Here is a 113,281-nt window from a genome sequence, read left to right on the forward strand (position 1 = left end):
ACCAGGTCGAAGCGGGTTTCCGGGTGCGCCGCGAGCAGGGTGCGGGCAATGGCGATGACCGGGGTGATCCCGGACCCGGCGGCGATCGCGACGAAGGAACCGGGCTCCCCCGCCAGCTCACCCGCCATGGCCTCCGGATGGTTCAAAGAGTTCATGAGGTTCTGCTCTTTGCCGTTCCGGCCGTGCCGGGACACGAACGCGCCCATCGGGCTCATCACGTCCAGGACGTCGCCGGGTTTGAGCTCGGCGTTGGCCCAGGTGGAGAACAGGCCGCCGAGGTCCTTCTTGATCGCGACGCGGATCTCGCTGCTGCCGTCCGCGAAACTCCGCGGTTCGGCGCAGATCGAATAACTGCGCCGGGTTTCCTTCGGCTCCCCGTTCTCGTCCGGGAGGGTAGTGCGCAGGGCGACGTACTGGCCCGGGAGGTAATCGAACTGGCCGGCGAGCTCAGCCGGAACGCCGAAGCTCACCTCGATCGCATCATCGGTGAGCCGGCGGACGTCATCGACCGTCAGCGGGTGGAAGGATGCGCGACGGCGGCCGGTGGCAGCCGCCGTCTCAGCGGCGGTCTGGCGAACGATAGTCATGGAGCACCTGTTCCTTACAAAACTTTGAAGTAGTCGAACGGTTCCTTGCAGTCCTGGCAGACATACAGCGCCTTACAGGACGTGGAACCGAAGCGGGTAAGTTCCTTCGTGTGCAGCGATGAACACTGCGGGCATTTCACGGCCAGAGACAGGCGGACCGGCCCCGCGTGGCGTACTGCGGCTGAGTGGCCGGACGGCGGGGCGATGCCGTATTCCTGCAATTTGGCCTTGCCGGCCTCGCTCATCCAGTCCGTGGTCCAGGCCGGGGACAGGACCAGCTCCACCCGGACGTGGGGGTAGCCGGCGCCCTGGAACACCGTGGTGAGGTCGTCCCGGATGGCGTCCATCGCGGGGCACCCGGAGTAGGTGGGCGTGATGGTGATCTGGACTGCGGGAACCGGCCCGCCGTCGTCGAACAGCTGGACGTTCCGGAGGATTCCCAGATCAGCGACCGTGAGAACGGGGATTTCCGGATCGCAGACCGTGGCCGCGATGTTCCAGGCCTTCTGTTCGGCTGCCGTGGTGTCCGTCTCGGCCATGATTACCAGCTTGCTCCGGGGTACTCGCGGGCGAGCACCTGCATTTCGGCGAGGAGGTAGCCGAGATGCTCCGAGTGCAGCCCCCTGCGTCCGCCGCCGGGAGCGGGCCGGACGTTGGGAACATCGAGTTCGGCCGCGGCGAGGACCTCGCCGGTGAGCCGGTCGAAGTCGGCGCGCAGGCTGGAGGGCTCGACGGCGGCACCGGTGGCGGCAAGGCGGGCGGTGAGCTCGTCGTCACGGAAGAGTTCCTCGACGTAGGGCCAGATGACCTTGAAGCCGTGGATCATTTTCTCCCGGGACTCGTCCGTGCCCTGGGCAAGACGCAGCACCCACTGGGCACTGTGGTCGCGATGGTAATCGACTTCCTTGACCGCTTTGGCGGAAATGCCGGCCAGGGTGGCGTCAGTGGACTGCGTCAGCCGGCGGTAGAGCTCGAACTGGTAGTAGCTGACCACGAACTGGCGGGCGATGGTGACAGCGAAGTCGCCGTTGGGCTGCTCGAACAATTCCACGGAGCGGAATTCATGCTCGCGGCGGAAGTAGGCGAGGTCATCCTCGCTTCGGCCGTCCATGCCGCCGGCGTAGCTGAGGAAGGACCGGGCGTGGCCCAACTGGTCCAGCGCGATGTTGCCCAAGGCAATGTCTTCCTCGAGCTCCGGTGCCCGGGAAATCCAGTGACCCAGCCGCTGCGCGAGGATCAAGGCGTCATCGCCGAGGCGCAGGGCAAACTCGGCGGCGTCCTCGCTCGGCTTCGCGGCGCCGCGGCTCACGGCGAGGGCAATGTCTTCGGGGCGGAGGGCGTTGCCGGGGGTGATGCGGGTGGCGCTGGCCGTTGCCTCGCCGCTGTTACCGGAGGTCTTGATACCGACGGAGAGGTCCCCGTGGCCGGCGGTTTCGTCGAGAGTGCTCACAGGTGCTTCACGCCCTCGCTCTTGGTGTAATACGTCGCGTGCCGGTAGTCCTTGCCTTGGGGCGACTCGAAGAACGAGCCCTTGGCGTCCGGATCGCTGGAAGCGATCGCGTCCGCCGGGACAACCCAGATGGACACGCCTTCGTTGCGGCGGGTGTAGAGGTCACGGGCGTTGCGCAGTGCCATGGCAGCATCGGGAGCATGCAGGGATCCTGCGTGGACGTGGGAGAGGCCGCGGCTGGAGCGGACAAAGACCTCCCAGATGGGCCAGACGTTGGCGGTCACACCAGCGGGGCGGGGCGCCTTGGCTGAGCTGGGCTCACCCGTCACGGCCTTGGTGGCTGCGGGCGCCGCAGCTGCGCGCTCCGCGGACTGGTTTTCCGCATTGTCAAGGGCGCGGGAGCCGCTGTCTGCGGTGCTGGCCGGGAACTCCGGGTTGCCGTGGGGGCTCATGCTGCAAATTCCTTTTCTGCTTGCTTCGCGGCCTGCTTTTCCGCGTAGGCAGCGGCGGCTTCGCGGACCCAGGTGCCGTCATTGTGTGCTTCGCGGCGCCGTTCCAGGCGCTGGGCGTTGCAGGGGCCGCGGCCGGCGAGGACTTCGTGGAACTCTTCCCAGTCCAAGGGGCCGTGCTCCCACTTCTTGGTCTCTTCGTTGAAGCGGATGTCCTTGTCCGGGAGGGTAAGCTCCAGGACCTTGACCTGTTCCATCATCATGCCGACGAAGCGGTTGCGCAGTTCATCGTTGCTGAAGCGTTTGATGTTCCAGGCCATGGACTGCTTGGAGTTGGGCGAATCATCATCCGGCGGACCGAACATCATCAAGGCCGGGGCGTACCAGCGGTTCACGGCGTCCTGGGCCATCTGCTTCTGCTCGGGCGTGCCATGCGAGAGTTCCAGCAGGATCTCGAAGCCCTGGCGCTGGTGGAAGGATTCTTCCTTGCAGACCCGGACCATGGCGCGTCCGTAGGGACCGAAGGAGGCACGGCAGAGCGGCACCTGGTTGGCGATCGCGGCGCCGTCGACCATCCAGCCGATCGCGCCCATGTCCGCCCAGGTGCGGGCGGGGTAATTGAAGATGGAGGAGTACTTGGCCTTGCCGTCCATCAGGTCCTGCATCATCTGATCGCGCGGCTGGCCCAGGGTCTCGGCAGCGGAGTACAGATACAGTCCGTGGCCGGCCTCGTCCTGGACTTTGGCCATGAGGATGGCCTTGCGCTTGAGGCTGGGGGCGCGGGAAATCCAGTTGGCTTCCGGCTGCATGCCGATGATCTCCGAGTGCGCGTGCTGCGAAATCTGCCGCAACAGGGTCTTCCGGTACGCCGGGGGCATCCAGTCGCGGGGTTCGATCCGCGAATCATCCGCCATGACTTTGTCGAAGTATGCCTGGCCGTCAGCGTCACGCCGGGCCGCTTCTTCGAGGCTCTGTTCGTGCTGTGCCACTGTTGGCTCTCCGGGCACTGACTGCAGGGTCTGCGATGCCATGGTTGCTCCTATGCATTTCCGATAAATAATTACCGACCGTTCGTTCAGGATATGCGGAAGGCTGGAGATGCGTCAAGCACACCGGCCCTGTGGCGGGGTAGTCCGCCGGCTTTCTGCGGAACCACGGCACGCTCAAAGTGTTAAGTTAGAGCCTCCGGATCAGAGTGATCCGTCCCTCTCCGGAAGGGCCTCCCGTGGAATCGCCCCAACCAGTTCGCATCCTCACCGTTTGTACGGGCAACATTTGCCGCTCGCCGGTGGCCGAGCGTCTGCTGCAGGCCGGCCTGGACCAAGTGAGGCCGGGCGCATTCGTGGTTAGCAGCGCCGGCACCCGGGCGTTGGTGGGCGAGCCAATCCAGCCACCGTCTGCGGAGATCATCCGGGCCTACGGCGGAACTCCGGAAAGCTTCGCGGCCCGCCTGCTGACAGTCAGCAGCCTCCGAGAGTCCGACCTCGTGCTGACTGTGACGGCTAGGCACCGCGGCGAGGTGATGCAACTGGACGCCTCCGTGCTGAAGCGGACTTTCACCATCCGTGAATTTGCCCGGATGCTGCAGGCGCTGGAACAGCGGCACGAGCAGGCCGACGTCGAGCCTTCCGCGATCTGGCGGGACCTCCCCGCCAAGGTCGCCACCGTGCGGCATTTGGCGCTGGTTCCGGAGGCCGCCGACAACGACGTGGTGGACCCCTATCGGCGCGGCCGGGAAGTATACGACCAGATGGAGGACCAGCTGGCCCCGGCTATCCAAGCCATCCTGCGGTTCGCGCGCCAGCACAGCTGAATCCGCCGCTGCCCCGCCTGAAGTAACCGGATGGCGCCGGCGAATCCGAAATCTGTTCAGCACAGATTCCAATTTGTAGCGGGCGAAATTCTACCTATAAAGCTGTAATTTTGGGCGATTTGCAGTTATGTGCGATTTTGCTTTGAAGATATCCGACATAATCATTTTGTGATCCGTATTCTCAGCACTCTTTCACGTGTCCCCACAGCATTCGTCCGCGGCGGGTGCGTTCTTGTGGCTGGCGTGGCCGGCCTTGTTTCGTGGCGTTTTGCCGACGCGGAGCGCAGGAGCGTTCAGCGCGTGCTTAATGCTGCCGCGGATGGCGTTTACGGCGTGGACAAAGCCGGCCGGATAATGTTCGTCAACCAGTTACTCTGCGAGCTGATCGGCATTGACCGGGCCGACGCCCTGGTGGGCCAGGATCACCACCGTGCGCTGTGTCATAGCCGCATGGTGGGGGACGCCGCTTCCGGGACCTCCACAGAGAACAGCGAGATAGGCAACCCCGACGGGTGCGCGTTGTGTGCCGCCGTCGGCCGCATGGCACCGGCAGATGGTGATCTCTGCCTCGGCGGCGTCAACCAGAAGCCGTTGCCCGTCGGCTTCACCTCCCGCCCCCTCACTGAGGCCGGCAGATACCTGGGCACCCTGATCACCGTCCACGATCTGCGCGGACCCCGGGCCGCGGACGCCCAGCACCGCCGTGTACAGGCTGAACGTGACCGGCTGGTGTCCGTCGTGGAGGACAGCCCCAACTTGATCGTCGTGGGCCGGTCCGATGGCGGGGTGGAGTGGATGAACACCAGCGGGCGCAGCATGCTCGGCATCGCAGCGGACGAGGACATCCGCGCCTACACCATCCAGGACATGTTCTCCTCCGAGGAGCTGGCCCGCATCGAGGAGGAGGACATGACGGCGCTCGTCAGGGCCGGCCAGTGGCGGGGAGAACGCACCCTGCTGTCCCGCACCGGAGAATCGATCCCCGTGGACGTCGCCTCCCATCTGCATCTCGACAAGAACTTCCCGGCGGGCTACTACGTCACGGAAATCATGCGGGACCTCCGGCCACAGCTTGAGCAGGGACGCAGCCTGCAGCTCAGCGAGAGCCGCCTTTCCAGCGCCGAGGAAATCGCCCGGCTGGGAAGTTGGGTATGGGATTTCGGGTCTGATTCCGTCAAATGGTCGCGGGGGCTCTACCAGCTTTACGGAATGCAGCCCGGCAGCGGTGAGGAATCCCCCAATACCTGGTTCGCGACGCTGCATCCGGAGGATCATGACCGCGTCGCAGAGATCTGCGCGCGGGTGGCCGAGGGAGGCGGCGTCCTCGATGTGGTGTGCCGTTCCAGCCGCGCCGACGGTACCCAGATGGTGGTCCATAGCCGGGGCGAGATAGTCCATGAACCCGGCGCTCCGCGGGTCATGGTGGGCACCTTGCTGGACATCACAGAGCAGCATGCCGCCTTCGCGGCCGTGCAGCGGAGTGAGGAACTGACCCGGCGGATCCTGGAATCCGCAGGCGAGGCTTACCTGCAGTTCAGCGCGGCGGGACTGGTCACCGAATGGAACAGCCAGGCCGAGAAAACGTTCGGGTGGTCCCGGGCTGAGGCGATAGGCCAGCCTTTGCTTTCCCTGGTCTTAGGGGCAGGGGAACGGGGATCCTTTGAACGGCTGCTCGGCCTGGCCAGTGGATCTGACGAAGCACGGAAGCCTACAGAGCACTTTGAACATCCGATGCTTCACCGCTCGGGCCAGGCCTTTCCCGCTGAAGTAACCACCTGGACCACCGCCGACGGCGAGAACTCCGTTTTTAGTTGCACGATCCGCGATATCAGCGAACGGCACGCTGCTGAGCGGGTCAAGAATGAGTTCATCTCGGTGGTGGGCCATGAGCTGCGGACGCCCCTGACGTCCATCCACGGGGCATTGGGACTGCTGCGGGCTGGTCTGCTGGGCGAACTGAACCCCCGAGGAAAGCAGATGGTGGATATCGCGGCCCACAACACAGACCGTCTGGTCCGCCTGATCAATGACATCCTGGATATCGAGCGGCTCAATTCCGGCCAGGTGGCCCTGGAGGTCCAGGCAACGGATATCGCCGTCCTGGCTGAACGGTCCATGGAAGTGATGCGGTCCATGGCCGACGGCGCCGGGGTGCACCTGACGCTCGATGCCCGCCCCGCCGTCCACCTGGTCGACCCGGATCGAATCGAACAGACCATAACCAACCTGCTCAGCAACGCCATCAAGTTCTCGCCCGCCGGTGCGGAGGTCCGGTTGGTGGTCCGTATGGAGGCGGGCGGGCTCACCATTGAAGTCCGCGACCAGGGCCGCGGTATTCCCGCCGAAGACCTGGAGCGGATCTTCGACCGTTTCCAACAGGTGGATGGCTCGGATGCCCGGGAGAAGGGCGGAACGGGCCTGGGCCTGGCTATTTGCCGCACCATCGCGGAACAGCACGGCGGCCGGATCTGGGCTGAAAGCGGCCCTGGCTGCGGTGCAACGCTCACCATGACGTTGCCGGACTCCTACGCCGTGGGCCTGGAGGCGGGGGCAGAGGCGCCCAGCGGGCCGAAGATCGTTGTCTGCAGCGAGGACGCGTCGGTACGGGCCCGTATCGTGGAGATGCTTCTGCCGCACGGCTATGAACCGATCGAGGTGACTTCCGTCGCCAGGCTGCTCGACGAGTCGCTCCAGCACGGCCCCTCCGTCATCCTGCTCGAACAAAGGACCCCCAAGGTGGCCAACTGGGAGGCTGTCGTGGGCCTGCGCGAGCATCCCGGGACCCGGGACATCCCCGTGGTCCTCCTGAGCTTCGACGGTGACAAGTTTTTGGCTGAATCTGACGATCTCACTTGCGTGGACGAACCATTGGACACGGCTGGGCTGTTGACCGCCGTCGGAGAGGCCCTCGGTAAGCGGGGTATGGGACCGAAGTTGCTGCTCGTGGAGGACGACGCGGGTTTGGCCGCCGTCCTGACGGAGGGATTCCGCCAGCTAGGCATCGAGGTCCATCACGCGCCCACCGCCCGGCAAGCCCTGGCGATGTGCGCCCACATCGTCCCTGACCTGGTGGTGCTTGACCTTCAGCTGCCAGACCAGGACGGTTTCGCGGTGGTGGCTCAGCTGCGCCGGGACGCGCGCCTGAGCAGTGTGCCGTTGGCTGTTTACAGCGCCCGTGACCTCAGCGAGTCGGACCGGAAACGGTTGCGTCTCGGGAAAACCGGGTTCTTTACCAAGGGACGGGTCACCCCGGATGAGTTCGAACAGTACGTGATGAACCTGCTCGGTCATCTGACCGATGACGCAAAGGTAGTGACCCATGGATAGCCCCCGAAGCATCCTCCTGATTGACGACGACCCAAGCATCCGGGAAGTTGCCCGCACCGTGCTCGAAATGGTGGGCGGATACGACGTCGAAACAGCTGCCTCCGGGCTGGAAGGCCTCAAGAAGGCGCGCACCAGTCCGCCGGATGCAATCGTGCTGGACGTCATGATGCCCGGGTTGGACGGGCCGGGCACCTTTGCCCTGCTGCAGGAGCACCCGGAAACGCGCGACGTGCCGGTCATCCTCCTGACTGCAAAGACCCAGGCGGCCGACCGCAGCCGGTTTGCCGCTCTTGGAGTAGCCGGCATGCTCCCGAAACCCTTCGACCCCATGACGCTGTGTGACCAGATAGCGGGCATTCTGGGCTGGAAATCATGAACGGCGCACAGCCAGGCGTCAGGATTGACCCGACGTCGGTGATCAGGACCATCTGGAACAACAACCGCGATGAGGTGCTGGCCCGCGTGGCTGCGCTCGAGGATGCGGTGGCGGGCATCGTTGAAGGGCGGTTGTCCCCGGAGGACCGCGTTGCCGCCGAAGCTCAGGCCCACAAGCTCGCCGGTGCCGCCGGCACCTTCGGCTTCGGGCGGGCTTCCGAGGCGGCCCGCACGCTGGAGGGGATCCTGGCGGGAACGAGCCCTATCCCCTTTGACCGGACCCTTGTAGCCACTGACGCGGTGGTGACCCTCCGGGGAGACCTTAGCCAAGACCCGGCGCCCGCTGCGGACGCCACGGTGGACCACTCTTCGAAGTCAGGACCGGCAATCCCGGCGGGCCAGTCTGCTGCTGCCACCACCGCGGCTGCCCTTTTGGCCATCGCGGTGACCGGCCGGGGGCGCCGGAATCAGTTGGCAGCGGCTGCCACCGACCGCGGTTTCCACTCCGTGACCATCGGTACACACAGCTGGCTGCCGCAGGAGGGGCCCCCGCCCGTTGCCGCACTGATCGACCTTCGGGAGGGTGATGGCAGCCTTGACCTGATAGCGCGCCTGGCCGCGCTGGATCCTCCCGTTCCCTCGCTGGCTCTGACGCCGTCCGACGCACCCTGCGACCGGGTTTCTGCGGCGCGCGCGGGAGCCCTAGGATTCCTCAGCGCTGAGGCGTCCGCCGATGAGCTGTTCAGCGCGGTTCAGGACCTGCTTGCACCTCCCCGTTCCCCCGAAAGCACAGCGCTGATCCTCGACCACGTGCCGGCTGGCGTGTCCTCGGTGCGAGCCGCCCTGGAGGACGCGGGGCTGGGCGTGGTGGGGCTGACGGACCCGGCGCAGTTTTGGGAAGTGTTGGAGGAGAAGCAACCGGACCTGGTGATCCTCGAATCGGGTCTGCCCGGGGCCGGCGGAGCGGAACTGTGCCGGGTACTCCGCAGCGACGTAAGATGGGCAACCCTGCCGGTGCTCCTGTTGACGGCGGACGACGATGCGGCCACCGTGGCCGCCCTCTTCAACGCCGGCGCGGACGACGTCATGGCACGGCCATTCGTCGGCACCGACCTGGCGGGGCGTGTCCTGAACCGGCTGAAACGCACGCGGGCGCTCCGGGCCGCAGTGCTGGCAGGTCCTGACGCGGCTGCGCTTGCGGCCGGCCGGGCCGCCAGGCCCGCGGCCAAAAATGATGCCGCCGATTACGATGTGGACGTTGCGGTCGTTGAAGACGATCCGCTGCTCGCGGAGCTGCTCAGGCATGCCTTGACGACGCGCGGCTACCGGCTGCGGCTCTTCACCGACGGGCAGGCTGCAGCGGGCGAGCTGACGGGCAGCCCGCCCGCGCTGCGGCCGCGCGTCGTCCTGCTCGACGTCGACCTGCCTGTCCTCAACGGGTTCGGTGTGCTGCGGCAGATGGCGAGCACGGGCCACCTTGCTGGTACGCGCGTGATCATGCTGACCGCGCACTCCAGCGAGACGGAGATCGTCAATGCCTTGGAACTGGGTGCATTCGACCACGTCGCCAAACCGTTCAGCCTGCCGGTGTTGATGCAACGCGTACGCCGGGCACTGGGAGAGTGACATGCAGCTGCACGACTTTCTGACCGGTGTTCTGCTCGCCGAAGCCGTGATCCTCGGTGCCGGGCTGAGCCTCATCCTCGGCCATGCTGTGTTCGAACGGGTCCGCGCCGCGCGGCTGCGGCCCGCAGTGCGTGTCAGTATCGACACTTTGGCCCGGGTTCTGGGCGGCGACCCGGAGTGTCCTGCCCTTCCAAGGCTTCCGCTGGACAAGGCAATCGAAGTAGTAGCCCAAGCAACGCGCAGCGTCGACGACGTGGGCCGGGCACGACTTGCCGAGCTGCCCGCGTACGCGGAGCTGGCGCAGCGCTCCGCGCGCTGGTGCACCAGCGCCCGATGGCCCCGCCGCCTCCAGGGCGTCCGGTTGCTGCTCATCCTGGGCGCCGGCGAGGCCACCTTCCCCCGATTGCTCGATGACCCCCGTCCGGAAGTGCGCAGCGCCGCGGCCGCCGGCGCGGCGAACCATCCAAGCCCGCACGTTACCGCCAGGCTGGTCCGGATGCTCAGCGACGAGGCTCTCGCCTGCCGGATAACTGCCCAAGGCGCCCTGATCCGGATGGGCAGCCATGCTGTGCCCGCACTCATCAGCCACTTGGCCGAAGAGGCCCCGGCCTCCTTGGCAACCGTGCTCCGCATCGCCTCCCGCGTCCACGACTCCACCCTGACGGGTCCGGCGCTGGCGCACCGGCATCACAGTGATCCAGCGGTTCGGGCCGCCGTCGCTCAGGTGATCGCTTCCGGTGGCGGAACCGACGGCGTCGAGGCGCTGGAAGGGTCCCTCACTGACCCCGCGGCCGCGGTACGGGCCACGGCTGCGGACGGGTTGGGCGGCATGGGGCACTGGCCAAGCTCACCCCTGCTCGCCGAGAGGCTGGGCGATCCAGCCTGGGAAGTGCGCCGCGCAGCCGGCCTGGCGCTCGCCCGGCTCGGCACCCCCGGTCAGCTGTACCTTCAGCGGGCACTTCATAGCACGGACCGGTTCGCGCAGGACATGGCCCGGCAGGTACTGGACCGCGCCAGCCCTGGCTACCGGGCCCCGGAACCGGTCACGCCGGAAGAGTTCGCCGATAACAAGCAGGAGATCACATGATCCTCGACTTCGTCACCACGGTCCTGGCAGGTTTTGCCTGGGCGGTGTTCGCCTATTTCATTGTGGTCAACGGTTGCCAGACCGCCCTTTTGATCAGCGCCACGGCGGCCATGCGCCGTCACAGGCAGCGGGTATGGCAAGAAGACAGGGCGGGCCTGCTCGGGTCCGCCGTGACACCGACCATCAGCGCCCTCGCGCCCGCGTACAACGAGGAAGCGAACGTGGCTGAAAGCGTCCACGCGCTGATGATGCTCCAGTACCCGGCGCTGGAGGTAGTGCTCATCAATGACGGCTCCGGAGACTCGACCCTCGACGTACTCATCCGCACCTTCGACCTGTACCCAATCCACCCGATTTTCCGCAACCAGGTGCAGTCCCAGCCGGTCCGCGGCCTCTACCGCTCAAAAATCCATCCCCAACTGCTGGTGGTGGACAAAGAGAACGGCGGGAAAGCCGACGCCCTCAACGCGGGCCTCAACTGCGCAACCGGCGAACTCGTGTGCGCCATCGACGCCGACACCCTGATCGAACCCGATGCGTTGCTGCGGATCGTCCGGCCTTTCCTGACCGACGAGAACGTGGTGGCCGCGGGCGGTACCATCCGTGTTGCCAATGGTTCCACGGTGGCCCACGGGCGCGTACTGGACGCGAGGGTTCCCCGGGGACTGCTTGCAGGCTGCCAGACCGTCGAATACCTCCGCTCGTTCCTGTTCGGAAGGCTGGGCTGGAATAACCTCGGCGGGAACCTGATCATCTCGGGCGCGTTCGGTCTGTTTCGCCGGGAATCCGTGCTGGAGGTGGGTGGCTACACTCACGACACAGTCGGTGAGGACATGGAACTCATTGCAGACCTGCGGCGCCGGGGCCAAGACCGCGGGACCGCGAGCCGGGTGGACTTTGTACCCGACCCAGTGGCGTGGACGGAGGTTCCAGAGTCCTGGCGGGTGCTCGGACGGCAGCGCGACCGTTGGCACCGAGGTCTGACCGATGTGCTGCGCCGGCACCGGGGTGTGGTGTTCAATCCGCGATACCGTGCGCTGGGCGTGGTGGTCTACCCCTACTACGTGGTGGTGGAGCTGCTGGGTCCGGTTGTTGAGGCGCTGGGGTTGGTCGCGGTGCCTCTGGGATTGATGCTCGGGGCGGTCGATGTGGCGTTCGCCGCGTTGTTTCTGGCGGTGGCTTATGGCTGGGGGGTGCTGTTGAACGTGGCGGTCATCGCGCTGGAGGAATTGACGTACCGGCGGTACCAACGGTGGTCCGACCTGCTGCTGCTGCTTTTCTGGAGTGTCGTGGAGGGCGTCGGCTACCGCCAGCTCACCGTTTACTGGCGGCTGCTCGGCCTATGGCGCTACGCCCGGGGCAGCAAGGACTGGGGCGTCATGAGCCGGAAAGGCCTCGGGACGCCGGCACGGGTGTGAAAAGGCCCTTGCGGTTCGCGCGCCAGCACAGCTGAGCTGGCCGCCGGCTTCCACACGTGTCCTTGTACCCGTCCGATTGAATTGGTCGCGGTGGTAGTGTCCGGCCATGGGAACCACTCCGGAACCAGCTGACGCCGCCGCCGGCCCTGCCGCGGCATCCGGTGGGAGGAACCGCCGTCGCACCATTGCCATCGCCGTCACTGCCGGGCTGGTGGTTCTCGCCGTGGCCCTTGCCGCGTTCCTGCTGAGCCGGCCGCGCACCGAAACCGCCGCCCCGGCGCAAACCTCCGCCCCGGCACAGGAGACACCGCCCGCCCCCACGCCGACCCCGGATCCGCCGCCCGACGCCCTCAACATTCTCCTGATCGGCAGCGACAGCCGGGTAAACGAACGGGCCATCGCGGCCTCTGGCTCAGCCTCGGACCAGCGCGGGGACGCCCTCGTCTTCATCCACCTCCCGGCGGACCGCCAGCACGTCTACGGCATCTCCATCATGCGCGACCTCTGGGTGGACATCCCCGGGCACGCGGCCGCCAAGATCAACGCCGGACTCGAACTGGGCGGCGTGCCGCTCATGACGCGGACGGTGGAGTCGCTGCTGGGCCAGCACATCGACCACACGGTGATGCTGGACTTCCAGGGCTTCGCTGCTTTGACCGACGCGCTCGGCGGTGTCGACGTCGACATCAAACAGGCGTTCCAGGGGACAGTCGATGACTTCGTGACCTTTCCGCAGGGGGTGAACAGGCTCAACGGCGTCCAGGCCCTCGCCTTTGTCCGCGAGCGCCACGCGTTCGCCGACGGCGACTACCAGCGGGTCCGGAACCAGCAGGCGTTTATCCAGGCTGCGATGGCCAAGATGGCCGCGGAGGGTAGCCTGACGGACCGCAACACCGTGAAGCAACTGGTGGCAACCGTCCTCCCCCACGTCACCGTGGACCCCGGTCTTACAGTGGAGACGCTGGAACGGCTGGCCTTCAGCCTGCGGAGCACACCGGCCGGCGACGCCGTGTTTTTCACTCTTCCCACCGCCGGCACCGGAACCAGCAGCGACGGCCAGTCCATCGTCCTGCAGGATCGTGCAGCCACCGCTGCGGTCGCCGCCGCCCTGACCGCCGGGACGCTGCCCGAGTACATCGCCGCCAACAACCTACAGAACGGGAACTGACTTTTCATCACCTGGCCACCCCGGCGGCCGGGCCCGCGGCGGCGCTGGCTATGGGCATCCCGCCCCCGTCGGGGCGGTAGATTGGTGCCATGACCCAGACTCCTGTGCGGCCCTCCCCGCAGCCCCCCGTTGCCAAGAAAATCCCCGCCGTCCGCACGCACCACGGCGACGCCTTCGAGGACAACTACGAGTGGCTGCGGCACAAGGAATCAGCGGAAGTGGTGGCATTGCTCCAAGCGGAGAACGCTTACCAGGAAGCCGTTACCGCGTCCCAGGAGCCGCTGCGGGAGGCAATCTTCCAGGAAATCAAAGGCCGCACCCAGGAGACGGACCTCTCCGTTCCCAACCGCAAGGACGGCTGGTGGTATTACACCCGCTCGGTGGAAGGGAAGGAATACGGCATCCAGTGCCGCGTCCGGGCCCAGGACACCGGGCACCGGGTCGCGGACTGGACGCCTCCCGCCGTCGAGGTCGGCGTCGGCATTGAAGGCGAGGAAATCCTGCTGGATGGCAACATCGAGGCGGAGGGCCAACCGTTCTTCGCCGTCGGCGGGGCCGCCGTGAGCATCGACGGGGCCCTCTACGCCTACGCCGTGGACAACGCCGGCGACGAGCGGTTCACGCTGCGCATCAAGGACCTGCGGACCGGCGAGCTCCTTCCCGACGTGATCGAGAACATTTTCTACGGCATCTCCTTCTCCCCCGACGGCACGCGGATCTTCTACACCGTGGTGGACGACGCCTGGCGGCCCTACCAGGTGAAGTCCCACGTGCTCGGCACGCCCGTCGAGTCCGACGAGGTCATTTACCAGGAGGACGACGTCGCCATGTGGCTTGGCTTCGAACTCTCCGCCGACCGGCGGCACCTGGTGCTGGGCATCGGCTGCTCCGAATTCAGCGAGACCCGGCTGCTGCGTTTCGACGCCCTCGAGGCCGGACTCCGCACCGTGATCTCCCGGGACGAACGCATCCTCTACGAGGCCGAGCCTTTCCTTCTGGCCGACGCCTCCGGGGCGCGGACCGAAACCATCCTGCTGACCCACAACAAGGGCGCCATCAATTCGATGGTCTCGCTCGTGGACCCGGCCGAGCTCGCCAAGCCGGTGGCCGAGCAGCACTGGACTAGCGTCGTCGGCCATTCCGACCAGGTGCGCGTCAACGGGGCCGGGGTCACCTCCACCCACCTGGTGGTCTCCATCCGGAAGGACACGATCGAACGGGTGCAGGTCCTGCCGCTGGCCGGGCTGGGCACCCCGGCGCAGGGCGCCCCGGTAGAGCCGGCGTTTGACGAGGAGCTGTACACCGCGGGCGTCGCCGGCTCCGACTACGAGGCCCCCGTGATCCGGATGGGCTACACCTCCTACTTCACGCCGTCGAGGGTCTACGACTTTGTACTGCCCACCGCGGAGCAGCCCGCCGGCGAGTTGCTGCTGCGCAAGGAAAGCCCGGTCCTGGGCGGCTACTCCGCCGCGGACTACGTCGCTACACGGGAGTGGGCAGTGGCGTCCGACGGGACGCGCATCCCGCTCTCGGTGCTGCGCCATGCCTCCGTGGCGTGCGACTCCACGGCGGCCGGGCTGGTCTACGGCTACGGCTCCTACGAGATGAGCATGGATCCCAGCTTCGGCATCGCCCGGCTCTCCCTGCTGGACCGCGGCGTCGTGTTTGTGATCGCGCACATCCGCGGCGGCGGGGAACTGGGCCGGCGCTGGTATGACGACGGCAAGAAGCTGCGCAAGAAGAACACCTTCACGGACTTCATCGCGGCCACCGACTGGCTGGCTGGATCCGGCTGGGTGGACCCGGCGCGGATAGCGGCCATGGGCGGTTCCGCCGGCGGCCTCCTGATGGGCGCTGTGGCCAACCTGGCACCGGAGAAGTACGCGGCGATCGTGGCCGCCGTCCCGTTCGTGGACGCCCTGACCACCATCCTGGATCCCGAGCTGCCGCTCTCCGCGCTGGAATGGGAGGAATGGGGCAACCCGATCACCGACCGGGACGTGTACGAGTACATGAAGTCCTACACGCCGTACGAGAACGTCCGCGCGGTGGACTACCCCAAGATCGCGGCGGTCACCTCCTTTAACGACACGCGGGTGCTCTACGTGGAGCCTGCCAAATGGGTGCAGCGGCTGCGCGAACTGAACACCGGCAGCGAGCCGATCGTGATGAAGATCGAGATGGAGGGCGGCCACGGTGGTGCGTCAGGCCGCTACGTGCAGTGGAAGGAACGCGCGTGGGACTACGCCTTCGTCGCCGACTCCCTGGGCGCCGCGGAACTCCTTCCGGGGGCCGGGCTCAAGTAGGCCCTCCCCTCTGTGGGATCGACTGCTGTGGGATCGACTGCTGCGTCGTCGGGATGCCGGCGCTCCAGCCCAGTTGCTCGCAGCCGGAGGCCCGCTCAGCCACGGGGAGCCGCGTGTTTCCGGGCGTTGCCGCGGTTCCCCGGTGGTGCGGGCAGTGGCAACTGGGCGGGAGCGTCGCGCGAGGACCGGGTTTCGCCAACCTAAGCCGGCCGCTGTGGGCCGCTCACTTGGGCCCAGCCCTGGGCGCCGATCCAGCGAAGCGCGGTCAGCGACGGCATGAACATGTACTCCCCTCCTGCCATCCGGTTGAAGGTGGTCACCCCTCTGACCTTCCTGCGTGCGGGTTCGGCGGGGATGGTGAAGGAGTTGTTGGTGTCGTCGTGCCGTCCGACGATCGGGTCCGACTCGATCCCGAGGTCGACGAAATTGCCGCCGTTGATCCACTCCTGCTGCATGAATTCGATCGTGTCGAAGGCGCGCGCGCTGATGAAGATGAAATACAGCCCGCGGTCCTCTCGCGCATCATCGGCGGCGGTCACCTCCGGCGTCCACTTTGGGCCGTAGGTCGAAGATCTGCGGATGATGCGGTGAATGTTGACGTCGGTCAAGATCGTGAGTGGACTGTCCCGCGGGTTGAGGCGGCGCATGTGACTGGCATGGGGACACATCAGCCCCTTCGGGTCCTGTTTGAAGTCGAAGTTGTTGTTCCGCTGCGGATCTGCGCCCAGTTCCTCGTCGTCGTGATCGGGCGAGAGCACCAGCGGTGCGCCGCTGCGCCAGCGGCCGAACATCTTGGCGCCGAGCTGATGTTGGCTTTCGGCGTCCTCGGCCTGCGACCTGAGGTAGTCGTTGAAGGCACCGACCCGGCTCACGAACTTACGCAGCACCACATACGAACCGTTGTCGCCCAACGCGGACGGCTGGGGGGTGCCTAGCGGAACGCCGGTTTCGCTGTTCTCGCCAAGGATGAACTCGCCCGCGGCGATCGCCCGCTCCTGCCCCGGCTGTGCGTCTACTCCGCTGCCGGCAACGGTCGGCTGCGAGATCGAGTCACGATAACCGAACGGGTTCTTCGCGTCTTTGTCCGCCCCGAACCGATGGACCCCAATCAGCGTCACGCCGGTCGAGCGCTCCAGTTCGCTCATTGCTGTGTCCAGCGCCTTGTCCAGGGCATTCTGGTCCTGGGCGTAGATGGTCAGTGCGATGTGGCAGGTGCCGGGGCTGAAAGCCTCGTCCCAGTTCTCGGGCGCGTCGATGCCGTAGTCGTGGAGTTGCTCTGCACGGGCGGCCATGCCCTGCTGAAACGGCAGGGGGAAGCTGGCGAGCGAGTCGTCGGGCACACCCAAGGCCTGCAGGCCGTCGTGGCTGATCGCCACACCGGTCCAGGCGCTGCGGTCCTCGGCCCAGTCGTTGGCCGACGGGATGTGCGCTGCCAGCCGGGCGATCAGGTCACGGCCGCCCGCGGCGTCATCGATGTGCACCATCGCGTGGGCGCCGACGTAGGGCTCCGGCCGCGACCGCAGGATCATCGCCTGGATGTCGCCGAGGTCAAGGCGCACGCGCTCGCGCCGGAACCGTGCCCTGAATCTAGCCAGTCCGGCCATCTCAGTAGTCCACCGCCTCCGGTGTCGAAATCGCGTCGGTCAGCGACTTCATCGCTGCCGCCGTCTTGGGATCAAGATCGTCGCGTCCGGTCATGGCATCGAAGAACGTGTCGAGGGCGTGTTCGGTGCGTTGCATCCGTCGGACATCGACCACCGTCACCTGAGGATTGGCGACGAACCAGCCGGCGGCGTTGATCTGGTGTCCGGCGATGAAATCCTTGACGGTCGGGCTGGAGATGCCGGGCCAGCCCTCGACGTTCTGAAACAGCAGATCCATAAGCTCCGGGATCTTGGTGGCGAAATCACTGATGTAACTGTCCCAGTCCCCGTCGTAGGCGGTCGCGAACAGGATGCGGGTGTTGTCGTCGATGAAAACGAAACGCATGTCGTGCAGCGTTGAGACCCGCTGCGCGCCGTCCATGTTGCCCTTGGTCAAATCGAAGATCCTTTGAAGCCGCTGGGCACCACCGGGCTTCAGGTCGACGATGACCGTCAGTTCCGAGACCTTGCCCGATCGCATGCCCACCCGGCCCGCAGACTCGGCGGTGCCCTTCAGGTCCGGATTGTGCTTGCGGACCATGGCTTCGAGCGCGATCCTGGCCAGCGGCGGCGCATCTTTCGCGACTTCCGCGACACGACGCCGGATCTCATCAAACTTCTTCTCGTCCTGCAGACGTGGGTCTTCGTGGTCGGCCATGATGGGGCTCCCTTGTCTTAGTGGCGGGTTCAATCAGGGATTTGTTCCAGGGAATCGGGTTCGATCCGGTCGAGCGCGTTCTGTTCGTGCCGGAACGCGCTCGAGCGCTCATAGGCCGGCTTGCGGATGCGCATGATCGACCCGAGCGGCTGGTGTGCCTGCACGCCGTTCCACGGATTGAAAGACAGGATGTCGTCGCCGTAGTTGCGACGCGCGGGAGTGTGGCCGTCCTGCGGTAGGTCTCTCCCAGCATGTTGTTGTTGTCTCTGGCCATGCCCTGCAGTGCCGCGTTCGGGGTGGCGCCGACCGCCTGCACGGCTCCCTCGGCGAGGCGGGCGGTTCCGGCCACGATCCGCTGGAAAAAGTCCGGAGCCGCGGCGTTTTTCTCCAGCAGCGTCAGCATCTGCTGGTACTTGCCGATCGTTCCGAAGGCGAGCACCGGAAAATTGACCATCAAAAAGTCCTGGTTGTGGCCGCCCAGGGCCGGCAGCAGCCGTTCGCCCGGCACCCCGATGACCTTCGTCGCGAACCCACGCGGTGCGGGAACCCGATCCGGATGGATGTCGCCCGGCGACGACGACAGACGGACCACTGCCGGGAACGAACCGGGATTCGCGAAGATCCCCTGGGCGGGTTCCGGTGCCAACTTCTCGTGCATCCTCAGAGTCGCCTTCAGAATGGCGTGGCTCTTGGCATGCGCATCGCGAATCGCGTGGCGGTGCCTGTCGGAGTTCGCCGTTTGCGCGGCCGCCATCCGCTCCAGGATCTCCCGGGTCAACTCGGCTTCCCGTTCGGCCTCGATCTCCATCGTGGGCGAAAAGCGCACGGCCCTCATACAAAAGGACGCTAGCAGAAACGCCCCCGGCGCTCCATCAAAGGACGGCACAAACCCCAGCGCAGGGTGCGCGCGGGGGTGGCCGCCTCAGCGCGCCTTAGACGAGGAAAAGCGCTTCTGAGCTGGGAGAATCGTGGTGTTGACGCACTGTTTCACCGGCTGAAAGAAGCACCTTTCGAGGTTCAGAAAGACCGAAGTTTTCCCGCTGTTACTCTCTCGCCGACGGGCTGGGTTTTGGGAGCTCAGCGGCTCCGCGGGTGTTGTGGCTGGTCACAGGCCGGTGACAGCCCTGGCGAAATATCGGGAGCCGTCTACCGGATAGATGCTAACCATGCTTACTATTGAGTCGCATGAGGCACATCGGTCTGGAAACTGCTCACTGGGGGCAGCAGAAACCGTGCCGGAACTGGAGCTATTCGTGAGCACTGAACAGGGATTGACACCGCTGAGCGACGACGAGCTGATGGCGGAGGCAGGCACCGCACTTCCGGACAAGGAGGTGGCCTCCGTCCTGGACCTCAACGCCGACCTTGACCTCGGCCTCAACGCGGCCGCGCCGATCGACCTCGCCGTCGCAGCCAACGCCAACGTCGCCGCCCCGATCGATGCCGCGGCCTCGGCGAACATCTTGTCCTTCGGCTCGGACGCCCAGGCGCTTTCAGACCAGGGCGTCATCATCAACCAGGGCATTGACGCCGATGCTACGGCTGAATCCGCGCAGGACAGCTCGATCGAGCAGGACACCGGCAGCACCGACGGCACCGACACTGGCGCCACGGAGGTCACGGCGGAGGAAAGCGCACTGCCGACCGACGTCAACAGCGCCCTCAATTCCAACCTGCTGAATGTCAACGTGGACCTGGACGCCGCGGCGGACATCGCCGCCCCGATCAACGGTGCCGTGGCCGCCAACGCCAACGTCGCCGCCCCGATCGATGCCGCCGTCGCCGCCAACATCGGTTCGATCGACAGCGACGCTTTCGCCGTCTCGCAGCAGGATGCCATCATCAACCAGGACATCGCGGGCGAAGCCACGGCTACGGCCGACCAGCAGTCCGACCTCCGGCAGTAGTTCCCGGGATGAGCATTCCGCACGGCGGGCCGTCCTTCCCGGACGGCCCGCCGGTCGCCGCTGTGCCGTCGTCCGCGGCCGGCACGCTGAAGGTCCCGGTCCGGGCCGACGGCGTCCAGCTGCTCGGCGAAACACAGGGCTCCGGTTACCGCGAGGCACCCTCCCTGGTCCGCCGCGCCGACGGCCAAACCCTCCAGCTGACCCGGTTGCTGTACCTGGTCCTCGAGGCGATGGACGGCACCCGCGGGATGGAGGAGATCGCCAACCACGCCAGCACCGGGTCCGGCCGGCAGGTCAGCGCTGACAACGTCCGGACCCTGATCGACTCACAGCTGCTGCCGCTGGGACTGCTCCAGCTGGCCGACGGCTCCCAGCCCGAGGTGCGCAAGGCCGACCCGCTGCTGGGGATGAAGTTCCGCTACACCGTCAGCGACCCGGACCGCACCCGCCGGATCACGGCGCCCTTCGCGGCGCTTTTCAACCCGCTGATCGTGGTCCTTGTCACCGCGGCGTTCCTCGCCAGCTGCTGGTGGGTGCTGATGGTGAAGGGCCTGGCTTCGGCCACGCACGAGGCCTTCGCCAACCCGGGACTGGTGCTGCTGATCCTGGCCGTGACCGTGCTGTCCGCCGGCTTCCACGAGTTCGGGCACGCTGCGGCAGCCCGCCGCGGCGGAGCGACCCCGGGAGCGATGGGCACCGGCCTCTACCTGATCTGGCCCGCGTTCTTTACCGACGTCACCGATTCCTACCGGCTGGGCCGGGCCGGGCGCATCCGGACCGACCTCGGTGGCCTGTACTTCAACGCGATCGTCGCTGTCGCCATCATGGGCATTTGGTGGGCCACCGGCTTTGATGCGCTGCTGCTCGTCGTCGTGACCCAGGTGCTTCAGATGGTCCGACAGCTGATGCCGCTGGTCCGCTTCGACGGCTACCACATCCTCGCGGACGCCGCCGGGGTCCCGGACCTGTTCCAGCGGATCAAGCCGACCCTGCTGAGCCTCCTGCCGTGGCGCCCGAAAGATCCGGAAGCGCAGGTCCTCCAGCCGTGGGCCCGCGCCGTGGTGACCGCGTGGGTACTCATCACAGTTCCCCTGCTGGTCTTCAGCCTGGTCATGATGGTGCTGTCCGTGCCGCGGCTCCTCGGAACCGCATGGGACAGCGGGCAAAAACAGTACGCCATGTTCAACCACAGCCTCGCCGGCGGGGACATGGTCGACGCCGCCGTGCGGATCCTGGCGATCGCCGCCGTTGCACTGCCCGTCGCCGGCGTCTTCTTCATCCTGTTCCGCCTGGGACGCCAACTGTTCGCCGCCCTCTGGCTGAAGACCCGGGGTAAGGCCCTGCACCGTGCAACCGCCCTCGTGGCCGTTGCAGCTGTCACCGCCGGGCTCGCCTGGGCGTGGTGGCCCGGCGCCGAAAGCTACCGTCCCGTCCAGCCGTATGAGCGGGGCACGCTGGCCGACGCCACCACCGCGATCTTCCCGGCAAGCACCGCCACCGGGATACGGGAAGGCCGGGCCGGCCGGACCGTCGCGCTCTGGTCCGCCGGCGCCAAGAAGCCCACCCGGGAGGAACCGCAACTCAGCATGGTGCTGGTGCCGCGGGACGCCGGTACTGCCGGTACTGCCGGGTCTGCCGGGACGACGGCGCCGTCGTGGGTGTTCCCCTTCGACCAGCCGGCCGCGCCGGAGGAGGACGGCAACCAGTCGCTCGCCGTCAACACCACCGACGGTTCCGTTGTCTACGACGTCGCCTTCGCACTGGTCTGGGCCGACGACGGGACGGATGTCACCACCCGGAACGAGGCCTACGCCTTCGCCAACTGCGCGGACTGCGCCGCCGTCGCGGTGGGGTTCCAGGTGGTGCTGATCGTGGGCCAGACCGACGTGATCGTTCCGGAGAATCTGTCTGCAGCCGCGAACTACAACTGCGTCCGGTGTCTGACCTACGCCCTGGCGAGCCAGTTGGTCCTCACCCTGGACGGGCCGATGAGCGCCGACGGCTTGGCCCGGCTCAATGAGCTCTGGCAGCAGATCGCGGAATACGGCCGGAATCTGCAGAATGTGCCGCTCTCGGAGATCCAGGGGCGACTGGACGCCTTCAAGGTTCAAATCATGGACGTCATCAAGAGCGACCCCAGCGCCACACCGGGTGTTTCGTCCGGCACGGCTCCCGCCACCACAGGCAGCTCGCCGGGACCGAGCCCGACGGCGACCCCCGGCCCTGCTGACCCTGCGCCGCCCGCCACGCCAGGCGGGACCGCGGCCACCGTTCCCGCCGGTCAGGACCCGGCCGCCACGACCCCGGCCGCCACGTCCCCGGCGAGCGCGGAGCCGCGGACCACGGAGTCCGCAGGAACGGCCACCGCACCGGCTCCGGCCACGCCGTCGCCGGACCCAACAAACACGGCCCCGCCGGCACCGAAAGCCACAGCCCCGCCGGCACCGAAAGCCACAGCCCCGCCGGCACCGAAAGCCACGGCCCCGCCGGCACCTTAGGTCGTCTCGGCGGCCGAAGCCGTGAGAGCTTGGGCCTTCGGGGCCCCGGAGCCGGGGGCAGACTCTTTCGCCGGCGCTCCTTGGCCGGAGTGTGTTTCGGGCGCCTGTTCGCCGAAGATGGCCGCTATGGGACGCCCTTAGCGGCCATCCGGGGCGAACCGGTGGGCCCTGCACGGGCAGGCCGTCAGTCCGTAGAGTCTTTGGCTGGCTGCCGGGCAATCCACTCATCCGAGAGGAGTGCGTAGACCACTTCCGTGGCCCACTGGCCCTTGTAGTGCCACTTATCCACCTGGGTGGATTCCAGCCGCATGCCGAGGCGTTCGCACAGCGCCGCGGAGGCCGTGTTGAGCGCATCGAGCTTGGCGTTGATCCGGTGGAAGCCGAGCTCCCCGAAGCCCAGCGTCAGCAAAGCCCCGGCGGCCTCGGACGCGATGCCCTTGCCGCGGGCCTCCGGGGCCAGGCTCCAGCCGATCTCGGCCTGGCCGCAGCCGGGCAGCCATTTCAGCACCACCTCGCCGAGCAGCCGGGGCGAGTCTGCGGCCTCGATGGCCAGGCAGATCCAGTCGCCCTCCTTCTCGAAGACGAAGTTGGCGTACTTGCCCACGGACTCCATGGACTTGGTGTAGCTCTTCGCCTCCCCGGGCAGGAACCGGGCGGTCTCGGGCAACGAGTGGTAAGCGAAGTATGGGTCCAGGTCCGCGGCCTCGAAGCGGCGCAACACCAGCCGTTCGGTGCGCAGGGGCAGGTTCAGTTCCGTCATGGCCCCCACGCTACCCATTGGTTGGTCCACACGTGCCGTTCCGGACCGCAAAAGGGCCGTTAAGGAGCGGCGGGTGAGCCGGTGACGACGGCGGCCGTGGCCTCGGCGATGGCACGCTCCTCGTCCGTGGGCACCACGAGGACGGGAATGGCCGAGGAGGCCGAGGAAATCACCCGGGGTTCCTTGGAGCGTTCGCTGTTCAGGCCGGCGTCGAGCTCCACGCCGAGGGCAGCGAGCCGCGCCGCGACGAGGGCACGGAACCGATGCGAGTTCTCCCCGATTCCGGCGGTGAACACCAGCGCCTTCGCCCCGCCGACGGCCACGTGGTAGCCGCCGATGTACTTTGCGAGCCGGTAGGACGCCACGGCGAGCGCCATGGCCGCTTTGGCGTCCCCGGCGTCCGCGGCGTCCACCACCGTGCGCATGTCGTTGCTGCCGGCCAGGCCCTTGAGCCCGGACTGCCGGTTCAGCATCGCGTCGAGATCCTCCGGGGACCAGCCGGCCCGGCCGAGGAACACCAGGATGGACGGGTCCAGGTCACCGGATCGGGTGCCCATCACCAGACCCTCCAGCGGGGTGAAGCCCATCGAGGTGTCTACAGACTGCCCGCCGCGGATCGCCGTGACGGAGGCTCCGTTGCCCAGGTGGGCGATGACGGCGTCGAACTCCTCTCCCGGAACATCCAGCAGCGCTGCCGCCCGGTGCGCGACGAACTCGTGCGAGGTGCCGTGGAAGCCGTAGCGGCGGATCCCGTGATTGGTATACAGCTCATCCGGCACCGCGTAGCGCCAGGCGTGCTCCGGGAGGGTGCGGTGGAAGGCGGTGTCGAACACGGCCACCTGCGGCATGTCCGGCCACTTCTTCGAGATTGCCCGGATGCCCAGCACGTTCGCGGGGTTGTGCAGGGGCGCCAGCGGGTTCAGCCGCTCAATGGCCCGGGTGATCTCGTTGTTGATCAGGACCGGGGCGGAGAATCGCTCGCCGCCGTGCACCACCCGGTGCCCCACAGCGTCGAGCACCCGGCCGCCCAGGGCCGCATGGATCTCCTCATCCACCTGCTCCAGCGCCTCGGCGTGGTCGCGGGGACCCTCGATCTGGCCGTCGCCGCCGCCGCCGGTGCCCATTCCGATCTTCTCGACCAGTCCCTCGGCGAGCACGCTGCCGGCTCCAACATCGCGGACCTGGTACTTCAGCGAGGACGAGCCTGAGTTGATAACGAGCACGAGCATGGGGCCTCCTACGCCTTGGCTGCTGCGCCGACCCCGGAGGGTGCGCCGGATTTGGCATTCGCCGGAGCCTGGCAGAGCACTCCGTGGGACCCACTATAAATTGCCGGACCGGCACGCGCGGGCATCCGTTGCGAAAGCTCCGGCGGGCGCCTAGAGTCGGCGGACCACCAGGACACTCACGAAGGGATTTCCATGACTGACGAAGCAACCCAGCCGGAGGGCACCGAGCCGGAGGGCACCGAGCCCAGCACGTCCGGTTCAACAGATCCCACCGGCGTCGAGGGCGCCAACCCGGCCCTGGACGACACGGGGAACCTCAAGGCCGCCGAGGTCGGAGAAGCGCCCCAGCCCCCTGAGAACCTGGCGGACCTGGACCTCACACCGGCAGGCTTGGCTGACGAACCTGCCGAGCAGGAAGACCCGGACAGCCCGGTGGAGCCGGGAAACAGCTAACCGGGAAACAGCTGCCCGGAAGACGGTTGGCTAGGCATGCGCAGCCGCGGGCGCCGGCTCCACGGCCGGCCCCACGGACTGCGCCTGGACCGCGGTGATGGCCACCGTGTTGACGATGTCCTCCACGGTGCAGCCGCGGGAGAGATCATTGACGGGCTTCCGGAGCCCCTGGAGGACGGGCCCGACGGCGACCGCCCCCGAGGACTGCTGCACCGCCTTGTAGGTGTTGTTGCCGGTATTGAGGTCCGGGAAGATGAACACCGTGGCTTGCCCGGCGACGGACGATTCGGGCATTTTGGACTGGGCGATCGCAGCGTCCACTGCCGCGTCGTACTGGATGGGGCCCTCGACGGCGAGATCCGGGCGGCGGGTGCGGACCATCTCGGTGGCCTGCCGGACTTTGTCCACCGCCTCGCCGGTCCCCGAGCCGCCGGTGGAGTAGGACAGCATGGCCACGCGCGGTTCCACGCCGAACTGCACGGCAGTCTCGGCGGAGGCCAGGGCGATGTCCGCCAACTGCTCGGCGTTCGGATCGGGATTGACCGCGCAGTCGCCGTAGACCAGCACCCGGTCCGGCATCAGCATCAGGAACACTGAGGAGACGATCTTCACGCCCTCGCGCGTCTTCACGAACTCCAGCGCCGGCCGGATGGTGTGTGCCGTGGTGTGCGCGGCGCCGGAAACCATGCCGTCCACCACGCCGAGCTGCACCATCATGGTACCGAAGTAGCTGCCGTCCAGCATGAGTTCCAGCGCCCGGGCGAGGTCCACACCCTTGTGCGCGCGCAGCTGCGCATACTTCCGGGCAAACTCCTGGCGCAGCTCCGACGTCGCCGGGTCCACGATATTCATGCCGGAGAGGTCAACGCCCTGGGTGGACGCCAGCTCCCGGACCGCCGACTCGTTGCCCAGGATGGTGAGCTCACACACGTCCCGGCGGTGCAGGATTTCAGCGGCCCGCAGGATCCGCACGTCCTCCCCCTCGGGCAGCACGATGTGCCGGCGCTGCAGCCGGGCCCGTTCGATGAGGTCGTGCAGGAACCGCAGCGGCGTCATCCGTTCCGGCCGCGGCAGGTGCAGCCGTTCGAGCAGTTCGGCCTCGTCCACCCGCCGGGCCCACAAACCCAGGGCAGAGGCCACCTTGCGGCGATGCCCGGACCAGATTTCGCTGCGCACCTCAGAGACCCGCTTGGCAGTGACATAGGTGTCATCCTGGGCGGCGAAGATGGGGAACGGTGCCTGTGCCAGCAGCGAATAGATGGTGGGATCCGGAGCCAGGCCACCGGTCAGAATGAGCGCCGACGGGACCGGGAAGTCATGCGAAAACGACGACGCCAGGCAGGCGACCAGCACGTCGGCCCGGTCACCGGGAACGATCACCAGGGCGCCGTCGTCGAGCACGTGCAGGAAGTTGGCCACGTTCATAGCGGCCACCTTGACCGAATGCACGTCACGTTCCAGGTCCGGCAAGCCGGCCACCTGGCCCAGGCCAAGAGCTGCGGCAACCTCCCCGGTGGTGGGCCGGGCAATGGCCTCCAGCTCCGGCAGCACGTACACGGGCCGGCCCGAGGCGCCGGGACGGACGGCTGCCGCAATGGCCTCCAGGTCCGCCGGGTCGGCCCGGTTCACCATTATCGCCAGGAGCGAACAGCGTTCGGCGAGGAGTTCCTTCCGGGCGACCTCGACGGCGTCGGCCGCCTCCGCGACAGTCCGTCCCTTGGCGCCCACGACGGCCACGATGGACGCGGCCAGGTTGTTGGCCAGGCGGGCATTGAGGTCGAATTCGACGGCGGCGTCCTGGCCCGTGAGGTCGGTTCCCTCGATGATCACCACGTCGGCGTGGTGTGACATTTCGGCGAACATCTCCACGCAGCGGGCGTCGATCTCGGCCCTGTTCCCCTCGGCCAGGAGTCCACGGACTTCGGCAAAGGTCAGGCCCCCGCGGCAGCGCTGGTCATCCAGGTCGAACCGGGACTTCATCAGGGCCACCATGGGGTCGGCGGCGGGGTCGGATCCGTTGACCACAGGCTTGAAGAAACCGATCCGGTCCGCGTGGCGGTGCAGCGTGTCCGCCAGCCCCAACGCTACGAGTGACTTCCCGGATCCCGGTGTGGTCGCGCTGACGTAAATCCCCTTGGCCATGGTCCGCCCTTAGGTTGTGCCGGAGTGGTGCTCGGTCCGTCCATACTTTCACTTGTTGTACCGCTTTCTCCACGTAGCCGCGGACACCGGCCGCAGGACTTTGGCCTCTTGCCCGCCGTCCTCCCGCCAGCCACTGTGGGGAGAATGGAGGATCACGCGGAAACTTGCCGGATTGAACTGCAGGATGTCGGCGGGACGGCCTGGTGGGCCCGCATCCTCACCACCCTCACGTCCCAGACGGGAAGCACTCAGCTTCGGTTCATTGGCCGTGTGGGCGGTGAAATCCGTTACTCAAGTTCGACGTTCTCATCCCCGACGCCGGTCTCACCGGTGCCACCCGAGGAGGCCTGGGCCCCGGGGCTGACCCGCAGCCTGGAGGAGCTTGTCAGCGGCCTTCAGCGCGACGGATGGACCCAGACCGGGCGCGGCCGCGAACCCTGGGACCTGACGTTCCAACGGGGCTGACTCCTTATTCTCCCCCACCGCTGCCCCCTGGAATGTGTCTACAATCCGGGCCTCCGCGTCGCCATCTCTTGACAGAAGGCACCCGAATGGGATTACCTAATGAACATTCGGTAAATAAAGCTGGAGGCAATGACGCATGGCTGAACTGACGATGTCCGGGAACACCCACCCCATCCTGAAGGACGACTACGCCTCGGAGTGGATGGGCATTGACGTGGTGGCCCTGAATGACGGGCATGCCACGATCCGCATGACGCTCCGGCAAGAAATGCTCAATGGATTCGGGATGGCCCACGGCGGCATGATCTTTGCCTTCGGCGACACAGCCTTCGCGCTGGCCTGCAATCCTGCGAGCCCGGAGCCGGGTGACGAGTCCACCATCACCGTGGCGTCCGGGGTCGACATCAATTTCCTCAAGCCGGCCTTCCGCGGCCAGGTTTTGACCGCCGTCGCCAACCGCCGCGCCAGCACGGGACGAAGCGGCCTCTACGACATCCAGATCTACGCCGCCGATCCCGGTGCGGGCACGCCTACGGCACCGGGATCGGCACCCGCCGGCCAGGACCCCGCCACGGTCCCGGGCCAGCTCCCCACCGACACAGCCACCAACGCCTCTGCGTGGGAACTCGTCGCCGAGTTCCGCGGCCGCAGCCGCACCATCTCCAAGAAATAAGAAACAGGGAACCCCAGATGACCCAAGAAACCGTCGCCCCCACCAGTGATGCTGTCCTGGACCGCGAAGAAACCATCTCCCGCGACGAGCTCGAGGCTTTGCAGCTCAGCCGCCTGCAGCACACCGTGGCCTACGCGTACGACCGCGTCCCCCTGTACAAGCGCAAGTTCGACGAGCACGGCGTCCACCCCACGGACCTCCGCGAACTCTCCGACCTCGCCAAGTTCCCCTTCACCACCAAAGAAGACCTCCGACTGGAGTACCCCTTCGGCATGTTCGCCGTACCGCAGCAGGAGGTGGCCCGCATCCACGCGAGCTCGGGAACCACCGGCCGCGCCACGGTGGTGGGCTACACCAAGCAGGACCTCGCCGACTGGGCCAAGCTCGTGGCACGTTCGCTGCGCGCCTCCGGCGTCCGCCCCGGCATGAAGGTCCACAACGCTTACGGCTACGGCCTCTTCACCGGCGGCATGGGTGCCCACGCCGGCGCCGAGGCCCTGGGCTGCACAGTCATTCCGATCTCCGGCGGCCAGACCGAACGCCAGATCACCCTCATCCAGGACTTCAAGCCGGATGCGATCCTGGCCACCCCGACCTACCTGCTGACCATCGCCGACGCCATGATGAAGCAGGGCATCGACCCGGCTTCCACCTCGCTCAAGTACGCCGTCCTGGGCGCAGAGCCGTGGACTGAGGAAATGCGCCATGAGCTCGAAGCGACCATGAACATCAAGGCCTGCGACATTTACGGGCTTTCCGAGGTCATGGGCCCGGGCGTCGCCGGCGAGGCCGTGGAAACCCAGGATGGCAGCCACATCTGGGAGGACCACTTCCGTCCCGAGATCATCGACGCCTTCGATCCCTCAGTGGTCCTGGGCGATGGAGAACACGGCGAACTGGTCTTCACGTCCCTGACCAAGGAAGCGCTGCCTATCATCCGGTACCGCACGAAGGACCTCACCCGGCTGCTGCCCGGCACCGCCCGTCCCGCGCACCGCCGCATGGGCCGCATCACCGGCCGCAGCGATGACATGATCATCCTTCGCGGCGTGAACCTGTTCCCCTCCCAGATTGAGGAGATCGCACTCCGGGTCCCCGAGCTGAGCCCGCATTTCCAGCTGGAGCTCACCCGTCCCGAGGGCCAGCGGATGGACCAGTTGACCGTCAGGATCGAACGCCGCGAGTCCGTCACAGTCGAGGGCGTCGCCTCCGCGGCCAAGGTCCTGCAGCAGCAAATCAAGATCCACGTCGGCTCCTCCTGCACCGTCGACGTCGTCGAACCCGGCTCCCTGGAGCGGTCCAACGGCAAGCTCCGCCGGATCTACGACATGCGCCCCAAGGCCTGAGCCCCTTTCCGCGCTCCCCCGCGTCGGCCGGCCCGGCTGGGTGTCCCTTAAGCCACACCTGCCGGGCCGACCGATCGTTCATGAGAAACTAGCGAGTATGCCCACCACAGCAAGCAGCACCAAACGCGGCCGTCCCGGTTATGACCAGCAGTCGGTGCTGGTGATCGCCGTGGACGTCTTCAACCGCCACGGCTACGATGCCACCTCCATGGGCATCCTCGCGGAAAACTTGGGCATCTCCAAGTCCGCCATCTACCACCACGTCCCCTCCAAGGGGGACCTCCTGAAACTGGCACTGGACCACGCCCTGGGCGGGCTCGAAGCCATCCTGGACCAGCCCCAGGCTCTGACCGGCACGGCCGAGGCGCGGCTTGAGTTCGTTCTTCGCGAAACCATCTCGGTGCTGGTGGACCGGCTCCCGTTCGTCACGTTGCTGCTGCGCCTGCGCGGCAACACCGAAATTGAGCGGAACGCCATGGAACGCCGGCGCACCTTCGACCACAAGGTGGCGGCCTTGATCTCGGCGGCCCGCGACGAAGGCTCGCTCCGCCAGGACATCGACCCGCGCACCGTGACCCGGCTGCTCTTCGGGACGATCAACTCGATCGTCGAGTGGTACAAGCCGGGGGGTTCCCTCTCCCCCGAGAAACTCGCCGACGACGTCATCACCATGGCCTTCCACGGCCTCCACGTCCCCCGCTAGTCGAGCGGTCCGGGGCTCCACCGGAATCCCATTGACCGCGCCGCGCACCCGGGCCACGCTGTGAGCATGGCCACCAAACTCTCCCACGTACTCATGGGCACTTTCCCCCGGCTCCGGTACGAGCCCACTCCCAAAAGGATCCGTGCGAGCCTCGGCCGGACCGCCGTCGTCGACACACAGCAGGCGTGCCTGATCTGGGAACCGCGGCGGATCACCCCGGTCTTTGCCGTGCCGGAGCAGGACCTGCTGGCCCGGCTCAGCGTGCCGACACTGCCGGCGGGCTCTCCCGAGGAGCACCCCTTCGCCCTCCGGCAGGGTGCTGCCGCGACGTCCCTCGACCCCACGACGGCGTTTGGCAACCACACCTGCGCCGGGGAGGAACTCGACGTCGTGACGGCTGCGGCGACCGTTCCCCGCGGCGCGTTCCGGCCCGAGGACCCCGACCTGGCCGGCTATGTGGTGCTGGACTTTGCCGCCTTCGACTGGCTCGAGGACGATGAGGAGATCATCGGCCACCCCCGGGATCCGTTCCACCGCGTTGATATCCGCGCATCGTCCGTGGAGGTGCAGGTAGCGCTCGACGGCGTGACGCTGGCCAAGACCGGCGGCGCGCAGCTGCTCTACGAAACGATGCTCCCGGTGCGCTACTACATCCCGCCCGCGGACGTGCGGCTGGACCTGCTGCAGGAGAGCCCCAAGCGGACCGTCTGCCCGTACAAGGGCCAAGCCAGTTATTGGAGCGTCCCGGGCTCGGCGCAGGGCCGGAACCTTGCGTGGAGTTACGACCGGCGGTTCCTCGACGCCGCCCAGATCCACGGCCTCATCAGTTTCTTCAACGAGCGGGTCGACCTGAGCGTGGGCGGTGAGCTGCAGCCCCGCCCTGTGACGCCGTGGTCCCGCCCGGGCGGTCCGGGGGCCGGCTGAGGCGCCGCGCGGTGCATGGAACAGCGCCCCGGGCAGGCCGGGACGCTGTTGGGTGAGACGTTGCCGGCTAGAGCTGGTAGTCAGCCGCCGTGGTGATGTTCTCGTGGACGCAGAGGATGTTGCGCTCCGTGTCCGTGAACCAGGCGCACTTCTGCGAATCCGTTGTGCAGATGTGGTTCTCGGTCTTCAGATCCGGCAGGTTGTAGTCCTGGAACTGGACGCCCCTGGACTCCATCTCCTGAACGGTCCGTTCGATCTCGCTGACTTCAAAACTCAGGGTGGTGTGATCGGAGTGCTTTCCATCCCTGACGGGCATCAACGCCAGCATGGGGCCGCCGTCGCTGCCGAATAGTTCGCTTCCGTCGTCCGCCACTCCACGGTGCGGGAGACCCAAAGTGTCCGCATAGAAGCGGTGGGCACGCTCTGCATCATCGACTGGCAGGACTGTTGTGGCTTTGTTCAACAACAGGGTCATTTCGCCACCTCCTACGCTGAAAATTCTACGCCGGGGCGGGGTGGAAAGAGCCGGCCTCTACGCCTCGAAGCGAGACTTGGTGCCAAGGTCCGCGGGGACAATGGGCGCGAAGTCACGCCTCGGCGGCAGTAACGGGCGGGCTACTTCTCCACAAGGGTAAGGACATCGTAGGTGGCCACGATCTCGTCGTTCTGGTTGGTCAGGACGGCGTCCCAGGCCACCTCGCCGTACTCGTCGGTCTCGCGCGGGGTGATCTTCTTGGCGGTCAGGGTGACCCGGATCGAATCGCCCGCGGCCACCGGCGTGATGAAGCGCAGGCTCTCCAGGCCGTAGTTCGCCAGGACCGGGCCCGGGGCAGGCTCCACGAACAGTCCGGCGCCCCAGGCGAGCAACAGGTACCCGTGGGCCACGATGCCCGGGAAGAACGGGTTGGCCGCCGCTGCCTCCTGGTTGGTATGGGCATAGAAAGTGTCGCCGGTGGAGTTGGCGAACTTGGTGATCTCCTCCAGGGTCACTTCGCGGAGCCCGGAGCGGATCGCGTCCCCGATGCGCAGCGTGCTCAGGTGTTTCCGGAACGGGTGCTGGCCCTCCGTCTCGAGGGTGAAGTTCCGGTCCGCTCCGGTGTGCCAGACGCCCGTGACGGCGGTCAGCATGTTCGGTGAGCCCTGGATGGCGGTGCGCTGCATGTGGTGCAGGACGGAGCGGATGCCGCCGAGCTCCTCGCCGCCGCCGGCGCGGCCCGGGCCGCCGTGGACCAGGTGCGGGACCGGGGAACCGTGGCCGGTGGAACTGCGCGCGTCCTCGCGGTTGAGCATGTGCACCCGGCCGTGGTGGGCCGCGATGCCGGTGACGAGTTCGCGGGCAACGGCCGGATCGTTGGTGCAGACCGAGGCAACCAGCGATCCGCCGCCGCGGGCGGCGAGGCGGACGGCGTCGGCCAGGTCCGCGTAGCCGATCACCGAGGAGACCGGACCGAAGGCCTCCAAAGAGTGGACCTCCTCAGCTTCCGGATCCGCCCAGCTCAGCAGCACAGGGGACATAAACGCCCCGTCCGCGACGACGCCAACGCTGCCGTCCGCGCTGGTGACCTTCGGCGAATCGAGCGTGCCGTAGGCGAGTTCACCGCCGGCGTCGAGCATGGACTGGACGGCGGCGCGCACATCGGCAAGCTGCTCCAGGGATGCCAGGGCGCCCATGTTGACGCCCTCGGCGCGCGGGTCTCCGAGGACAACGCGTTCCTTGATCCGTCCCCCCACGGCGGCGATGACGTCCTGTACCAGCTCCTGCGGCACGATGGCCCGGCGGATGGACGTGCACTTCTGCCCGGCCTTGGCGGTCATCTCGGTGACGAGTGACTTGATGAAGGCGTCGAACTCCGGGGTGCCCTTGACGGCGTCCGGGCCCAGGATCGAGGCGTTCAGGGAGTCGGTTTCCGAGGTGAAACGGACCCCGCCCTTGACCACGTTGACGTGGGACTTGAGCGTGTTGGCAGTGGTCGCCGACCCGGTGAAAGCCACGAGGTCGCGGTAGTCGAGGTGGTCCAGCAGGGTCCGGACCGAGCCGGAAACCAACTGCAGGGAGCCCTTGGGCAGGATGCCGGATTCGATGATGGCCTTGACCACGGCGGCGGTGACGTACCCGGTGGGGGTGGCGGGCTTGACGATAGTAGGCACGCCGGCGATGAACGCGGGCGCCAGCTTCTCGAGCATGCCCCAGACAGGAAAGTTGAAGGCGTTGATTTGCACGGCTACGCCGGGGATGCGGGTGTAGATGTGCTCGCCGGCGAAGGATCCGTCCTTGGACAGCACCTCCATGGGGCCGTCCACAATGACCTGGGAGTTGGGAAGCTCACGCCGGCCCTTGGACCCAAAGGTGAAGAGGACCCCGATGCCGCCGTCGATATCGACCATTGAGTCGATGTTGGTGGCACCGGTCTGGGCGGAGAGCGCGTAGAACTCCTCGCGGCGGCCGTTCAGGTACTGCGCCAACTCCTTGAGCTTGAGCGCGCGCTGGTGGAAGGTCAGTTTGCCCAGTTCCGCCTGGCCGGTGGTGCGTCCGTAGTCCACGACGGCGGCAAGATCCAGTCCCTCGGTGCTCACTTTGGCGAGGAGTTCACCGGTGCTGGCGTCCCGCACGGAGGCGGCGCCAGCCGCCGATCCCGCGTCGGGGGTCCACCAGGAATCCCGGATGAAGCTGGGAACGATCCCGACAGTGTCTACTGTGGGTTCCGGAGCGGTTGCAGTGGTGGTCATCGTTGACGGGTCCTTCCAACAGGGGCAAGATCAACACGGCCAGCATTACTGACCGTCCGTTCGGTAATATGTCTACAGTACATGAATGAGGCCTGCCGCACACTAGCTGCGGCGGCACGGACCGGCCCGAGCCCCTTGGATCTGCAGGCCATAAAGGAGACGCGATGACGCCCGAACCCTCGAACACCGAGCTGTGGAAGATCACCCTTGGTGAACTCGACGAAAAAATGGGCGTGAGGATCGTCGAGGAATCGGTCGACCGGGTCGTGGCCACCATGCCGGTGGAGGGCAACCGGCAATCGTTCGGGCTCCTGCATGGCGGAGCTTCACTGGCCGTCGGGGAGGCTGTGGGCTCCTGGGCGGCGGTCATCCACGCCAGCACGATGGGCAAAACGGCCGTCGGCGTCGACGTCTCGGCCACCCACCACAAGTCCGCCCGTGAAGGCCTCATCACCATCACCGCGACGCCCATCCATCTGGGCGGCACTGTGACCACCCACGAGGTGCTGATCACCAACGAGGCCGGTCAGCGGCTCTGCACGCTGCGGATCACCAACCTGTTGCTGGACCGCAAAGGCTGAGGTTGCGGGCAGGATTCCGAGAACTGCATCCAAAGGCGCTCCCCGGCCGGTAGTAACGGTGTAAGCACATCACCGCCCGGAACCGGGCAACTCAATGAGGAGTTAGACATGCGCAAATCCGTTTATGCCGCCGGGACACTGTCCCTGCTGGCGGCGCTCACGTTCGCAGCCCCCGCCCAGGCGAGCGGAAATCACGACGGCGGCCGGCACCATGGCGACGACGCCCTGCTTTCGGTCCTGCACGGCGTCCCGGGCCTCACCGTGGACGTGTGGGTGGACGGCAAGCTCACCCTGGACGACTTCACCCCCGGAACCCTCGCGGGGCCGCTGAAACTTGACGCGGGCGATTACAAGATCGCGATCACGGCAGCCGACGCCACCAGCGCGGACAACCCGGTGATCGGGCCGGTCAAGGTCCATCTCAAGGAGGGCCGGAACTACACCGCTGTGGCCCACCTGGATGCTTCCGGAGCGCCCACTGCCACCCTGTTTAAGAACAGCACCTCGGCAAGTCCCAAGGGCCAGGGAAAGCTGACCGTCAGGCACGTGGCCGCGGCGCCCGCCGTTGACATCCTGGCCGGCGACACCGCTGTCATTAAGAACCTGCGCAACCCCAAGCAGAAGGTGCTGACCCTGGAGGCAGGGACGGTGTCCGCGTCGGTTGCGGCCGCCGGAACCACCGCGCCGCTGATCGGCCCGGCTGATGTACCGGTCACCGCTGGCAAAAACACCATTGTGTACGCCTGGGGCAGCCTGGCCGACGGCAACCTCCAGGTTGCCGTCCAGGTGGTCGACTCGGCTAAGTGGCGTGGCGACTGCGATCGGCACTGATGTATCGGTACTGATGCCAGGAGCGCCGGTGGCTAACGGATGACCCGGCGCCGGGTACTGGCCAGCAGGACCGCGCCCAGCAGGATCGCGCTGCCGGCTAGTCCCGCCGTCGGCGTCAGGAGGCTCGCGCCGGCGTCCGCCAGTTGGCCGGCGCCGGCTGGTTCCCCGGCGCCAGTGTCAACCGGTTGCCCGGCGCCGGCCGGAAGCACGGGTGCCTGAGCGGGCGGAACGACGGCCGGAAGGTCAGGCTCCGGGCCGGGTGACGCGGGGACCACCGCGGGTGCGTCAACGCTGAAGGTGACCAGCAGCGGATCCGAAACAACCCCGTCGACCGCTTGGGTGACCGAAAGTGTATGCACACCGGCGGCAAGCTCTGCCGGGAACGGCGCACTCCAGCGTCCGCCCTCCGCCAGCACCCGGGCAGCGCCCGCCCGGCTCCCGTCGACCACGACGGCGATGGCCGCGCCGTCGATTCCCGTTCCTGAGAGCGTTGCGGGAAGCGAGTCCTGGCTGAGGCGGGAACCATTGGTGACGGAAGTGAGGCCCGGGGCGGCCGGGGCCACAGTGAAGGTGCGGGTGGCGGAGGGGCTGTCCACGACGCCGGGGGACGTTTGGACGGCGTGCACCGAGATCCGGCCGGCGACGGGCCCTCCGGTGGGAACGCTCCAGCTTCCGTCCGGAGCTACGACGGCGGAACCGCTGATATCGCCGGTGACGTGAACCGCAAGCCCCGGCGTTCCGGTGCCGCCGACGCGGGCGAGCTCTTTCAACGCCGCCCCCTCGGCCGGAGTGCTGATCACCGGCGCGTCAAGGTCCGAGACCGTCACCCTGAGGGACGCCGCGCCCGAGCGGCTGAAACCGTTGACCGTCTCGGCCGTGAACCGCAGCGGGCCGGTGGTCCCGGGCGCGGGGAAAGACCAGTTCCCGGCGGAGTCCACGGGCACCACCACCGGCTTCTTGTTGCCAACAACGATGCGAACCTTTGAGCCGGCGGCGACGGCAGATGCCGGGGCTGCCGGGATCCGGCCCATGATGGGTTGACCTGCCATGACAGTCCCATCAACCGCTGCCGCGAGCTGAGGTTTATTCAGGAACAGCTGCAGTTCGACGGCGGACGGGAACGCGGTAAGGGAGTCCTTCAGCGTCGTGGCGATGGCGAAGTTCGGAGCCGGGAGTTCATCCTTAGCGGGCGGGGCCTCGCCGGCTGAGTGGGTGCCCACAGCGAAGTTCCCGCTGATCCAGGGGCCGCCGGAGTCGCCTCCGCTGGACTGGACGTTTTTGGAGAGAAAACCGCGGAACGCCCGCACATCCGCTGGATTGGTGGTCCGTCCGCCCACAACATAGATGCCGGTCTCCTCCACCTGTCCGCAGGACCAGCCGTCCGTGCGTCCGGAGCGGCACACGTTCTGGCCCTTGAACGGCGCCACCGTGCCGATGATCTTCACAGCGGTGGCGCCCGGGTTTGCCGCACTGGCCCAGGTGTTCGCGGCGGGCCGGAGGTTGACGGCGTCACTGAGTGCTTCGACGACGGCGATGTCCGTGCCCACGTTGCCGGGGTCGCCCGCATCGCCCGTGTTCCAGCCGGGGTTCAGGACCCAGGAGTTGTTCTGTCCGCCGAACTGGCTGTATCCAAAAGTGCCAAACGGCGCGAGGCGTTCCGGCAGGGGCGACGCGCCGCCTGCAGGGGCGGACGTCCGCGGCTCAAGACCCAGGACCGCGCCGGCGCCGTCCTCGGTGCAGTGCCCTGCTGTCAGTACGACCGGGAGGCCGCTTGCGCTGTACGCTCCAAAGCCGGTGGAACAGATGGTCCGCCAGGGCGGTGCATCAATGACATAGCCGTCCCCGCCGTACACGTCCGCTTCGGTGGCGGCCGGGGCTGCAAGCTCCAGCAGAACGTTGGCGTAACGCGCCACGAAGTCGGCCGGGGAAATCTTTCCCGGCGCGGCCGCGGCCGTGGACGCCTTGCCGGTCTGCGGCTGCACAGTGGTCTGTTGCTGCACAGTGGTCTGTTGCTGCGCAGTGGTCTGCTGCTGCGCAGTGGTCTGCTGCTGCGGGGATAGCGCGGATTCCGCTGTGTTGGTCCCGCCGGTACGGATGATGAAGTTTCCGCCGGAGTAGGCGACGGCCTGAAGGCCGGCGGCACCCACCTCGCGGATGTAGTCCTGGAACAGTTGCTCGGTACTGGAGGCCACGAGGTCGGCCTTCGACGGAGCCGTGGCGGAATGTGCAGGCGCTTGTGCAGCCGGGTCCGCGGGAAGTTCCACCGGAGGTGCAACCTGGGTGGTCGGAAGCTCCGCCACGGGCGGCACGAGCGCAAACACGGCCGCGGCCACGTTCAGCTCATCGACGCGGGCCTGCAGCTCAGGACCGCTGCCTTCGACCAGAATCTTGCCGTCCCGCAGGCTGATGCCCAGATAACCCGGCAGTCCGCGCAGCGACGGCACGGCGTCGGCCGCCGTCCTGCCGAGCTGGCCGGCAGCATTGAACTGCTCGACCGTCATGCCCAGGTCCCGCTGGACGGCCGCGGCGAGCCCGGCTTCGCTGATCCCCGGAGCCGCCGGAACCGCCGGCACGGCTGAAGCGGCACTGGTCGCAGCGTCCGCCGTGGGCCCGGGAACCGGCGTGGCCGCCGTCGTCGGAGCTGCCGACGAGACCGACGGCGCGGGGTCCGGTTCCCCGGTTTCCGCCAGAGCAGGAACGGAGTAGAACGATCCCGCGAGCGCGATGGCGGCAGCCGCCACCGCCCGCCCTGTCAGCTGATTCCTGGGAGTCTTCACCCGGTCACTCTAGCGCCCCACCTTGGCGAGAATGGCTGCCAGCTCCCGGTCTGTGATGCCATTGTGACGCAAGAATTCCCTGGTTCCCACATGACGGATGAACCGCCGCAGGCTCTCCAGCCGTAGCTCCAGCATCGGAACGAGAACGTCCTCGGGCAGATACCGCTCATGCGGATGCGGCACTCCCGAGACCCGGTGGTGTTCGTTGATACCCCGCATGGCCCGCTCGTAACCCCTGGCAATGGCGTCCTCGCCGGCTCCTGCGAGGTCCTGGAGCATGGCCGCGATCATGCCGCTGCGGTCCCGGCCCGCGGAGCAGTGAATCACGACGCCGCCGCGCGCCGCCGCCACGGCGCTGAAGACTCCGGCCAGCTTTCCCGGAAAGATCCGGGCGTTGTCCGCATAGGATGCCGGATCATTCAGGTAGGGAACACAGAGTGCCCGGAATTCGGCGTTTCCGGGGTCCTCGGTGGGGGCATGGACGACGTCGAACACTGCCAAAGCCCCGGCTCCAACCCGGGGATCGGTGTCCCGGCGGCGGATCTCGTCGGGGTTGCGGAGATCAATCACCGTCCGGATGCCGTCGTCGTACGCCTGCTGCCATCCCGCCTCGGTGAGCCATTCGCGGCGCCCCATCCGGAAGACGCTTCCAGCAACGTGCCAGGCATTGACCGCGCCGTTCCACCGGACTGCTGCGTCCTGGTCATCCAGACCGGGGTGCCCGAACGTACCCGGCGCACCCGTTCGCTGGGCCGGGCCACCGGAATCGGCAGGATGGGTCATCTTAGAAAGTTAAGCACACGCACCGGCGCCGATCCAGAGCCCGAATTCGCAGGATCTCCGCAGCGGGTCTCCTGGCCGTGGTGCGGGTGGAGGTGTCCGCGTAAGGTGGCGTGGACCCGGTAGCCGCCGGGCTCTGTTTCAGTACGCCTGCCGCCAGGACTGGTTCACTTCCCGGCGCGGGTCCTGAACCTACGCGCCGTTGAGGGGAACACCATGGGAATTGCAACGCTTGGACGACGGCGAACGGCCCTGGCTGCTGGTCTCGCCACTCTGGCGATGGCGGTCGGCGCGGCAGCTGTCCCGGCGCAGGCCGTGGACAAGACGAAATATATTGCGCTCGGCGATTCGTACGCCGCCGGGCAGGGAGCGGGTCCGTATCTGGATGGCTGCTACCGCAGTGAGAGTGCCTATTCCGAACTCGCTGCTGAAGTCAAAGCCATCAAGCTGGTCAGGAATGCCGCCTGCAGCGGCAAAACCACCCAGGAGGTCGTGGACACCCAGCTGCGCCAGCTGAACAAGAACACCGAACTGGTAACCATTACCGCCGGCGGCAACGACCTTAAGTTCGGGGATATAGTCACCAAGTGTGGCAACGCCATGGTCGATTCCACCGCGGCTCCGCTGTGCGATAAGGCCAGCGCTGATGCGGCGGCCCAGCTCGCCAGCGGACAACTCGCCGGCGCCGTCGCCGCGATGGTTAAGAGCGTGAAGGCTGCGGCACCGAATGCCAAGGTGGTGTTGACCGGCTACCCCTACCTCTACAACCCGGGCACGCTCGATCCGGCCGATCCCATGTCAGTATTCATCGACAAGGCCACTCTCCTGGCTGACGGCCTGAACGGGTCCATTGCGGGCGCTGCCGCTGCCACCGGAGCGACGTACGTCGATGTCAGGACTGCTTTCGCCGGCCACGGCATCAACTCGGCAGATCCCTGGATCAATCTGGACCTCGCCAACCTGGGCAGCCCCGACAACTTCCACCCAAACGCGGAAGGCTACGAGGCGTACTACGCAGCGTTGAGTAAGGCCGGAGCCTATTCCTCCCGCTAACGCCGCCTGGCCAGCCTGAACTCCAGGGCGTTCCGGACCATCGGCCATTCGTGCGCCAGGATGGAGAACACCACGGTGTCCCGCAGCGCTCCGTCGCTGCTGCGGGTGTGGGCGCGGAGGACGCCGTCCTGCTTGGCGCCCAGCCGGGCGATCGCCTCGCGGGATTGGTGGTTCAGCCAGTGCGTCCGGAACTCGACGGCGGGACAGCCCAACGTTTCGAAGGCGTGCCGCAGGAGCAGCAGCTTGGAGTCCGGGTTGCTGCCGCTGCCCTGGGCTGACGCAGCGTTCCAGGTGGAGCCAATCTCCACCCGCGGCGTCGCAGCGTCGATGTTCATGTAGGTGGTCATGCCGATCACCTTGCCGGGCGCCCCGGTGGCGTGGTTAAGCAGCCTTGTGGTGAAGGGCAGCATGGCGCCGGCCTCCTGGAGGGCCAGACGCCGGGCGATCTCACCGGCCATTTGCTCCGGGGCGGGCACTGACGTGTACCAGAGGCGCCACAGTTCTCCGTCGCGGGCTGCCTCCACGAGGCCGTCGTGATGGTCCCGGCTGAGCGGCTCGAGGACGACGAGCTTACCGGTCAGGGTGATAGGGGCGATCGCAGGCCGGTCCAGGGAAGTCACGGCACCATCCTAGGGGCGCCCGGGAGGTGGACCGGATTGCCTCCCACTGGTTTGACGCCCGGCAATCTCGTTAGGCTGGGGTCATGATCACAGTCCGCGGCACCGCCCACTCAGCCCTTGACCCCGCCAGGGCCTTCAACTACCTGTCAACGTTTGAGCACACGCCGGAGTGGGATCCCGGAACCCCAGTGGTGAACAAGCTCTCCACCGGGCCGGTGGCCGTAGGGCACCGGTACCACGCCGAAGCCGAGTTCCGAGGCAAGCGCCAGGCGCTGACCTATGAAGTGATCGAACTGACAGCCAGCCGTATCAAGCTGCGCGGTGAGAACAAGTCAGTGATCTCAGTGGACACCATTGAAGTCTCGCCGTCCGGGGCGGGCTCCAAGGTGGATTACACGGCGGAGTTCCAGCTCAAGGGCTGGCTCAAAGCCGCTGAACCGTTTGTCCGGCCGGCGTTCAACTCCCTTGCCGGCCCCGCCATGGACGGAATGAAAAAGACCCTCGACTCCCAGGCATCGCTGTAGCGGCGTTGTGCGGAACAGGAGCACACCGTGACATCCCAGAATCCGGATCCCCTCGAGAATAACCTGACCGGCCTCGAGCCGGGCGGCGGCGTGCCGCCCGGCGAAACACCACCCGGGGAGGGAACCTCGGTGGGACCCCAAGGGCCGCGGATCCCCGAGGACCGGGGCTTCACCCAGTACCTGTGGATCATCCTGATCGGCGTGATGGTGCTGCTGGTGGCGCTCTTCTTTGTTGGCCGCATCGTAGGGATCCTCAACTAACGTCCCTGGAACTCAGGCAGTCCAGTCGAAGAAGCCCTTGCCGGACTTGCGCCCGAGTTCGCCGCGGGCCACCTTGTCACGCAGGATCTGCGGCGGGGCGAAGCGCTCGCCGAGGGTGGAGGCGAGGTATTCGGCGATCCCGAGGCGGACGTCCAGTCCCACAATGTCCGTGGTCCGCAGGGGCCCGGTGGGGTGTTTGTAGCCCAGGACCATGGCGTTGTCGATGTCCTCAGCGGACGCCACGCCCTCCTCCACCATACGCATCGCTTCGAGGGCGATCGCGACCCCCAGCCGTGAGGACGCGAAGCCGGGGGCGTTATTGACGACGACGGCGGTCTTGCCCAGCGCGTCGACCCAGCCGCGGGCCGCCTGGGCCAGCTGCTCCGAGGTGTGCTCGCCGAGTACCACCTCGATGAGGGTTGACGCAGGGACCGGGTTGAAGAAGTGCAGGCCCAGGAAGTTCTGCGGGCGCTGCAGCTCGCGGGCCAGCGCGTCGACGGAGATGGAGGAGGTGTTGGAAGCGAGGTAGGCGTCCTCGGCGAGCCGTTCCTCGATCCCCCGCAGCGAGGCGACCTTCAGGTCCCAGTCCTCGGGGACGGCCTCAATGACCAGCTGGCGGTCCTTGAAGTCGTCGTAGTCCACGGTGACCGAGAGCCGCGAGACCATCTCGTCCAGGTTGCCGTCCGTGGCGCCCCGCTCGATGCTCTTGGCCGCCGCCGACTCCACCCGTTCCCGGGCCGCCTCGGCCGACTCGTCGTCGCGCTCGACGACGAGGACGTCGGCGCCGTTGATCAGGAAAGCGTGCGCGATGCCGGCACCCATCCGGCCACCGCCCAGCACCCCGACGGCGGTAGGAAGGTTCGCGGGAAGTACGGAGTTGCTCATCGTCAGTTCTTCTTCCGGTCTGGATCCTGCTCGGACTTCTTTTCGGACTTTCGGTCGAGGAAAGCCTGCATGCGGTCGAACTTGGCCTGGGATTCAAAGAGAATTCCCTGCGCCAACTGGTCGATCAGGGGGTGGGCCTCAGCAGGGGCGTGGAACACCGATTTGGTGATCCGCACCGCCAGGGGATCCTGCCGCGCGATCCTGTCAGCCAGGGCATGGGCTGCCGCCATCAGTTCAGGTGCTTCATGGATTTCGGTAATGAGGTTGACCGCGAGGGCCCGTTCGGCCCGCAGCACGGTCCCGGCCAAGAGAATCTCCTTGGCCACCGGCTCCCCCACAAGCTCCTTCAGGCGCCAGCTTGCACCGGCGGCGGCCAGGATGCCCAGGCCCGTCTCCGGGTTGCCGATCCGGACGGAAGGGGTGCCGATCCGGAAATCCGCAGCGTACGCCAGCTCGGCGCCGCCGCCGAGGCAGAACCCGTCCAGGGCCGCGATGACGGGCATCGGCAGCTTCGCGATCCGCACAAAGATGGTGGAGTTGATGCCTTGCAACGCGTCATCGCGGCGCCGTTCACGCAGCTGGCCGATGTCCGCCCCGGAGGCGAAGACCCCCTCCGTGCCGGCGATGATGAGGACCTTCGGGGTCTGCTCCAGCGCGGCGCAGACGGCGTGCAGCTCGTCGACCATCTGCTGGTCGATCGCGTTGCGGACCTCGGGCCGGTTCAGGAGCACCACCAGCCGGTCCTCGCGCTCGTCAATCAACAGCGTACTGAAATGCTGCGGGTCCAAACCCGTCGCGGCGCCCGCCACTAGACACGCTCCAGCAGCATCGCGGTGCCCTGGCCCACGCCGATGCACATGGTGGCAAGGCCGACCCGGGCGTCCTCGCGTTCCATCCGGCCCAGCAAGGTGATTGCGAGCCGGGAACCGGAGGAACCCAGCGGGTGGCCCAAAGAGATCGCGCCGCCGTCGCGGTTGACGATCTCGGGGTCCAGGCCGAGCCGGCGCATGGTGGCGAGCGACTGGGTGGCGAAGGCTTCGTTGAGTTCGACGGCGCCGAGGTCACCGACGCTGAGACCGGTCCGGTCGAGCACTTTCCGGGTGGCCGGGACGGGGCCGATGCCCATGATTTCCGGCTCGCAGCCGGCGGAAGCGCCGTCGATGATCCGCGCCCGCGGGGTGAGGCCGAGCCGCTCGATGGCGGCTTCGGAGGCGACAATGATGGCGGAGGCGCCGTCATTGAGGGTGGAGGAGTTCCCGGCCGTGACCACCGAACCGCCGGCGACGACAGGTCGCAGGGCCGCGAGAACGTCCATCGTGGTGCCGGCGCGGGGGCCCTCGTCGGTATCGACGACTGTCTCGCCCTTGCGGGTCTTGACCGTGACCGGGACAATCTCGTCGGCGAAGCGGCCGGCGGCGATGGCCGCGAGGGAGCGTTCGTGGGAGCGGACGGCGAAGGCGTCGGCGTCTTCGCGGGTGATTCCGTCCACGCGGGCGACTTCCTCGGCCGTTTCCGGCATGGAATAGGTCATCTTCCCGCCGCGGGAGAGCTCGCCTTTCTGGAACAGCGGGTTCGCGAAGCGCCAGCCGATGGAAGTGTCGAAAATCTGCCCGGGTTTGGCGAAAGCGGTCTGCGGCTTTTCCTGGACCCAGGGGGCGCGGCTCATGGATTCCACGCCGCCGGCGATCACGATGTCTGCGGCCCCGGACTTGATCATGTGGCTGGCCATGATGATGGCGCTCAGCCCGGACGCGCAGAGCCGGTTGACGGTGATTCCGGGAATGTGCAGCGGCAGGCCGGCCAGGATGGTGGCCATCCGGGCGACGTTCCGGTTTTCCTCACCGGCGCCATTGGCGTTGCCGAGGATCACCTCGTCAATGCTGTCCGGGTCCAGCCCGGCACGGGACACGGCCTCGCGCACCACCAGGGCAGCCAGGTCATCGGGGCGGACCGCGGAGAGCGCGCCGCCATACCGGCCCACCGGAGTACGGGCACCGCCCACCAGAAATGCTTGTGGTCCTGCAACTGCTGATGCCATGGGTACACCCTTCACGCGATAAACGGCACTGTCATCGAAAGAATTCTCATCGGCGGCGGCCACTGCACTCGTTCCGCTGGGGCGCCAAATTACCGACCGTTCGTTCTATAAAGATTACACGGCGCGGCAAGGGGGTCAATCGGGCCCCGCGGCGTCACGCGATGATGACGCCCAGGTGGCTGGCCATTAACGGGGCGAGCAAGCCCAGCTGGTCATCATCGATCACGAGGCCGGCGAGACTTTCCAGTCCGCTGATGGCACGGAAGTCCGTGCTGCGGATGTCGACGTCCTTGAGCCGGGCGCCGGAGATATCGAGGGTGCCGATGGTGCAGTTCTTCAGCGACACCCGGGTCGCCGCGCAAGACCCCAGGTCCAGTTCGTTGATGATGCAGTCGCTGATCTGCACGTCTGTCAGCTTGGACCCGCGAAGGTTGAGGTAATCGAGTTTTCCGCCGTCGATCCGTACGGACTGCCAGCCACTCTCGTAGAGCTCCGCGGAACCCCAGCGCGGGTTGCCGATCTCGACGTCGCGCAGGGTGCTCCGGGCGGCCGTGAACACCGGGGCGTACAGCTCTGCGAGGATGCAGTCCCGGAAAGACGCACCCCGCAGCTGGGTCTCATTGAAGGAAATCCCCCGGAAATCGCATTCAGCGAAGTCGGTGCCGCCAAGATCCAGCCCGTCCGCGGTTGCCTTGGTGTATCGGACGCCGTCGTAACGTTCGCCGGACCGGAAGTCCGGGGAGTGATCGTCCCGGAGGTCCTCCAACCGAACCGGGCTGAGCCGCGGCGCCGTCACTTTCGTCGCTTTTTGACCTGCCGCCCGTGCCATCAGGGCGTCACGGCCCGCGCGGCAGTTTCCGCGGACAGCGTCCGGCTGGAATCGACGCCGGACATCGTGGCGGCGGAACCCGGAAGGTTGGCCATAACCGCCCACCCCCTGCGTGCGGGCGCGTTGACTTGCTGGGTCAGACTGGTTTCATCGTCCATGGCTTCGAGCCTAGCCCGGCCTCGCTGCAGATTTAATCCCGGCTCCGCGGTGGACCCTTGATTTACTAAGCATGCTTTGTGTTAGGGTGGGGAAACGTTGTAGTTCAACTGTAAACGAGAGGTGGTTCACGCCATGGGTATCGGAGACAAGATTCAGAACGAGGCAGAGAACCTCGGCGGCAAGGCCAAGGAAGCTACTGGCAAGGCAACGAACAACGACGAGATGCGCGCCGAGGGCCAGAAGGACCAGGTCGTGTCCGACGCAAAGAAGGTCGGCGAGAACGTCAAGGACGCCTTCAAGAAAGACTAGTTTTACGACCCGCGACGGCGGCCATTCCTTTGGGGGATGGCCGCCGTCGCTTTTTTATGCCCGGTCGCGCCAAGCCCAAGCCGCTGCTGCGAACCCGGGACGCCCTAGGGAGTTCTCGGGCCGCCGACCCGCCGCAAACGGCCGCTATGCCGCCGACCGGCCGCCGATTCGCCACAAACGGCCGCCGTGCCACCCCGGATGGCGGCCATCTCCGTCAAGTCGATGCGGCAACGGCGCGGCGCGGCACAACAGGCCCGCGGGGCGCAAGCGGTGCAGGCCAAAAACGCAACGACGGCGGCCCCGCAGTGGGGGGGCCGCCGTCGTCGGTTGGTGCGTGGTGCGGGAGGCCCTAGTTGAAGAGCGCGTTCTTCGGTTCGTTGTTCTTGACCTTGTGCCAGCCCAGCCACAGCAACAGCGCGAAGAATGGAATGGTCGCCAGGGTCCAAAGTCCGAGGGGGAAGACCTCGCCGGACTTGCTGGTCATGGTGTCGAAACCGATGAGCACGGTGATGGCCAGCAAGGCCACCAGGCCCGCCCAGCTGACCCAGACGCCGCCGGGTGCGGGCAGCGATGACACCTTGCCTTTGGTCTTGCGCAGCGCGATCTGGCTCGCGAAGATGGCACCCCAGGTGAAAATCACGCCGATCGACGCGGAGTTCAGCGCGAGGTCAAAGGCGTGCGAACCGCCGAGCCAGATGTTGAGCAGGATACCCACGAGGTAGACCCCGCCGATGGCCAGGATGGCGGCGTAGGGCACGTGGCTCTTGGACATCCGGGTCAGCCACTGCGGGGCATGTCCATTGTTGGCCATGGTGCGGAAGATCCGGCCGATCGAGTACAGACCCGAGTTGCAGGAGGACAGGGCGGCGGTGATGACGATCATGTTCATGACGTCGCCCATCCAGCCGAGGCCCATCTGGCCGAACACGGTCACGAATGGCGAGGTGCCGGCCACGTACTGGTCCGAGGGCAGCAGCATGGCCAGCAGGGTCACCGAACCGACGTAGAAGACCACAATGCGGAAGACAACAGCGCGGATAGCCTTGGGTACTTCCTTCGCCGGATCCTGCATTTCGCCGGCGGTGATGCCCACAAGTTCAATCCCGTTGTACGCGAAGATCACGGCGTTCAGGACCAGAATCATCACGAGCGCGCCCTTGGGGAACATGCCCCCTTCGGCGGCGAAGAGGTTGTTGACCGAGGCGTTGCCGTCGCCCACCTGGGCGTTGGTAACCACCATGAAGGTGCCCACCACGAGGAAGATGAGGATGGCGCCCACCTTCAGGCAGGAGGCCCAAAATTCGAATTCGCCGAACGCCTTGACGCTCAGGAGGTTCACACCCACCAGCAGCAACAGCGCAGCGATGGCGGAGAGTTCAACCGGCACATTGGGGAAGAAGAACTGGAAGTACAGACCGATCGCGATGAGCTCGGCGATACCGGTCATGGCCCAGTTGATGAAGTACATCCAGCCGGACACATAGGCGCCCTTCTTGCCAAACATTTCCCCGGCGTAACTGACGAAGGAGCCCGACGTCTGGCGGTACATGATCAGTTCGCCCAGTGCGCGCATCAGCAGGTAGGCGATAACGCCGGCAATCGCGTAGGAAAAGACGAGGGCCGGGCCGGTGGAGGCCAACCGGCCGCCGGCTCCCATGAACAGTCCGACGCCGATGGCGCCGCCCATTGCGATCATGGTGACCTGGCGGCCGCTCAGGGACTTCTTGTAGCCCTCGGCGCTGAGGGTCGAGTCGACGACGGCGGGCGGCGCCGTGCGGCTCTTCGATTCTGTGGGGGTAATTGATGGCACAGCTGTTTCCTTGTAGGTCGTGGCGGGCCGGGAGAGGACCGGAGGTTAGAGTACACAAAGTTCGGGGCCGGCCCTCTTCCGGGGGCCAACCCGTGTACTAAACCTCACAAGTGTCGAAGCTCGCGCGGCTCATCCATCGTACTAGCAAACTCGGCCGGGCCGTGACGCGGGCAACACCAGGGCACCGTCCGTCATGGTGTACCGGTGCCAGCTTCCGGCCACCGTCCCCTGCCCGGAGCGGTTCCCGGTGCTGTTTTCGCTGGCACGTGCGCTGAACCACTCCCCCAGTGCCCGGTCATGGCTGACCATGACCAGCGTCCCGTCGAAATTCGAAAGGGCTGCTTCCAGCTGTTCCACCAGCACGGGCGCCAAATGGTTGGTGGGCTCATCCACGAGCATCGTCCCGAACCCGCCCAGAAGAAGCCGGGCCAGCGCCAGCCTGCGTTGCTGGCCGGCGGAAAGGCTGCCCACCGGGACATGGAACTCGCTGGTCCGAAAGAGCCCAAGGCGCAGCAGCCCCTCGGCGTGCTCATCGATGTTGCCCCCCAGGCCCGCCGCAAAGGCCGGCAACAGACGGAGCCCGGGGCGTTGCGGAAGTTCCAGTTCTTGTTGCAGGTAACCAACCCGGCCGTGTCTGACCACGGTACCGCCGGCTGGTTCCAGCGTGCCCGCAAGGACGGAGAGCAGCGTGGATTTGCCTGCTCCGTTGGGCCCCGTGATAAGTATCTTCTGGCCCGCCTCCACCTGGACGTCTGTCGGTTTCAGGCGCCCGGGCACCATCACCCCCGTCGCTTCAAGAGCAGGACCCATTGCAACGTCCGCGTGCAGATCCGTTGCCAGCGCCAGGGGCACCGGAGGACGGTCGATCGGATTCTCTTCCAGCCTGCGGAGACGTTCCTGGGCGTTGCGGACTTTGCTGGTGGCCGCCTTCTGCCACGTCCCGGCTTTGAAGTCGAACCCCATCTTGTCGTTGTCGCGTTGGCGGGCGTAGCCCATCTTTCCCGCGACGGTGTCCGCCTGGAGCCGTTCGGCCGCCATCGAGTCCAGCCATCCCTGGTATTGCTGCGCCCAGCGCTGGCGTTCGGCCGCCTTTTCCCGCAGGTATCCCTCGTACCCGTTGCCATACCGGTGGACCGCCAGGCGTTCGGCGTCCACTTCAATCACAGTCGATGCCACTTTGCGCAAGAGGGCGCGGTCGTGGGAGACCACCACTACGGTTCCGCGGTGGGTGGCCAGCCGCGTTTCCAGCCAGGCCGTACCGCTGGCATCGAGGTGGTTAGTGGGTTCGTCCAAGAGGAGGATGTCCGCGGGATCGGCCAGCACGCATGCCAGTGCCACGCGTTCCTGTTCACCGCCGGAGAGCGAGCCCAGGGTCCGCGTCCGGTCCAGCCCGCCCAGGCCAAGCCGGTCAAGTGCCGCCTCGACCCGGGATTCCGCGGCGTAGCCTTCCCGGAGCTGGTACTGCGTCTGCAGGTTTCCGTAGAGCTCCAGTTCCGCTTCCTCCGCGTCGGCCAGTCCGTCTTCCAGACGCTCCAGCTTGGCCTCCAAGGCGCGGAGTGATTCCAGTGCGGCGTCGATCGCGTTGCTTACCGTGAATGCCTCTGGCAGGCCGAGGGTTTGGGCCAGGTACCCCACGCGGCCCTGGGTGACGGCGGCGCCCTCGTCCGGGGTCTCGAGGCCGGCCAAAATCCGGAGCAGCGTGGATTTGCCCGCACCGTTTTCACCGACGATCGCGACCTGTTCACCGGCCGTGATCGCGATGTCGACGCCGGTAAACAGCTGGCGGTCCCCGTAACCATGGGATACGCCGGAAAGGCGGAGATGTTCGCTCAAGGTGTCCTCGTAAGTAGGTGCCTGCCTGCCCGTCGGCGACCGGAGTCGTCAAGTATGACACCGACGGCTGTGGCTGAGGTACTGAGACGCTGGCGGTGACCGGTTGCAATGGCCCCGCCGTCCTGCCGCGGCGCTAGGCTGGTGGCATGGGCACCGCTCTTCGCACACCAGCACCCCGGCCGGAACTGTACCGGTTCTCACGGCTCGATTACTTCACGGCCGGGCTCTACGTGGCCGTGGCTGCTTTCTTCGCGGTGGCCGGGAGCCTCCTTGTCCCGCTGATGCTCCAGTTGTCGCCAAATCCTGCCGTGGCGTCCTACTCGGTGAACCTCATCTTCTACGCCAGCATCGGGATCCTGGCTCTGGCCGCGGTCCGGAACATCGCCGCGCGGGACCTGCGGGTCCTCGCCACCCGGCCCTGGTTCACCCTGCTGATGATCCCGCTGTCCCTGGCGGCCATGATGATCCTCACTGCGGTCCTGGTGTCCATCACCGGGACGCCGCAGACGTCCGCCAACCAGGCAGGTCTGCAGGCGCTGATGCAGCAGGTTCCGGCCTGGCTGATGGTGCCCCTGCTCGTGATCGTGGGGCCCTTCGTGGAGGAGTACATCTTTCGGAACCTGCTAATTGGCAAACTCAGCCGGCGGGTTAACCTCTGGGTGTGCTGCGCTTTGTCCGTGGCGTTGTTCGCCGCCCTGCATATCGTGGGCCAGGAGGACCTGACGCTGCCGGTGCTCATGCCATATCTCGCAATGGGCGCCGTTCTGGTGTTCGTCTACGTCTGGACCGGCAAGAACGTGATGTTCTCCTATTTCGTTCACGCCGCAAAGAACCTGCTGGCCGTCGTCTTCATCTACGCCATCCCGCCGGATGTTATGGAGCAGCTCCAAAAAGTCCAGGGCTAAGCCGAGGCTGCGGGATAAGGGCACCAGTCTGCGCCCCTTGTGGCAGACAAAGACCGCTTTGGCTCTGGTCGCAGGCCCGCTGATGGGCTATCTTTGGGTCACTTCGCACTAGTTTGGGCGGGCTAAAGCGGCAACCTCGTTGCGGGGAAGGACCGCCATGACATCACCTGCCTCCCGAAACTCCGCTCCAGCCGCAGCTGCGGTACCGGCGGCGCTCGTCAGCCTGATCCTGTCCCTGTCAGGCTGCATCACCGTTCCGCCGCAGAATTCCCCGCCTGCCCCGAATACCGCGTCGGCACAGTCCCAGGCGCCGGCGGCCGCTCCGCCGCCCATCTCCACGCCGCCTGCGGCCGCGCCGCCTGTAACCTCTGCGGTTGCGCCCGCGCCGCCGGTCACTGCCGCCACAACCCCAGTCCAGCCTCCTGCGGGCTGGGCCAACACTGTGGCCGACGTCCGCTCCGGGGTGGCGAAGATCAACGTCACGCTCTGCGACGGCGGAGGGGTGGGTACAGGGTTTCTGGTCAAGAATGACTTGATCGTGACGGCCGCCCATGTCGTCAAGGACCAGGCTGACATCAGCGTCAGCGTCGGAGCGGAAATCGTGGGCGCCGAGGTGCTGGGGGTCGACGAACCAGCTGACCTCGCACTCCTGCGCACCGCCCGTCCCGTCGACGGCCATGTCTTCGGGTTCGTGGGCAACGCGCCGGAACTTGGCGAAGAGGTGGCAGCGCTGGGCTACCCTTTGGATGCAGATCTCACCTTCACTGCAGGCCGTGTCAGCGGACTCAACCGGGAGCAAACAATCGGCACCCGAACCGTCACCAACCTGATTCAAACGGATGCGGCCATCAATCCCGGCAATAGCGGCGGGCCCCTGCTGACGCTGGAGGGCGAGGTGGCCGGCGTCGTCAGCTCCAAACGGGCCTGGGTTTTCGGGACCAGCGGCCCTGATAATTACAGTGCCGAAGGCACAGCTTTTGCGGTGGACGGCCGCAAAGCTGCCCTTGCGGTCGAAAGCTGGCGGAACCGTGCCGCGGGATTGGCCCCGGTCAGTTGCGGGACGCCTCCAGCTGGTGAAGCCAACTCCATTGCTGTCACCGTCAGCTCGAACCATCCCGAAGCCGTCAACATCGCACGGAGCCTGGTCTTCCACGGCCAGTCCATCAATCTGGGCGCCTACGACCAGGCCTTTGCCATCCTCAGCCCTGAGATGCAGCAGCGGATGGGCGGATTGGAGACGTGGCGCTCAGGTTTGGGCTCATCCTTCTGGCGCAGTCTGGACATCGCAGACGTCAGAACGTCGGGACCGGAGCTGATCGCGTCGGTCCGGCTTCGGACTGTCCAGGATGCCGGGCACGGGCCAGCGGGTCAAACCTGCTCGGATTGGGCCCTGGATTACGTCATGCAGTGGGATGGGACGATCTGGCGCATCGCGGACTCCAGCACCCCGCAGGGTCCGCCGGCGGCATGCTGAAATGCGGCCCGCCGGCGGGCCGGCGGGCAGCTTGCACATCCGCAGTGCCCCTACCGCCGGGGGCTCCGGCGTCGTAGGTTCTTTCCATGACACTGAACATCCAGATCGCCGTCGACTGCCTGAACCCGCACGAGCTCGCCGAATGGTGGGCAGAAAGCCTGGAGTGGGCCGTGGAGCCCCAGGATGAAGGCTTCATCCGCTCAATGATCGAGCAGGGCTTCGCGACGGAGGGGCAAACCACCCGCCACCACGGCAACCTCGTATGGCGTACGGGAGCCGCGATCCGGCCGCCGGACGAAATCCACGCCACACCGCCCACCCGCCGCATCCTGTTCCAGAGCGTTCCGGAGGAAAAGACCGGCAAGAACCGCATCCACTGGGACATCAACCTGGCCGGAGCCGACAAGGACGAGGTCCGGACAGCCCTCGAGGCCCGCGGCGCCACCTACCTCTGGACCGCCAACGAAGGCCCGCATTCCTGGTACACCATGGCCGACCCGGAGGGGAACGAGTTCTGTATCAGCTGAGCCGATTACTAGACTCGGACTGTGAGCAACGAAATCCCCGCCAAGGTATCCGACGTCTTTGACCCCTCCCGCTGGCGCACTGTGTCCGGCTTCGACGACTTTCAGGACATGACGTACCACCGGCAGGTGGAGCGTTCCGCCGACGGCGCCACGGTCCGGGACCTGCCGACGGTGCGCATTGCCTTCGACCGGCCCGAGGTCCGCAACGCCTTCCGTCCCGGCACAGTCGATGAGCTCTACCGCGCCATGGACCACGCCCGGATGACACCGGACGTGGCCACCGTGCTGCTCACCGGCAACGGACCCTCCCCCAAGGATGGCGGCCACTCGTTCTGCTCCGGCGGGGACCAGCGGATCCGCGGCCGGGACGGCTACCGGTACGCACAAGGCGAAACCACCGAGACCATCGACCCGGCCCGTGCCGGCCGCCTGCACATCCTGGAAGTCCAGCGGCTCATGCGCACCATGCCCAAAGTGGTGATCGCCGTCGTGAACGGCTGGGCGGCCGGCGGCGGGCACTCGCTGCATGTCGTCTCCGACCTGACCATCGCTTCCCGCGAGCACGGCAAGTTCAAGCAGACCGATGCCACCGTGGGCAGTTTCGACGCGGGGTACGGCTCTGCTTTGCTGGCCCGCCAGATCGGCCAGAAGGCGGCCCGGGAGATCTTTTTCCTGGCCCGCGAATATTCCGCCGAGGACATGGTCCGGATGGGGGCCGTGAATGAGGCGGTGGAGCACGAGCGGCTGGAGGACGTGGCGCTGGAGTACGCCGCCGACATCGCCCGGCAGTCCCCGCAGGCCCTCCGGATGCTCAAGTTCGCCTTCAACCTCGCCGACGACGGCCTGGCCGGCCAGCAGGTCTTTGCCGGCGAAGCTACCCGGCTGGCGTACATGACGGACGAAGCCGTGGAAGGCAAGGAAGCCTTCCTGGAAAAGCGCGATCCGGACTGGTCCAGCTTCCCGTACTACTTCTAAGGCGGTCCCCATGACCTCCGGAGCTGTAAACCTCGATCCTGTGCTGGCGGCGCTGGCGGCTGCCCTCGGCGGCGAGGGTCCCGCCGTCGAATTTTCCGCGGGACCTGACGGTTCCGCCGTGGTGGAACCGGTGGAGACGCCCGGTGTGGAGGATGCCGCCGTCGTGGTGCGGACCTCCGGATCCACGGGCACGCCCAAAGCGACGGTCCTCACCGTGGACGCCCTGGCGGCGTCCTCCGTGGCCACGGCCTTCGCACTCAAGGGTGAGGGCCAGTGGCTGCTCGCATTGCCCGTGCAGTACGTGGCCGGGGTACAGGTGCTGGTGCGCTCCCTGTTCGCCGGCACCCGGCCGTGGGCCATGGACCTCTCCGCCGGGTTCACGCCCGCCGCGTTCACCGCCGCCGCCCTGGAGCTCACGGATAAGATCCGGTTCACCTCACTCGTTCCCACCCAGCTGCAGCGGTTGCTGGACTCCCCGTCGGCCGAGACGCTTGCCGTGCTGCGGCGCTTCAACGGCATCCTGCTCGGCGGCGGCCCTGCCTCGCCCGCGCTGCTGGCCGCCGCGCGCGACGCCGGTGCCCGCGTGATCACCACCTACGGCTCCGCGGAGACCTGCGGCGGTTGTGTGTACGACGGTTTCCCGCTTGAGGACGTGCTGGCCCGGGTGGACGGGGACGGCAGGATCCTGCTGGGCGGCGCCACTCTGGCCGCCGGCTACCTCGGCGAACCGGCACCCACCGCCGCCGCCTTCTTTGCGGAGGACGGTGTCCGCTGGTACCGCACCAGCGACCTCGGCTCCATCGACCCCACCGGGAAGCTGACCGTTCTGGGCCGGGCCGACGACGTCGTCATCACCGGCGGCGTGAAGGTGTCCGCAGCGCACGTGCAGGCGGAGCTTGAGCAGTTCGACGGCGTCCTGGCAGCCTTCGTCGCCGGCGTCCCCTCGGCCGAATGGGGCCAGGCCCTCGCGGCGTACGTGGCCGTAGCGGACAGCTCACCGCAGGCCCTGGCGTCCTTCACTGCAGGGACCCCGTGGGCTGCCGCCCTGGGTGTTCGCGCCCCCAAAACCGTGCTGGCCGCCGGCGACCTGCTGTGGCTGCCGAACGGGAAACCGGACCGGCTTGCCATGACGGTTCGGCTCTCCGAGCTCCATCAGGGAAAATAGATAAGCCGGGCACTCCCGGCGCCGCCCAACCAACACGAGGTACTAAAACGTGGCTACAGCCGCTCAATGGATCGAAGGCGCCCGACTGCGCACCCTGCCGGCCGCGATCGCGCCGGTGCTGATCGGCACCGCCGCCGCGTACGAACTGGACTCCTTCCGCCCGCTCAACGCCGTGCTGGCCGCGCTGGTTGCCTTGCTGCTGCAGATCGGCGTCAACTACGCGAACGACTATTCGGACGGCATCCGGGGCACCGACGAGGACCGGGTGGGCCCGCTCCGGCTGGTGGGCTCCCGCGCGGCGAAACCCGAGCACGTCAAGTACGCCGCGTTCGCAGCCTTCGGACTGGCGATGGTGTTCGGCCTGGGCCTGGTGATCCTCTCCCAGGCCTGGTGGCTGGTATTGGTGGGTCTGGGTTGCGTTCTCGCTGCCTGGGGCTACACAGGCGGGAAGAACCCTTACGGCTACCTGGGCCTGGGCGATCTGTTCGTGTTTGTGTTCTTTGGCCTCGTCGCGACCCTTGGCACCACGTACACGCAGGCCGGTCAGATCAGCGTCCCCGCCATCGTCGGCGCCATCGGCACCGGCCTCATCGCCTGCGCGCTGCTCATGGCCAACAACGTCCGCGACATCCCTACCGACCGGAAGGCCGGAAAGAAGACTCTGGCCGTGCGGCTCGGGGATAAGCATGCCCGGGAGAGCTATGTGCTGATGCTCGCCGTGGCCATCCTGCTGCCGGTTGTGCTGGCGCCGGCCCGGCCGTGGGTGCTGATTGTGCTGCTGTTGATCCCGGCGAGCCTGATGCCGTCCTGGCTGATGATTGCTGGCCGGCGCCGCAAGAGCCTTATCCCGGTGCTCAAACAGACCGGACTCATCAATCTTGGCTACGCCGTGTTGTTCTCGCTCGGTTTGGTGCTGAGCCACGGTTTCTAGGCGCCTGGTCCCCCGGCGGCCTCCGGGACGCGTTTCTGCGGACGCGGACGTAGACGCTGCGGGCATAGCGGCGCCAGTCCAGCGGCCGCGGGTCAGCGGCGCCAGGAGTCGTGGGAGCTAGGAGTCCTTCGGGCGACTGTCTTTGTGCACGGTGATGTCCGGGTGCGCATCAACCAGGCGGTCCTCGGCGTCGGCGTCTGCCCTTTCCCCAGCGCTGCGCAAAGGCTTGGCCTTGCCGGAGAAACGCTGGTGCAGCGACGCAGCAGCGGCGTCGCGCTGCTTCTGGAAGAACAGGAAGCTAATCGCGAACGCCATCATGCCTGCGCATAGGACGGCGAGCAGCCAGCCGAGCTCAAGGTAGAGGAACAGCGCGAACAAGGGCAGAAAGAGCGCAAGCCGGATCAGGGAGTATTTCAAGAAATCCACACTCCAAGTTTAGCCGCCGCCGGCCGGCCCGCCCCACCGAGGTTGCATCGTGCGTACGATGCGGACGAGGAGGCGCCGTGAGCTCCCCCGACGGCTAAACTGGAAGCATGCTCCTCCGTGTAGTGGTTGCCGTCGCAATACTCGTTGTCTTTGTCTACGGACTCATCGACGTGATCCGCACTGATTCGCGCCAGACCAAGGGGATTTCGAAGCCAGCCTGGATTGTGGTGCAGATCGTCCTTCCGGTAATCGGGGCCATCCTCTGGTTTCTTATCGGCCGACCCCGCGGCACAGCCCCCGCCCGTCCCACGTACAGCCACACCGTAGCGCCGGACGACGACCCGGATTTCCTGCGCAACCTGGAGCTCCGCCGCCGCAACCAGGCCGAGGCCGACCGCCTCAAGAAGCTCAAGGCAGATCTTGAAGCGAAGGAGCGCACCGTGGGTGACGACTCCGGCAAGCACACGAACGAACCGGGCGAAGCCCACGGCAGCGGCGACCCGCAGGGCACCGACGAGGTCAAGTAGCCTTCTCCAGGCATTCCCGGCCTTCCTTCCCGCGGCCGCGCCAGGCACCAAGAGATCCCGGGGCCCGCACTCGTCCTCCACTCTGTGGAAAACCCAGGAGTTCACGGCTGCTGGGCGCAGGCTACTCGTATGCGCCCGCCCAAAGACCTTCCCCCGCAGCTCCAAAACCGGCCTTTCACAGTGGCCCAGGCCCGCGCTGCAGGACTAAGCCGGCGCCGGACACGGGCTCGGGATCTCGCAAGCCCGTGTCACGGAGTCCGAACCGCAGCCGCCATGCCGGACATATCGACGGCACGTCTGCGCGCACTGGCTGCTGTAACCGGCGCAACTGTCAGTCACTTGTCCGCAGCCGTGCTTTGGCGATTCCCCCTGCCGCCGGCGCTGGAGAATCCGGCCGTCATCCACCTGATAAGTGATCCGAGCAGGCGGGCCGTGCGGCACAAGTATGTGGTGGGCCATCAGCAGTTCCTCGAGCCTGCCGAAGTCGTCACCGGCACCTGGATGAACTGCACCTCCCCCGCACGGACCTGGTTCGACCTTGCCGGAATACTCAGCCTCGATGACTTGGTGATCGCCGGCGACTTCCTCCTGCGGCGAAGAAACCCGCTCACGACGCCGGCCGCCTTGGACGAGTTTCTCTCCGGGAAACAAGGCAGGAAAGGCTACCGGTGCGCCATGCAGGCCCGGGCACTCATGCGCGCCAACACGGACTCCCCCAAGGAGACCGAACTCCGTCTGATCCTGGTCAGACATGGCTTGCCGGAGCCCGGAGTGAACATTCCCGTCCTGGACGAGAACGGAAACTGGATTCAAGATCCTGATCTGTCCTACGACCGGGAAAAGGTAGCGATCCAGTACGACGGCGGGCACCACGCCGATCCCCTGCAACGCCGCAGCGACATTTACCGGGATGAGAGCGCCCGGGATGCGGGGTGGCGCGTGGTCGTGCTGACGCAACGCGACCTGCACCCTCTGGCGCCCGGTAGGGAGCCGGGTGCCGTGACCCGGGTGCGCCGGGCCCTGACGGAGCGTGGCTGGGCGCCAGGCCACGGTTCTATGCCACGGCGGCCGTCCTAGCCACTTATCCGATCTGTCCGGCCTTGTCCCCGGCCACCCATCTGACGCAAATGGCCGCCACACCGTGTCCCCGGCCACCCATCTGACGCAAATGGCCGCCACACCGTGCGGCTTAGCGGCCATTTGTGGTGAACCGACGGAGCGCGAAGCCCTCCACGGGCTGGGGACGGTACCCGGGCCAAACCCATCACGGTCTCCCAGCGAAGCACCGCCTCCCCGGCACCCATCTGGCGCGAACGGCCGCTATGCCGCGACTCCAGCCACCTAATTGACGCACATGGCCGCTAAGCGGTGCGGCTTAGCGGCCATTTGTGGCACATTTCCGGGTCAGGCCCGGAAACGGGCGGGGAAGCCCGTGGGGCGAGGGCTAGAGCCCCGAGTAGGAGTGCAGTCCGTTGAAGAACTGGTTCACGATGGTGAAGTTGAAGACCACACAGAGGTAACCGACGATCGACAGCCAGGCCGCACGGGTTCCGGTCCAACCACGGGTGGCGCGGGCGTGCAGGTAGCCGGCGTAAACCACCCAGATCACGAAGGTCCAAACCTCTTTGGTGTCCCAGCCCCAGAAGCGGCCCCACGCCTTTTCGGCCCAGATGGCGCCGAACATCAGCGTGAAGGTCCAGCCGACGAAGGCGATGGCATTGATTCGGTAGGAAAGGTTCTCCAGGCTCAGCGCGGACGGAACCAAGCGCATGAAACCAAGCTTGTCGGCCCCGCCTGCCGCGACGGTCTTCTGCCGGTGCGACTGAACCAACTGCAGTGCGGACATGGCGAAGGTCAAGGTGAACAGGGCGGAGGACAGCACGGCGATCGAGACGTGAATGATCAGCCAATAGCTCTGCAGAGCCGGTACGAGGTGTCCCACAGGGGTCCAGTAGGCCACCGAGGCAGCCACGAGCATGATGATTGCCAGGCCCACCACAAAAGTACCCAGGAAGCGCAGGTCTCGACGGATCAGGACCACCAAGAAAACAGCCACAGCGACGAACGCGCCGGTGGTGAGGAATTCGTACATGTTGCCCCACGGCACCCGGCCCGAACCGATGGCCCGGGTGATGACGCCGGCCGCGTGGATGGCGACGCCCAACACTGTCAGGGCCACAGCTACCCGCGCGGGAGCACGGCGTTCAGCGGAGTACCGCATGGCGCCGTCAGCGGTCTGGCCCACGCCGGCGGCATTCCCACCGCCAGCCCCTGCCACGGCCGACGACGGGCGTTCGGCCCGGCCCACCGGCCCGGCCACGTCTGCGTCGGCCCGGTCAACAATCCCGCCGGAGGCCCCGACGCCGGCGCCCACTGGAACGCGGGCTGCCTCGGCGCCGGACAGTTCCGCCGCCTTGAGGTCCACTGCGCGCAGTGTTTTGCTGCTCTTGGCCAGGTCCCAGGCGAAGGCGATGAAGGCCACCGTGTACGTGCCGGCCGCGAGGAGCATGAACAACTCGCTGTACTGGCCCATGGTTTCGTTGATGGGGAACATTACTTATCCTTCTTTGACTCGGAAGAGCCTGCTGTGGACTGGATGAAGTCTGCTGCGGGGTGTGCGGGGGCGGGCTCGGTCCCGGCGCCGGGCTGTGTGCTATCCGCCCGGTCATTATCCGCCCTCCCGCTGGGAGCAGTCTGGGAGGTGTCGTCGTCAAGGACCCAGGCACCGGCGAACAGCTTGCGGATCGCGGCTGCCTCCCCGGCGAGCCGGTGGTCCTCGCCGCGCGCCAGGAGCCCGTATTCGACCATGGTGCGGCCGTCCTCGTGGGTGCCGGTCCGGACCCAGACCCGGCGGCGGTTCACGTACAGCGAGGTGACCAGACCGGCCACCGCCAGAAGTGCAAAGATCAGCGCATAGAGCTGGCCCGGGTTGTGGTGGATATCGACGCCCACGTATCGCTTCACGCCGTCGAAACTGATGGTGCCCTTGCCGTCCGGAAGGGTGTGGGTGGTTCCCGGCGTCAGGACAATGCCCTTGGTGTCGAGGTTCCGGGCGTTGAGCGGCGTTAGCTTTTTCACGTCGAGTTCGAAGACGTTCTGCGGCGCACCATCGTTCAGGCCGAGGTCGCCGTAGTAGGAGTTCAGGGTCAGCTGCGGGTTGATCAGCTCGGGATCTCCGCTGAAGGAGACGCCTGCATCGGTGACAAACGCGGTGGGCAGGAAGAACCCCGCGAAAGCGAGCTGCTCCGGCTTGGCGTCGGGGACCTTGATGACCACGGAGGAGTAGTAGTTATCGCCCTGCAGCTTGGCGACCACCGGGCCCTGCATGGCAATGTTGCCTGCGCCGTCGCGGACGGTCACTACGGGAGCGTAGCCATTGCCGGTGAGGTACATGCTGGTGCCACCCAAACTGAGCGGATCGTTGACTTTCAGGACTTCTTTCTTCGCGGGGGCGTCCGGCGTTTCCTTCGTGGTCACATCGGCCTTGAAATCGATGGGCTGGCCGAACTTGCCCTTGGACTCCCGGTCGAAGGTGATCTGGAATTTATCCAGCTGGACCGAATACGGCTGCAACTGGCTGCTTTGGAAGTTGGAGCCCGGAGTGAACTGGTCGTAGCCGACGAGCGTATTGACGAAGGTGTCGCCCTCCACCAGGATCCGCTGCCCGCTGTAGCCAAACAGGCCACCCGCCGCGACGGACACCAGAACACCGATCAAGGACGTGTGGAAGAGCAGGTTGCCGACCTCCCGAAGGAATCCCCGCTCGGCGCCCACAGACGGCCGGACTCCGTCGCGGTCACGGATATCCACGCGGTAACCGCGCTTCTTCAGCAACCCGGCGGCATCGGTGATGGCGCGCGACGCCGGGACGCCGGCGTCCGCGGAAATCACCAGTGTGCCGTATTCGGGGAGGCGGGACAGCCGTGCGGGCGTCCGCGGCGGCTGGGACCGCATGGCCTTGTAGTGCGCAATGGCGCGCGGGACCACGCAGCCGATCAACGAGACGAACAGCAGGATGTAAATCGCGGAGAACCACGCGGAAGAGTACACGTCATACAGCTGGAGCGAGTCGAGGATCTTGCCGTAGTCCGGATGGTCCTTGATGTATTGCGTGACGATTGACGGGTTGGCCGGCCGCTGCGGGAAAAGCGAGCCGGGAACCGCGGCGACGGCCAGCAGCAGCAGCAGGAACAGCGCGGTGCGCATGCTGGTCAGCTGGGTCCAGGCCCAGCGGAGCATGCCCAGCGGGCCAAGCGTAGGCAGGACAGCGTCAGCTTTCGCGGCGGCTACCGGGCTGCCCGCTTCGGACCTGCCCGGTTTGCCGGGCCTGCGCGACGTACCGGGTTTAACGGCCGTGCCGTCGTGTGCGGGGCCGTCAGGCGTGGTGCCCTCAGGTGTGGGGCCGGGGGCCGGGGAATTCTTCTCTACGTTCACTCGCTCGCTCATCAGATCGGCAATTTCACATCGGTTTGAAACCAGTACTGCAACTCGGAAACCCAGGTTCCCCACACGCCGCTGGCCATCAGCAGGCCAAGGCCCACGAGGATTCCGCCGCCAATGCGCTGGATTGCAAGCCGGTGCTTGCGGAAGAAGGACATCACGCCGATCCCCCGGCGGACAGCCAGCGCGATCAGCAGGAACGGAATGCCCAGGCCCAGGCTGTACACGAAGGCAAGGAACGCTCCTTTGGCAGCCGAGGACCCACCGGAGAGGCTCAGCAGTTGGACCGCGGAATAGGTCGGACCGATGCAGGGTGCCCAGCCGAGGCCAAAGGTGATGCCCAGCAGCGGCGCCCCCCACAACCCCGCCGGCGGCTTCGACTGGATTTTCGCGTCACGCTGGAGCCAGCCGAAGCCGCCCATGAACACCACACCCATGATGATCACCAGGACACCCAGCACCTGGGTGATCCAGGCGTTCTGCGAGCCGGTGATCAGCGTCCCCAACTGCCCGAAGGCACCGCCGAGTAATACGAAGATGACCGAGAACCCGAGGACAAAGAGCCCGATCCCGGCCAGCATGCGGCCGCGCTTCTGCTTCTGGAGGTCCACGCCGGTCAGTCCCGTGACGTAGCCGAGGTACCCCGGGACGAGGGGAAGTACGCACGGGGACAGGAAGGAAACGAAGCCGGCAAGCAGCGCCACGGGGATGGCAAGCAGCAGCGATCCACTCAAGATGGCTTCGGCGAAGGGGCTGTTCACGGCGGCGCCTGTCCGCTACTCGGCCACGGCGGCGGCGATGAGGGACTTGAGGGTGCCCTTCTGGATCTCGCCCAGCACACGGGACGCGACCCGGCCCTGTTTGTCGAGCACCAGTGTGGTGGGCACGGCTCCCGGCGGAACCAGACCGGAGACGGCCAACAGGACGGCCCCGTCCTTGTCGTTGAAGCTCGGATACGTCAGGTTGAACGTCTGGTCGAACGCCTCCGCCGTTGCTTTCTCGTCGCGGAGGTTGACCCCGAAGAACTGCACACCCTGGCTTTTGAACTCCTGGTGCAGCTCCTCCAGCGAGGGCGCCTCCACCCGGCACGGCGCGCAGGCCGCAAACCAGAAGTTGAGCACTGTCACTTTGCCCTGGAACGCCTCAGCCGTCACCGCGGAGCCGTCAAAGAGGGTCCCCTGGATGGCGATGGGGCTCTTGCGGTCCGCGAGGGCGAATTCCGTCACCGAACCGTCGCCGGCGACGTAGTTCTTGTTGTCGCCCGCTCTGGCCTGCTGGGCCAGCGCATCCTCCTGCGCGCAGCCGGAGAGCCCCAGCACGACGGCGAGCGCGGCACCGCCCGCCGTCAGGACACTGCGGCGGGACACGGGTGACGAGGCGCGGTTGCGGCTCATCCTCAGGCCCCGGGGGTGCTGGAGGCACGGGGAAGGAGGGAGGCCGCGGGTTCGCTGTATTCGACGCGCGTGAGGCGGCCGGCGTCGTCGAACACCAGGGAGGTGACCGAGGTAAGGGTGCATTCGCGTTTGCGCGGATCGTGCCACAGCGGCTTGCCCTCGGCGCTGAGCCGGGTGGCCCAGATGGGCAGCTGGTGGCTGACGAGGATCGCCTCGGCGCCGTCACCGCCGAGTTCGACGGCGCGCAGCCTGGCATCCTGCACCGCAGCGATAACCCGGGCGGCCTGGTCTTTGTAGGCCTCGCCCCAGGAGGGCCGAAACGGGTTGCGCAGCATGGGCCAGTGCTTGGGCCGGAGGAGTTCAGCCTTGTCGACGTGGAGGCCCTCGAAGTAGTTCGCGGCTTCGATGATCCGGTCCTCGGTGGCGATCTCAAGGTGCAGGGCGGCGGCAATGGGCTGGGCCGTCTCCTGCGCTCGGGTAAGCGGGGAGGCTGCGAGGTGGACGATCTTCGCTCCCTGCGCGGACCTCGCACTGAAGTGTTCCGCCAGCATCCGGGCCATCTCCTGGCCGAGCTCGGAGAGGTGGAATTCGGGCAGCCTGCCGTACAGGACGCCGTCGGGATTGTGGACCTCGCCGTGGCGGAGCAAATGGACAGTGGCTTGGGGCATGTGTACCAGTTTCTCAAAGGGCAGGGGTAATGACGAAATCTTCTACAACAAGTAGAACTCAGGAGTTTTACGAAATGTTCCCTGCGCTTGGAATAAAAGATGCAAATGCATGTTTATACTGGGTGCAGCAGTTAGTTGAGACTTCAACAAATGAAGCACCGACTGACGATCAGACCACCTGAACTGCCCACCCGACTCAAGGAGAACCACCATGGCACTTCCCGCCAACGTCACCACCGGCACTTGGACCCTCGACAACTCCCACAGCGAGATTGCATTCACCGTCCGCCACGCGGGCATCAGCAAGGTCCGCGGCCAGTTCAAGGATGCGGAAGCCAGCCTTGACCTCGCCGAGAACATCACTGATTCCAAGGTCAACGCCACGATCAAGACCGCGAGCTTCGACTCCGGCGACGCCAACCGCGACGGCCACGTCCGCGGCGAAGACTTCTTCGACGTCGAAAAGTTCCCGGAGATCTCCTTTGTCTCCCACACCATCGTCCCCAAGGGCGACGCCTACGAACTCCAGGGCGAACTCACCATTAAGGGTGTTACCCGTCCGGTGGCACTGGAGACCGAGTTCAACGGCGTTGCGGTTGACCCGTTCGGCATGACCCGTGCGGGACTGTCCGCCGAAACCACGATCAGCCGCAAGGACTTCGGCCTGACCTGGAACGCCGTCCTCGAAGCCGGCGGCGTGCTGGTCAGTGACAAGGTCGCCATCAACCTCGAACTGGCTTTCATCGCACCGGCAGCATAGTCGGCTGCACCCGGAGGGCTGGCAGGACCGGCCCTCCTGCGGACTCCGACCGTCGGCACCCCGCATTGTCCTTGGACGCTGCGGGGTGCCGCGTTTAACCTGAACGGGACGGTGCCAGGACGCCCTGTCACCGGAAGGAGGCATCAGCGATAGCTCCCCGGGGACGCAGGGGTGCCCACATTGCCGACATGCCCGGCGCCATGCTCCCAACCTCTCGATACCGGTACCCTTGCGGTCTACAGTGAGTGCCATGAGCAACCCTGACGAGGTACCTCCACTGCAGCGGCCGGGAGCCCAGCCTTCTCCGGCGGATAATGTTCCTCCGGCAGGTTTTGGACCGCCGCCGGTTCCGCCCCCGCCTGGCTACCAGGCACCGCCCGGTTACGAGACACCGCCGGGTTACCAGGCACCGCCCGGTTACGAGACACCGCCGGGTTACCAGGCACCGCCCGGTTACGAGACACCGCCCGGTTACCAGGCACCTGTCCCGCCGACCGGCAAATTCCGCTTCGAACTGCCGGCCGATCGGCCGCAGAACTTCAACGACATGATGCCCCGGGGCGGCCTGGGCGGAATGTTTACCGTCACGTGGCTGCCCACCGAGCTTAAGGTTTCCTACTGGATCTGGCTCATCGGCGGGCTGCTGGGATTGCTGGGCGGAGTGATAGGCCTCTTCGGGTCGTTTGTGTTGCTGGCCGTCATTCCGGGGTTGGGATTCGTGGTGCTCCTGCTGGTGCTGGTGGCGCTGGCACTCTCCGCCGCACAAGTCATCCTGGCCATGAAGATGAAGGAAGGCCGCGAGTGGGCCCGCTTCGCCCTCACAATCGTTGCCGGCATCTCCTTGCTGCTCGCCATTCTCAACACCAGCGCAGCAGAGGGCCGGGGCGGAGGAAGCTGGCCGAGCTTCGTCATTAGCCTCGTGGCCGCCGCGCTGATGTGGATGCCCAAGTCCCAGGCGTGGTTCGCAGCGCTCCGGGGCCGCGCCTGAGCCGCGGCCAATCCGTGTCCGGCGCATGCCCACTAGCGCTCAACCCCGCTGTGACCTGCGCATGGACTGCACGAGCACCCTGACGCTGTTCGCCGAACGGTCGCCCAGAGCCGGGCCGGGGGCAGCCGCGAGAATACTCCTCAGGAATGATCCGCGCGGGCACCGGCCCACGGTACGGTGGGTGTAAACCATGCTGGGGGCAGGGCAGGAGTCTGTTTCCGGTATCCGAACGAGACCGCCACGCAAAGGAAAGCCCATGAGCATCCCGCCAGTCCCGCCGTCGAACCCGGACTCACCTGAACCAGGGCAGGAGCCGCCCGCCGCACCGCAGTACGGCCAGCAGCCAACCGCCGCACCGCAGTACGGCCAGAACGCACCCCAGTACGGCCAGCAAGCTCCGGCCGCACCGCAATATGGCCAGCAAGCTCCGGCCGCACCGCAGTACGGCCAGCAAGCTCCGGCCGCGCCGCAGTACGGCCAGAACGCACCCCAGTACGGCCAGCAGCCGCCCGCGGCACCTTCGTATGGCCAGAATGCACCCCAGCTTCCGCAGTACGGACAGCAGCCGCCGCAGTACAACCAGCCGGCGTATGGACAATCCCCCTACGCCAAGAACCCATCAGAGCAGGCATCGGTCCAGGCCGGTATGCCCAAGCTGGTCAACACGGCTTTTTGGCTGCTCGTAGCGTCCGGCGTGGTCTGGGTCCTCTCCCTGCTGTTGGCGATCGGCACCTTGGACACTCCCGCCATGCGCGACATGTTCGAACAGCAGATGGCCGCGGGCGGCGCTGAGATCAGGTTCGAGGACCTCAAGGGTGCCATCGTCGGCAGCATTGTGGTGTTTGCTGTGATCAGCGCCGGGCTGTACGCACTGGTGGCCCTGAATGTGCGCAAGGGTAAAAACTGGGCACGGATCCTGGGCACAGTCTTCGCAGCCCTGTCGGTCTTCAGCCTTTTCCCGTTGAGCCTGGGCACGCTGGCCGTTCTGCTGGGCATCGCCGGCATCGTGATGCTGTACCTGCCGGCAACTGCACCGTACTTCAGCAAGCGGCAACCGTTCGCCAACCCGTATGGACAGCCGGGCGGACCGTACTAACGGACACACGGCACCCTAACCGGGCACCAGCGCAGGGCGCGGGAGCCGGACGGGCTGACTGAAACTAGTCAGCATCCTCCGGGTCCTGCGCCCTTTGTGCGTGATAGGCGAGGATCTGCAACTCCGTTGCCATGTCCACCTTGCGCAGGTTGACCCCGGGCGGCACCTGCAGCATCACTGGGGCGAAGCTGAGGATGCTCCGGACGCCGGCGGCAATCACCCGGTCACAAACGTCCTGTGCCACAGCGGCCGGCAGGGCAAGCACCACCATATTGGCGCCGGTCCGTCGCAGCACCGGTTCTAAATCTGCGGCATCGCTGACGCGCAGCCAACCCACCTCGCTGCCCACCACCATCTGATCCGCGTCGAGGATCGCCACGATGTCGAATCCGCGGGATTCGAATCCACCGTACCGGGCCAGGGCCTTGCCCAGGTTGCCGGCGCCGACGATGGCGACCTTCCAGTCATGGGTCAGGCCCAGCGCGGCGGCGATATGCCGGTTGAGGTACTGCACTTCGTAGCCGACGCCTCGGGTGCCGTAGGAGCCGACATGGGAGAGGTCCTTGCGGAGCGTGGAGGAGCTAACGCCGGAGGCCTCCGCCAGCGATTCGGAGGACACCCGGTCAACGCCTTCGGCGAGCAAGGCGGTCAGGGCGCGCAGATAGATGGTCAGCCGGGACACGGCTGCGGGCGGAATCTGCTTGGCGGCAGTGCCTCCCCCAGGCATCGCGTCGGGGGATGAATCCAGCGAAGTCACTATCTGCTCCATTGAGTAGCGTTGTGGCTTCCACTCTAGGGCCCCGGCAGTTCACCGAACAAAGCGCAGCCCCGGCGCCCCTGGCAGTTCAGGCCTGATGGCCCAGCAGCCGCCGCAGCGTCCGTTCCAGCCGGGCCTCGTCGATCGTCCAAAAATCGCGCTGGATCCCGTCCACCAGCACCACCGGAATTTCCTCGGCAAAGCGTTCCCGCAGTTCAGCGTCGTCATCCACCGGCTGTTCCCTCCAGCCGATCCCCAGGTCCGCAGTGACGCGTCCGACGGCGGCACGCGCCGCGGAGCAGAGGTGGCAGTCAGCTTTGGTGATGAGGACGACGTCGGGGCTTGGCATTCCTCCACGGTAACCCGGCGGCCAGTCCTGCGTCGACGCGCGAGCCGCCCCGCGGACCAGGAAGACGGGACCGGCTCCGGTGTTGACTAGACTCGTGGCATGTCCGAAGAGAAGTACGCCGCCGTGGTCACAAAACCCGCGGCGGCACAGCAGCACGGCGAGGCCGCGTTCTTCGACGTCGACAACACCCTCATGCGGGGGGCCAGCCTGTTCCATGTAGCCCGCAAAATGCACCAGCGCGGCGCGTTCACCATTCCTCAGGCAGCAGGCTTCGCCTGGAAACAGCTCATGTTCATACTGCGCGGCGAGAACATGGATGATGTCCATGCGGTCCGCGACGCGGCCCTCGTGCTCGCGTCCGGCATAACAGTTGCGGACATCGAGGCACTCGGCGAAGAAGTCTATGACGAGATGATTGAGTCCCGCATCTGGCCTGGGGCCAAGGCGCTGGCCGAGCAGCACCTGCGCGTGGGCCGGAAGGTCTGGCTCGTGACTGCCACTCCGATCGAGGTGGCCAGGGTCATTTCCACGAGGCTGGGACTCACCGGCGCCCTCGGCACGGTGGGGGAGGTTCTGGACGGGTCGTACACGGGACGGCTGGTGGGCGAGATCCTGCATGGCCCCGCCAAAGCTGTGGCCGTTGCCGCCGTCGCCGAGGCTGAGGGGCTGGACCTGGCGCGGTGCTGGGCGTACAGCGATTCGCACAACGACGTTCCGCTGTTGAGCATGGTGGGGCATCCGGTGGCCATCAATCCCGACGCCCGGCTCCGACGCCATGCCCGTGAGCATAACTGGCCGGTTTACGACTTCCGCTCCGGACGGCGCGCGGCCACCCTGGGTCTCAAAGCCGCGACGGTCGGCGGTGCCGTCTACGGCCTCTGGCGGGGCTTCTCCCGCTTCCGCGGCCCCACGGCCTGAGCCTCGTCGCCAAACCTCGCACTGACCGCGTGAGCCATCCCGCCGTGTGCGGTGCCGGCACGAAAACGGCAAAGAAAATGCCCGCCGCCGGAAAGGCAACGGGCATTTACGTGCTGCGAAGTATCTCTACTTCTTATTGCGACGCTGGTGGCGCGTCTTGCGAAGCAGCTTGCGGTGCTTCTTCTTGGCCATACGCTTGCGACGCTTCTTAATAACTGAACCCACGAAAGTTCCTTACCGGCTAGATGCAGTACCTGCCTGTTGGAAAGTGTCCGCGGGCTAAGCAGCAGACGGTACAACGGACAGGTTCTTACAATGACGTAAAACGTTCCTTAACAGGGTACCGCCTCTCGGGGCCACACCACGACCGCGGGCCGGGGCGGGAGCCTCAATCCTGCGATGCGGACGGGGGAAAGCCGCGAATCAGGCTGTTTCCGTGCGCCCGTCCACAACAGCCCCCCGGAGATACTGCTCGACGGCGGCTTCCGGAACCCGGTAAGAGCGCCCGAAACGGACCGCCGGCATCTCGCCCGAGTGGACCAGACGGTACACGGTCATTTTTGACACGCGCATAACGTCCGCGACTTCAGCCACGGTCAAGAAGCGCGCATTGGAGAAATTAGCCTCCGGAGACATTCCTTATTCCTTTACTCAAGCGAGCGGCAGCCTCATCTGAACGACATGGCGGTGTGCCGATGCTGAGTCATCAAACAACCATGTGCTCACACTCTAGGGGCTCATGATGCCAATGTGAAAGAGATACCCGGGAGTGTCCGGAACAGGCCGCTGAGTTCCGCTTCGCCAGGCTTGATTGGGGACTAACCCCGGGTTCGGCGGATGCGCGCGGACCCCGCCAGCTGGTCCAGAACGGAGGCTGTGACGTCCCAGTCCATGCAGGCATCCGTAACGCTCTGGCCGTAGACAAGGCCGGAGGTTCCGGCGCCGTGCTCCGCGACGTCCAGGTTCTGGGCACCGCCCAGGAGAAAGCTTTCCAGCATGACGCCGGCGATGGCTCCCGCCGAGGTGCTGCCGGCCTCCAGCTGGGCACCGATTTCGAGGGCAACTTCTGCCTGGCGGTGGTGGTTCTTGCCGCTGTTGGCGTGGCTTGCATCAACGATCAGCCGCGGGTTCAGCCGGTGGGCGCCGAGCTTGGCGGCGGCGGCCTGGACATCGGCGGCGGAGAAGTTGGGGCCGACGCGTCCGCCGCGAAGGATGATGTGGGTGTCGGGGTTCCCGGCGGTTGAGACCAGCGCGGCCCTGCCCTCCCCGTCGATTCCCAGGAATGCTTGGGGAGCCCCGGCGGCGCTGCACGCGTCGAGCGCGATTTGCAGGCCACCGTCGGTCCCGTTCTTGAAGCCAACCGGCATGGAGAGGCCGGAGGCCAGCTGGCGGTGAATCTGGCTTTCCGTCGTGCGGGCGCCGATGGCTCCCCAGGACACGAGGTCCGCCAGGTACTGCGGGCTGACGGGCTCCAGGAACTCCATGCCGGCGGGTAGCCCCAAGGCGGTGACCTGCCGCAGGAAGCTGCGCGCAGCGCGCAGGCCGGCGGCAATGTCGTGGCTGCCGTCCAGATGCGGGTCGTTGATCAGGCCTTTCCAGCCCACGGTGGTGCGGGGCTTCTCGAAGTAGGCCCGCATCACGATCAGCAGGTCTTCCCTGTGCTTCTCGGCCTGGCTGATTAGCCGCCCCGCATATTCCAGCCCTGCCTTGGGATCGTGAATCGAACAGGGGCCGACTATCACGAGCAGGCGGTCATCGACACCGTTCATGATGGCGCGGACCTCGTCCCGGCCCCGGGCCACCACCTCGGCCTGACCGGTGTCCAGCGGCAGGTCCACGGCGAGCTCGCCGGGGGTGGGCAGCGGCGTGAACTCGCTGATGCGCAGGTTCGATGTGGACTGCCGGGGTTCGGGGGCTGTGTCGATGCTCATGGGGGTCCTGTTCCGGATGGCAGCGGGCCCTGATCAGAACCCGCCGGGGAAATGGCGCAGGGCAGAGAGTGATCTCTGCCCTGTTGGCTCTGATGGAAGGTTGGATGCGTGTCAGTTAGACGCGGGCCCCTCCAGAGCCAACGAACAATACGCATACCAACGGTTAGTCATGGTCCGAGGTTAGTCCGGCGGCTACCGGCCCGGCAAAATCCGGAGCGTAACAATTCTGTCCCGGGTTGGAGGCCCGGTGGGTGACAGGCGGCGGATCAGCCGCCCCGAAGGCGTTCGGTCAGGCGGCAGGGCCCACGCCGGCCTCTGCGTAATAGCCCTTGATGTGGTCCGCGACGAGCTGTGCTGCGCGCCCGCCGTCACCGCCGGTGATGGCCGCGAGGATGCGCCGGTGTTCGGCGCGAAGCCGGGCCGCGGTGGCGTCCCAGTCCGGAAGGTTGCCGGTCAGCCTGCCGGCGTAATCCTGGATGGCCTCGCGGAGGGAACCCATCATGGCACTGACCACGGCGTTGCCCGCAGCGTCAGCCAGCGCGACGTGGAAGCGGACATCGAGGGCCAGGAATGCCTCCGTCCCGGCGCAGCTCTCCATCTGCTCCAACAGCCGGGCCGCCTCGCCGAGCGCCGGCGATTCCGGGCTGGCCCGGGACGCCGCCCAGGATTCGAGCAGCACGCGGGTTTCCACGATGTCTTTGACGGGCAGATGCGAGGTGGCGACGTGCAGCCGAAGTGCGGAGCCAAGCGCCGCCGTCGGGTCGGCGATCACCACCGTCCCCGCCTCCGGACCCGACCCCACCCCGGCCCGGAGCACACCCATGGCTTCGAGGACCCGGATGGCCTCGCGGACAGACGTCCGGGAAACCTGCAGCTGCTCGGCCAGGGTGCGTTCGGCCGGGAGCCGGCCCCCCAAGACCAGCAGGCCGCTGGAGAGCTGGCCCTCTATCCACTGCAGGACAAGCTGGTGGGTGCGCATGCCTCAATGATACTTGATGTGGTTGGACCACAGGCCTAGACTGTGGTTGGACCACATCCGGATATGATCTTCAGCCGCGTATCCCGGAACCCGAACCACTTCCCGGAGGCAGCAATGACGCAGACCATCGAACCCGGCAACCCCGAGGCCCCCACGCAGCCGCAGGGCACGGGGGCAGGCAGCAGGCCCGCCGCGGCCATGGCGGGAATTGTTCCAGCGGCCCTCAAACGCCGGGTGCCCAAGTACTCGGACCTCGCCCCGTTGATGCAGTTCAAGAAGCCCGAGTTCAGCCGGGCCGCCAGGCTGCGCCAGGCCAGCACCATCTGGGATCTCCGCGACATGGCCAAGCGCCGGACCCCGCAGGCACCGTTCGACTACACCGACGGTGCGGCCGAAGCCGAGATCACCCTGCACCGCGCACGCCAGGCGTTCCTGGACATCGAGTTCCGCCCGGGCATCCTGCGCGACGTCTCCCGGGTAGACCTGGGCACGCAAATCCTTGGCAAGCCCTCCCGGCTGCCGGTAGGCATCGCCCCAACGGGCTTCACCCGGATGATGCAGTCCGAGGGTGAGTACGCCGGGTCCCAGGCGGCGGCCGCCGCCGGCATCCCGTACACGCTTTCCACGATGGGCACAGCCTCCATCGAGGACGTCGCCGCGGCCGCGCCGGATGGCCGGAACTGGTTCCAGCTCTACCTGTGGACGGACCGGGACCGCTCGCTGGAGCTGATTGAACGCGCGGCCAAAGCGGGCAACGACACCCTCATGGTCACCGTCGACACCGCCGTCGCCGGAGCCCGGCTTCGAGACGTCCGCAACGGCATGACCATTCCCCCGGCCCTGACGCTCAAGACGGTTCTGGACGCCTCCTACCGGCCCGCGTGGTGGTTTAACTTCCTCACCCACGAACCCCTCACGTTCGCCTCGCTCTCGCGCTACACCGGGACCGTGGCGGACCTCATCAACTCCATGTTCGATCCGACCCTGACGTTCGAGGACCTGGACTGGCTGCGCGAGACCTGGAAGGGCAAGCTCGTTGTGAAGGGCATCCAGACCGTTGAGGATGCCCGCAAAGTTGTGGACCACGGCGCGGACGGCGTGGTCCTTTCCAACCACGGCGGCCGCCAACTGGACCGCGCCCCGATCCCGTTCCACCTGCTCCCGGATGTCTCCGCGGCCCTCAAGGCAGACAACAGCGACGCGGCGATCATCCTGGACACCGGCATTATGAGCGGCGCGGACATCATCGCCGCACTGGCCCTGGGCGCGGACTTTACGATGATCGGCCGAGCGTACCTCTACGGGCTGATGGCCGGCGGACGGGCGGGCGTGGACCGCGCCATCGGGATCCTGGAAACGGATATGCTCCGCACCATGGCCCTGCTGGGCGTCAGCCGGATTGCGGATCTGACCCCCGACCACGTGCGGTTGCTCAAAAAGTAGCGCGCCAGTCCGCGAATGTGCACTTCGCGGCAATGTTTCGCCGCAACATTGCCGCTAAGTGCACACTCGGTGGGGCCGGGCTACTTTTTGCGGCCGAATTTCGGCAGATTCGCCAACAGATCGGCGGCCCTGGTCGCGGCCCGGCCGACGGTCCGGCCAATCTGCTGCGGCATTCTGTCCTCGCCCGCCGTGCCGACCGGAAGCACGACGGCGGGGCTCAGCGGGCTCCCGGCGGGGCGGCCGGCAAGGGCGGCGGCAGGCTGAGGTGCAGGGGCTGTACTGGTAGGTGCAGGGCTGGTAGGTGCAGGGCTGGTAGGTGCCGTGCCGGTTGCTGCCGTGCCGGCGGCTGCAGCCGGGGCTCCCGGAACCGGCTGGAGCCGGGGTTCCGGTATCCGCGCTGGTGACGGTTCGGCGGCGGTTGCGGCGGCTACCGAGGCGGCGCCGACGTCGAACGTCTCCAGCCAGCTGACAATCCCGGCGAGCGGCTTGGGGTTGAGGGTGTAGTAGCGCTTCTGGCCCTGGGCGCGCATACTCACGAGGTCCGCTTCGCGGAGCACTTTCAGGTGCTTGGAGATGGTGGGCTGGCTCGCCTCGAGCTCTTGGACCAGTTCCCCCACCGCTTTGTCCCCTCCGCGGAGGGAGACCAGAATGTCACGCCGCGTTGCCTCAGCAATGACGGCAAATACGTCGTCTGTCACCATGCCCTCCACATTAGCGACATATACGCCGGATGGCATCCGCCAGTTGGGGTCCGCGGCCGGGCCGGAGCCCGGCGCCGGAAAACCCGGGCATCAGTCGAACCAGGGGTCCAGCCCGTAGAGCGGGAACACTTCCTTGCGGGTGGCCATGACTGTCCGGTCCACGTCGTCATTGGGGTCGAATCCGACCTCCCAGGAGCGCCACCAGAGATCGACGTCGTCGCCCATCATCTCCGGAGCAGCAACACCGTATTTGGCCCCGTATTTTTCCTTTACATAGCTGCGCCAGTCCTCCGGCACGGGGGTCCGCAGCGGGACGGGGCGCCCGGCCGCAATGGCGATCAGGTGGCTCCAGGCGCGGGGCACCACGGTGATGACGTTGTAGCCCCCGCCGCCGGTGGAGATCCAGCGGTTGTCACAGTAGCGGGCGGCGAGGTTGCCGATCGCCGTGGCGGCTTCACGCTGGCCGTCGACACTGATATTAAGGTGGGTGAGCGGGTCCAGCCGGTGGGAGTCGCAGCCGTGCTGGCTCACGATGACTTCCGGTTCGAAGGCGCCCACGAGCTGCGGCACGACGGCGTGGAAAGCCCGGAGCCAGCCGCCGTCGCCGGTGCCGGCCGGAAGTGCGACGTTCACAGCACTGCCCTGGGCGTTGGGTCCGCCGATCTCATTGGCGAAGCCCGTGCCGGGGAACAGTGTCAGTCCCGTCTCGTGCAGAGAAATCGTGAGGACGCGCGGATCATCCCAAAAGATACTTTGCGTGCCGTCGCCGTGGTGGGCGTCGATATCGATGTAGACAACGCGTTGCGTGCCGCCGTCGAGCAGCCGCTGGATCGCGAGGGCCGCGTCGTTGTAGATGCAGAAACCGCTTGCCCGGTCGCGGGCCGCATGGTGCATGCCCCCGCCGAAATTCACGGCCCGGACGGCGCTGCCGTCCAGAATGGCAGCGGCGGCCAGGAGGGAGGCACCGGCCAGCCGGGCACTGGCCTCGTGCATGCCGGCGAAGGCCGGATCATCCTCGGTGCCGAGCCCGCGTTCCACATCCGGGGTGTCGGGATCCGCACTCACGCGCCGCACGGCAGCGACGAACTCGGGGCTGTGGACGGTACTCAGCTCCGCATCGCTGGCCACCTCCGGGGCCGAGACGGTGACGTGGTCCAGGTCCAGCAGGCCAAGGCTGCCGGCGAGCTTGGCGGTGAGTTCCATCCGCTCCGGGGCCATCGGGTGGCTATGGCCAAAGTTGTAGGCTGTCATGGCAGGATCCCACACCACCGTCGTTGGCAGTGCGGACTGTGCGAGGCCCGGCAGATATGTCATCAATCACAGGCTACCTGAGCGTGGGGCCCTGCTCCCCCGTCATTGCGCGGGGTTTAGTGGTTTACTACTGAAGGAAGCAGTTTCAAGCGAGGATAAGCCCACACATGACGCAGAGCCAGTCGAGGTCCAAGAACCCGGCCAACTGGCACCCCGGGACTCCGGAGCGGGACGGCCTGTGGATCTTCACACGCGTCCGCGACTTCATCGACAACATCGCCAATACCTCCCCGGCACGGCTGGCACTATCCGCCTTCGGCGTGGTGATCCTGATTTTCACCACGCTGCTGTCCCTGCCGGTCTCCTCTGCGACCGGGGATGCTACCCCGTTGCACCAGGCCATGTTCACCGCCGTGTCCGCCGTCTGTGTCACCGGCCTGACGGTGGTGTCCACCGCTGCGCACTGGTCCTTCTTCGGCCAGCTTGTGATTCTGGTCGGCATCTTTGTGGGCGGCCTGGGCACTCTGACGCTGGCCTCGCTGCTGGCCCTCATGGTCAGTAAGAAGCTCGGCGTCCGCGGCAAGCTCATCGCGCAGGAGGCCATGAACAGCGCCGGCCGCCTCGGCGAGGTCGGCACCTTGCTGCGGATCGTTATCGTGACCTCCGTAGCGATTGAGGCCGCCTTGGCCCTGGCGCTGGTCCCCCGGTTCCTGAGCCTGGGCGAAAGCCTCGGCCAGTCTGTCTGGCACGGTGTCTTTTACGCGATTTCGGCGTTTAACAACGCCGGTTTCACCCCGCACTCGGACGGCATCGTGCCCTACGAGACGGACCTGTGGATCCTCGTGCCGCTGATGCTTGGCGTCTTCCTCGGCAGCCTGGGCTTCCCCGTGGTGATGGTCCTTCAGCAGAACGGCCTCAACTGGAAGAAATGGAATCTGCACACCAAGTTGACCATCCAGGTCTCTTTGATCCTCCTGGTCGCCGGCACCCTGCTGTGGGGGCTGATGGAGTGGGACAACCTGAGAACCATTGGCGGGATGAACACGGCAGATAAAGTCATTCATTCGCTCTTCGCGTCCGTGATGACCCGGTCCGGCGGCTTCAACCTGGTGGACCAGAACCACATGGACTCCACCACCATGCTGCTCACCGACGCCCTCATGTTTGCCGGCGGCGGCTCGGCGTCGACGGCCGGCGGCATTAAAGTGACCACCATCGCCGTGATGTTCCTGGCTATCATCGCCGAGGCCCGCGGTGATTCCGATGTGAAAGTCTATGGCCGCACCATCCCGCAGGGAACCATGCGGGTGGCCATCTCGGTCATCGTCGCCGGGGCCACGCTGGTGGCGGTGTCGGCGATGCTGCTGCTCCACATCAGCAACGCGACTCTGGACCGGGTGCTTTTCGAGACCATTTCCGCGTTCGCCACGGTGGGCCTCAGCACCAACCTCAGTGCCGAGCTTCCGCCGTCCGGCGTCTACGTCCTCACCGCCCTCATGTTTGCCGGGCGCGTCGGGACCGTCACCCTTGCTGCTGCCCTGGCCCTCCGCCAGCGCAGCCAGCTGTTCCACTACCCGGAAGAGAGACCGATCATTGGCTAGTTCCTCAGGCGCCGTCAACCGCCCCGCCCACAACGCACCCGTGCTGGTAGTGGGGCTGGGCCGTTTCGGCGCCTCCACCGCAGAGCAGCTGGTCAAACAGGGCCGGGAAGTGCTGGCGATCGAACGCGACCGGAATCTCGTGCAGAAATGGTCCGGTGTCCTGACGCACGTCGTTGAGGCCGACGCCACCAACATCGACGCCCTCCGCCAGCTCGGCGCCCAGGAATTCAGCTCCGCCGTGGTGGGGGTGGGCACCTCGATTGAGTCCTCGGTGCTGATTACCGTAAACCTGGTGGACCTCGGCATCGAGCACCTGTGGGTCAAGGCCATTACCCCCTCGCACGGCAAGATCCTCACCCGGATCGGCGCCAACCACGTGATCTACCCCGAGGCCGACGCCGGTGTCCGCGCCGCGCACCTGGTCTCCGGCCGCATGCTGGATTTCATCGAGTTCGACGACGATTTCGCCATCGTAAAGATGTATCCGCCGCGCGAGACCGTCGGCTTCACCCTCGAGGAGTCCAAGGTCCGCTCCAAGTACGGCGTCACAATTGTGGGCGTGAAGTCCCCGGGCGAGGACTTCACCTACGCCCGGCCGGAGACAAAGGTTTCGGCGCGGGACATGCTCATCGTTTCCGGCCATGTGGACCTGCTGGAGCGGTTCGCCGCCCGGCCGTAACGGCCCGGCCGGCCCGTTCTGGACGCCCACCGCGACTCCACGCGGAGTCGCTGGAAGCGGGATATCCGGCCCCGGCTACGGCTCGGTCAGGGCCCGGCGGTCTTCGCAGCCTTCGCAGCGGCTTTAGCCGCCTGTTTACTGGCCCGCACCTTGCTCAGCGACTCCGGATCCACGATGTCAGCGACGGACAGGAAAGCATTTTCCTGGCCGTAGTGGCCGGCGGCCTCGCGCCAGCCCTCGGCCTGGAGACCGCATCTCTTCCCCAGCAGCGCCAGAAAGATCTTCGCCTTCTGCTCGCCAAAACCCGGCAGTGCCTTGAGCCGGCGCAGCACTTCCGTCCCGTCAGGGGTACCCTGCGTCCAGATGGCAGTGGCGTCGCCGTTCCAGTCGTTGTGCACGGTCTCAGCCAGGGATTGGACGCGGCCGGCCATTGATCCGGGGAACCGGTGCACGGCGGGCCGCTCTTTGAACACCTCCACGAATTCTTGCGGATCGTAACCGGCGATCGCGGCCGGATCCATGGATCCGATGCGCGTCCGTATTTTCTCGGGACCGGCAAAAGCCGATTCCATGGTCACCTGTTGGTCAAGCAGCATGCCGGTGAGTAGGGCAAACGCGTCGTCGCTGAGGAGTTTGTCCGCCGCGGGATCCCCTGTGATGTGAAGTTCCATGGATCCCATCCTGCCACCCGGTCCGGTTTGCGTCATGGGTATCATCATGGGTTGCGCCGCGCCTGCCGTCAGCCGAGCTGCTTGGTGATTTCCGCGGCGCGTTCGGCGGCGGCGCGGGCACCCTCGGCAATGATCGCGGGCAGCCCGCGCGAGTCGAAGGTGGCAATGGCGCGTTCGGTGGTGCCGTTGGGGCTGGTGACCGCCTTCCGCAGCGCAGCCGGGTCCGCGCCCGGTTCGGCCAGCATGAAGCCTGCCCCCGCGACCGTTTCGCGGGCAATCCGCAGCGAGAGTTCGGGGTCCAGCCCCAGGGCCACGCCGGCGCCGGCCATGGCTTCAGCGAGGTAAAAGGCGTAGGCGGGGCCTGAGCCGCTGATTGCGGACAGCGCGTCGACCTGGTGCTCGGGAATCTCCACCACGGTGCCGGCAGCGGCCAGGATGTCCTTGGCCTGCTGCAGTTGGGCCGGGGAACAGTGTGTGCCCGGGGACACGGAAACGACGCCGCGGCCCAGCTTCGCCGGCGTGTTGGGCATGGTGCGGATGACGGGCTGGCCGGCCGGCAGGGCCGCTTCGAGTTGCGCCAGCGAAACAGCGGCGGCGACACTGATGACGATGGTGCCCGGCGCCAGCGAACCGGCGATCTCACGTGCCAGGTCCGTGATACCCGGGGGTTTGACGCCCAGGATCACGACGTCGGCGCCGGTGGCGGCCTGCTTGTTGTTCTCCGGCTCTTCCGCGCCGGCGATGGCCGTGATTCCCTGATGGCGTTTGGCGAGTTCGTCTGCCCGTTCTGCACGGCGGACCGTGGCGACGATGTCAGCAGGGTCCGCACCCCCTGCGATCAGTCCGCCAAGAATGGCCTCGTTCATTGATCCACAGCCCAGGAATGCAATTCGGTTGCTCATGCCTCCCATCATGGCAGTCCGGCCCGATTCACAGCCAGCTCACATCCTCAGGTCAGCGTCTTCACAAACTCCCGACCTAGTGTAGGGATTACCTCATTGAGGGTGCGAGTGATGCAGCAGGCATGCGGATGCCTGCCCGGCACCGGTCGTCTGCAGCGGGTTTCCCCCATTTTCCCGCAGCTGACGGCCGGTGCCTTCGCCGTTAACTGACGCTCCCCCCATCCCCGCCCCCGCGTCCCCACCGGCCCGGCAGCCGGTGCAGCGCATCCTGGCCGGGCGCAGCCGGATCCGGTGCGATGGTGCGCAGGCGTGCTGCCAGGAACATCCGGTCGGCGTCATTCCCGGCCAAGTTCAGCGCAGCAGTGTAGGCCGCAGCGGCTTGCTCCCGACGGCCCAGGCGAAGCAGGAAGTCAGCCCGGACGGCGTGGAACAGGTAGTAGCTGTCCAGCTTGAGGGCGTCGACGAGGGCCAGGGCAGGTTCGGGACCGTCCACTTCAGCCAGCGCCACCGCCCGGTTGAGAGCCACCACCGGCCCCGGTGCGGCGTCCAGGAGGCGGTCATAGAGCCGGAGGACCTGGCGCCAGTCCGTCGCTGCGGCGTCGAAAGCGTCACTGTGGACTGCGCTGATGGCCGCCTGGAGCTGATAGGGGCCGGGCTGGTGCCGGCGCAGACATGCGCGCACCAACTCCTGGCCTTCTGCAAGAAGTGCACGGTCCCACAGGCTGCGGTCCTGATCCGCCAGCAGCACGGGCATGCCGCCGGCTCCCCGTGCCGGCCTCCGCGCCTCAGTCAGCAGCATCAGGGCCAGCAGTCCCTGCACCTCGGGTTCGTCCGGCATGAGCGCTGCCAGCATTCGGCCCAGCCTGGCCGCCTCGTGGCAGAGGTCCTTCCGCAGCCGAGCCCCGCCGGAGCTGGAACTGTAGCCCTCGTTGAAGATCAGGTAGATGACTGCGAGCACCGGCGGCAGCCGCTGCGGGAGTTCGGCGCCGCGCGGCACCCGGTAGGGAATCGCGGCGTCCCGGATCTTTGCTTTGGCCCGCACCAGACGCTGGGCCATCGTGGGTTCGGGCACCAGGAAGGCGTGGGCGATTTCCGCCGTCGTGAGGCCACCGAGCAACCGCAGCGTCAGTGCCACCTGGACGTTGGCGGCCAGGGCCGGATGGCAGCAGGTGAAGATCAGCCGCAGCCGGTCATCATCCCAGGGGGCCTCCCCTTCGAAAGCTGCGAGAACGTGTTCTTCAGGCGTCGGCGAGCCCGGGGAGCGGCCGGCCTGCAGCGCCGCAGCCTGGCGTTGTTTGTCTTCCCGGCCGGTCTCGCGGCGTAACCGATCAATCGCTTTGTTCCTGGCTGTGGTGAGAATCCAGCCCGCCGGGCTTGGCGGCAGGCCCGCCGCGGGCCACTGCGCCGCGGCGACGGTGAAGGCATCCTGGACGGCGTCCTCGGCGGCGTCCAGGTCACCGAGGACCCTGGTCAGGACGGCGACCGCCCGACCATACTCCTGCCGGAACACCCTCTCGATGTCCGTCGTCGGAACGCCGTCGGGGGCCGGTACAGCTGGCGCGGCCTTGCGGACCATAAGCGGCGGCACCTAGTGCTGGACGGGACGGACTTCGATCGGAAGGGTGGTGGCGCGCGCCATTCTGCCTGCCCAGCCCAGGGCGGCGTCCAGGTCCGGGGCGTCAATGACCGTGAACCCGCCGAGATGTTCCTTCGCTTCGGCAAAAGGGCCATCGGTGATCAGCACCTCGGCGCCTTGGGTCCGCACCACGGTGGCGGTGTCCGTCGGGTGGAGCCCGGCGGTGAACACCCACGCCCCGGCCGCTTTCATGTCGCGGTTCAACGCCTCGAGGTCGTGCAGGATGGGTGCCAGGATTTCCGGGGCCGGGGCCGACGGGCTGGTAAACGCTGAGCAGGTATTGTGCCATGGTGCTGTCCTCCTGGGCATAGGGCCGGTCCCTTACCGGCCTCTCACCTATTAGACGATCGGCGTGTGCCCGGATCGACAGCGGGCTGGTCTGCGGCCTCCCTGACGCTGGCCTGGGCGACGAGCGGGGCCGGTTGCAGCGGGCCGTCGAAGATCAGCTGATCCAGTCGCCGGAGGATCAGACCCTCGCGCAGGGCCCACGGGCAAATTTCCATGCTGGGAAACTCAAACATTTCGAGGGCTGCTTCCGCCACGAGCGCACCTGCCAGAAGCTGGGGGGCGCGGGCCTCTGAAACACCGGGGAGGTTCAACCGGTCCTCCACCTCCATGGCGGAGATTCGTTGGGCCCACAGGCCCAGATCCATGGCATGCAGTTCCCGCTTGACGTAGGGCCCGGCGCCGCTCGGCGCTGCCCCGGCAATGCGGGCCAGCGAGCGGAATGTCTTGGAGGTACCGGCCACGTGGTTTGCCTTGCGGAGTTTCGCGAACTCGCGCACTACTGGCTTGAGCGTGCTCCTGATGTAGCGGCGGAGATCCTTCACGCTCTTCGCTGACGGCGGGTCGTCCTGCAGCCAGTCCCGCGTGAGCCTGCTGGCGCCGAGCGGAACGGAGGTCGCGAGCTCCGGGAGTTCGTCCTCGCCGTAGGCCATTTCGAAGGAACCGCCGCCGATGTCCAGGTTCAGGATGGGCCCGGCACCCCAGCCGTACCAGCGGCGGACGGCAAAGAACGTCATCGAGGCCTCTTCGCTGCCGGTCAGTTCCCGAAGGGTCACCGTGGTCTCATCTTTGACCCGGGCCAGCACGGCCGCACCGTTGGTGGCCTCGCGGATCGCTGAAGTGCAGAACGCCAGCAGGTCCTCGGCTTTGTGCCGGGCGGCGAATTCCCAGGCCTCAAGAACGAACTCGATCAACTCATGCTGGCCTGCGTCGTTGATGCTGCCGTCGCTCTGCAGGTACTGCACGAGTGACAGCGGACGCTTGTGGGAGGCAAACGGCACCGGGCGAGCACCGGGATGGGCGTCCACAAGCAGGAGATGGACGGTGTTTGAGCCGATATCGAGGACGCCTAGACGCATAGGGCCATTATTCCCCCAGAGACGCGGCCCGCCTAACGGACCGGCAGCGTCCGGTGTTCCGGGCTAGAGCTGGCTTTCCTGCCCGGGGCCCTCTTCCGGCTCCTCGGCGGGCTTGAAATCGCGGCGGATGTTGGCCACACCGTCCGGGTCGATCTCGAAGCCGAAAGCAGCTCCGGGGTTGATCACCATGCCGAGGTCGTCGCCGAGGTTCCCCAGAATCGCCGCACCCTGGGTACCAAGCACGTTGGGAGCGGCGGCCAGATACTGCTCGGTGACGCGGCTCGGGTGGGAGAACACGGCAAGGACGGGCTTCCCGGCGGAGTTGGCCAGCACCAGCGGTTCCACCTGAGCATCGGCTCCCTCAAGCGCGTCGGAGCTGACGATGTAGACCTCGTTGTTGAGGAAAGCCAGGATGACGTCGACCGGGTCGGCATCCGGCTGCTCCCCCCGGGCCAGCTTCTCTTCGAGGTCGTTCAACGGCTGGAGGTCCAAGTGATCGGGCTGTTCAGTCATGTTCCTACTCGATCACGTTGAGCCCGGGTCCGCAAACCCCGCGCCGGAACGCTACTTCCTGGCGGCCGCCTTCTTCTTCGCCGGGGCCTTCCGGGCCGTCGGTGTGCGCTTGACCGGGCCCTTGGCGCGCTTCTCTGCGAGAAGCTCCACAGCCTGCTCCCGGGTGAGCTCCTCCAGCGAGGTGGAGCGCGGCACGGTGATGTTGGTGACGCCGTCGGTGATGTACGGGCCGAAGCGGCCTTCCTTCACCACGATGTTCTTCTCCGACACCGGATCCGGGCCGAATTCAGCCAGCGGCGGGACCGCCGCACGGGCGCCGCGCTGCTTGGGCTGGGAGTAGATTTCCAGGGCCTGCTCGAGCGTGATCGTGAAGATTTCCTCTTCCGAACCGATGGACCGGGAGTCCGTGCCCTTTTTCAGGTAGGGGCCGAAGCGGCCGTTCTGGACCGTGATCGGGTTCCCTTCGGCGTCCTGGCCGAGCACCCGGGGCAGGCTCATGAGCTGCAGGGCCTCGTCCAGGGTGATGGTGTCCACACTCATCGAGGCGAACAATGACCCCGTGCGCGGCTTGGCCTTCACAGGCTTTTTCGGCGGCTTGGGCTTGCCGTTTTTGTAGTACTCCACCGGCTGGTTGGCCAGCTGCTCCTCGGTCATTTCCGGAATGACCTCGGTGACGTAAGCGCCGTAGCGGCCGTTCTTGGCCACCACCGTGTGACTGGTGTGCGGATCCGCACCGAGCACGCGCTCCTCGGGGGCTGCGGTTTCCATCAGCTCGACCGCTTTGGCCGCCGTAAGCTCATCCGGGGCCAAATCCTCCGGGACGTTGGCGCGGGCGGCCTCCACCACTTCGCCGGTCTTCGGATCGACAGTGGGGATGGAGCTTTCCAGGTACGGGCCGAACTTTCCAACCCGCAACGTGATGCCGTCGGTGATGGGAATGGAGTTAATCTCGCGGGCGTCGATCTCGCCCAGGTTGTTGACGATGCTCAGCAGGCCGGGATCGGCGTCCTCGCCGAAGTAGAAGTGCTTGAGCCACGCCGGTCCGGCAGCCTGGCCGTTGGCGATTTTGTCGAGGTCCGCCTCCATGTCGGCGGTGAACTCGTAGTCGACGTAATCGTGGAAGTGCTGTTCGAGCAGGCGGATCACAGAGAACGCGATCCAGCTCGGGACCAGCGCGGAGCCCTGCTTCCGGACGTAGCCGCGGTCCTGGATCGTGGAAATCGTGGAGGCATAGGTGGACGGGCGGCCGATGCCCTTCTTTTCCAGCTCAGCTGTCAGCGACGCTTCCGTGAAGCGCGGCGGCGGGGACGTCTCGTGGCCGATAGCGGCGATCTCCGAAGCGGTGAGCGCGTCGCCGGCGGCCACGTTGGGCAGCCGGCGGGCTTCCTCGGAATCCTCGTCGCCCCGGCTTTCGTCCTTGCCTTCCTCGTAGGCGGCCAGGAAGCCGGGGAAGGTGATGACGGTGCCGGAGGCGGAGAATTCGGCGTCCCGGCCATCTGTCGCGAGGGCGCCCAGGCGGATGGTGGCCGTGGAACCCTTCGCGTCGCCCATCTGGGAGGCGACGGTGCGCTTCCAAATGAGTTCGTAGAGGCGGAACTCGTCGCCCGAGAGCTGCTTGGCCACCTGGGCCGGGGTGCGGAAGGAGTCACCGGCGGGGCGGATGGCCTCGTGGGCTTCCTGCGCGTTGGCCGCCTTCCCGCTGTAGACGCGCGGGGACGCGGGGACGTACTCGGGGCCGTACAACTCGGAGGCCTGGCGCCTCGCGGCCGTGACAGCCTCATTGCTCAACGCCGAGGAGTCCGTACGCATATAGGTGATGTAACCGTTTTCGTACAGCCGCTGGGCCACCTGCATGGTGCTCTTGGAAGAGAAGCGCAGTTTGCGGCCGGCCTCCTGCTGCAGGGTGGAGGTGGTGAACGGGGCTGCCGGCCGGCGGGTGTACGGCTTGGTGTCGACTGATCGGACCTGGAATTCCGCGTCCTGCAGGCCCGCGGCGAGCGAGGTGGCGAGGTCCTCATTGAGGTGCACGGCGTTGCGTGACGTGAGCTGGCCGTTGTCGTTGAAGTCACGGCCGCTGGCGACCTTGGCGCCGTCGACCATGGCCAGCTTGGCTTTGAAGGAGCCGGACCCGGCAGCGAACTGGCCGGTCAGGTCCCAGTAGGAGGCAGCATTGAATGCCATCCGCTCTCGCTCGCGGTCCACCACCATGCGCGTCACCACAGACTGCACCCGGCCGGCGGAGAGCCCGCGGGCCACCTTGCGCCACAGCACCGGGGAGATCTCGTACCCGTACAGACGGTCCAGGACACGGCGGGTCTCCTGCGCGTCCACGAGGTCCTGGTCCACATCGCGCAGGTTATCCATCGCGCGGTGGATGGCTTCCTTGGTGATTTCCCCGAAGGTCATCCGGTACACCGGCACTTTGGGCTTGAGCACTTCGAGCAGGTGCCACGCGATGGCCTCGCCCTCGCGGTCCCCATCGGTTGCGAGATACAGGGCGTCGGCGTCCTTGAGCTGGGCCTTGAGCTCGGCCACCTTTTTCTTCTTGTCCGGGGACACCACATAGTAGGGCTTGAAGTCGTTGTCGATGTCGACGGCGAACTTGCCCACCGACGTCTTCTTCAGTTCCACCGGCAGTTCCGAGGGCTGCGGGAGGTCCCGGATGTGACCAATGGAGGCCTCCACAATGAACCCCTCGCCGAGGTACTTGGCGATGGTCTTGCTCTTGGCGGGAGACTCCACGATCACGAGTTTCTTACCGGTTTTGGCCTTGCTTGGCACGGTGCTCCTACAGAAAATGGTTGCTCGGGCAGATGCGCCCATACCCGCCTAGTTCACCATATTTTGCAGAATCCCGCGCATTCGGGCCCGAAATCGTGGTGCTGGCCCGCCCTCAGGGCACGGTGCCGAACCGGGTGCCCTGCCGGTGGCGGACGCCGCTGGAGCCGTCACCACGACGCCCCCGCTGCCTGTATGCCTGTGGCCTGCAGGACCGCCGTGCTGAGCGGGCAGGCCAGCTCCCAGTCGGGCGCCCGACCCTAACGGCCGGGCACCCAAACGACGGACCGCCCATGTAGGCAGCCGGTTTAACAGTTACTCGCTGTGGCCCTGGTCCCGGCTCATCTGGTCCTCGGCCGGGGGCGTCTCCCCGGGCGGCACTCCCCCGCCCGGCTCCAGCCCGGTGATCTTTCCGTTGAGCGGATCGGGGTTGGCCGAGGCTCCCGCATCGGGGTCGCCCGAGGCAGCGGGATCGGGGATGGAGTATTCCCGTACGCCTGGATTCTTTCCACCGTCAGCCCGGGGCGGGTCCGGGTTGGCGGGGTCATTCTCGGGATGATAGCTGCTCATGGTAGCGCCTCTCGTTGCTCTGGTGATGTGCCGCTGGCGTAGTGCCGCGTTGCCGCGTTCAGGGCTTCAAGATCACCTTGATGCAGCCGTCTTCCTTCTTCTGGAATATTTCGTAAGCGGCCGCGGCTCCGTCCAGGGAGACCTCATGGGTTTTGAGGTCCATTACACCCAGCGGGTCACTGGGATCTTCCACGAGGGGGATCAGGTGGTCGGTCCAGTTCCGGACGTTGCATTGGCCCATCCGGAGTTGGATCTGCTTGTCGAACATCGTCAGCAGGGGCATCGGGCTTGCCGTGCCTCCGTAGACACCACTGAGCGAGATGGTGCCGCCGCGCCGCACTGCATCGATGGCCGCATGAAGGACCGTCATGCGGTCCACGCCGGCAGTTTCCATGGCTTTCTTGGCCAGCGCGTCGGGCAGAAGCCCCACTGCATGCTGGGCAAACGCGCCAACGGGGGAATGATGCGCTTCCATACCGACAGCATCGAGCACCGCATCGGGGCCCCTTCCGCCGGTCATCTCGCGCAGCTGGTCACCAAGGTCATCCGAGAAGTCCATCGTTTCAATGCCGTGCCGCTCTGCCATACGGCGGCGTTCCGGTACCGGCTCGATCGCAATGACCCGCTGGCCAAGGTGTCGGCCGATCCTGCTCGCGAACTGGCCGACGGGGCCGAGGCCGAAGACTGCCAGCGTCCCGCCGTCGGGCACGTCGGCGTACTTGACGCCCTGCCAGGCCGTAGGAAGGATGTCGGAAAGGTAGAGGTAGCGCTCGTCGGGCAGCTCGTGGCCAACCTTGATCGGTCCATAGTCCGCGTGTGGCACCCGCAGGTATTCTGCCTGGCCGCCGGGGACGGACCCGTAGAGCTCGGAGAATCCGAAGAGGCTCGCGCCGCTGTTGTGGTCGTGCACCTGCGTGGTTTCACACTGCGATTGCAGGCCTTGCTTGCACATCCAGCAGTGTCCGCAGGAAATGTTGAACGGGATGACCACCCGGTCCCCGGGCACGAGGTTCGTGACTGCGGAGCCCACCTCCTGGACAATCCCCATGGGTTCGTGGCCGAGGATGTCGCCGGACTTCATGTACGGTCCGAGGACCTCGTACAAGTGAAGGTCGGAACCGCAGATCGCTGAGGAGGTGATCTTCACGATGGCGTCCGTGGGCTCTTGGATCACCGGGTCCGGAACCACCTCCACGCTGACCGACCGTTTTCCCTGCCAGGTAAGTGCTCGCATGCTGTACTCCCGTTCAGTAATTAATAATTCAGTAATTAATAATAAGTATGCTGATCAATTGATTATTGCTCGTCCGCGCGCCAAAGTGAAGGCGAGCCGTTCTGGGACCCGCAGCCTGTTAGGGGCCGGCCGTGCCGCCGGGACCCTGAGCTTCAGGCTTTGGGACGCCGGGGGCGCCGGTGCGGAAGTTGATCAGTTTGTGGGTGCCGTCACAGAAGGGCTTGATGGCGGAGGCTCCGCATCGGCAGAGGGCAACGGTCTTGCGCTGCCTCGGCACCGGTTCACCCGCAGACGTGACGACGTCGAAGTCGCCGCGGACCAGGATGGGACCATCAGGGCAGAGCACCAGGGAGGCGCTGCCGGAGTTCAGTGGGGCGTTGTCATTCATGGCTGCTTCCGGTGAAACTGGTGGAGGGGCTGGAATCCGTCGCCGGTCATGCGTTGGCGGGTACGGGCGGCCGCAGTGAGGACCGGTCGTTGTCCCAGGCCGCCATGAGGTGTGCGGCGAACCGGGCGTCGAGGCAGGAGACAGCGGCCGCGCCGAAGAGGACATCCTCCAGCAGCTCCGGTTCCGCCGCTACCAGACCGCCGGCAAGGTCCCGGCCGGCGATTTGTTCGTGGACGGCGTCCGCTTCGACGTGCTCATCGAAGTATCCGGTGACATCCGCGCCAAAGCCCAGGCGCCGGAATCCGTTGCCGTACAGCTGGTTCGGGCGGGAGGATGTCATCTCGTACATCGCCAGATGCCCGGCGATGGCTCCGCGGAGCCTGCGGTGTAGCCCGAACAAGGACATCATGTTCACCGAAGCCAAGGAGATCGCAGGCACGGCATCGACGTAACCGCCGTAGGTGTCGCTGAGGCCCAGGCCTCTCATGGACCGCGCAAACAGAGCACTGTGCATGCGCTCGAGATCGCCGCCGCCGTACTCGTCGGCCTGGATCTCCACAAGTGCGGCCTTGGCACGGCCGCTCAGACGGGGGATGGCCCACGTATGCGGGTCGGCCTCCTTCAGCTGGTACATCGACTTGTGGATCAGGAATTCCCGCAACTGCGCGGCGGTGGCTTTCTTCGCCACATGACGGGAGACGCTGGGTCCGCCGTCGCGGGCCGCCAGGTCAAAAAGCAGAGCCGCCGTGGCGTCACGGCTGGGCGGGACGGACTCCGGGCGGACGACGGACGCCGTTACTGCGCCCGCCTCTGCCCGCAGCCAGGCCTCGAAGGGTTTCTCCAGCAGGTGCCGGATCCCGATCAGGCCGGGGTGCCACTCCCAGCGGTCATCGACGCCGTCCAGCCCGCCGTAGTGCAGCTCATAGAGACAGAACAAGGCGAGCTGGACATCGTCGTCGATCAGGTCCTCGATCACGGACAGCCGCTGGACGATGACCGTGCGCAGAGCGGCGAGCCCGGCCGGTTCCGGTCCGGGTTCCTGCGCCAGAAGGGCAAGCACTCCGGTGCTGATGGGTCCCCGCGGTTCCGGGATGTTCATATATTCTCCTAGGCCGGCAGGGCGCGGCGGGTCGTCGCTTGTTGGAGCAGAAGTGGATTAACGCACGGCCGCGGCTCACTTTGCCGTGTCTCGGGACGGCACCAGGGCCGGCGCGATGCCCCCGGGTGGTGACGAGTTGCCTGGTGCGGCTTCGGCCGCCGCTGGTTGCCGCGGTACCACCAGGGATATAGGTTCCCTGCAGTGGCCGGGCAAACTGGAGCAGCGAGGCCGCCTTCGCGTCTGCCATGACGCGTCCGGCCCGGAGGGCTGATGTCCTTACGGGACGGGTGATGTCCTTAAGGGACGGGTGATCTGATGGCACCGGGGCTGCCGCACCGAGAACAGGTGGTAACGGCCCGGGTGACTCCCCCGGGCCGCTCCGATGCGGCGCCGGGGCGAACGCTCAGTTCCTCAGACCATCCCCGGATAGCTCGAAAGGATGTAGTCGGCCGCGGCGGGACCCTTCATGCGAAGGCGGGTGCGTCCGGGACGAATTCGTTTTTGCCTCATGGCCGCCCAGAACGCGTCTTCAGGCCGGGGCGCGGCCTGGGTCAGGAAGCACCAGCTCGTGTAAACGCCGTAGAGGGAGTCCCTTCCCAGGACGTCGGACGCGGTGTCGGGGGTGGTTGCTTCCAGAAGGAAGCGATCGTACTGCGAGTCTGCCATGGTCGGCTCGTTCCGCTAAGTGCGCTTTTATGGCTGCCGAGGGCTACAGCAGCTGAGGCTTGAACGCCGTGCGCGGGGCGTCAAACGGGTCCGAATCTCAGCTCTGCGACTCGGGGTGTACGGGTAAAGCAGGACTGATGGATGAGCTGTTTTCCTACAGTGTAGACAATACGCGTAGACTACTTGATAAGCAAGCTTGCTTACTGTTCCATCGGCGTTCCTTGGAGGGCCGGACTTGCACCGCCACTCGAACGGAATTCATGTCCCCCACAGAAGAACCCACCCGCCCTTCGGCACAGGGACCCAAAGCGCGGCTCAGCCGGGAGGTTGTCCTGTCCACTGCCCTGGAACTGGTTGACGCCCACGGCCTTGATGCGCTCACGATGCGCCGGCTGGGGCAGAAGCTCGGCCGTGATCCGATGAGTCTGTACCGCTACGCCGAAAACCGGGCAGCCCTCCTGGACGGCGTCTCCGAACTGGTCCTGAACGAACTGGCCATCGTTCCCAAGGACCCGGACTGGCAGTCCCAGCTCCGGCGCATCGCCCACGATCTTCGCGACCTCGCACTCCGGCATCCGAACGTCGTCCCCCTGCTGGTGACACGGCCCCTGTCGACACCCTTGGGGCTTCGCCCCCTGGGCACGCTTCGCCCTTTGGAACAAATTCTGTCACTGCTGATCGACGCCGGATTCGCCCCGACCGATGCCCTGCACGTCTACCGCGCCTACTACGGATTTTTGTACGGCCATATCCTCAATGAACTGCAGGAGTTCATTGTGGACCCGGAGGAAAACGAAGCGCTCCTCCGCCTGGGTTTGCATCGGTTGCCGCCCAAGGATTTCCCCAATTTGCGTGCTCTGGCCCCGGTCCTCGTCGACTACGACGGAATGGCGGAACTGGATGAAGGAATCACCATCCTGCTCACCGGACTAGCCGCACGCCTCACCCCCCGGGCCTGACCAGCCGCCCTTTCGAAAGGCACCAGCCATGTTTCTCCTCTTCGGCCTCAAGACTGTCCTGAACGACCTCCCGGGGCGGCAGGGGACCTGCCAACACTGCGGCCAGTTCGTTCACCATCATCTCCAGGAACGAGCCACCAAGTTCACCCTGTTCTTCATTCCCCTCTTCACCACTTCCAAGACATTCCGGATTACCTGCTCGAACTGCGGCCATACGTCGGCTGTTAATGCGCGGCAGCGGAAGGCCGTGGCTTGGTAGCACGAAGACCGGCCGCTACCGCGCGCTGAATGACCGGAGCTGTGACTGCATCTCCCAATACGAAGTGGCGGCCGGCACCTGCTTACCGTCGCGCAGGGCGTTAACCACGTTCACCGCCGCGTCCACCGCGGCGCGGTAGGGCAGGGAGCCGGAACTCACCCGGCGGACCCCCAGCTCCCCCAGCTCGGCAACTGTCAGTGACGGATGGGCCAGTACGTTCAGCGGCAGCCCAATGCCAGCGGCAATGCTTCGGATGTCCTCCGGTGCCGCAAGCCCGGGGACAAAGATCCCGTCCGCTCCGGCGTCGGCGTAAGCACGGGCGCGGAGCAGGACGGCGTCCACGGTGGCCTGCTCGCCGAACCAGATGTTGTCCACCCGGGCGTTGATGAATATTTCCGGGCTGCGGTGTTTTACAGCGGCGACCTTGTCAGCGAAAGCGTTCGGTTCCACCAGATGCCCGGCCGTACTGTCCTCCAGGTTGATCCCTGCTACGCCCAGGTTTGCCAGGTGGGCCACCAGTTCCGCGACCTCGGCGGGATCATCGGAGTAGCCGTCCTCGACGTCTGCCGTGATGTGAACAGGCAACCGGCACAGCTGCGCCGCGACTGCGAGGGTGTCCGCCTTGCTGGACCGGCCGCCGTCAGGGAGGCCTGCACTTGCCGCGATGCCAAAACTGGTGGTGCCGATGGCCTGGTATCCTGCAGTGGCAAATGCCAGGGCGGATCCAAGGTCCCAGGCGTTGGGCAGCAGGAGCGGCGCCGCGGTGTGGTGAAGTTCCCGAAAAGTGGCCATTTCCATTCCCATCCCTGCCAACCGACCAGGCGGATCCACGATCAGTTTATAGACGCGGGCCGCCGGCGCAATGAAACGTCAACGGATTACGCCAAGCCCCTGCGGATGAGCCGCCACGGGCCTTTCGGGTCCGGCCGCCGCGACCGCACCGTCTTGATGTGGTGGCCGCGGATGCGGGCTGCGCGCGGCTTAGGAGGCCGGCGCAGCCTTGCCGCGGTCATCCGGGATCATCGACCACATAGTGGCCATCCGCTCCGCCCCCTCGGGCACCTTGTCCGGCTCGGGCAGCTCATAGTCCCGGAGGAGGTCAAAGATTCTCTCGTTGAGTTCCGCGCGCTGCTCCGGCGTCAGGTACAGCAGGTTGCTGGCCAGCATCATTGACGAGGGCACGTCCACATCCTCGCCGCGCCGGCGCCGTTCATCCTGCGTCTTGGCGTAGGCATTGACACGGCGGCGGAAAGCATCGAGCTCCAGGTCCAGCACGGCGAACTCTGGGCTCGCGGATCCCCCGCCAGAGTTGATGGTGAAGTCGGTGCCCGCCGCTTTCCAGCGGCGCTCCCGCGCGTCGCCGGCGGTGGCGGCCGGGGCCACAATGCCCCATTTCTGCAGCGCCCGCAGGTGGTAACTCATAGCGCTGGGGGTGAGGCCGGTCTGTGCGGCGAGCTCCGTGGCCGTCCGGCTCAGCTGTGTCGAATACAGCTCGGAAATGACTTCCAGCCTGGCCGCATGGGCCAGCGCCCGGATCGCCTTGGGGTCAGTTATTTCCACATTCTTTTCCGGGCGCTGCCGACGTTTCGGGGCCGGAGGAAGCTGCGACTCCGGCATCGGGGTTTCTGCATTCACCTCATAAGTCTACCGAGCCGGAATTTATCCAACTATGAAAGAAATGCTTGACAAATACTCTGGTTCGGCGGTATTTTGCAACCTATGAAACAGGCATTTCAGGATGCGCCTGGTGAAAACCATGCCGCGCTGCCGCTGAGGCGGAACCGGGACTTTCTCCTGGCCAGCGGCTCGCGCTTTATCGCCACAGCCGGCATGGGCGCCGTCATCATCAGCGTCATGCTTTACCTGCAGCGTGTTGCCGCGACGGGCCAGACCTCCATCGCGGGGCCATGGCTGGTGGCCGCCTACCTGTTTTGCTCGGCTCTCCCGCTGGTACTGCTGGCCCCGTGGGCCGGCCGTCTGGCCGATACCCGTGACTCCCGGACTTTGGCGGCGGGGTCATCCGTGCTGAGCGCCGCAGCTGTCGCCGGCATGGGGATCGGCTTGCAGGACTCCGAGAACCACCTTCTGGTGTTGTTCGCCATGACTTTCCTGTTGGGCGCAGCCCAGGCCGTAGCGGGGCCCACCTGGCAGGCCCTCCTGCCCCGGATTGTGGGCGAGGAAGGGACGCCGCGGGCGCTGGGCACCATGCAGGCAACCATCATGATTGCGGGCATGGTGGGCCCGGCAGCGGGCGGGCTGCTCAGCGGGTGGGGCGGTTATGCCCTGGTGTTTACCCTGGCCAGCAGCTGCTATGTGGCAATGGCCGCAGGTGCCTTGTTGATCCGGACCCGCCGCGGCTCCGCCGCCGACCGGGCAGGCAAAGAAAAACCTGCCCTGTGGGACGGTCTGCGCCTGATCCGTCGGGATGGCCTGGTCTGGGCGCTGGTTCTCGGCGCGCTGTTCTTCATCATGGTCGGCGAGGCAACGAATGTCCTGGAAGTGTTCCTCGCCCGCGACGAACTCGGTGCCACCGAAATGCAGTACGGCCTGGTGGCCGCCTCGTTTGGTCTCGGCATGGCGTCCGGAGCGGCTCTCGCCGCACGGATCAGGACCCCGGCGGCCCGCCTGCGCATCCTCCTCCTTTCGATGGGCCTGACCTCGGCATTCCTAGGAATTATCGCCATGGTGCCCAGCATGGAGCTGTTGTTTGTGGTCTACACCGCCATGGGTGCCGCGTGCGGACTGCTGAACGCCTGTTTCGGAGCGATTGTGATTCTGCGGATCCCGGAAGACAGCCGGGGCCAGGCGATGGCCATCCTGGGCGGCCTGACCCGGGCCGTTTCCATTGGGGCCGTGGCGCTGGGCGGGCTTCTTGGTGCCCTGCTTCCCCTTCGGGCGAGCTTCCTGGCGGCCGGCGCCTGCGGAGTCCTGGCGGCCCTGGCGGTTACCGCGTATGTCCTGCCGCGTTATGGCAGCGAGGGGGCGGCAGGTCCCACCCCGGAGCCCCGCCAGCTGGCCGCTTCAGGCGGGCAGCAGGAAACCGTCGCGCACCAGATTCCCCACCTCGGCGAGGAGCCCGCTCCGGAAGGTCGCGGCGTCCCAGTCCTCGCCCCCGCCCAGCAACGCCTCGAGGGCACCGATGATCTGCCCGACGGACAGGTCGCCGTCGCACGCTGAGACAAAGCCGGCCAGTTCCGTGCTGAGCAGGTTGGTGCGGCGGAAACCGCCGCCTTGGCGCAGGAGAATTACACCCGGATGCTCGGCGCCGGGGCGCTGGTGCCGCTCTTCCGTGACATCCTCGGCCACCAGCAGGTGTTCGACCGCCAGATTGTGGCCGGCCAGCCAGTCGGCACGCTCCACCGCCGCACCGAGGTGCGGGCCGACCGGCTGTTCGATCGCGTAGGTGATCTGCTCAAAGCGCCCCAGCACAGGCTGCCCCGCGGCCGGCCGCCGCAGCCAGATCATTCCGAACCCGATGGCCTCGACGCCGCGGGATTCGAAATCGGCCAGATAGGCGGCGTAGGACGACTGGTAGAGCCGCCGGTCGCGGGCCTCCGAGGCGTCCTGCAGCCACGTTTCGGCGTATTGTGCCGGGCTGACCTGCTCACGCTGAATGAACCAGGCATCGGCATCCGGACTGGCCCAGCTTTGCGGGCGTTCTGCCCAGTCGGCCCCCACCGGAATCTCCCAGTTTCCCAAAAGCTGGGCCGTTCCGCCGGGGCTGAGCACGGAGGGGAGGTCCCGGACCAGTCCGGCAACGATGTCGTCGCCCGGCAGACCGCCGTCGCGGTAGGTGAACTGGCCGGCGGCGGCCTCCTCTGTGCTGCGCGGTGTGATCACAAACGGCGGGTTGGAGACCACCAGCTCAAAGTCCTCGCCTGCCACCGGATCCAGCAGCGAGCCTTGCCGCAGGCTCACCCGGGTTTCCAGGTCAGCCGGATCCAGATGCAGTTGACCGGCATTCAGCACCAGGTTGAACCGGGTAAATGCGAGTGCCCGCCGGGAGATGTCGGTAGCGGTCACGTGCTCGGCATGGTGCAGCAGGTGGAAGGTCTGGACGCCGCAGCCGGTCCCGAGATCCAGGGCACGGCCAACATGCCGGCGGGCTGTGACCTGCACCAGTGTGGTCGATGCCTGTCCGATGCCGAGCACATGGTCATGGCGCAACACGCCGGGGCGCTGGTGGGCGGCGAGGTCGCTGGCCACCCAAAGCTCCGCGCCGCCGCTTTCGTCTGAGTCGTCGCCGGGGATCCCTTCCCAGCCGTACGGCCGCAGATCCACCTTCGCCTGGACCAGGCCCTCCGCGGAGGGCTCCGCGAGGCCCAGTTTCAGCAGGCCCGCCGTGCGGATGCCGGGGAGGGCCGCGTCGAGGTCCGCGGCGGCCTGCGGTTCGGCCAGCAGCCAGAAACGGACGACGACGGCGAGCGCCGCCGTCGTTGGGTCCCCGGAGCGGGCAGCTGCGGTGACGATCAGCGCGGGAACGAGCTGGTCGCGGCTGAGTGCACCGTGCGCGGCCGGGCCCAGAAGACCAGCGACGCCGTCAACCGTGTAGCCGATGCGGCGCAGGTCCGCCGCAAGGGCGTCGAGCAGGTCCGGGAGGTCGCTGCGCGGGGCGTCGGGAGTGTTGCCGGCCGTGAAATGCGGGGAAAGAGTCACCGGACAAGTTTAGTCCGCGCAGCGCTGGGCTTAGCGCTGCTTCGCCGCCTGGATCCGAAGGGCGGCCCGGACGAACGATGCCCCGCGATCCCGCCGTAGGTGGCAGTGAAGCGGGGATCGGCAACGCACATCCCGCCAGGGCCAGTGAGGTATGCCGTGACGTCACTGCCGCCGCCGGCGCACGCGTCTTTGCCCCAGCGCCCTTCCACCTCGTCCCGGTATTGGGTGTGGTCGAAGCCGTCGAAGATTTTCTCTGCCATGATCTCTCCTCCGGCTGTCATTGCCTCAAGGGTCCGCCGGACCGGGGCGATCTGACGGGCCACCCGCTGCTGTTCCTGCTCCAGCCAGGCAAGGTGGCCGCCGAGTGCCCCGTGGGCGTCGGCTCGGAGGCCAGGACCCCGGCAAGTCCCGGGAGACCGGGGCCGAGGTCCCGCAGCAGCAGGATGCGCTGCAACCGCACGAGGGCCGCCTGGTCGTAGAATCGGTAGCCGTTCCCGCCGGTCCGGCCGGGTTTGAGCAGTCCGATGGTGTCGTAGTGGCGCAGCGTGCGGCCGGTGGTCCCGGCGACTCCGGCGATCTGTTGCACGGACCATTCCACGTCGCTGCCTCTTCCCGGTCCGGCGCAGGCTAAGTCGCGCCGCTAACCCGATGCTGGGGCTTGACGTTACGTCAAGGTCAAGGCGCCGGTGATGGCATCCCCCGCCGGACGGCGCAGCTTGTCGTAGCATGGGAGGTATGCATCTGCAGCAGCGATTTATCAGCCCTCGGCCGCTTTCCGGCCGCACGGGCTTCCTGCCGCGCACGTAATCGCAGCCGCCGGGGTCCGTCCGGTGCAGCGGCTGAGGGTGAAGTTCCCCTCCGCTCTCATACACAAAGGACCCCCTCGTGAAAAAGTATGTAACCCCCGCTGACCTGCAGGCTGCCCTGGCCATGCGTGATCTTTCCGATCCCGCGCAGGGCCCGCACGCGATGTCCCTGTTGCTGGCTGACATTACGGCGGCGCTGGATCGGCTGTGGGGCACCGGCGTCCAGACCCACCGGTCCAGTCCGCTCGTCGCGACCGCCGACAACTATGACCGGCTGGGCTATTCCCCCGACGACGTCACCAGGGACTCGCGCTATTCCCGCCACGTCAGCCCCACAGTGATGCTGCGGAGCCACACTTCAGCGGGCGTTCCTGCCTTGCTCGATTCGCTGCGCCTGGAATTGGGCCGTTACGACCGGCTGCACGCACTGCCCGGCCTGGTGTACCGGCGGGACGCGATTGACAGAACCCATGTGGGCACCCCGCATCAGGTGGATCTCTGGCGGCTGAAAGCGCGCGGCCTGCTGGGTGCCGCCGATTTGGAGCAGATGATGTCGGCCGTCGTAGAGGCGGTCCTACCGGCAGCCGTTTACCCGGATGTTCAGTGGCGTGCGAGCCCGGCGGACCACAGCTACACGGACACGGGGCGGCAGGTCGACGTGCTGGTCACCCAGCCGGACGGTACCCGGAAATGGCTGGAACTGGCCGAATGCGGCCTCGTGGCCGCCCAGGTCCTTCGCGGCTCCGGACTCGACCCGCGGCGCTGGGCGGGCCTTGCCCTGGGACTCGGGCTGGACCGTGCCGTGATGCTGCGCAAGGGCATCCGGGACATCCGGCTCCTGCGCTCGGATCACCCCGGCGTCGTGGCCCAGCTGCGGGACCTTAACCCGTATCGGCCGGTGTCGGTGATGCCGGAGGTCCGGCGCGATTTGTCCCTCGTCCTTGAATCCCCGGCGGAGGCCGACGCCGAACTGCTGGGCGACCGTGCACGGACGGTCCTCGGGCCCGATGCAGAGCTGCTGGCCGCCCTGGAAATCCGGGCGGTGACCCCCGCGTCGGGGCTGCCGGCCGCCGCCGTCGAACGGCTCCGCCTCACCCCCGGCCAGGTTAATGTCCTGTTGCGGCTGGTACTGCAGCCACTGCACCGGACCCTGACGGATGGGGAGGCCAACCTGCTGCGGGACCGCGTGTACCTCGCCCTGCACAGGGGGCCGGTGCAGGAGCTGGCTTCGGGGTAGGCGTCCCGGGGCCGGGCGCGGGACGGTAAGTTGGAAGCATGTTCCTCCCCATTCCCGGCGCCCGTCCTTCCGGGCGCACTGCTTCCGGACGCACTGCTTTGGGTGTCCGCAGGGCAGCGCTCGGCGCGGCTGCCGCCGCCGTCATCGTCCTTGCCACAGCGGCGTGCACCCCCGTCCGTTCCGTCGAGTCCACCGATGTGCAGGAGTGGAAGGCCACAGCGCTTCCCTCGGCCGCCGGGATAGTGCTGGAGGACGCGGGAAAGATCCTCAACCGCGATCCTATCGTCAAGACCGCGGGCGGAATCGGTGCGGGCAGCTACCTGCTGACCGTGAGCTGCGATGGCGGCGGCAAAGCGTTCTTCGGGGTGTCCCTGGACGGCGCCACACTGGCAGAGGCGGGTGCGGCGTGCAACGGGAGCCGCGAGACGGCGCGCATCAAAGTCCCCGCAGCCGGGGCGTTGCAGGTCAGCACCTCCAGCGTTGACGCCCCGCTGGTTTACGCCTACCAGCTCACGCCGGCCCAGTAAGCCCGATGCGCCCCCTGCCATTCGTTTCAGCGGGCCCGGGCACTGAAGCCGGAACAACCCTGCCGCAGGGACCGTCGGGCACTGGCGCGGCCACACCGGGAGGGTTAAAGTCGGGACATGCCCACCGTTCCGGCGTCAGGCGTGCCCCGGACCCGCACGGCCTGCGCCGTGGGGCTGCTCGCCGCCCTTTTGCTGGGGTCGGCCCTGGCCGGCTGCGCTTACGAATATGACGACGGGTCGTCCGGCGGAACGGCATCGGCCCCTGCTCCCGCAATGACAGATGCCGCCCTGCCGCAGGACCCCATGCTCAGCCGGCCCGTCACCGGAGCCGCACTGGACGCGTGGGCCGCACAGGCGCTTCCCGACGCCCCGGGGCAGGTGTTCCACAGCAATTACGGCACCCTCGCGGCCGCGGAGGAACACGAGGAAACCACAACGTATCTGCCCGCGGGCAGCTACGCGTTGACCCTGGCCTGCCGGAGCCCGCGGCGGGTCTCGTTCAGCATCGGCCACGACGACGTGGAACTGGTGGACCTGAACCTGCGGTGCGGGACTTCCCGGGTCAACGTCGTTTACCTGCCCGCCGACGTCGTGCTCCACATAATCGTCAGGACCAGAGCGGGCGCCAACTTCGCCTACCGGGTGAGCCGGATTTGAGCTCCCGGGGCAGTCGACCCGGCTCCTTCGGTCCCCGCAACGGTGCCGCCGGAACCCCAGGGCTTCAGGAAGCGCAGCCGTCCGGGCAGCGAAGGGTGTCCGGGCTGGCGGCACAGTCCGCGCAGTACAAGGTGAGCGTGCGGCAGGACGCGTTGGAGCAGTTCTCAAATTTGCTCGTCGGGGCAGAGCAGCGCACGCATTCGCCGATGGTTTTCGCGTCCTCGCTGAATTCCAGGTGCATACGCTTGTCGAACACGTAGAGGGAGCCTTCCCAGAGGCCCTGGTCCTTGTAGGTCTCGCCGTAGCGGACGATCCCGCCGTCGAGCTGGTACACCTCTTTGAATCCGCGGTTCACCATGAGGCTGGAGAGCACCTCGCAGCGGATGCCACCGGTGCAGTACGTGACCACTGGTTTGTCTTTGAGCGCGTCGTACTTGCCGGAGTCGAGCTCCCTGATGAAGTCGTGGGTGGTGGCCACATCCGGGACCACGGCACCCTTGAATTTGCCGATCTGGGCCTCGAAGCCGTTGCGGCCATCGAAGAAGACCACTTCCTCGCCTTCCCCCTTCCGGGCTTCGACGAGCTGGTGCAGTTCAGCGGGCAAAAGGTGCTTACCGCCGCCGACAACGCCGCCGGCATCAACCTTGAGTTCACCGGGGGCACCGAACGACACGATTTCGTCGCGGACCTTAACGCTGAGCCGCGGGAAGTCGGCAGCGCTGCCGTCGGACCACTTCACGTCGATTTCGTGGAAGCCCTTGTATTCCCGGGTGGTCTTCACGTACTGCTTGACCGCGTTCAGCTCGCCGCCGACGGTCGCATTGATGCCGTCTTTAGAAATGATGATGCGGCCGGTCAGTGCGAGTTTTTCGCAGAGCGCCCGCTGCCAGAGCCGGACGGCGTCCGGGTCCGGGAGAGGAGTAAAGCCGTAAAAGAGCACAATTCTGTTCAACGCCACCGTTTAAGGGTACCGGCTGGACACCTGGCTGGGGCCCGGTCCCGGCAGCAGGCCGGGTGCGGTCCTGTCACAATTGCGTAAGCAAGGCCTGTTGCAGGGCCCGGCCCCTGTTGCATGGGGCATGGCTGGAATACTCTCATTCCATGAGTCTCGAGGCCATGGTTGACGACACCACACATCTGCTGGAAACCTGGGTCACCGGTTGGGCGGGGTGCCGGGGATATGAAACACGCAGGGAGGGCCGGTTTCCTGCGGCCCTCCGGGCGGACACTACCCACGAGTGGGAATATTTCAGTCACGATCCCTCCGATGCGGAGTTCGCACAGCTGGCCGCCACCACCGTTGAAGTGCCTGCCCGGGTTCTGACGATCCTCACGAACGATCTCGCGAGATACAAGCTCCTGGCCCGGGAGCACGGGCTCAACGTCACGTCGGCCTCGCAGACCATGATGATCGTGGATATGGAGACCCAGGACGCGGAGGATCCCTGGCTCCCGGACGATGACCTCCGCTGGGAGCCTTCCCAGTCCGACGGCGTTCACCATGCCGTGGTCTATGCCGGGGATGAGGTGGCGGCCAGCGGGCGCGTGTTTGTGGTCGGTCACACCGCCATCTTCGACAAGATCATCACCGAGCCGGCGTACAAACGCCGGGGGCTGGGCAGCTTCATCATGCGGGCCCTCGCCGCACAGGCTTTCGAGCACGATGTCGAAACCGGACTGTTGCTGGCATCGCTCGACGGGCAAAAGTTGTATTCGCATCTCGGCTGGACGGGCGTCTGCCAGGTGCTGATGCTTTCCGCCTCGGACGAGGGTGCGGACCTGTCCGTCGGCTGACACCCGGGGATCCGGGCCCGGACGATTTGAGGCCGGGTGAAAGAATGGACGAGTGAACCCGCATGAGTCCCTGATTCCGTTGCTGGGCCGCGGCCCGGACCCGGAGCAGCTCCGTCATGTGCGGACCATCGCCGCCCGCCAGGCCGTCCATGCGCCGTGGCCGAAATGGGCCCACCCTGATCTGGTGACCGCCTACGGTTCGCTCGGCATCCACCAGCCCTACCGCCACCAGATCCAGGCAGCCGACCTCGCCCACGGCGGCGAGCACGTGGTGATCGCCACCGGCACCGCGTCCGGCAAGTCGCTCGCCTACCAGCTGCCGGCCCTGGACGCGATCCACGGGTCCGAACTGCGGGTCCTCGCTGATCCCGGCAGGATCCACGACGACGGTGCCGTCACCCTGTATCTCTCCCCCACCAAGGCCCTGGCGGCCGACCAGCTTGCCGCCATCCGGGCACTGAAAATCCGCACCGTCCGGGCTGAAACCTATGACGGCGACACCGACCCCGCGTCCCGCCGCTGGATCCGGGACCACGCGAACTTCATCCTGGCCAACCCGGACATGCTGCACTTCGGAATCCTCCCCAACCACACCTGGTGGGCACGCTTCTTCCGCCGGCTGCGCTACGTGATCATTGACGAAGCCCACAGTTACCGCGGCGTCTTCGGATCCCATGTGGCCAACCTGATGCGCCGGCTGCGCCGCATCTGCGCCTACTACAGCCCGGACGGGCCCGGGCCCGTGTTCATCGCAGCCTCGGCTACGGCGTCCGAGCCCGGGACGTCTTTCGGCCGGCTTATCGGAGCGCCGGTGCGTGCCGTGTCCGAGGATTCCTCCCCTCACGGATCCACGACAGTCGCATTCTGGGAGCCGGCCTTGACCGAGCTCCGGGGCGAGAACGGCGCCAAGGAGCGGCGCACCGCCGTGGCGGAAACCGCGGATCTGCTGGCCAATCTGGTGTCCTCGCGGGTGCGGACCATAGCGTTTATCAAGTCCCGTCGCGGCGCCGAGACCATTGCCGCCATCACTAAGCGGCTCCTCGACGAAGTCGATCCCAGCCTGCCGCAACGGGTCGCGGCCTACCGCTCGGGCTATTTGCCGGAGGAACGCCGGGCCTTGGAGAAATCGCTGCGGTCCGGCGAGCTATTGGGCGTTGCCAGTACGTCGGCTCTGGAGCTGGGCATCGATATCTCCGGACTCGACGCCGTGCTCGTGGCGGGCTGGCCGGGAACCCGGGCGTCGTTGTTCCAGCAGATCGGACGGGCCGGCCGGGCGGGGCAGGACGCCATCGCCGCTTTCGTCGCAAGCGATGACCCGCTGGACACCTACCTGGTAAACCACCCCGGGGCGATCTTCGACGTGTCCGTGGAGGCCACTGTCTTTGACCCCTCCAATCCCTATGTATTGGGTCCGCACCTGTGTGCCGCCGCCGCCGAACTCCCGATCGGGCACGCCGAACTGGACTTGTTTGGTGCCACGTCCGAGAAGCTCCTGAACCAGTTGGTGGCCCAGGGGTATTTGCGCCGGCGCCCGGCGGGGTGGTTCTGGACCCACCCGCAAAGCGCCGCAGCGATGGTGAACCTGCGGGCCGACGGCGGCGGGCCGGTGAGCATCGTAGACGCCGAAACCGGTTCCCTCCTGGGGACGATGGACTCCCCGCAGACGCACTATCAGGCCCACGCCGGGGCCGTCTACGTCCACCAGGGCGAGACCTACGTGGTGGAGGACCTGAACGAAGACGATCACTGCGTGATGGTGCGCCGCACGAATCCGGACTATTACACGACTGCCCGGGACGTGACCCAGATCGAGGTCCTCGAAACCCAGCGCACCACCCAGTGGGGTGACGTCGCCGTGCATTTCGGGGACGTGAAAGTGACAACGCAGGTGGTGTCCTTCCAGCGCAAGGCGCTGATTTCCAATGAAATCCTCGGTGAGGAACCGCTGCAGCTAGGAGCCCGGGACCTGTTCACCAAGGCGGTGTGGTTTGTGATGGACAACCGATCGCTGACCGGCGCGGGGTTGATCGAGGCGCAGTTCCCCGGCGCACTGCACGCGGCCGAACATGCCGCCATCGGACTCCTTCCGCTCGTGGCCTCCAGCGACCGCTGGGACATCGGCGGGGTGTCCACTGCCATTCACGCCGACACCGGCGTGCCCACCATCTTCGTGTATGACGGCCATCCCGGCGGCGCTGGTTTCGCCGAGCGCGGCTATGACAAGGCAAAAGTCTGGCTCGCCGCCACCCGCGACGCGATCAAGGCCTGCGAATGCGAGTCCGGCTGCCCGTCCTGCGTGCAGTCACCCAAATGCGGCAACAAGAACAATCCCCTCGACAAGGACGCCGCGGTCACACTGCTGGATGTCCTGCTTGAAGAGGCCACGGACCAGATGTCCGCCACGCAGACGGACCCCGCAGTCACAACACTGCAGGCCTAGCACCACCGGCTTACGGCGGCGGGCCTGCCCGGGCAAGCCCTGTGGCCCCGCCTATGGGGGTGCGGACCTCGAGTTCGGTGCGGACCTGCACCGTACTCCCGGTGCCCTGCGAGCAGCTGAGGATTTTTGCGCCGTTCCGGCGGGCAATGTCCGCGGCGACGACGCAGGGTTCTCCCGGAACAAGGCCCCGGGCAGCATCCGCGCCTCCCAGCGCCGCAAGATCGGCGGCGGCGGCGGCCCGCGACGCCATCGCGGCCGACTGGGCCAGCAGCATGACGAGCACGGTGGCGAGGACGACCAGCAGCCCCAGCCCCAGCGCCAAAACGGTGCCCGCACCGCGCTCCCGGTACGCGCGGGCTGCCGTGGGCTCCGGCTCCAGCGGATGCCCGGACCGCGGCGTCCCGGAGGTACCCGGCCGGTTCATGCGGCCAGGTTTTGCATCAGCTGGAGGCTCTGCGTCCGGGGACTCCGGACCGCGGCCACCGGCCCTGACGTTTCACCCCGGGTCCAGGCGCGGGCGGTGAGGTTCCAGGGAAGAAGTGAGCCAACGGCCCCTGGAACCTTGCCCGAGACGGTGACGCTGAGCCACTGCCCGTCGGACGCCACGGCCGAGGAGGCCGAGGCGCCAGCGAGCCGGCGGACGATCCCTTCCACGGCAGCGGCGTCCTCGCCGCGCGCCAGGGCGCGGGCACCGGCCCTGGCTGCTTCCTCGAGCCGCAGTTGGGTCACCCCGGCCGCCGAGCCCGCGAGCAACAGGGCGAGCAGGAGCACCACGGCAGGGAGCGCGACGGCGAATTCGGCTGTCACAGCGCCGCGGCATGGGGTCCCTGGGCCGCGCTGCTCCCGCGCGGCTGCCGACGGGCTCGCGGAAGCCGCTGCCCGGGGTGCCCGCCGAACCGGCCAACGGCCTGTCATGGCAGCGCGAGCGCCGTGCGGATAAGGTTCAGCAGGAACCCGCGGACCTCATCGCTGCGCATAATGAACACGAGGATGCCGGCAAAGCCCACGGCGGCGAGCGTGGCGATGGCATATTCGGCTGTCGCCATGCCAGTTTCAGCGCCCAGCAGCTCCCGCAGCCTTCGTGCGCGGCGCGGGACCGGCCCGCTGGACCCCGGGTAGATTTCACGGATCTCGGCGCTGTCCTGCGGCGCCCGGCTCTGCTGGGCGTTCCCTGCGCCGTCGCGCGCCGTGGAATGGGTGGACATGGTGGCTTTCCTTTCGTAGATTCCGGCGGAGTTGCCGGCTGTTCTTAGACTCTTCCGGCCCGAAGACCGGCCTGGTAGCAACTCCCAAGGCCAAGTGGAAAACCCGGCCATCAGCCCCGGCTGTGGAGGACAACTGACGCGCCCGCCGCCGGGGACCTGCTTGGCGCCAATTCAGCCCGGCAGCATGGCAAGCAGCACCGGGATGACGCCCAGGCAGATGAAGGCCGGCAGCGAACACAACCCCAGGGGCACGACGAGTCTCACGCCAAGGGCTGCGGCCTTTTTCTCTGCTGCCCGGAACTGCTCACGGCGCAGGCGCGCCGCTTGGGCATAGAGGATGGCGGCGGACGGCGCGCCGGTAAGGGCGGCAAACCCTAGCGCCTCGCGCAGGGCGAGGAGCCGGGGCGACCGGACGGCCGAACTGCGCCAGGCGGTGTCCCAGTCGGCGCCAATCGCGAGCGCCGAGACCACCGGGCGCAACGGTGACCGGAGGTCCGGGGTCGCCAGCTCAGCCACCAGCGCCAGCGCCCGGTCCAGTCCCGACCCGGCCTCCAGCATCGCGCCGATCAGTTCCAGCATCATCGCCGTGTCATCGAGCCCGGGGCCCCGGGATCGGCCCGGTGGCTGGAAACCGTCATGCGAGCCAGCCGGCCCCTCAACCGTGGGGGTACTCCGGGTCTGGCGTCGAAGCCGCCGCCTGGCCGCACCGGCGCCGGATCGCGCCGTCACTGCCGCGGCCACGAGGATCGCCAGCACCATCAGGCCCGCGGCGTCGGCTGTCACGGCCGGGCGGCTTCAGCTGCCCGGACGAGCCGTGCCGACCAGATCCGGCCGGCCATGGTAAGCGCCAAACCCGCGGTGAGCGCCGCCGCTCCCCACGGGCTTCCCAGCAGAAGATGGACGGGGTCCACACCCAACACCAGACCCAGGCCGAGGCCGAGGAACGGCAGCCCGGTCAGCAGCCGCACGGTCGCACGGGGCCCGGCCAACGCCGTTTGCCGGGCAGCCGCGGCGTCGTCCTCCGCTTCCAGCTGGGCGGCAAACCGCGTCAACAGTTCTGCCAGCGGGGAACCCGTTGCCTCGGCCACGTCAAAGCACGCGGCGAGCTGGAACCAGACCCGCAGCTCCAACCTCTCCCCGGCCGCCCGGTTCCACCGAAGTATTCCGGTGCCGGCTGGCCCGGAGGGGGCTGCTCCGGCGAGGCGGATGGCCGCGCCAACGGACAACCCCTGAACGGCTGCACCCCGGGCTGCTGCAAGCAAGCGCAGAGAGCCCGGGGCCAGCACCGGCGCCCGCTGCCCAGGCGTCTGCCAAGGCTGAACCGGGGCCTCCCGGGACAAGGATGCGGACGGTCCGCCCGCATGCAGGAGCCACAGCTCGCCCCACAACCGCGCGGGCGTGCGGCCGCCCTTGAGCAGGGCCGCCATCTGCTGCACGAACAGGGTCATCGAAACTGCCGGAGGAATCCGTCCAGGCCACTTTCCTCTGCTGCGGGCCGGTGACGAGCCTGCGGCACCTGGCGGGCCGGCAAACGCCGCACGCATCCTGCGGCGAGGATCCCCGGGCGCCGAAAGCGCGAGGACCGCCGCGAAAACCAGAATGCCCAGGAGCGCCCCGGTCATCCCGGGTCCCCGTCCGGGCCTGGGTGGACTGCATCTTCCCGCGGCAGGGCGGATCCCCCGGCGCGGATTCCGGCGGGGCCGGCGGGGCCGTCGGGGCCGTCGGGGTCGAGTCCTAGACGGGCCGCCAGCTGCGGCCAGGCCGGCCCGCAGCGGATGGTGCCTTCGGAAACGTCCACGGCGGAGCCGACCACCAGACCCGCCACGGTGTCGTCCAGCACCCCCAGGCACGCCACGCTCCTCCCGGCCTTCGTGCGGTCCACATGGACCACGGCGTCAAGGGCGCTGGCTGCCTGGAGGCGCACCGCATCTTGCGACATCCCCGCCAGCGCCCCCAACGCGGTCAGCCGGGCGGGAACATCCGCGGCGGTGTTGGCGTGGATGGTTCCGCCTCCTCCTCGATGGCCGGTATTCATGGCGGCCAGCAATTCGCGGACCTCGGCACCCCGGCACTCCCCGACCACCAAACGGTCCGGCCGCATCCGCAGTGACTGCCGCACGAGTTCACCCAGATCCACCACGCCGCCGCCTTCGAGGTTGCCGTGCCGCGCCTCCAGCGACACAACGTGCGGGTGCAGCGGATTAAGCTCCGAGGCGTCCTCAATCAAGACCAGCCGCTCCCCCGGCGGGCAGAGACCGAGGAGTGTGGCAAGCAGCGTGGTCTTGCCGGACCCGGTGGCACCGCTGATCAGGAAACTCAGCCGGCGCGCCACCATGCGTTCCAGCACGGTCTGCATGAACGACCCGAACATTCCGTTCCGCCGCAGTTCATCCATGGAGAAGACCCGGTCACGCCGGATTCTGATGCTCAGGAGTGTCCCCTCCGTGGAGATCGGTGGCAGGACGGCGTGGACCCGGTAACCGCCGTCTAGCCGGACGTCAACGCACGGGGAACCGTCGTCCAGGCGCCGCCCGCCCGCAGACACGAGCCGGGCCGCGAGCGCCCGGACCTGCGGCTCGCCGGAGAACTCAACCGCGGCCCGTTCGAGCCCGCTGCCGCGGTCCAGCCAGACCGAACCCGGGCCGTTGACAAAGATGTCGGTGACGGCCGGGTCCCGGACCAGCATCTGCAGGGGTCCGAGGCCGTTGAGTTCGGCGCTGATCCCCTCGGCGGCGGCGAGCGCGCCGGCAGTCCCCAGCAGCCGCCCGCTCGCTTGCACGGCCGCCGCCACGCGCGACGGCGTCACCGGCCCGGCGTCGGACATCACCGATTCGCGGACAGACTCCAGCAACAGTGCATCGACGGAGGCGCGGCTCCCGTGCCGGTAGCGCGCCGCACCCGCGCTGCCGGCCGCGTCCGGGCCGCGGCCGGCATCCGCCGGGCCGGGCGCGGAATGGGCGCTCATCAAGTTGCCCCGGCGCCGAAGTCGAGGACGATGCCGGCGAATAGCCGAACCTTGCGCTGCCGTCCGGTGTCCAGCAGCCGGCCGCGTTCGGTGGCGCCGGGCGCCTGCCGGACATCCGGCAGAACTCCGGCCAGGGGCAGTCCGACTGATTCGGCAATCAACTCAGCATCGAGGGCAGCGCCGGGGCTGCTGCGCACCACAAGCACCGTTTCGACCCCGGGCAGGTCTTCCAAAAGCCGGGCCGCGGCCACTGCCGCCCGCAGGAGCGCGGGCACCATGACGATGATCCGGTCACAGTCCCAGGCAAACGTGCGCAGCGCTTCCCGGCACCGGCCAAGATCCATGACCACAAGCTCGAAACCGCGCCGGGCAGCATCCAGCACCCCCGCCACGACGGCGCGGTCCACCCCGGCCTGCCGGTCCTTGTTCCCTGGCCAGGACAAGAACGGGAACCCGCCGGCAACCGGCAGGGAATCAGCAAGCTGGCGCGGATCGATCGTGCCCCGGGCGTCGGCCAAATCCGGCCATCGCAGTCCCGGTGTCTCCTCGGCATCAATCGAGAGCTCCAGGCCCCCGCCCCGGGGGTCGCCGTCCACGAGCAGGACACTGACGCCCCGCCGTGCGGCGGCATGCGCGACCCACACTGCTGCGGTGCTGGCCCCTGCGCCACCGCAACCCCCGACGAACCCGAGGACGAATCCTCCCGGTTCGGGCCTGCGGGAGCGGCTGAGGTACTCGGCCAGCCAGGACGCGCCCTCCGGGAGCACGGCGACGCGCTCGGCGCCAACGGCGGCCGCCAGCTGCCACAGGCCGTCGCCGTCCCCGTTCAGGCCAACGAGCACGGCCGGCGCCCGTCCCCGCGGCGGCAGTTCACGGATGTCGCTGCCGAGCAGGACCTCCGCCGCGGAGTTCCAGAAAGGTGCCGCCGCCCTGATATCACCCACGGTACGCAGCTGGCTTCCGGTGGCCGCCACGACGCGTTCGACCTCATTGCGGAGCACCTCAAGTCCCGTCACCAGCAACGTCTCGGCGAACTCCGCCGGCAACCACGCCGCGTCACCCGGCGCCGTTCCCGCAGCGCCATCGCCCGGTCCAACGCCTCCCCCGGGCGAGGAGCCAGCGCGACGGCCAGCACCGGCACTCGGTAACTGATGTCTGCTCATGCGGCCACTCTTCCCGTCCCGCGGCCCCGCCGTAACCCGGGGCCGCAGCTATGTGGACAAGCACGCCGCCATGACGGCTGGAGAAGTGGACGTGGAGCCCGGTCCCGCAGGGCAGAATTGTCCCTATGTACTTGCTGCTCGCCGCCCACTCTGACGGCGCAGTCCTCCAGGAGCTCACCGTGGACGGCTCCCCGGACCCGGCCGCCCCGGACCCGCGGATCGTAACCGCCGCCGGGCTGACCGGCGTCGTGCGGGAACTCGAACGGCGACGGCCGCGCTGGATCTGGCACCGAACCCAGGACTGGTATCCGGCGCTGCTGGCTGCCGGGGTGGAATTGGAACGCTGTTACGACCTCACGTTGTGCGGCGCGATTTTGGCGCATTCGGAGTTCACCGCCCACACCGCCTACGCGCAGAACGCGGAGAAACTGACCCAGGCTGATGAGCTGCAGCCGCCGCGGGCATTGCAGCCGCCTCCTCCGCCGGCTGACCAGGGCGCTTTGTTCGATGATCCCGGGCTGGGCAGGGCGCCCCGCCACAGTGCCGAGGAGCTCCGGACCGAGTTCGGCGCCCAGCAGGATGCGCTCGCCCACGTGGGTGATGGTGGCGCCGGACAGCCCGGTAACAACCGGAAACAGCGCCTCCAGTTGCTGCTCGCGGCCGAGTCGGCCGGGGCCATGATCGCGGCTGAAATGCAGCACACCGGCGTGCCGTGGCGCGAGGAGCTGCACGAGCAGATCCTTGCGGATTACCTCGGCCCCCGGCCTCCACTGGGCCACCGTCCGGCCAAGCTGGAGGCCCTCACCGCTGAACTGCGGCGGCTGCTGAATTCCCCCGGCCTGAATCCGGACTCCCCGCAGGAGCTCATGCGGGCCCTGCACCGGAACGGCATCGAGGTGAAGTCCACCCGGCAGTGGGAGCTGAAAGAATCCAGCCACCCCGCGATCGAGCCGCTGCTAGCGTTCAAGAAGCTTTCGCGGCTGCATGCCGCCAATGGCTGGGGCTGGCTGGATGCCTGGGTGAAAACCGGCCGGTTCCGGCCCGAGTACGTAGTGGGTGGGGTGGTCTCGGGCCGCTGGGCCTCGCGCGGCGGCGGCGCGCTGCAGATTCCCCGGCAGATCCGGGGCGCCGTTCACGCCGATCCCGGCCATAAACTGATCGTCGCGGACGCCTCCCAGCTCGAACCCCGGGTACTCGTGGCGCTGGCACAGGACGCCAGGATGGCCGAGGCTGCGCGCGACAAGGACCTGTACGCCGGCATCGCCGCGCAGGGGTTTGGCGGTGACCGCGCCAAGGCCAAGGTAGCTCTGCTCGGGGCGATTTACGGAGCCACCACCGGCGATTCGGGGCGCCTGATGCCACAGCTGACGCGCACTTACCCGCGGGCCGTGGGCTTCGTGGAGCAGGCAGCCCGCGAGGGCGAAGCCGGCCGGACAGTCACGTCACGGCTCGGCCGCAGCAGCCCGCCGCCATCGGAACGCTGGCTGCAAAGCCAGCAGTCCGCCAGTGCCGAGGAACAGCGCCGGGCCGATTCGATCGCCCGCTCGCGGGGCCGTTTCACCCGCAACTTCGTGGTCCAGGGTTCCGCCGCGGACTGGGCGGCCTGCTGGCTGGCGGAACTCCGACGCCGGCTCCGTGGCATGCGTGCCGGCGGCGGACCCGCCGGGGAACTGGTGTTCTTCCTGCATGATGAAGTTATGATCCACTGCCCTGAGGCCGCGGTGGCCGACTGCATTCGGGCCGTCGAAGAAGCGGCAAACGTGGCCAAGGAATTGCTGTTTGGAAAAATTCCGGTTGAGTTTCCGGTCAGCGTCGCCGTCGTGGACTCCTACGACAACGCCAAGTAACCGGGCGGGACCGCCCGGCGGATCCGGGCTCAGCCGGGCAGCCTGCTCCAGGCATCGACGCTCAGCAAACTCGACCGGTCCCACGGAACCGCCCACCCCAGCTGATCGAACAGCTGGTTGAGGATCATTCCCGTGAAGCCCCAAACCACCACGTCATTGACCGTAAACGCCGGACTCAGGAACGTCTGGCCCGCGCGGGTCACGGTGGCCATCACCCGGTTGTCCGGGTCCAGCAGATCCCGGACCGGCACCCGGAAAACCTGCGCGGACTCGCCATAGTCCACCACCCGCACGGGCGACTGGGACGCCCACCAGCCCAGGACCGGGGTCACCAGGAAGTTCCCCCGGGGAAGGGCCAGTTCCGGCATGACGCCGAGGACTTCGACGCCGGCCGGGTCCAGCCCGGTTTCCTCCTCGGCCTCACGCAGCGCGGCCTCAATGACGGATTCGCCCGGGTCGATGCCGCCGCCGGGAAAAGCGACCTGCCCCGGGTGGTCATCCAGGGTCTGGGCACGCTGTAGCAGCAGAACATCCAGGTCGGCCGGGGCGAGCTGTTTGACGGACGTCGCCGGAACGTCATCCAGCGAGCCGAAGAGCATCAGCACAGCCGCGCGGCGGACCCGTTCACCGGGTTCTACGGCGAGTTTTTGCCAGCGCGGATCCGGCGGCGGGGCCGTTCCTGCCTCCACCGCGGATACCAGGTCGATGAGGTCCTGCCGGGCGGTCACAGCGGCTTCCTCTGGGATTCCATCCGGATTTCCGCAGCACGGTGGGTCTCGGCGAGCAGCTTGGACAGCAGCTCCTCCTGCCCCGGTGCGAGTTCGTATTTCAGCAGCGTCCTGGCCTTTTCCGGGTCCGTCTCGCCCATCCCGTAGCTTGGGCACCAATTGGCGACGGCGCAGGCCCCGCAGGCGGGTTTGCGGGAGTGGCACACGCGCCGGCCGTGGAACACCACGCGGTGCGAGAGCATGGTCCAATCGCGGCGCTCGAACAGGTCCGCGACGTCGAACTCGATCCGCACCGGGTCTTCGGAGGCGGTCCAGCCGAACCGGCGGGCGAGCCGGCCGAAGTGGGTATCCACCGTGATCCCGGGAACCCCGAATGCGTTGCCCAAGACCACGTTGGCGGTCTTCCGCCCGACGCCGGGCAACATCACCAGGTCCTCGAGCCGGCCGGGCACCACGCCGTCGTACTCATCCACGAGGCGGGTGCACAGCGCCAGGAGGTTCCGGGATTTGGCCCGGAAGAACCCTGTGGGTTTGATGATGGATTCCAGCTCAGCCGCGTCCGCCTCAGCCATGCTCCGCGCGTCCGGGAACCGGGAAAACAACGACGGCGTGATCTGATTGACGGTCACATCTGTGGTTTGCGCCGACAGCACTGTCGCCACCACCAGCTCGAATGGGTTGCGGAAGTCCAGCTCGGCATGGGCGTAGGGGTACTGCTCCCCGAGTGCCCGGTTGATCCGGCGGGCACGGCGCTTTAGTGCCAGCAGGGACTCGGCCGCCGGCCCGCGGCCGCTGCCATCGGGGCCGGCAGCTTTCGTGCCGGCGGTCTTGGCGCCGGGCACGGCACTGTCCGGGCCCGGAGTGCTGGACTCGGTGGCCATTGCTACCGGTTAGCCGCGTTCGATGTTGCTGAGGTCGCGGAGCACGCCAACCCGGCCGTCGGTGTGCTGGACCAGGAATTCGTGCCCCCGGTCCTCCAAGGCGAGCACCCACCCGCCGGGTTCGACCACGAAGGCCGGCGTTCCGGTGCGTTCGTCCATGGCCGGGCGGGGCTGGGCGACAGCGAACCAGAAGGCCTCATGGGCGGGCTGTCCGGCAACGTCCCCGGGACGGCTTGCCGGATCGACGGTCGCACCGATCGGCTCCTCCTGGCGGACCTGGGGATTCACCGTGGTGGGGGCGCTGGCGGACGCTGCCGGCACAACCGAGGCGCGGGTTTCCTCGGCGGCGCGGTCCCGGGCATCCGGGTCTTTCCCGCCCATGGCGGCGTTCGCGGCAGGCGTCACGACGGCGGCCGTGGTCCCCTCGCCGGAGGCTGGCGTCTGCGGCGCGGACGCGCCCGGCACGGCGCCGGACGTCCGGGGCTCCGTGGAGCTCACCACCGGCGCGGGGGCGGGTGCCTGGGCTGTCGATCCGTGAGCCGGCGGCGCCGCGGCTGCCCCGGCGGCGCCCGTCCCGGTTCCGGCATTGGACGCGCCGCCGGACGTCATCCGCTTGGCCCAGCCGGCGACGGCGTTCGGGCCGGCCGCTTTGGGCCGCGTTCCGTCCGCGGCTTGCGCCGGCGCCTTGGGGGCCCGGGGTTTGCGGACGGGGACCGCTGATTCGCGGGCCACAACGTGGGCCGGCACTTCGGCGCGGCCCAGGAAATCTCGCGCGAACACGGGAATGAAACGGCCAAGCACGGTGGCCGCGAACAGCCCGAGGGCGCCGATCAGGCCAAGCAGCATGCTGGAAACATACGCACCTGCGACGGCGAGGAAGAAGAACCCGACAGCAAAAGATGACACCACGGAACCAAACTGGTCCACCGACAGGGAGCCGATCCGGATCCGCGTTCCCGGGCTGACGCGGCGGGCCACGAACAGGGCCACCACGATCACCGGCAGCAGGATCCCCAGGCCCAGGAAAAACAGGCTTCCCAAATTCCACAGGTTGTAGCCGACGCCGAACATCGGGATCAGCGAGGCGACGAAAAGAATCAGCGTGGAACCGAAAACAGTGACGTCGCGGATGGTGAACGGCCCAAAGATGGCCTCGTTCTTCCTGCCGGCTGCCTTGTCCACCGTGGAGCGGGGCGCTTCCCCGGAGCTGGCGGACCGGTCCGCGCTGCCGTCTTGGCCTGGGGTGGCCGGCTTCAGCTGGCCGTTGGTTTGCTCGTTCATTCGGTTCTCCTTAGCATGGCGGCACTCTGGACAGCGCCGTCTAACGGCAGGCCGAGCAGGGACCATGAGCAGCCCCGTCGCCTCCATCGGATGTCACAACTTCATCTCAGCCTAGTCAAGTGGGTGGCCGATCACTAGCTGACAAGCCGGGCGCACGGGGGCGGAAGTACGCCCCTGCGGAGGTCATCCGCCGCCATTCGGCGCTTAACAAACACCGCTCACGGCCCACCATGTGACCCCGCACACGCCGGCAACCGTTCAAGCGTTAGTGTGTATTTCGGAACAGCTCTTGCGGGACGCCCGCGATCAGCCCATGCCCGATGCCGCGCAAGCGGCTCGGCTGTGCGGCGGTCCGGGGATGCCGCACAGCAAGGATCGATGAATGATGAGGTTCACCATGTCCCAGCAGACCCCCGGATCCACGACCACGCAGGCGCCCAACGGCGACGCCTTCGAAAACCTGTCGCAGGAGAACCGAAAATTCGCCCCCTCCCCCGAGTTCGCCGCGAACGCGGTGGTCACGGCCGCGGACTACGCCGAGGCCGACGCCGACCGGCCCGCGTTCTGGGCGAAGCAGGCCCACGAGCTGCTGACCTGGAGCAAGGACTTCAGCCAGGCCCTGGATTGGTCCAACCCTCCGTTTGCGAAGTGGTTTGTCGGAGGCGAAGTCAACGCCGCGTACAACGCCCTGGACCGCCACGTCGAAGCCGGCCTCGGGGACCGGGTCGCGATTTACTTCGAGGGCGAACCCGGCGACACCCGCACCTACACCTACGCCCAGCTCACCGACGAGGTCAAGCAGGCCGCCAACGCCTTCGAGTCCCTCGGCGTCGCCAAGGGCGACCGGGTCGCGGTGTACCTGCCTATGATTCCCGAGGCCGTCATCACGCTGCTGGCGTGCGCCCGGATCGGCGCCATCCATTCCGTGGTTTTCGGTGGTTTCTCCGCCGAGGCGCTCCGTTCGCGGATAGATGACGCCGAGGCCAAGCTCGTCGTCACCGCGGACGGTACCTACCGCCGCGGCAAGCCCAGCGCACTCAAGCCCGCCGTCGACGAGGCCCTTGCCCACGAGGGAGACGGTGACGGCCACACCGTGCAGAACGTCATCGTCGTCAAGCGCAACGGCCAGGACGTGGACTGGCATGACGGCCGGGACCACTGGTGGGACGACACCGTCGGGGCCGCCTCCACCGAGCACACCGCGGTGGGCCACGACGCCGAACACCCGCTCTTCATCCTCTACACCTCCGGCACCACGGGTAAACCCAAGGGCATCCTGCACACCACCGGCGGCTACCTCACCCAGGTCGCCTACACGCACAAGGCCGTCTTCGACCTCAAGCCCGATACCGACGTCTACTGGTGCACGGCCGACGTCGGCTGGATCACCGGGCACTCCTACGTCGCGTACGCGCCGCTCCTCAACGGCGCCACCCAGGTCATCTACGAGGGCACGCCGGACTCCCCGCACCAGGGCCGCTGGTGGGAGATCGTGGAGAAGTACCGGGTGTCCATTCTCTACACGGCTCCCACCGCCATCCGGACGTTCATGAAGTGGGGCAAGGAAATTCCGGCGAAATCGGACCTTTCCTCGATCCGGGTCCTGGGCTCCGTTGGCGAACCCATCAACCCCGAGGCGTGGATGTGGTACCGCGAGGTCATTGGCGGCAACGCCGGCAAGAACGGCGAACGGAAGGAAACACCGGCCCCGATCGTGGACACCTGGTGGCAGACCGAAACGGGCGCGCAGATGATTGCCCCGCTGCCCGGGGTCACGGCCACCAAGCCCGGCTCCGCCCAGGTACCCCTGCCGGGCATCGCCGTGGACGTCGTGGATGAGGCCGGCGAGTCCGTGCCCAACGGTTCCGGCGGCTACCTCGTGATCCGCGAGCCCTGGCCGGCCATGCTGCGCGGCATCTGGGGTGACCCGGAACGCTTCAAGGAAACCTACTGGTCGCGTTTTGAGACCATGTACTTTGCCGGCGACGGCGCCAAGAAGGACGAGGACGGCGACATCTGGCTGCTCGGCCGGGTGGATGACGTGATGAACATTTCCGGCCACCGGCTCTCCACCGCGGAGATCGAGTCGGCGCTGGTCAGCCACCCGGCTGTGGCGGAGGCCGCCGTCGTCGGCGCAGCGGACGAG

At 67.0% G+C, this 113,281-nt stretch carries 109 protein-coding genes and 2 pseudogenes (2 of these 111 only partly in view); 47 read left to right on the forward strand and 64 right to left on the reverse strand.

What is annotated here, in order from left to right:
• The 5 genes in view from paaE to paaA are tightly spaced (at most 14 nt apart) and all read right to left on the reverse strand, a layout consistent with a single transcriptional unit that may run on beyond the window.
• Positions 1–587, reverse strand: partial view of a 1,2-phenylacetyl-CoA epoxidase subunit PaaE gene (gene paaE, locus VUN84_14760; GenBank protein XAS63539.1) — the 5' end (the start) only. It extends 646 nt beyond the left edge of the window; only the first 587 of its 1,233 coding nucleotides appear in the window; the start codon lies at positions 585–587; its stop codon lies beyond the left edge, outside the window.
• A gap of 14 nt (positions 588–601) precedes the next feature.
• Positions 602–1,126 carry a 1,2-phenylacetyl-CoA epoxidase subunit PaaD gene (paaD, locus tag VUN84_14765; GenBank protein ID XAS63540.1) on the reverse strand — a complete coding sequence of 175 codons (525 nt, stop codon included), beginning with the start codon at positions 1,124–1,126 and terminating at the stop codon, positions 602–604.
• Between the two features lie 2 nt (positions 1,127–1,128).
• A complete protein-coding gene (gene paaC, locus VUN84_14770; protein ID XAS63541.1) occupies positions 1,129–2,037 on the reverse strand; it encodes a 1,2-phenylacetyl-CoA epoxidase subunit PaaC in 909 nt (302 codons plus the stop codon).
• Entirely contained in the window at positions 2,034–2,489 is a 456-nt protein-coding gene (gene paaB, locus VUN84_14775; GenBank protein XAS63542.1) for a 1,2-phenylacetyl-CoA epoxidase subunit PaaB, read from the reverse strand. The genes paaC and paaB overlap by 4 nt, the downstream gene beginning before the upstream one ends.
• A complete protein-coding gene (gene paaA / locus VUN84_14780; protein XAS63543.1) occupies positions 2,486–3,517 on the reverse strand; it encodes a 1,2-phenylacetyl-CoA epoxidase subunit PaaA in 1,032 nt (343 codons plus the stop codon). The genes paaB and paaA overlap by 4 nt, the downstream gene beginning before the upstream one ends.
• 194 nt (positions 3,518–3,711) lie before the next feature.
• Here paaA and VUN84_14785 point away from each other — a divergent pair, with 194 nt between their 5' ends.
• The 8 genes from VUN84_14785 (at position 3,712) to VUN84_14820 (ending at position 15,606) form a co-directional block, all read left to right on the forward strand.
• On the forward strand, positions 3,712–4,299 hold the full coding sequence (locus VUN84_14785; protein XAS63544.1) for a low molecular weight phosphatase family protein: 588 nt from the start codon (positions 3,712–3,714) through the stop codon (positions 4,297–4,299).
• A 168-nt stretch (positions 4,300–4,467) separates the two neighbouring features.
• The gene (locus VUN84_14790) at positions 4,468–7,626 is read left to right on the forward strand and encodes an ATP-binding protein (GenBank protein ID XAS63545.1); all 3,159 of its coding nucleotides are present in this window, start codon (positions 4,468–4,470) and stop codon (positions 7,624–7,626) included.
• Complete coding sequence (locus tag VUN84_14795) at positions 7,619–8,002, forward strand: response regulator (GenBank protein ID XAS63546.1); 384 nt, start codon at positions 7,619–7,621, stop codon at positions 8,000–8,002. The genes VUN84_14790 and VUN84_14795 overlap by 8 nt, the downstream gene beginning before the upstream one ends.
• Positions 7,999–9,627 carry a response regulator gene (locus tag VUN84_14800; protein XAS63547.1) on the forward strand — a complete coding sequence of 543 codons (1,629 nt, stop codon included), beginning with the start codon at positions 7,999–8,001 and terminating at the stop codon, positions 9,625–9,627. The genes VUN84_14795 and VUN84_14800 overlap by 4 nt, the downstream gene beginning before the upstream one ends.
• Before the next feature lies 1 nt (position 9,628).
• On the forward strand, positions 9,629–10,714 hold the full coding sequence (locus VUN84_14805) for a HEAT repeat domain-containing protein (GenBank protein XAS63548.1): 1,086 nt from the start codon (positions 9,629–9,631) through the stop codon (positions 10,712–10,714).
• Positions 10,711–12,132 (forward strand): glycosyltransferase family 2 protein, encoded by a 1,422-nt coding sequence (locus VUN84_14810; GenBank protein XAS63549.1) that lies wholly within the window; start codon positions 10,711–10,713, stop codon positions 12,130–12,132. Before VUN84_14805 ends, VUN84_14810 begins: the two co-directional genes overlap by 4 nt.
• A gap of 106 nt (positions 12,133–12,238) precedes the next feature.
• Complete coding sequence (locus tag VUN84_14815; GenBank protein ID XAS63550.1) at positions 12,239–13,300, forward strand: LCP family protein; 1,062 nt, start codon at positions 12,239–12,241, stop codon at positions 13,298–13,300.
• Positions 13,301–13,389: 89 nt separating this feature from the next.
• Positions 13,390–15,606 (forward strand): S9 family peptidase, encoded by a 2,217-nt coding sequence (locus VUN84_14820; protein ID XAS63551.1) that lies wholly within the window; start codon positions 13,390–13,392, stop codon positions 15,604–15,606.
• A gap of 200 nt (positions 15,607–15,806) precedes the next feature.
• Here VUN84_14820 and VUN84_14825 read toward each other — a convergent pair whose 3' ends face one another.
• From VUN84_14825 to VUN84_14835, 3 genes are read right to left on the reverse strand one after another with little or no spacing between them, the layout of a single operon-like run.
• Positions 15,807–17,165 (reverse strand): Dyp-type peroxidase, encoded by a 1,359-nt coding sequence (locus VUN84_14825; GenBank protein XAS63552.1) that lies wholly within the window; start codon positions 17,163–17,165, stop codon positions 15,807–15,809.
• 46 nt (positions 17,166–17,211) lie between these two features.
• Positions 17,212–17,907 carry a hypothetical protein gene (locus tag VUN84_14830; protein ID XAS63553.1) on the reverse strand — a complete coding sequence of 232 codons (696 nt, stop codon included), beginning with the start codon at positions 17,905–17,907 and terminating at the stop codon, positions 17,212–17,214.
• Positions 17,861–18,733, reverse strand: coding sequence for a hypothetical protein (locus VUN84_14835; protein ID XAS63554.1), 873 nt, complete (start codon positions 18,731–18,733; stop codon positions 17,861–17,863). The genes VUN84_14830 and VUN84_14835 overlap by 47 nt, the downstream gene beginning before the upstream one ends.
• Positions 18,734–19,160: 427 nt before the next feature.
• Between VUN84_14835 and VUN84_14840 the strand changes: the two genes are divergently transcribed.
• Positions 19,161–19,814, forward strand: a complete 654-nt coding sequence (locus tag VUN84_14840; protein XAS63555.1) for a peptidoglycan-binding protein — start codon at positions 19,161–19,163, stop codon at positions 19,812–19,814.
• Positions 19,815–19,822: 8 nt separating this feature from the next.
• Entirely contained in the window at positions 19,823–22,312 is a 2,490-nt protein-coding gene (locus VUN84_14845; GenBank protein ID XAS63556.1) for a hypothetical protein, read from the forward strand.
• 184 nt (positions 22,313–22,496) lie between these two features.
• Here VUN84_14845 and VUN84_14850 read toward each other — a convergent pair whose 3' ends face one another.
• Both VUN84_14850 and VUN84_14855 read right to left on the reverse strand, forming a co-directional pair.
• On the reverse strand, positions 22,497–23,072 hold the full coding sequence (locus VUN84_14850) for a GNAT family protein (protein XAS63557.1): 576 nt from the start codon (positions 23,070–23,072) through the stop codon (positions 22,497–22,499).
• A gap of 59 nt (positions 23,073–23,131) precedes the next feature.
• On the reverse strand, positions 23,132–24,301 hold the full coding sequence (locus VUN84_14855) for an acetate kinase (protein XAS63558.1): 1,170 nt from the start codon (positions 24,299–24,301) through the stop codon (positions 23,132–23,134).
• 192 nt (positions 24,302–24,493) lie between these two features.
• On the opposite strand from VUN84_14855, the gene VUN84_14860 reads away from it, so the two are divergent.
• On the forward strand, positions 24,494–24,754 hold the full coding sequence (locus tag VUN84_14860; GenBank protein XAS63559.1) for a hypothetical protein: 261 nt from the start codon (positions 24,494–24,496) through the stop codon (positions 24,752–24,754).
• Between the two features lie 30 nt (positions 24,755–24,784).
• On the opposite strand, the gene pta is transcribed toward VUN84_14860, so the two are convergent.
• Entirely contained in the window at positions 24,785–26,896 is a 2,112-nt protein-coding gene (gene pta / locus VUN84_14865; protein ID XAS63560.1) for a phosphate acetyltransferase, read from the reverse strand.
• Positions 26,897–27,040: 144 nt separating this feature from the next.
• Here pta and VUN84_14870 point away from each other — a divergent pair, with 144 nt between their 5' ends.
• The 5 genes from VUN84_14870 (at position 27,041) to VUN84_14890 (ending at position 31,007) form a co-directional block, all read left to right on the forward strand.
• A complete protein-coding gene (locus tag VUN84_14870; GenBank protein ID XAS63561.1) occupies positions 27,041–27,361 on the forward strand; it encodes a hypothetical protein in 321 nt (106 codons plus the stop codon).
• 136 nt (positions 27,362–27,497) lie between these two features.
• Complete coding sequence (locus VUN84_14875) at positions 27,498–28,034, forward strand: hotdog fold thioesterase (GenBank protein XAS63562.1); 537 nt, start codon at positions 27,498–27,500, stop codon at positions 28,032–28,034.
• Positions 28,035–28,051: 17 nt separating this feature from the next.
• Positions 28,052–29,380: a phenylacetate--CoA ligase PaaK gene (gene paaK, locus VUN84_14880; GenBank protein ID XAS63563.1), complete on the forward strand. Its 1,329-nt coding sequence runs from the start codon at positions 28,052–28,054 to the stop codon at positions 29,378–29,380.
• A 97-nt stretch (positions 29,381–29,477) separates the two neighbouring features.
• Positions 29,478–30,083 carry a TetR/AcrR family transcriptional regulator gene (locus VUN84_14885; protein ID XAS63564.1) on the forward strand — a complete coding sequence of 202 codons (606 nt, stop codon included), beginning with the start codon at positions 29,478–29,480 and terminating at the stop codon, positions 30,081–30,083.
• A 66-nt stretch (positions 30,084–30,149) separates the two neighbouring features.
• Complete coding sequence (locus VUN84_14890; protein XAS63565.1) at positions 30,150–31,007, forward strand: DUF427 domain-containing protein; 858 nt, start codon at positions 30,150–30,152, stop codon at positions 31,005–31,007.
• Between the two features lie 67 nt (positions 31,008–31,074).
• Here VUN84_14890 and VUN84_14895 read toward each other — a convergent pair whose 3' ends face one another.
• Entirely contained in the window at positions 31,075–31,482 is a 408-nt protein-coding gene (locus tag VUN84_14895) for a VOC family protein (protein ID XAS63566.1), read from the reverse strand.
• A gap of 140 nt (positions 31,483–31,622) precedes the next feature.
• The gene (gene paaZ / locus VUN84_14900; protein ID XAS63567.1) at positions 31,623–33,734 is read right to left on the reverse strand and encodes a phenylacetic acid degradation bifunctional protein PaaZ; all 2,112 of its coding nucleotides are present in this window, start codon (positions 33,732–33,734) and stop codon (positions 31,623–31,625) included.
• A 164-nt stretch (positions 33,735–33,898) separates the two neighbouring features.
• Between paaZ and VUN84_14905 the strand changes: the two genes are divergently transcribed.
• Together VUN84_14905 and VUN84_14910 are read left to right on the forward strand one after the other, a co-directional pair.
• Entirely contained in the window at positions 33,899–34,315 is a 417-nt protein-coding gene (locus VUN84_14905) for a hotdog fold thioesterase (GenBank protein ID XAS63568.1), read from the forward strand.
• A 108-nt stretch (positions 34,316–34,423) separates the two neighbouring features.
• Positions 34,424–35,146, forward strand: coding sequence for a DUF4397 domain-containing protein (locus tag VUN84_14910; protein ID XAS63569.1), 723 nt, complete (start codon positions 34,424–34,426; stop codon positions 35,144–35,146).
• A gap of 32 nt (positions 35,147–35,178) precedes the next feature.
• On the opposite strand, the gene VUN84_14915 is transcribed toward VUN84_14910, so the two are convergent.
• Together VUN84_14915 and VUN84_14920 are read right to left on the reverse strand one after the other, a co-directional pair.
• Entirely contained in the window at positions 35,179–37,923 is a 2,745-nt protein-coding gene (locus VUN84_14915; protein ID XAS63570.1) for a hypothetical protein, read from the reverse strand.
• A gap of 9 nt (positions 37,924–37,932) precedes the next feature.
• On the reverse strand, positions 37,933–38,706 hold the full coding sequence (locus VUN84_14920; GenBank protein ID XAS63571.1) for a tyrosine-protein phosphatase: 774 nt from the start codon (positions 38,704–38,706) through the stop codon (positions 37,933–37,935).
• A 213-nt stretch (positions 38,707–38,919) separates the two neighbouring features.
• On the opposite strand from VUN84_14920, the gene VUN84_14925 reads away from it, so the two are divergent.
• Positions 38,920–39,756 carry an SGNH/GDSL hydrolase family protein gene (locus VUN84_14925; protein XAS63572.1) on the forward strand — a complete coding sequence of 279 codons (837 nt, stop codon included), beginning with the start codon at positions 38,920–38,922 and terminating at the stop codon, positions 39,754–39,756.
• On the opposite strand, the gene VUN84_14930 is transcribed toward VUN84_14925, so the two are convergent.
• Positions 39,753–40,376, reverse strand: coding sequence for a GNAT family protein (locus VUN84_14930; GenBank protein ID XAS63573.1), 624 nt, complete (start codon positions 40,374–40,376; stop codon positions 39,753–39,755). The two genes, VUN84_14925 and VUN84_14930, sit on opposite strands and share 4 nt — an antisense overlap.
• Positions 40,377–40,459: 83 nt before the next feature.
• Between VUN84_14930 and VUN84_14935 the strand changes: the two genes are divergently transcribed.
• Both VUN84_14935 and VUN84_14940 read left to right on the forward strand, forming a co-directional pair.
• Positions 40,460–40,900: an SRPBCC family protein gene (locus tag VUN84_14935; protein ID XAS63574.1), complete on the forward strand. Its 441-nt coding sequence runs from the start codon at positions 40,460–40,462 to the stop codon at positions 40,898–40,900.
• A 27-nt stretch (positions 40,901–40,927) separates the two neighbouring features.
• Positions 40,928–41,161 carry a DUF6480 family protein gene (locus VUN84_14940; protein ID XAS63575.1) on the forward strand — a complete coding sequence of 78 codons (234 nt, stop codon included), beginning with the start codon at positions 40,928–40,930 and terminating at the stop codon, positions 41,159–41,161.
• 12 nt (positions 41,162–41,173) lie between these two features.
• Here VUN84_14940 and VUN84_14945 read toward each other — a convergent pair whose 3' ends face one another.
• The 5 genes from VUN84_14945 to VUN84_14965 all read right to left on the reverse strand — a co-directional run bounded on the left by VUN84_14945 (position 41,174) and on the right by VUN84_14965 (position 45,071).
• Positions 41,174–42,046 carry a 3-hydroxyacyl-CoA dehydrogenase family protein gene (locus VUN84_14945; GenBank protein XAS63576.1) on the reverse strand — a complete coding sequence of 291 codons (873 nt, stop codon included), beginning with the start codon at positions 42,044–42,046 and terminating at the stop codon, positions 41,174–41,176.
• 2 nt (positions 42,047–42,048) lie between these two features.
• A complete protein-coding gene (locus tag VUN84_14950; protein ID XAS65875.1) occupies positions 42,049–42,834 on the reverse strand; it encodes an enoyl-CoA hydratase/isomerase family protein in 786 nt (261 codons plus the stop codon).
• Between the two features lie 20 nt (positions 42,835–42,854).
• Positions 42,855–44,084 carry an acetyl-CoA C-acyltransferase gene (locus VUN84_14955; GenBank protein XAS63577.1) on the reverse strand — a complete coding sequence of 410 codons (1,230 nt, stop codon included), beginning with the start codon at positions 44,082–44,084 and terminating at the stop codon, positions 42,855–42,857.
• Positions 44,085–44,238: 154 nt separating this feature from the next.
• On the reverse strand, positions 44,239–44,913 hold the full coding sequence (locus VUN84_14960; GenBank protein ID XAS63578.1) for a pentapeptide repeat-containing protein: 675 nt from the start codon (positions 44,911–44,913) through the stop codon (positions 44,239–44,241).
• Entirely contained in the window at positions 44,913–45,071 is a 159-nt protein-coding gene (locus tag VUN84_14965; protein ID XAS63579.1) for a hypothetical protein, read from the reverse strand. The genes VUN84_14960 and VUN84_14965 overlap by 1 nt, the downstream gene beginning before the upstream one ends.
• Positions 45,072–45,204: 133 nt before the next feature.
• Here VUN84_14965 and VUN84_14970 point away from each other — a divergent pair, with 133 nt between their 5' ends.
• Positions 45,205–45,381, forward strand: a complete 177-nt coding sequence (locus VUN84_14970) for a CsbD family protein (GenBank protein XAS63580.1) — start codon at positions 45,205–45,207, stop codon at positions 45,379–45,381.
• Positions 45,382–45,730: 349 nt separating this feature from the next.
• On the opposite strand, the gene VUN84_14975 is transcribed toward VUN84_14970, so the two are convergent.
• Both VUN84_14975 and VUN84_14980 read right to left on the reverse strand, forming a co-directional pair.
• Complete coding sequence (locus VUN84_14975) at positions 45,731–47,191, reverse strand: amino acid permease (protein XAS63581.1); 1,461 nt, start codon at positions 47,189–47,191, stop codon at positions 45,731–45,733.
• Between the two features lie 141 nt (positions 47,192–47,332).
• Entirely contained in the window at positions 47,333–49,024 is a 1,692-nt protein-coding gene (locus VUN84_14980; protein XAS63582.1) for an ABC-F family ATP-binding cassette domain-containing protein, read from the reverse strand.
• 146 nt (positions 49,025–49,170) lie between these two features.
• Between VUN84_14980 and VUN84_14985 the strand changes: the two genes are divergently transcribed.
• From VUN84_14985 to VUN84_15010, 6 genes are all read left to right on the forward strand, one after another.
• Positions 49,171–49,929, forward strand: coding sequence for a lysostaphin resistance A-like protein (locus VUN84_14985; protein XAS63583.1), 759 nt, complete (start codon positions 49,171–49,173; stop codon positions 49,927–49,929).
• A gap of 157 nt (positions 49,930–50,086) precedes the next feature.
• Positions 50,087–51,403: a trypsin-like peptidase domain-containing protein gene (locus VUN84_14990; protein XAS63584.1), complete on the forward strand. Its 1,317-nt coding sequence runs from the start codon at positions 50,087–50,089 to the stop codon at positions 51,401–51,403.
• 86 nt (positions 51,404–51,489) lie between these two features.
• Positions 51,490–51,930, forward strand: coding sequence for a VOC family protein (locus VUN84_14995; protein ID XAS63585.1), 441 nt, complete (start codon positions 51,490–51,492; stop codon positions 51,928–51,930).
• 21 nt (positions 51,931–51,951) lie between these two features.
• Positions 51,952–52,905, forward strand: a complete 954-nt coding sequence (locus tag VUN84_15000; GenBank protein ID XAS63586.1) for a 1,4-dihydroxy-2-naphthoyl-CoA synthase — start codon at positions 51,952–51,954, stop codon at positions 52,903–52,905.
• A gap of 10 nt (positions 52,906–52,915) precedes the next feature.
• A complete protein-coding gene (locus VUN84_15005) occupies positions 52,916–54,070 on the forward strand; it encodes an AMP-binding protein (GenBank protein ID XAS63587.1) in 1,155 nt (384 codons plus the stop codon).
• 49 nt (positions 54,071–54,119) lie between these two features.
• A complete protein-coding gene (locus VUN84_15010) occupies positions 54,120–55,001 on the forward strand; it encodes a 1,4-dihydroxy-2-naphthoate polyprenyltransferase (protein XAS63588.1) in 882 nt (293 codons plus the stop codon).
• Between the two features lie 117 nt (positions 55,002–55,118).
• On the opposite strand, the gene VUN84_15015 is transcribed toward VUN84_15010, so the two are convergent.
• Positions 55,119–55,427 carry a DUF4229 domain-containing protein gene (locus tag VUN84_15015; protein ID XAS63589.1) on the reverse strand — a complete coding sequence of 103 codons (309 nt, stop codon included), beginning with the start codon at positions 55,425–55,427 and terminating at the stop codon, positions 55,119–55,121.
• A gap of 107 nt (positions 55,428–55,534) precedes the next feature.
• Between VUN84_15015 and VUN84_15020 the strand changes: the two genes are divergently transcribed.
• Both VUN84_15020 and VUN84_15025 read left to right on the forward strand, forming a co-directional pair.
• Positions 55,535–55,954: a PLD nuclease N-terminal domain-containing protein gene (locus tag VUN84_15020; protein XAS63590.1), complete on the forward strand. Its 420-nt coding sequence runs from the start codon at positions 55,535–55,537 to the stop codon at positions 55,952–55,954.
• A 432-nt stretch (positions 55,955–56,386) separates the two neighbouring features.
• A complete protein-coding gene (locus tag VUN84_15025) occupies positions 56,387–57,031 on the forward strand; it encodes a hypothetical protein (protein ID XAS63591.1) in 645 nt (214 codons plus the stop codon).
• Between the two features lie 367 nt (positions 57,032–57,398).
• Here the strand turns inward: VUN84_15025 and ccsB are convergent, their stop codons facing one another.
• The 5 genes from ccsB to VUN84_15050 form a co-directional block, all read right to left on the reverse strand.
• Positions 57,399–58,508 carry a c-type cytochrome biogenesis protein CcsB gene (gene ccsB, locus VUN84_15030; protein XAS63592.1) on the reverse strand — a complete coding sequence of 370 codons (1,110 nt, stop codon included), beginning with the start codon at positions 58,506–58,508 and terminating at the stop codon, positions 57,399–57,401.
• Positions 58,508–60,193: a cytochrome c biogenesis protein ResB gene (locus tag VUN84_15035; GenBank protein XAS65876.1), complete on the reverse strand. Its 1,686-nt coding sequence runs from the start codon at positions 60,191–60,193 to the stop codon at positions 58,508–58,510. The genes ccsB and VUN84_15035 overlap by 1 nt, the downstream gene beginning before the upstream one ends.
• 206 nt (positions 60,194–60,399) lie before the next feature.
• Positions 60,400–61,155, reverse strand: coding sequence for a cytochrome c biogenesis protein CcdA (locus VUN84_15040; GenBank protein ID XAS63593.1), 756 nt, complete (start codon positions 61,153–61,155; stop codon positions 60,400–60,402).
• Positions 61,156–61,170: 15 nt separating this feature from the next.
• On the reverse strand, positions 61,171–61,788 hold the full coding sequence (locus tag VUN84_15045) for a TlpA disulfide reductase family protein (GenBank protein XAS63594.1): 618 nt from the start codon (positions 61,786–61,788) through the stop codon (positions 61,171–61,173).
• A gap of 2 nt (positions 61,789–61,790) precedes the next feature.
• Complete coding sequence (locus VUN84_15050) at positions 61,791–62,456, reverse strand: histidine phosphatase family protein (protein ID XAS63595.1); 666 nt, start codon at positions 62,454–62,456, stop codon at positions 61,791–61,793.
• Between the two features lie 211 nt (positions 62,457–62,667).
• Here VUN84_15050 and VUN84_15055 point away from each other — a divergent pair, with 211 nt between their 5' ends.
• From VUN84_15055 to VUN84_15065, 3 genes are all read left to right on the forward strand, one after another.
• Positions 62,668–63,216, forward strand: coding sequence for a YceI family protein (locus VUN84_15055; protein ID XAS63596.1), 549 nt, complete (start codon positions 62,668–62,670; stop codon positions 63,214–63,216).
• A 250-nt stretch (positions 63,217–63,466) separates the two neighbouring features.
• Complete coding sequence (locus tag VUN84_15060; protein XAS63597.1) at positions 63,467–64,204, forward strand: hypothetical protein; 738 nt, start codon at positions 63,467–63,469, stop codon at positions 64,202–64,204.
• A 256-nt stretch (positions 64,205–64,460) separates the two neighbouring features.
• Positions 64,461–65,300: a hypothetical protein gene (locus VUN84_15065; protein ID XAS63598.1), complete on the forward strand. Its 840-nt coding sequence runs from the start codon at positions 64,461–64,463 to the stop codon at positions 65,298–65,300.
• A gap of 64 nt (positions 65,301–65,364) precedes the next feature.
• Here the strand turns inward: VUN84_15065 and VUN84_15070 are convergent, their stop codons facing one another.
• Positions 65,365–66,057: a redox-sensing transcriptional repressor Rex gene (locus VUN84_15070; GenBank protein XAS63599.1), complete on the reverse strand. Its 693-nt coding sequence runs from the start codon at positions 66,055–66,057 to the stop codon at positions 65,365–65,367.
• Positions 66,058–66,145: 88 nt separating this feature from the next.
• On the reverse strand, positions 66,146–66,406 hold the full coding sequence (locus VUN84_15075) for a glutaredoxin family protein (protein XAS63600.1): 261 nt from the start codon (positions 66,404–66,406) through the stop codon (positions 66,146–66,148).
• Between the two features lie 99 nt (positions 66,407–66,505).
• On the opposite strand from VUN84_15075, the gene VUN84_15080 reads away from it, so the two are divergent.
• Positions 66,506–67,324 carry an HAD-IB family hydrolase gene (locus tag VUN84_15080; GenBank protein XAS63601.1) on the forward strand — a complete coding sequence of 273 codons (819 nt, stop codon included), beginning with the start codon at positions 66,506–66,508 and terminating at the stop codon, positions 67,322–67,324.
• A gap of 126 nt (positions 67,325–67,450) precedes the next feature.
• Here the strand turns inward: VUN84_15080 and VUN84_15085 are convergent, their stop codons facing one another.
• From VUN84_15085 to VUN84_15100, 4 genes are all read right to left on the reverse strand, one after another.
• Positions 67,451–67,549, reverse strand: a complete 99-nt coding sequence (locus VUN84_15085; protein XAS63602.1) for an AURKAIP1/COX24 domain-containing protein — start codon at positions 67,547–67,549, stop codon at positions 67,451–67,453.
• Positions 67,550–67,747: 198 nt separating this feature from the next.
• Positions 67,748–67,960, reverse strand: a complete 213-nt coding sequence (locus VUN84_15090; protein XAS63603.1) for a helix-turn-helix domain-containing protein — start codon at positions 67,958–67,960, stop codon at positions 67,748–67,750.
• Between the two features lie 182 nt (positions 67,961–68,142).
• Positions 68,143–69,255, reverse strand: a complete 1,113-nt coding sequence (locus tag VUN84_15095; protein XAS63604.1) for a 3-deoxy-7-phosphoheptulonate synthase — start codon at positions 69,253–69,255, stop codon at positions 68,143–68,145.
• Between the two features lie 289 nt (positions 69,256–69,544).
• Positions 69,545–70,234, reverse strand: a complete 690-nt coding sequence (locus VUN84_15100; GenBank protein ID XAS63605.1) for an FCD domain-containing protein — start codon at positions 70,232–70,234, stop codon at positions 69,545–69,547.
• Positions 70,235–70,348: 114 nt separating this feature from the next.
• Between VUN84_15100 and VUN84_15105 the strand changes: the two genes are divergently transcribed.
• Positions 70,349–71,677, forward strand: coding sequence for an alpha-hydroxy acid oxidase (locus tag VUN84_15105; GenBank protein XAS63606.1), 1,329 nt, complete (start codon positions 70,349–70,351; stop codon positions 71,675–71,677).
• An 80-nt stretch (positions 71,678–71,757) separates the two neighbouring features.
• Here the strand turns inward: VUN84_15105 and VUN84_15110 are convergent, their stop codons facing one another.
• A complete protein-coding gene (locus VUN84_15110; GenBank protein ID XAS63607.1) occupies positions 71,758–72,378 on the reverse strand; it encodes a metalloregulator ArsR/SmtB family transcription factor in 621 nt (206 codons plus the stop codon).
• Between the two features lie 90 nt (positions 72,379–72,468).
• On the reverse strand, positions 72,469–73,692 hold the full coding sequence (locus tag VUN84_15115; protein ID XAS63608.1) for an acetoin utilization protein AcuC: 1,224 nt from the start codon (positions 73,690–73,692) through the stop codon (positions 72,469–72,471).
• 104 nt (positions 73,693–73,796) lie between these two features.
• Between VUN84_15115 and VUN84_15120 the strand changes: the two genes are divergently transcribed.
• Together VUN84_15120 and VUN84_15125 are read left to right on the forward strand one after the other, a co-directional pair.
• On the forward strand, positions 73,797–75,230 hold the full coding sequence (locus VUN84_15120) for a potassium transporter TrkG (protein XAS63609.1): 1,434 nt from the start codon (positions 73,797–73,799) through the stop codon (positions 75,228–75,230).
• Positions 75,223–75,909, forward strand: coding sequence for a TrkA family potassium uptake protein (locus tag VUN84_15125; GenBank protein XAS63610.1), 687 nt, complete (start codon positions 75,223–75,225; stop codon positions 75,907–75,909). The genes VUN84_15120 and VUN84_15125 overlap by 8 nt, the downstream gene beginning before the upstream one ends.
• Positions 75,910–75,995: 86 nt before the next feature.
• Here the strand turns inward: VUN84_15125 and VUN84_15130 are convergent, their stop codons facing one another.
• From VUN84_15130 to VUN84_15185, 12 genes are all read right to left on the reverse strand, one after another.
• Positions 75,996–76,580 (reverse strand): HhH-GPD-type base excision DNA repair protein, encoded by a 585-nt coding sequence (locus VUN84_15130; protein ID XAS63611.1) that lies wholly within the window; start codon positions 76,578–76,580, stop codon positions 75,996–75,998.
• Between the two features lie 68 nt (positions 76,581–76,648).
• Entirely contained in the window at positions 76,649–77,482 is an 834-nt protein-coding gene (proC, locus tag VUN84_15135) for a pyrroline-5-carboxylate reductase (protein XAS63612.1), read from the reverse strand.
• Positions 77,483–77,684: 202 nt separating this feature from the next.
• Positions 77,685–79,058 (reverse strand): RNA polymerase sigma factor, encoded by a 1,374-nt coding sequence (locus VUN84_15140; GenBank protein XAS63613.1) that lies wholly within the window; start codon positions 79,056–79,058, stop codon positions 77,685–77,687.
• A gap of 12 nt (positions 79,059–79,070) precedes the next feature.
• Positions 79,071–79,427: a YciI family protein gene (locus VUN84_15145; protein XAS63614.1), complete on the reverse strand. Its 357-nt coding sequence runs from the start codon at positions 79,425–79,427 to the stop codon at positions 79,071–79,073.
• Positions 79,428–79,450: 23 nt separating this feature from the next.
• Positions 79,451–80,482, reverse strand: coding sequence for a Ppx/GppA phosphatase family protein (locus VUN84_15150; GenBank protein ID XAS63615.1), 1,032 nt, complete (start codon positions 80,480–80,482; stop codon positions 79,451–79,453).
• 63 nt (positions 80,483–80,545) lie between these two features.
• Positions 80,546–80,995, reverse strand: a complete 450-nt coding sequence (locus VUN84_15155) for an SseB family protein (protein XAS63616.1) — start codon at positions 80,993–80,995, stop codon at positions 80,546–80,548.
• Between the two features lie 51 nt (positions 80,996–81,046).
• The gene (gene topA / locus VUN84_15160; GenBank protein ID XAS63617.1) at positions 81,047–83,776 is read right to left on the reverse strand and encodes a type I DNA topoisomerase; all 2,730 of its coding nucleotides are present in this window, start codon (positions 83,774–83,776) and stop codon (positions 81,047–81,049) included.
• A 312-nt stretch (positions 83,777–84,088) separates the two neighbouring features.
• A complete protein-coding gene (locus tag VUN84_15165) occupies positions 84,089–84,343 on the reverse strand; it encodes a DUF6480 family protein (GenBank protein XAS63618.1) in 255 nt (84 codons plus the stop codon).
• Between the two features lie 58 nt (positions 84,344–84,401).
• Entirely contained in the window at positions 84,402–85,577 is a 1,176-nt protein-coding gene (locus VUN84_15170) for a zinc-dependent alcohol dehydrogenase (GenBank protein XAS63619.1), read from the reverse strand.
• Positions 85,578–85,695: 118 nt separating this feature from the next.
• Positions 85,696–85,965 (reverse strand): CDGSH iron-sulfur domain-containing protein, encoded by a 270-nt coding sequence (locus VUN84_15175; GenBank protein XAS63620.1) that lies wholly within the window; start codon positions 85,963–85,965, stop codon positions 85,696–85,698.
• Between the two features lie 46 nt (positions 85,966–86,011).
• A complete protein-coding gene (locus VUN84_15180) occupies positions 86,012–87,064 on the reverse strand; it encodes an iron-containing redox enzyme family protein (protein XAS63621.1) in 1,053 nt (350 codons plus the stop codon).
• Between the two features lie 411 nt (positions 87,065–87,475).
• Positions 87,476–87,730: a hypothetical protein gene (locus tag VUN84_15185; protein XAS63622.1), complete on the reverse strand. Its 255-nt coding sequence runs from the start codon at positions 87,728–87,730 to the stop codon at positions 87,476–87,478.
• A gap of 260 nt (positions 87,731–87,990) precedes the next feature.
• Between VUN84_15185 and VUN84_15190 the strand changes: the two genes are divergently transcribed.
• Positions 87,991–88,689: a TetR/AcrR family transcriptional regulator C-terminal domain-containing protein gene (locus tag VUN84_15190; protein XAS63623.1), complete on the forward strand. Its 699-nt coding sequence runs from the start codon at positions 87,991–87,993 to the stop codon at positions 88,687–88,689.
• Between the two features lie 28 nt (positions 88,690–88,717).
• The gene (locus VUN84_15195; GenBank protein ID XAS63624.1) at positions 88,718–88,948 is read left to right on the forward strand and encodes a zinc-ribbon domain-containing protein; all 231 of its coding nucleotides are present in this window, start codon (positions 88,718–88,720) and stop codon (positions 88,946–88,948) included.
• Positions 88,949–88,963: 15 nt separating this feature from the next.
• Here the strand turns inward: VUN84_15195 and VUN84_15200 are convergent, their stop codons facing one another.
• Both VUN84_15200 and VUN84_15205 read right to left on the reverse strand, forming a co-directional pair.
• Positions 88,964–89,740 carry an isocitrate lyase/phosphoenolpyruvate mutase family protein gene (locus tag VUN84_15200; GenBank protein ID XAS63625.1) on the reverse strand — a complete coding sequence of 259 codons (777 nt, stop codon included), beginning with the start codon at positions 89,738–89,740 and terminating at the stop codon, positions 88,964–88,966.
• A gap of 189 nt (positions 89,741–89,929) precedes the next feature.
• Complete coding sequence (locus VUN84_15205) at positions 89,930–90,583, reverse strand: winged helix-turn-helix domain-containing protein (GenBank protein ID XAS63626.1); 654 nt, start codon at positions 90,581–90,583, stop codon at positions 89,930–89,932.
• Positions 90,584–90,778: 195 nt separating this feature from the next.
• Between VUN84_15205 and VUN84_15210 the strand changes: the two are divergent.
• Positions 90,779–91,939 (forward strand): annotated as a pseudogene (locus VUN84_15210) (MFS transporter).
• Positions 91,940–91,969: 30 nt separating this feature from the next.
• On the opposite strand, the gene VUN84_15215 reads toward VUN84_15210, so the two are convergent.
• The gene (locus tag VUN84_15215) at positions 91,970–93,604 is read right to left on the reverse strand and encodes a methyltransferase (protein ID XAS63627.1); all 1,635 of its coding nucleotides are present in this window, start codon (positions 93,602–93,604) and stop codon (positions 91,970–91,972) included.
• A 30-nt stretch (positions 93,605–93,634) separates the two neighbouring features.
• A pseudogene (locus VUN84_15220) lies at positions 93,635–94,202 on the reverse strand (MerR family transcriptional regulator).
• A 287-nt stretch (positions 94,203–94,489) separates the two neighbouring features.
• Between VUN84_15220 and VUN84_15225 the strand changes: the two are divergent.
• The 3 genes from VUN84_15225 (at position 94,490) to VUN84_15235 (ending at position 96,831) form a co-directional block, all read left to right on the forward strand.
• A complete protein-coding gene (locus VUN84_15225) occupies positions 94,490–95,647 on the forward strand; it encodes a hypothetical protein (GenBank protein ID XAS63628.1) in 1,158 nt (385 codons plus the stop codon).
• Positions 95,648–95,685: 38 nt separating this feature from the next.
• Positions 95,686–96,174: a hypothetical protein gene (locus VUN84_15230; GenBank protein ID XAS63629.1), complete on the forward strand. Its 489-nt coding sequence runs from the start codon at positions 95,686–95,688 to the stop codon at positions 96,172–96,174.
• Between the two features lie 117 nt (positions 96,175–96,291).
• Positions 96,292–96,831: a hypothetical protein gene (locus tag VUN84_15235; protein ID XAS63630.1), complete on the forward strand. Its 540-nt coding sequence runs from the start codon at positions 96,292–96,294 to the stop codon at positions 96,829–96,831.
• A 64-nt stretch (positions 96,832–96,895) separates the two neighbouring features.
• Here VUN84_15235 and VUN84_15240 read toward each other — a convergent pair whose 3' ends face one another.
• The gene (locus VUN84_15240; protein ID XAS63631.1) at positions 96,896–97,789 is read right to left on the reverse strand and encodes a rhodanese-related sulfurtransferase; all 894 of its coding nucleotides are present in this window, start codon (positions 97,787–97,789) and stop codon (positions 96,896–96,898) included.
• 143 nt (positions 97,790–97,932) lie between these two features.
• Between VUN84_15240 and VUN84_15245 the strand changes: the two genes are divergently transcribed.
• Together VUN84_15245 and VUN84_15250 are read left to right on the forward strand one after the other, a co-directional pair.
• Positions 97,933–98,625 carry a GNAT family N-acetyltransferase gene (locus VUN84_15245; GenBank protein XAS63632.1) on the forward strand — a complete coding sequence of 231 codons (693 nt, stop codon included), beginning with the start codon at positions 97,933–97,935 and terminating at the stop codon, positions 98,623–98,625.
• Between the two features lie 52 nt (positions 98,626–98,677).
• Positions 98,678–101,065 (forward strand): DEAD/DEAH box helicase, encoded by a 2,388-nt coding sequence (locus VUN84_15250; protein XAS63633.1) that lies wholly within the window; start codon positions 98,678–98,680, stop codon positions 101,063–101,065.
• 10 nt (positions 101,066–101,075) lie between these two features.
• Here VUN84_15250 and VUN84_15255 read toward each other — a convergent pair whose 3' ends face one another.
• The 7 genes from VUN84_15255 to ssd all read right to left on the reverse strand — a co-directional run bounded on the left by VUN84_15255 (position 101,076) and on the right by ssd (position 106,398).
• Positions 101,076–101,489: an Rv3654c family TadE-like protein gene (locus VUN84_15255; GenBank protein ID XAS63634.1), complete on the reverse strand. Its 414-nt coding sequence runs from the start codon at positions 101,487–101,489 to the stop codon at positions 101,076–101,078.
• Positions 101,486–101,872, reverse strand: coding sequence for a TadE family type IV pilus minor pilin (locus VUN84_15260; protein ID XAS63635.1), 387 nt, complete (start codon positions 101,870–101,872; stop codon positions 101,486–101,488). Before VUN84_15260 ends, VUN84_15255 begins: the two co-directional genes overlap by 4 nt.
• 104 nt (positions 101,873–101,976) lie before the next feature.
• Positions 101,977–102,270 (reverse strand): DUF4244 domain-containing protein, encoded by a 294-nt coding sequence (locus tag VUN84_15265; protein XAS63636.1) that lies wholly within the window; start codon positions 102,268–102,270, stop codon positions 101,977–101,979.
• A 171-nt stretch (positions 102,271–102,441) separates the two neighbouring features.
• A complete protein-coding gene (locus VUN84_15270; GenBank protein ID XAS63637.1) occupies positions 102,442–103,053 on the reverse strand; it encodes a type II secretion system F family protein in 612 nt (203 codons plus the stop codon).
• Positions 103,050–103,718, reverse strand: a complete 669-nt coding sequence (locus tag VUN84_15275) for a hypothetical protein (GenBank protein ID XAS63638.1) — start codon at positions 103,716–103,718, stop codon at positions 103,050–103,052. Before VUN84_15275 ends, VUN84_15270 begins: the two co-directional genes overlap by 4 nt.
• A 170-nt stretch (positions 103,719–103,888) precedes the next feature.
• Positions 103,889–105,235 (reverse strand): TadA family conjugal transfer-associated ATPase, encoded by a 1,347-nt coding sequence (locus VUN84_15280; protein ID XAS63639.1) that lies wholly within the window; start codon positions 105,233–105,235, stop codon positions 103,889–103,891.
• Positions 105,235–106,398: a septum site-determining protein Ssd gene (gene ssd, locus VUN84_15285; protein XAS63640.1), complete on the reverse strand. Its 1,164-nt coding sequence runs from the start codon at positions 106,396–106,398 to the stop codon at positions 105,235–105,237. Before ssd ends, VUN84_15280 begins: the two co-directional genes overlap by 1 nt.
• Before the next feature lie 125 nt (positions 106,399–106,523).
• Here ssd and VUN84_15290 point away from each other — a divergent pair, with 125 nt between their 5' ends.
• On the forward strand, positions 106,524–108,245 hold the full coding sequence (locus VUN84_15290) for a bifunctional 3'-5' exonuclease/DNA polymerase (GenBank protein XAS63641.1): 1,722 nt from the start codon (positions 106,524–106,526) through the stop codon (positions 108,243–108,245).
• Between the two features lie 29 nt (positions 108,246–108,274).
• Here VUN84_15290 and VUN84_15295 read toward each other — a convergent pair whose 3' ends face one another.
• Genes VUN84_15295 through VUN84_15305 form a run of 3 tightly spaced genes read right to left on the reverse strand, consistent with a single transcriptional unit; the run spans position 108,275 to position 111,135 of the window.
• Positions 108,275–108,973, reverse strand: a complete 699-nt coding sequence (locus tag VUN84_15295; GenBank protein ID XAS63642.1) for a CoA pyrophosphatase — start codon at positions 108,971–108,973, stop codon at positions 108,275–108,277.
• Complete coding sequence (nth, locus tag VUN84_15300; protein XAS63643.1) at positions 108,970–109,854, reverse strand: endonuclease III; 885 nt, start codon at positions 109,852–109,854, stop codon at positions 108,970–108,972. The genes VUN84_15295 and nth overlap by 4 nt, the downstream gene beginning before the upstream one ends.
• A 9-nt stretch (positions 109,855–109,863) precedes the next feature.
• Positions 109,864–111,135: a hypothetical protein gene (locus tag VUN84_15305; GenBank protein XAS63644.1), complete on the reverse strand. Its 1,272-nt coding sequence runs from the start codon at positions 111,133–111,135 to the stop codon at positions 109,864–109,866.
• A gap of 397 nt (positions 111,136–111,532) precedes the next feature.
• Between VUN84_15305 and acs the strand changes: the two genes are divergently transcribed.
• On the forward strand, positions 111,533–113,281 hold the 5' portion of the coding sequence (gene acs, locus VUN84_15310) for an acetate--CoA ligase (protein ID XAS65877.1). It continues 282 nt past the right edge of the window; the window shows 1,749 of its 2,031 coding nt (coding positions 1–1,749); its start codon is at positions 111,533–111,535; the stop codon falls past the right edge of the window.

It is taken from the genome of Micrococcaceae bacterium Sec5.8 (assembly GCA_039636775.1).
In the GTDB taxonomy this organism is placed as follows: Bacteria; Actinomycetota; Actinomycetes; order Actinomycetales; family Micrococcaceae; genus Arthrobacter.

Bases quoted from the DNA above. Each gene is read 5' to 3' on its own strand.
- paaD (XAS63540.1), bottom strand. From the start codon at position 1,126: ATGGCCGAGACGGACACCACGGCAGCCGAACAGAAGGCCTGGAACATC.
- paaB (XAS63542.1), bottom strand. From the start codon at position 2,489: ATGAGCCCCCACGGCAACCCGGAGTTCCCGGCCAGCACCGCAGACAGC.
- paaA (XAS63543.1), bottom strand. From the start codon at position 3,517: ATGGCATCGCAGACCCTGCAGTCAGTGCCCGGAGAGCCAACAGTGGCA.
- VUN84_14795 (XAS63546.1), top strand. From the start codon at position 7,619: ATGGATAGCCCCCGAAGCATCCTCCTGATTGACGACGACCCAAGCATC.
- VUN84_14800 (XAS63547.1), top strand. From the start codon at position 7,999: ATGAACGGCGCACAGCCAGGCGTCAGGATTGACCCGACGTCGGTGATC.
- VUN84_14805 (XAS63548.1), top strand. From the start codon at position 9,629: ATGCAGCTGCACGACTTTCTGACCGGTGTTCTGCTCGCCGAAGCCGTG.
- VUN84_14810 (XAS63549.1), top strand. From the start codon at position 10,711: ATGATCCTCGACTTCGTCACCACGGTCCTGGCAGGTTTTGCCTGGGCG.
- VUN84_14815 (XAS63550.1), top strand. From the start codon at position 12,239: ATGGGAACCACTCCGGAACCAGCTGACGCCGCCGCCGGCCCTGCCGCG.
- VUN84_14820 (XAS63551.1), top strand. From the start codon at position 13,390: ATGACCCAGACTCCTGTGCGGCCCTCCCCGCAGCCCCCCGTTGCCAAG.
- VUN84_14830 (XAS63553.1), bottom strand. From the start codon at position 17,907: ATGGCCGACCACGAAGACCCACGTCTGCAGGACGAGAAGAAGTTTGAT.
- VUN84_14845 (XAS63556.1), top strand. From the start codon at position 19,823: ATGAGCATTCCGCACGGCGGGCCGTCCTTCCCGGACGGCCCGCCGGTC.
- VUN84_14850 (XAS63557.1), bottom strand. From the start codon at position 23,072: ATGACGGAACTGAACCTGCCCCTGCGCACCGAACGGCTGGTGTTGCGC.
- VUN84_14855 (XAS63558.1), bottom strand. From the start codon at position 24,301: ATGCTCGTGCTCGTTATCAACTCAGGCTCGTCCTCGCTGAAGTACCAG.
- VUN84_14860 (XAS63559.1), top strand. From the start codon at position 24,494: ATGACTGACGAAGCAACCCAGCCGGAGGGCACCGAGCCGGAGGGCACC.
- pta (XAS63560.1), bottom strand. From the start codon at position 26,896: ATGGCCAAGGGGATTTACGTCAGCGCGACCACACCGGGATCCGGGAAG.
- VUN84_14870 (XAS63561.1), top strand. From the start codon at position 27,041: ATGGAGGATCACGCGGAAACTTGCCGGATTGAACTGCAGGATGTCGGC.
- VUN84_14875 (XAS63562.1), top strand. From the start codon at position 27,498: ATGGCTGAACTGACGATGTCCGGGAACACCCACCCCATCCTGAAGGAC.
- paaK (XAS63563.1), top strand. From the start codon at position 28,052: ATGACCCAAGAAACCGTCGCCCCCACCAGTGATGCTGTCCTGGACCGC.
- VUN84_14885 (XAS63564.1), top strand. From the start codon at position 29,478: ATGCCCACCACAGCAAGCAGCACCAAACGCGGCCGTCCCGGTTATGAC.
- VUN84_14890 (XAS63565.1), top strand. From the start codon at position 30,150: ATGGCCACCAAACTCTCCCACGTACTCATGGGCACTTTCCCCCGGCTC.
- VUN84_14895 (XAS63566.1), bottom strand. From the start codon at position 31,482: ATGACCCTGTTGTTGAACAAAGCCACAACAGTCCTGCCAGTCGATGAT.
- paaZ (XAS63567.1), bottom strand. From the start codon at position 33,734: ATGACCACCACTGCAACCGCTCCGGAACCCACAGTAGACACTGTCGGG.
- VUN84_14905 (XAS63568.1), top strand. From the start codon at position 33,899: ATGACGCCCGAACCCTCGAACACCGAGCTGTGGAAGATCACCCTTGGT.
- VUN84_14910 (XAS63569.1), top strand. From the start codon at position 34,424: ATGCGCAAATCCGTTTATGCCGCCGGGACACTGTCCCTGCTGGCGGCG.
- VUN84_14920 (XAS63571.1), bottom strand. From the start codon at position 38,706: ATGACCCATCCTGCCGATTCCGGTGGCCCGGCCCAGCGAACGGGTGCG.
- VUN84_14925 (XAS63572.1), top strand. From the start codon at position 38,920: ATGGGAATTGCAACGCTTGGACGACGGCGAACGGCCCTGGCTGCTGGT.
- VUN84_14935 (XAS63574.1), top strand. From the start codon at position 40,460: ATGATCACAGTCCGCGGCACCGCCCACTCAGCCCTTGACCCCGCCAGG.
- VUN84_14945 (XAS63576.1), bottom strand. From the start codon at position 42,046: ATGAGCAACTCCGTACTTCCCGCGAACCTTCCTACCGCCGTCGGGGTG.
- VUN84_14955 (XAS63577.1), bottom strand. From the start codon at position 44,084: ATGGCATCAGCAGTTGCAGGACCACAAGCATTTCTGGTGGGCGGTGCC.
- VUN84_14960 (XAS63578.1), bottom strand. From the start codon at position 44,913: ATGGCACGGGCGGCAGGTCAAAAAGCGACGAAAGTGACGGCGCCGCGG.
- VUN84_14965 (XAS63579.1), bottom strand. From the start codon at position 45,071: ATGGACGATGAAACCAGTCTGACCCAGCAAGTCAACGCGCCCGCACGC.
- VUN84_14970 (XAS63580.1), top strand. From the start codon at position 45,205: ATGGGTATCGGAGACAAGATTCAGAACGAGGCAGAGAACCTCGGCGGC.
- VUN84_14985 (XAS63583.1), top strand. From the start codon at position 49,171: ATGGGCACCGCTCTTCGCACACCAGCACCCCGGCCGGAACTGTACCGG.
- VUN84_14990 (XAS63584.1), top strand. From the start codon at position 50,087: ATGACATCACCTGCCTCCCGAAACTCCGCTCCAGCCGCAGCTGCGGTA.
- VUN84_14995 (XAS63585.1), top strand. From the start codon at position 51,490: ATGACACTGAACATCCAGATCGCCGTCGACTGCCTGAACCCGCACGAG.
- VUN84_15005 (XAS63587.1), top strand. From the start codon at position 52,916: ATGACCTCCGGAGCTGTAAACCTCGATCCTGTGCTGGCGGCGCTGGCG.
- VUN84_15020 (XAS63590.1), top strand. From the start codon at position 55,535: ATGCTCCTCCGTGTAGTGGTTGCCGTCGCAATACTCGTTGTCTTTGTC.
- ccsB (XAS63592.1), bottom strand. From the start codon at position 58,508: ATGTTCCCCATCAACGAAACCATGGGCCAGTACAGCGAGTTGTTCATG.
- VUN84_15035 (XAS65876.1), bottom strand. From the start codon at position 60,193: ATGCTCCGCTGGGCCTGGACCCAGCTGACCAGCATGCGCACCGCGCTG.
- VUN84_15045 (XAS63594.1), bottom strand. From the start codon at position 61,788: ATGAGCCGCAACCGCGCCTCGTCACCCGTGTCCCGCCGCAGTGTCCTG.
- VUN84_15050 (XAS63595.1), bottom strand. From the start codon at position 62,456: ATGCCCCAAGCCACTGTCCATTTGCTCCGCCACGGCGAGGTCCACAAT.
- VUN84_15055 (XAS63596.1), top strand. From the start codon at position 62,668: ATGGCACTTCCCGCCAACGTCACCACCGGCACTTGGACCCTCGACAAC.
- VUN84_15060 (XAS63597.1), top strand. From the start codon at position 63,467: ATGAGCAACCCTGACGAGGTACCTCCACTGCAGCGGCCGGGAGCCCAG.
- VUN84_15065 (XAS63598.1), top strand. From the start codon at position 64,461: ATGAGCATCCCGCCAGTCCCGCCGTCGAACCCGGACTCACCTGAACCA.
- VUN84_15075 (XAS63600.1), bottom strand. From the start codon at position 66,406: ATGCCAAGCCCCGACGTCGTCCTCATCACCAAAGCTGACTGCCACCTC.
- VUN84_15080 (XAS63601.1), top strand. From the start codon at position 66,506: ATGTCCGAAGAGAAGTACGCCGCCGTGGTCACAAAACCCGCGGCGGCA.
- VUN84_15090 (XAS63603.1), bottom strand. From the start codon at position 67,960: ATGTCTCCGGAGGCTAATTTCTCCAATGCGCGCTTCTTGACCGTGGCT.
- VUN84_15095 (XAS63604.1), bottom strand. From the start codon at position 69,255: ATGAGCATCGACACAGCCCCCGAACCCCGGCAGTCCACATCGAACCTG.
- VUN84_15100 (XAS63605.1), bottom strand. From the start codon at position 70,234: ATGCGCACCCACCAGCTTGTCCTGCAGTGGATAGAGGGCCAGCTCTCC.
- VUN84_15105 (XAS63606.1), top strand. From the start codon at position 70,349: ATGACGCAGACCATCGAACCCGGCAACCCCGAGGCCCCCACGCAGCCG.
- VUN84_15110 (XAS63607.1), bottom strand. From the start codon at position 72,378: ATGGTGACAGACGACGTATTTGCCGTCATTGCTGAGGCAACGCGGCGT.
- VUN84_15115 (XAS63608.1), bottom strand. From the start codon at position 73,692: ATGACATATCTGCCGGGCCTCGCACAGTCCGCACTGCCAACGACGGTG.
- VUN84_15120 (XAS63609.1), top strand. From the start codon at position 73,797: ATGACGCAGAGCCAGTCGAGGTCCAAGAACCCGGCCAACTGGCACCCC.
- VUN84_15130 (XAS63611.1), bottom strand. From the start codon at position 76,580: ATGGAACTTCACATCACAGGGGATCCCGCGGCGGACAAACTCCTCAGC.
- proC (XAS63612.1), bottom strand. From the start codon at position 77,482: ATGAGCAACCGAATTGCATTCCTGGGCTGTGGATCAATGAACGAGGCC.
- VUN84_15140 (XAS63613.1), bottom strand. From the start codon at position 79,058: ATGGTCCGCAAGGCCGCGCCAGCTGTACCGGCCCCCGACGGCGTTCCG.
- VUN84_15145 (XAS63614.1), bottom strand. From the start codon at position 79,427: ATGCCCAGGAGGACAGCACCATGGCACAATACCTGCTCAGCGTTTACC.
- VUN84_15150 (XAS63615.1), bottom strand. From the start codon at position 80,482: ATGCGTCTAGGCGTCCTCGATATCGGCTCAAACACCGTCCATCTCCTG.
- VUN84_15155 (XAS63616.1), bottom strand. From the start codon at position 80,995: ATGACTGAACAGCCCGATCACTTGGACCTCCAGCCGTTGAACGACCTC.
- VUN84_15165 (XAS63618.1), bottom strand. From the start codon at position 84,343: ATGAGCAGCTATCATCCCGAGAATGACCCCGCCAACCCGGACCCGCCC.
- VUN84_15170 (XAS63619.1), bottom strand. From the start codon at position 85,577: ATGCGAGCACTTACCTGGCAGGGAAAACGGTCGGTCAGCGTGGAGGTG.
- VUN84_15175 (XAS63620.1), bottom strand. From the start codon at position 85,965: ATGAATGACAACGCCCCACTGAACTCCGGCAGCGCCTCCCTGGTGCTC.
- VUN84_15180 (XAS63621.1), bottom strand. From the start codon at position 87,064: ATGAACATCCCGGAACCGCGGGGACCCATCAGCACCGGAGTGCTTGCC.
- VUN84_15185 (XAS63622.1), bottom strand. From the start codon at position 87,730: ATGGCAGACTCGCAGTACGATCGCTTCCTTCTGGAAGCAACCACCCCC.
- VUN84_15190 (XAS63623.1), top strand. From the start codon at position 87,991: ATGTCCCCCACAGAAGAACCCACCCGCCCTTCGGCACAGGGACCCAAA.
- VUN84_15195 (XAS63624.1), top strand. From the start codon at position 88,718: ATGTTTCTCCTCTTCGGCCTCAAGACTGTCCTGAACGACCTCCCGGGG.
- VUN84_15200 (XAS63625.1), bottom strand. From the start codon at position 89,740: ATGGCCACTTTTCGGGAACTTCACCACACCGCGGCGCCGCTCCTGCTG.
- VUN84_15230 (XAS63629.1), top strand. From the start codon at position 95,686: ATGTTCCTCCCCATTCCCGGCGCCCGTCCTTCCGGGCGCACTGCTTCC.
- VUN84_15235 (XAS63630.1), top strand. From the start codon at position 96,292: ATGCCCACCGTTCCGGCGTCAGGCGTGCCCCGGACCCGCACGGCCTGC.
- VUN84_15245 (XAS63632.1), top strand. From the start codon at position 97,933: ATGAGTCTCGAGGCCATGGTTGACGACACCACACATCTGCTGGAAACC.
- VUN84_15255 (XAS63634.1), bottom strand. From the start codon at position 101,489: ATGAACCGGCCGGGTACCTCCGGGACGCCGCGGTCCGGGCATCCGCTG.
- VUN84_15265 (XAS63636.1), bottom strand. From the start codon at position 102,270: ATGTCCACCCATTCCACGGCGCGCGACGGCGCAGGGAACGCCCAGCAG.
- VUN84_15275 (XAS63638.1), bottom strand. From the start codon at position 103,718: ATGACCCTGTTCGTGCAGCAGATGGCGGCCCTGCTCAAGGGCGGCCGC.
- VUN84_15280 (XAS63639.1), bottom strand. From the start codon at position 105,235: ATGAGCGCCCATTCCGCGCCCGGCCCGGCGGATGCCGGCCGCGGCCCG.
- ssd (XAS63640.1), bottom strand. From the start codon at position 106,398: ATGAGCAGACATCAGTTACCGAGTGCCGGTGCTGGCCGTCGCGCTGGC.
- VUN84_15290 (XAS63641.1), top strand. From the start codon at position 106,524: ATGTACTTGCTGCTCGCCGCCCACTCTGACGGCGCAGTCCTCCAGGAG.
- nth (XAS63643.1), bottom strand. From the start codon at position 109,854: ATGGCCACCGAGTCCAGCACTCCGGGCCCGGACAGTGCCGTGCCCGGC.
- VUN84_15305 (XAS63644.1), bottom strand. From the start codon at position 111,135: ATGAACGAGCAAACCAACGGCCAGCTGAAGCCGGCCACCCCAGGCCAA.